The organism is Bosea sp. Tri-49 (genome assembly GCF_003952665.1).
Classification (GTDB): domain Bacteria; phylum Pseudomonadota; class Alphaproteobacteria; order Rhizobiales; family Beijerinckiaceae; genus Allobosea.
In genome coordinates this window covers 5,110,154-5,222,517 of the sequence record NZ_CP017946.1, presented here as the reverse complement: position 1 = coordinate 5,222,517, position 112,364 = coordinate 5,110,154, and the positions used below count along the sequence as shown (strand labels likewise).

The 112,364-nt window shown below is 66.7% G+C and carries 107 protein-coding genes, 3 tRNA genes, 1 pseudogene and 1 riboswitch (2 of these 112 running past the window's edge); of the genes and pseudogenes, 74 read left to right on the top strand and 37 right to left on the bottom strand.

Features of this window, described 5'->3' with window-relative positions:
- Both BLM15_RS25190 and BLM15_RS25185 read right to left on the bottom strand, forming a co-directional pair.
- Positions 1–414, bottom strand: the 5' portion of a protein-coding gene (locus tag BLM15_RS25190) for an SRPBCC family protein (RefSeq protein ID WP_126115321.1). The gene continues 381 nt to the left of window position 1, outside the view; only the first 414 of its 795 coding nucleotides appear in the window; the start codon lies at positions 412–414; its stop codon lies beyond the left edge, outside the window.
- 13 nt (positions 415–427) lie between these two features.
- A complete protein-coding gene (locus BLM15_RS25185; RefSeq protein WP_126115320.1) occupies positions 428–1,018 on the bottom strand; it encodes an ArsR/SmtB family transcription factor in 591 nt (196 codons plus the stop codon).
- 270 nt (positions 1,019–1,288) lie between these two features.
- Here BLM15_RS25185 and BLM15_RS25180 point away from each other — a divergent pair, with 270 nt between their 5' ends.
- The 3 genes from BLM15_RS25180 to BLM15_RS25170 are packed head-to-tail and all read left to right on the top strand — an operon-like array spanning position 1,289 to position 2,752.
- Complete coding sequence (locus BLM15_RS25180; RefSeq protein WP_126115319.1) at positions 1,289–1,924, top strand: TetR/AcrR family transcriptional regulator; 636 nt, start codon at positions 1,289–1,291, stop codon at positions 1,922–1,924.
- Positions 1,925–1,932: 8 nt separating this feature from the next.
- Positions 1,933–2,457: a GFA family protein gene (locus tag BLM15_RS25175; protein ID WP_335904810.1), complete on the top strand. Its 525-nt coding sequence runs from the start codon at positions 1,933–1,935 to the stop codon at positions 2,455–2,457.
- Positions 2,450–2,752, top strand: a complete 303-nt coding sequence (locus BLM15_RS25170) for a DUF6958 family protein (RefSeq protein ID WP_126115317.1) — start codon at positions 2,450–2,452, stop codon at positions 2,750–2,752. The genes BLM15_RS25175 and BLM15_RS25170 overlap by 8 nt, the downstream gene beginning before the upstream one ends.
- 2 nt (positions 2,753–2,754) lie before the next feature.
- On the opposite strand, the gene BLM15_RS25165 is transcribed toward BLM15_RS25170, so the two are convergent.
- Together BLM15_RS25165 and BLM15_RS25160 are read right to left on the bottom strand one after the other, a co-directional pair.
- Positions 2,755–3,885: an aminotransferase class I/II-fold pyridoxal phosphate-dependent enzyme gene (locus BLM15_RS25165; protein ID WP_126115316.1), complete on the bottom strand. Its 1,131-nt coding sequence runs from the start codon at positions 3,883–3,885 to the stop codon at positions 2,755–2,757.
- Entirely contained in the window at positions 3,882–5,063 is a 1,182-nt protein-coding gene (locus BLM15_RS25160) for an amidohydrolase (protein ID WP_126115315.1), read from the bottom strand. The genes BLM15_RS25165 and BLM15_RS25160 overlap by 4 nt, the downstream gene beginning before the upstream one ends.
- Positions 5,064–5,128: 65 nt before the next feature.
- Here BLM15_RS25160 and BLM15_RS25155 point away from each other — a divergent pair, with 65 nt between their 5' ends.
- The gene (locus BLM15_RS25155; protein WP_126115314.1) at positions 5,129–5,953 is read left to right on the top strand and encodes an AraC family transcriptional regulator; all 825 of its coding nucleotides are present in this window, start codon (positions 5,129–5,131) and stop codon (positions 5,951–5,953) included.
- Positions 5,954–5,966: 13 nt separating this feature from the next.
- Here BLM15_RS25155 and BLM15_RS25150 read toward each other — a convergent pair whose 3' ends face one another.
- Positions 5,967–6,677, bottom strand: coding sequence for an outer membrane protein (locus tag BLM15_RS25150; RefSeq protein ID WP_126115313.1), 711 nt, complete (start codon positions 6,675–6,677; stop codon positions 5,967–5,969).
- A 209-nt stretch (positions 6,678–6,886) separates the two neighbouring features.
- Between BLM15_RS25150 and BLM15_RS25145 the strand changes: the two genes are divergently transcribed.
- From BLM15_RS25145 to BLM15_RS25130, 4 genes are all read left to right on the top strand, one after another.
- The gene (locus tag BLM15_RS25145) at positions 6,887–7,912 is read left to right on the top strand and encodes a YihY/virulence factor BrkB family protein (protein ID WP_126115312.1); all 1,026 of its coding nucleotides are present in this window, start codon (positions 6,887–6,889) and stop codon (positions 7,910–7,912) included.
- Positions 7,913–8,026: 114 nt separating this feature from the next.
- Complete coding sequence (locus tag BLM15_RS25140; RefSeq protein WP_164547634.1) at positions 8,027–8,398, top strand: DUF423 domain-containing protein; 372 nt, start codon at positions 8,027–8,029, stop codon at positions 8,396–8,398.
- 88 nt (positions 8,399–8,486) lie between these two features.
- The gene (gene argB, locus BLM15_RS25135; RefSeq protein ID WP_126115310.1) at positions 8,487–9,383 is read left to right on the top strand and encodes an acetylglutamate kinase; all 897 of its coding nucleotides are present in this window, start codon (positions 8,487–8,489) and stop codon (positions 9,381–9,383) included.
- Between the two features lie 145 nt (positions 9,384–9,528).
- On the top strand, positions 9,529–10,293 hold the full coding sequence (locus BLM15_RS25130) for a pyrimidine 5'-nucleotidase (RefSeq protein ID WP_126115309.1): 765 nt from the start codon (positions 9,529–9,531) through the stop codon (positions 10,291–10,293).
- Here the strand turns inward: BLM15_RS25130 and BLM15_RS25125 are convergent.
- Together BLM15_RS25125 and BLM15_RS25120 are read right to left on the bottom strand one after the other, a co-directional pair.
- On the bottom strand, positions 10,284–11,618 hold the full coding sequence (locus BLM15_RS25125; protein ID WP_126115308.1) for an 8-oxoguanine deaminase: 1,335 nt from the start codon (positions 11,616–11,618) through the stop codon (positions 10,284–10,286). The two genes, BLM15_RS25130 and BLM15_RS25125, sit on opposite strands and share 10 nt — an antisense overlap.
- Before the next feature lie 194 nt (positions 11,619–11,812).
- A complete protein-coding gene (locus BLM15_RS25120) occupies positions 11,813–13,663 on the bottom strand; it encodes an ABC transporter ATP-binding protein (RefSeq protein WP_126115307.1) in 1,851 nt (616 codons plus the stop codon).
- A 262-nt stretch (positions 13,664–13,925) separates the two neighbouring features.
- On the opposite strand from BLM15_RS25120, the gene BLM15_RS25115 reads away from it, so the two are divergent.
- The gene (locus BLM15_RS25115; protein WP_206438567.1) at positions 13,926–15,476 is read left to right on the top strand and encodes an ABC transporter substrate-binding protein; all 1,551 of its coding nucleotides are present in this window, start codon (positions 13,926–13,928) and stop codon (positions 15,474–15,476) included.
- Between the two features lie 110 nt (positions 15,477–15,586).
- On the opposite strand, the gene BLM15_RS25110 is transcribed toward BLM15_RS25115, so the two are convergent.
- On the bottom strand, positions 15,587–16,510 hold the full coding sequence (locus BLM15_RS25110; protein ID WP_126115306.1) for a LysR substrate-binding domain-containing protein: 924 nt from the start codon (positions 16,508–16,510) through the stop codon (positions 15,587–15,589).
- Positions 16,511–16,600: 90 nt separating this feature from the next.
- On the opposite strand from BLM15_RS25110, the gene BLM15_RS25105 reads away from it, so the two are divergent.
- The 13 genes from BLM15_RS25105 (at position 16,601) to fhuF (ending at position 30,424) form a co-directional block, all read left to right on the top strand.
- Positions 16,601–17,719 carry an NAD(P)/FAD-dependent oxidoreductase gene (locus BLM15_RS25105; RefSeq protein WP_126115305.1) on the top strand — a complete coding sequence of 373 codons (1,119 nt, stop codon included), beginning with the start codon at positions 16,601–16,603 and terminating at the stop codon, positions 17,717–17,719.
- Positions 17,700–17,996 carry a (2Fe-2S)-binding protein gene (locus tag BLM15_RS25100; RefSeq protein WP_126115304.1) on the top strand — a complete coding sequence of 99 codons (297 nt, stop codon included), beginning with the start codon at positions 17,700–17,702 and terminating at the stop codon, positions 17,994–17,996. The genes BLM15_RS25105 and BLM15_RS25100 overlap by 20 nt, the downstream gene beginning before the upstream one ends.
- Positions 17,993–19,393 (top strand): FAD/NAD(P)-dependent oxidoreductase, encoded by a 1,401-nt coding sequence (locus BLM15_RS25095; RefSeq protein WP_126115303.1) that lies wholly within the window; start codon positions 17,993–17,995, stop codon positions 19,391–19,393. Before BLM15_RS25100 ends, BLM15_RS25095 begins: the two co-directional genes overlap by 4 nt.
- A complete protein-coding gene (locus tag BLM15_RS25090) occupies positions 19,390–20,523 on the top strand; it encodes an NAD(P)/FAD-dependent oxidoreductase (protein WP_126115302.1) in 1,134 nt (377 codons plus the stop codon). Before BLM15_RS25095 ends, BLM15_RS25090 begins: the two co-directional genes overlap by 4 nt.
- Positions 20,520–21,464, top strand: a complete 945-nt coding sequence (locus tag BLM15_RS25085; protein ID WP_126115301.1) for an ABC transporter permease — start codon at positions 20,520–20,522, stop codon at positions 21,462–21,464. Before BLM15_RS25090 ends, BLM15_RS25085 begins: the two co-directional genes overlap by 4 nt.
- Positions 21,461–22,327: an ABC transporter permease gene (locus BLM15_RS25080; protein WP_126115300.1), complete on the top strand. Its 867-nt coding sequence runs from the start codon at positions 21,461–21,463 to the stop codon at positions 22,325–22,327. The genes BLM15_RS25085 and BLM15_RS25080 overlap by 4 nt, the downstream gene beginning before the upstream one ends.
- 17 nt (positions 22,328–22,344) lie before the next feature.
- On the top strand, positions 22,345–22,581 hold the full coding sequence (locus BLM15_RS25075; protein ID WP_126115299.1) for a hypothetical protein: 237 nt from the start codon (positions 22,345–22,347) through the stop codon (positions 22,579–22,581).
- A 181-nt stretch (positions 22,582–22,762) separates the two neighbouring features.
- Positions 22,763–23,269, top strand: coding sequence for an RNA polymerase sigma factor (locus BLM15_RS25070; RefSeq protein WP_126116352.1), 507 nt, complete (start codon positions 22,763–22,765; stop codon positions 23,267–23,269).
- A 94-nt stretch (positions 23,270–23,363) separates the two neighbouring features.
- Positions 23,364–24,317 (top strand): FecR family protein, encoded by a 954-nt coding sequence (locus tag BLM15_RS25065; protein WP_126115298.1) that lies wholly within the window; start codon positions 23,364–23,366, stop codon positions 24,315–24,317.
- Between the two features lie 25 nt (positions 24,318–24,342).
- The gene (locus BLM15_RS25060; protein WP_206438566.1) at positions 24,343–26,844 is read left to right on the top strand and encodes a TonB-dependent siderophore receptor; all 2,502 of its coding nucleotides are present in this window, start codon (positions 24,343–24,345) and stop codon (positions 26,842–26,844) included.
- Between the two features lie 7 nt (positions 26,845–26,851).
- Positions 26,852–27,739, top strand: a complete 888-nt coding sequence (locus BLM15_RS25055; protein ID WP_126115297.1) for an ABC transporter substrate-binding protein — start codon at positions 26,852–26,854, stop codon at positions 27,737–27,739.
- Positions 27,732–29,708 carry a Fe(3+)-hydroxamate ABC transporter permease FhuB gene (gene fhuB, locus BLM15_RS25050; RefSeq protein WP_126115296.1) on the top strand — a complete coding sequence of 659 codons (1,977 nt, stop codon included), beginning with the start codon at positions 27,732–27,734 and terminating at the stop codon, positions 29,706–29,708. Before BLM15_RS25055 ends, fhuB begins: the two co-directional genes overlap by 8 nt.
- A complete protein-coding gene (fhuF, locus tag BLM15_RS25045; protein ID WP_126115295.1) occupies positions 29,705–30,424 on the top strand; it encodes a siderophore-iron reductase FhuF in 720 nt (239 codons plus the stop codon). Before fhuB ends, fhuF begins: the two co-directional genes overlap by 4 nt.
- A 155-nt stretch (positions 30,425–30,579) precedes the next feature.
- Here the strand turns inward: fhuF and BLM15_RS25040 are convergent, their stop codons facing one another.
- Both BLM15_RS25040 and BLM15_RS25035 read right to left on the bottom strand, forming a co-directional pair.
- On the bottom strand, positions 30,580–30,930 hold the full coding sequence (locus BLM15_RS25040; protein ID WP_126115294.1) for an ethanolamine utilization protein: 351 nt from the start codon (positions 30,928–30,930) through the stop codon (positions 30,580–30,582).
- 757 nt (positions 30,931–31,687) lie between these two features.
- Positions 31,688–32,587, bottom strand: a complete 900-nt coding sequence (locus BLM15_RS25035; protein ID WP_126115293.1) for a LysR substrate-binding domain-containing protein — start codon at positions 32,585–32,587, stop codon at positions 31,688–31,690.
- 93 nt (positions 32,588–32,680) lie between these two features.
- Between BLM15_RS25035 and ilvD the strand changes: the two genes are divergently transcribed.
- The 4 genes from ilvD (at position 32,681) to BLM15_RS25015 (ending at position 38,984) form a co-directional block, all read left to right on the top strand.
- Positions 32,681–34,522, top strand: coding sequence for a dihydroxy-acid dehydratase (ilvD, locus tag BLM15_RS25030; protein WP_126115292.1), 1,842 nt, complete (start codon positions 32,681–32,683; stop codon positions 34,520–34,522).
- Positions 34,523–34,766: 244 nt separating this feature from the next.
- Entirely contained in the window at positions 34,767–36,821 is a 2,055-nt protein-coding gene (locus tag BLM15_RS25025; protein ID WP_442859395.1) for a caspase family protein, read from the top strand.
- A 7-nt stretch (positions 36,822–36,828) separates the two neighbouring features.
- The gene (locus BLM15_RS25020; RefSeq protein WP_236846418.1) at positions 36,829–38,166 is read left to right on the top strand and encodes a hypothetical protein; all 1,338 of its coding nucleotides are present in this window, start codon (positions 36,829–36,831) and stop codon (positions 38,164–38,166) included.
- Positions 38,167–38,207: 41 nt separating this feature from the next.
- Complete coding sequence (locus BLM15_RS25015) at positions 38,208–38,984, top strand: DUF1499 domain-containing protein (RefSeq protein ID WP_126115290.1); 777 nt, start codon at positions 38,208–38,210, stop codon at positions 38,982–38,984.
- 3 nt (positions 38,985–38,987) lie between these two features.
- Here the strand turns inward: BLM15_RS25015 and BLM15_RS25010 are convergent, their stop codons facing one another.
- Positions 38,988–39,923, bottom strand: coding sequence for an MBL fold metallo-hydrolase (locus BLM15_RS25010; RefSeq protein WP_126115289.1), 936 nt, complete (start codon positions 39,921–39,923; stop codon positions 38,988–38,990).
- Positions 39,924–40,032: 109 nt separating this feature from the next.
- Here BLM15_RS25010 and BLM15_RS25005 point away from each other — a divergent pair, with 109 nt between their 5' ends.
- Complete coding sequence (locus tag BLM15_RS25005) at positions 40,033–40,659, top strand: biotin transporter BioY (RefSeq protein WP_126115288.1); 627 nt, start codon at positions 40,033–40,035, stop codon at positions 40,657–40,659.
- A 77-nt stretch (positions 40,660–40,736) separates the two neighbouring features.
- On the opposite strand, the gene BLM15_RS31465 is transcribed toward BLM15_RS25005, so the two are convergent.
- Entirely contained in the window at positions 40,737–40,880 is a 144-nt protein-coding gene (locus tag BLM15_RS31465) for a hypothetical protein (protein WP_164547633.1), read from the bottom strand.
- A gap of 311 nt (positions 40,881–41,191) precedes the next feature.
- On the opposite strand from BLM15_RS31465, the gene BLM15_RS25000 reads away from it, so the two are divergent.
- Positions 41,192–41,509 (top strand): hypothetical protein, encoded by a 318-nt coding sequence (locus BLM15_RS25000; RefSeq protein WP_126115287.1) that lies wholly within the window; start codon positions 41,192–41,194, stop codon positions 41,507–41,509.
- A complete protein-coding gene (locus tag BLM15_RS24995; RefSeq protein WP_126115286.1) occupies positions 41,502–42,962 on the top strand; it encodes a methyl-accepting chemotaxis protein in 1,461 nt (486 codons plus the stop codon). Before BLM15_RS25000 ends, BLM15_RS24995 begins: the two co-directional genes overlap by 8 nt.
- A 135-nt stretch (positions 42,963–43,097) precedes the next feature.
- On the opposite strand, the gene BLM15_RS24990 is transcribed toward BLM15_RS24995, so the two are convergent.
- A tRNA-Pro gene (locus BLM15_RS24990) sits at positions 43,098–43,174 on the bottom strand.
- A gap of 178 nt (positions 43,175–43,352) precedes the next feature.
- Between BLM15_RS24990 and BLM15_RS24985 the strand changes: the two genes are divergently transcribed.
- Positions 43,353–43,427, top strand: a tRNA-Gln gene (locus BLM15_RS24985).
- Positions 43,428–43,679: 252 nt separating this feature from the next.
- Here the strand turns inward: BLM15_RS24985 and BLM15_RS24980 are convergent.
- Entirely contained in the window at positions 43,680–44,657 is a 978-nt protein-coding gene (locus tag BLM15_RS24980) for a LysR family transcriptional regulator (protein ID WP_126115285.1), read from the bottom strand.
- A 162-nt stretch (positions 44,658–44,819) separates the two neighbouring features.
- On the opposite strand from BLM15_RS24980, the gene BLM15_RS24975 reads away from it, so the two are divergent.
- From BLM15_RS24975 to BLM15_RS24965, 4 genes and pseudogenes are all read left to right on the top strand, one after another.
- Complete coding sequence (locus BLM15_RS24975; protein ID WP_236846417.1) at positions 44,820–45,164, top strand: nuclear transport factor 2 family protein; 345 nt, start codon at positions 44,820–44,822, stop codon at positions 45,162–45,164.
- Between the two features lie 192 nt (positions 45,165–45,356).
- Positions 45,357–45,623 (top strand): annotated as a pseudogene (locus tag BLM15_RS24970) (GFA family protein); the annotation flags it as partial.
- 3 nt (positions 45,624–45,626) lie between these two features.
- Complete coding sequence (locus BLM15_RS32340) at positions 45,627–45,752, top strand: GFA family protein (RefSeq protein WP_442859476.1); 126 nt, start codon at positions 45,627–45,629, stop codon at positions 45,750–45,752.
- 76 nt (positions 45,753–45,828) lie between these two features.
- On the top strand, positions 45,829–46,170 hold the full coding sequence (locus BLM15_RS24965) for a hypothetical protein (protein ID WP_126115282.1): 342 nt from the start codon (positions 45,829–45,831) through the stop codon (positions 46,168–46,170).
- A 301-nt stretch (positions 46,171–46,471) separates the two neighbouring features.
- On the opposite strand, the gene BLM15_RS24960 is transcribed toward BLM15_RS24965, so the two are convergent.
- Positions 46,472–47,197 carry a bestrophin-like domain gene (locus BLM15_RS24960; protein WP_442859472.1) on the bottom strand — a complete coding sequence of 242 codons (726 nt, stop codon included), beginning with the start codon at positions 47,195–47,197 and terminating at the stop codon, positions 46,472–46,474.
- A gap of 625 nt (positions 47,198–47,822) precedes the next feature.
- Here BLM15_RS24960 and BLM15_RS24955 point away from each other — a divergent pair.
- Positions 47,823–49,499 (top strand): sulfatase-like hydrolase/transferase, encoded by a 1,677-nt coding sequence (locus BLM15_RS24955; protein WP_126115280.1) that lies wholly within the window; start codon positions 47,823–47,825, stop codon positions 49,497–49,499.
- Between the two features lie 52 nt (positions 49,500–49,551).
- Here BLM15_RS24955 and BLM15_RS24950 read toward each other — a convergent pair whose 3' ends face one another.
- The gene (locus BLM15_RS24950; RefSeq protein ID WP_126115279.1) at positions 49,552–51,174 is read right to left on the bottom strand and encodes a long-chain-fatty-acid--CoA ligase; all 1,623 of its coding nucleotides are present in this window, start codon (positions 51,172–51,174) and stop codon (positions 49,552–49,554) included.
- Between the two features lie 117 nt (positions 51,175–51,291).
- Here BLM15_RS24950 and BLM15_RS24945 point away from each other — a divergent pair, with 117 nt between their 5' ends.
- The 3 genes from BLM15_RS24945 (at position 51,292) to BLM15_RS24935 (ending at position 54,324) form a co-directional block, all read left to right on the top strand.
- Positions 51,292–51,774 carry a MarR family winged helix-turn-helix transcriptional regulator gene (locus tag BLM15_RS24945; RefSeq protein WP_126115278.1) on the top strand — a complete coding sequence of 161 codons (483 nt, stop codon included), beginning with the start codon at positions 51,292–51,294 and terminating at the stop codon, positions 51,772–51,774.
- On the top strand, positions 51,774–52,622 hold the full coding sequence (locus BLM15_RS24940) for a patatin-like phospholipase family protein (RefSeq protein WP_126115277.1): 849 nt from the start codon (positions 51,774–51,776) through the stop codon (positions 52,620–52,622). The genes BLM15_RS24945 and BLM15_RS24940 overlap by 1 nt, the downstream gene beginning before the upstream one ends.
- A gap of 247 nt (positions 52,623–52,869) precedes the next feature.
- Positions 52,870–54,324 (top strand): amidase family protein, encoded by a 1,455-nt coding sequence (locus BLM15_RS24935; protein ID WP_126115276.1) that lies wholly within the window; start codon positions 52,870–52,872, stop codon positions 54,322–54,324.
- A 12-nt stretch (positions 54,325–54,336) separates the two neighbouring features.
- Here BLM15_RS24935 and BLM15_RS24930 read toward each other — a convergent pair whose 3' ends face one another.
- The 4 genes from BLM15_RS24930 to BLM15_RS24915 form a co-directional block, all read right to left on the bottom strand.
- Positions 54,337–55,518 (bottom strand): GAF domain-containing sensor histidine kinase, encoded by a 1,182-nt coding sequence (locus BLM15_RS24930; protein WP_335904808.1) that lies wholly within the window; start codon positions 55,516–55,518, stop codon positions 54,337–54,339.
- A gap of 119 nt (positions 55,519–55,637) precedes the next feature.
- Positions 55,638–56,666, bottom strand: a complete 1,029-nt coding sequence (locus BLM15_RS24925) for a DmpA family aminopeptidase (RefSeq protein WP_164547631.1) — start codon at positions 56,664–56,666, stop codon at positions 55,638–55,640.
- Between the two features lie 18 nt (positions 56,667–56,684).
- Complete coding sequence (locus BLM15_RS24920; protein WP_126115275.1) at positions 56,685–57,083, bottom strand: VOC family protein; 399 nt, start codon at positions 57,081–57,083, stop codon at positions 56,685–56,687.
- A 17-nt stretch (positions 57,084–57,100) separates the two neighbouring features.
- Positions 57,101–57,631 (bottom strand): YkgJ family cysteine cluster protein, encoded by a 531-nt coding sequence (locus BLM15_RS24915; RefSeq protein WP_126115274.1) that lies wholly within the window; start codon positions 57,629–57,631, stop codon positions 57,101–57,103.
- Positions 57,632–57,989: 358 nt separating this feature from the next.
- Here BLM15_RS24915 and BLM15_RS24910 point away from each other — a divergent pair, with 358 nt between their 5' ends.
- The 3 genes from BLM15_RS24910 (at position 57,990) to BLM15_RS24900 (ending at position 60,727) form a co-directional block, all read left to right on the top strand.
- On the top strand, positions 57,990–59,372 hold the full coding sequence (locus BLM15_RS24910; protein ID WP_126115273.1) for an aminotransferase: 1,383 nt from the start codon (positions 57,990–57,992) through the stop codon (positions 59,370–59,372).
- Positions 59,373–59,605: 233 nt separating this feature from the next.
- On the top strand, positions 59,606–59,803 hold the full coding sequence (locus tag BLM15_RS24905; RefSeq protein WP_126115272.1) for a hypothetical protein: 198 nt from the start codon (positions 59,606–59,608) through the stop codon (positions 59,801–59,803).
- A 27-nt stretch (positions 59,804–59,830) separates the two neighbouring features.
- Entirely contained in the window at positions 59,831–60,727 is an 897-nt protein-coding gene (locus BLM15_RS24900; RefSeq protein WP_126115271.1) for a metallophosphoesterase, read from the top strand.
- Positions 60,728–60,752: 25 nt separating this feature from the next.
- Here BLM15_RS24900 and BLM15_RS24895 read toward each other — a convergent pair whose 3' ends face one another.
- Positions 60,753–61,349, bottom strand: a complete 597-nt coding sequence (locus BLM15_RS24895) for a L,D-transpeptidase (RefSeq protein WP_126115270.1) — start codon at positions 61,347–61,349, stop codon at positions 60,753–60,755.
- 282 nt (positions 61,350–61,631) lie between these two features.
- Between BLM15_RS24895 and BLM15_RS24890 the strand changes: the two genes are divergently transcribed.
- A complete protein-coding gene (locus BLM15_RS24890; RefSeq protein WP_126115269.1) occupies positions 61,632–62,561 on the top strand; it encodes a histone deacetylase family protein in 930 nt (309 codons plus the stop codon).
- Between the two features lie 102 nt (positions 62,562–62,663).
- On the opposite strand, the gene ribB is transcribed toward BLM15_RS24890, so the two are convergent.
- From ribB to BLM15_RS24865, 5 genes are all read right to left on the bottom strand, one after another.
- On the bottom strand, positions 62,664–63,950 hold the full coding sequence (gene ribB / locus BLM15_RS24885) for a 3,4-dihydroxy-2-butanone-4-phosphate synthase (protein ID WP_126115268.1): 1,287 nt from the start codon (positions 63,948–63,950) through the stop codon (positions 62,664–62,666).
- Positions 63,951–64,018: 68 nt separating this feature from the next.
- Positions 64,019–65,137, bottom strand: coding sequence for a chorismate synthase (aroC, locus tag BLM15_RS24880; protein ID WP_126115267.1), 1,119 nt, complete (start codon positions 65,135–65,137; stop codon positions 64,019–64,021).
- Between the two features lie 74 nt (positions 65,138–65,211).
- Positions 65,212–65,607: a hypothetical protein gene (locus BLM15_RS24875; protein WP_126115266.1), complete on the bottom strand. Its 396-nt coding sequence runs from the start codon at positions 65,605–65,607 to the stop codon at positions 65,212–65,214.
- A gap of 72 nt (positions 65,608–65,679) precedes the next feature.
- The gene (locus BLM15_RS24870; protein ID WP_126115265.1) at positions 65,680–69,690 is read right to left on the bottom strand and encodes a Pls/PosA family non-ribosomal peptide synthetase; all 4,011 of its coding nucleotides are present in this window, start codon (positions 69,688–69,690) and stop codon (positions 65,680–65,682) included.
- A gap of 222 nt (positions 69,691–69,912) precedes the next feature.
- On the bottom strand, positions 69,913–70,509 hold the full coding sequence (locus BLM15_RS24865; protein WP_236846416.1) for a histidine phosphatase family protein: 597 nt from the start codon (positions 70,507–70,509) through the stop codon (positions 69,913–69,915).
- A 144-nt stretch (positions 70,510–70,653) separates the two neighbouring features.
- Here BLM15_RS24865 and folP point away from each other — a divergent pair, with 144 nt between their 5' ends.
- Genes folP through folK form a run of 3 tightly spaced genes read left to right on the top strand, consistent with a single transcriptional unit; the run spans position 70,654 to position 72,372 of the window.
- Positions 70,654–71,487 (top strand): dihydropteroate synthase, encoded by an 834-nt coding sequence (gene folP / locus BLM15_RS24860; RefSeq protein WP_126115264.1) that lies wholly within the window; start codon positions 70,654–70,656, stop codon positions 71,485–71,487.
- Complete coding sequence (gene folB, locus BLM15_RS24855) at positions 71,484–71,858, top strand: dihydroneopterin aldolase (protein WP_126115263.1); 375 nt, start codon at positions 71,484–71,486, stop codon at positions 71,856–71,858. Before folP ends, folB begins: the two co-directional genes overlap by 4 nt.
- The gene (gene folK / locus BLM15_RS24850) at positions 71,848–72,372 is read left to right on the top strand and encodes a 2-amino-4-hydroxy-6-hydroxymethyldihydropteridine diphosphokinase (RefSeq protein WP_236846415.1); all 525 of its coding nucleotides are present in this window, start codon (positions 71,848–71,850) and stop codon (positions 72,370–72,372) included. Before folB ends, folK begins: the two co-directional genes overlap by 11 nt.
- A 3-nt stretch (positions 72,373–72,375) precedes the next feature.
- Here the strand turns inward: folK and fabI are convergent, their stop codons facing one another.
- The 3 genes from fabI to BLM15_RS24835 form a co-directional block, all read right to left on the bottom strand.
- Entirely contained in the window at positions 72,376–73,215 is an 840-nt protein-coding gene (fabI, locus tag BLM15_RS24845; protein WP_126115261.1) for an enoyl-ACP reductase FabI, read from the bottom strand.
- Between the two features lie 95 nt (positions 73,216–73,310).
- The gene (locus BLM15_RS24840) at positions 73,311–74,231 is read right to left on the bottom strand and encodes a DnaJ C-terminal domain-containing protein (protein WP_126115260.1); all 921 of its coding nucleotides are present in this window, start codon (positions 74,229–74,231) and stop codon (positions 73,311–73,313) included.
- 84 nt (positions 74,232–74,315) lie between these two features.
- Positions 74,316–74,756, bottom strand: a complete 441-nt coding sequence (locus tag BLM15_RS24835; RefSeq protein ID WP_236846414.1) for an RT0821/Lpp0805 family surface protein — start codon at positions 74,754–74,756, stop codon at positions 74,316–74,318.
- A gap of 150 nt (positions 74,757–74,906) precedes the next feature.
- On the opposite strand from BLM15_RS24835, the gene pdxH reads away from it, so the two are divergent.
- From pdxH to BLM15_RS24810, 5 genes are all read left to right on the top strand, one after another.
- Positions 74,907–75,521: a pyridoxamine 5'-phosphate oxidase gene (gene pdxH / locus BLM15_RS24830; RefSeq protein ID WP_126115258.1), complete on the top strand. Its 615-nt coding sequence runs from the start codon at positions 74,907–74,909 to the stop codon at positions 75,519–75,521.
- A gap of 16 nt (positions 75,522–75,537) precedes the next feature.
- Positions 75,538–76,314, top strand: coding sequence for an SDR family NAD(P)-dependent oxidoreductase (locus BLM15_RS24825; RefSeq protein WP_236846413.1), 777 nt, complete (start codon positions 75,538–75,540; stop codon positions 76,312–76,314).
- On the top strand, positions 76,311–76,805 hold the full coding sequence (locus BLM15_RS24820) for an NUDIX hydrolase (protein WP_236846412.1): 495 nt from the start codon (positions 76,311–76,313) through the stop codon (positions 76,803–76,805). Before BLM15_RS24825 ends, BLM15_RS24820 begins: the two co-directional genes overlap by 4 nt.
- Entirely contained in the window at positions 76,802–77,242 is a 441-nt protein-coding gene (locus BLM15_RS24815; protein WP_126115257.1) for a TIGR02301 family protein, read from the top strand. Before BLM15_RS24820 ends, BLM15_RS24815 begins: the two co-directional genes overlap by 4 nt.
- Positions 77,243–77,430: 188 nt before the next feature.
- Entirely contained in the window at positions 77,431–77,700 is a 270-nt protein-coding gene (locus BLM15_RS24810) for a hypothetical protein (protein WP_110492788.1), read from the top strand.
- Here the strand turns inward: BLM15_RS24810 and BLM15_RS24805 are convergent, their stop codons facing one another.
- Positions 77,701–78,048 (bottom strand): winged helix-turn-helix transcriptional regulator, encoded by a 348-nt coding sequence (locus BLM15_RS24805; protein ID WP_126115256.1) that lies wholly within the window; start codon positions 78,046–78,048, stop codon positions 77,701–77,703. It lies immediately after the preceding gene.
- 184 nt (positions 78,049–78,232) lie between these two features.
- Between BLM15_RS24805 and BLM15_RS24800 the strand changes: the two genes are divergently transcribed.
- On the top strand, positions 78,233–79,108 hold the full coding sequence (locus BLM15_RS24800; protein ID WP_236846411.1) for an NAD(P)-dependent oxidoreductase: 876 nt from the start codon (positions 78,233–78,235) through the stop codon (positions 79,106–79,108).
- A gap of 31 nt (positions 79,109–79,139) precedes the next feature.
- On the opposite strand, the gene BLM15_RS24795 is transcribed toward BLM15_RS24800, so the two are convergent.
- From BLM15_RS24795 to BLM15_RS24775, 5 genes are all read right to left on the bottom strand, one after another.
- A complete protein-coding gene (locus BLM15_RS24795; RefSeq protein ID WP_126115254.1) occupies positions 79,140–80,408 on the bottom strand; it encodes an RNA polymerase sigma factor in 1,269 nt (422 codons plus the stop codon).
- Positions 80,409–80,451: 43 nt separating this feature from the next.
- On the bottom strand, positions 80,452–80,868 hold the full coding sequence (locus tag BLM15_RS24790; RefSeq protein WP_126115253.1) for a YciI family protein: 417 nt from the start codon (positions 80,866–80,868) through the stop codon (positions 80,452–80,454).
- Positions 80,869–80,949: 81 nt separating this feature from the next.
- On the bottom strand, positions 80,950–81,372 hold the full coding sequence (locus BLM15_RS24785; RefSeq protein WP_126115252.1) for a YciI family protein: 423 nt from the start codon (positions 81,370–81,372) through the stop codon (positions 80,950–80,952).
- 81 nt (positions 81,373–81,453) lie between these two features.
- Positions 81,454–81,876, bottom strand: a complete 423-nt coding sequence (locus BLM15_RS24780; protein WP_126115251.1) for a YciI family protein — start codon at positions 81,874–81,876, stop codon at positions 81,454–81,456.
- Between the two features lie 116 nt (positions 81,877–81,992).
- A complete protein-coding gene (locus BLM15_RS24775) occupies positions 81,993–82,655 on the bottom strand; it encodes a dihydrofolate reductase family protein (RefSeq protein WP_126115250.1) in 663 nt (220 codons plus the stop codon).
- Between the two features lie 284 nt (positions 82,656–82,939).
- Here BLM15_RS24775 and ygfZ point away from each other — a divergent pair, with 284 nt between their 5' ends.
- From ygfZ to BLM15_RS24760, 3 genes are read left to right on the top strand one after another with little or no spacing between them, the layout of a single operon-like run.
- Positions 82,940–83,827: a CAF17-like 4Fe-4S cluster assembly/insertion protein YgfZ gene (gene ygfZ, locus BLM15_RS24770; RefSeq protein ID WP_126115249.1), complete on the top strand. Its 888-nt coding sequence runs from the start codon at positions 82,940–82,942 to the stop codon at positions 83,825–83,827.
- Positions 83,824–84,447 carry a DNA-3-methyladenine glycosylase I gene (locus tag BLM15_RS24765; protein WP_126115248.1) on the top strand — a complete coding sequence of 208 codons (624 nt, stop codon included), beginning with the start codon at positions 83,824–83,826 and terminating at the stop codon, positions 84,445–84,447. The genes ygfZ and BLM15_RS24765 overlap by 4 nt, the downstream gene beginning before the upstream one ends.
- Entirely contained in the window at positions 84,447–85,046 is a 600-nt protein-coding gene (locus BLM15_RS24760; RefSeq protein ID WP_126115247.1) for a YfbR-like 5'-deoxynucleotidase, read from the top strand. Before BLM15_RS24765 ends, BLM15_RS24760 begins: the two co-directional genes overlap by 1 nt.
- A gap of 190 nt (positions 85,047–85,236) precedes the next feature.
- On the opposite strand, the gene BLM15_RS24755 is transcribed toward BLM15_RS24760, so the two are convergent.
- Positions 85,237–85,524: an SH3 domain-containing protein gene (locus BLM15_RS24755; protein ID WP_126115246.1), complete on the bottom strand. Its 288-nt coding sequence runs from the start codon at positions 85,522–85,524 to the stop codon at positions 85,237–85,239.
- A 200-nt stretch (positions 85,525–85,724) separates the two neighbouring features.
- Between BLM15_RS24755 and aceB the strand changes: the two genes are divergently transcribed.
- The 18 genes from aceB (at position 85,725) to BLM15_RS24665 (ending at position 109,025) form a co-directional block, all read left to right on the top strand.
- Positions 85,725–87,332, top strand: a complete 1,608-nt coding sequence (gene aceB / locus BLM15_RS24750; protein WP_126115245.1) for a malate synthase A — start codon at positions 85,725–85,727, stop codon at positions 87,330–87,332.
- A gap of 343 nt (positions 87,333–87,675) precedes the next feature.
- On the top strand, positions 87,676–88,650 hold the full coding sequence (gene argC, locus BLM15_RS24745) for an N-acetyl-gamma-glutamyl-phosphate reductase (RefSeq protein ID WP_126115244.1): 975 nt from the start codon (positions 87,676–87,678) through the stop codon (positions 88,648–88,650).
- 846 nt (positions 88,651–89,496) lie between these two features.
- Positions 89,497–90,525, top strand: coding sequence for a DUF3616 domain-containing protein (locus tag BLM15_RS24740; protein ID WP_126115243.1), 1,029 nt, complete (start codon positions 89,497–89,499; stop codon positions 90,523–90,525).
- A gap of 52 nt (positions 90,526–90,577) precedes the next feature.
- On the top strand, positions 90,578–91,141 hold the full coding sequence (locus BLM15_RS24735) for an NUDIX hydrolase (RefSeq protein ID WP_126115242.1): 564 nt from the start codon (positions 90,578–90,580) through the stop codon (positions 91,139–91,141).
- A 116-nt stretch (positions 91,142–91,257) separates the two neighbouring features.
- A complete protein-coding gene (locus BLM15_RS24730; RefSeq protein WP_126115241.1) occupies positions 91,258–92,154 on the top strand; it encodes a hypothetical protein in 897 nt (298 codons plus the stop codon).
- A 254-nt stretch (positions 92,155–92,408) separates the two neighbouring features.
- On the top strand, positions 92,409–93,491 hold the full coding sequence (locus tag BLM15_RS24725) for a PspA/IM30 family protein (protein ID WP_164547630.1): 1,083 nt from the start codon (positions 92,409–92,411) through the stop codon (positions 93,489–93,491).
- A complete protein-coding gene (locus BLM15_RS24720; protein ID WP_126115239.1) occupies positions 93,491–94,141 on the top strand; it encodes an OB-fold-containig protein in 651 nt (216 codons plus the stop codon). Before BLM15_RS24725 ends, BLM15_RS24720 begins: the two co-directional genes overlap by 1 nt.
- Before the next feature lie 4 nt (positions 94,142–94,145).
- Positions 94,146–95,879, top strand: coding sequence for a flotillin family protein (locus BLM15_RS24715; RefSeq protein WP_126115238.1), 1,734 nt, complete (start codon positions 94,146–94,148; stop codon positions 95,877–95,879).
- Between the two features lie 73 nt (positions 95,880–95,952).
- Positions 95,953–96,152, top strand: a riboswitch (cobalamin riboswitch).
- Positions 96,153–96,274: 122 nt separating this feature from the next.
- Positions 96,275–98,218, top strand: coding sequence for a TonB-dependent receptor plug domain-containing protein (locus BLM15_RS24710; protein ID WP_236846410.1), 1,944 nt, complete (start codon positions 96,275–96,277; stop codon positions 98,216–98,218).
- The gene (locus BLM15_RS24705; protein WP_126115237.1) at positions 98,215–99,075 is read left to right on the top strand and encodes an ABC transporter substrate-binding protein; all 861 of its coding nucleotides are present in this window, start codon (positions 98,215–98,217) and stop codon (positions 99,073–99,075) included. The genes BLM15_RS24710 and BLM15_RS24705 overlap by 4 nt, the downstream gene beginning before the upstream one ends.
- On the top strand, positions 99,072–100,097 hold the full coding sequence (locus tag BLM15_RS24700; protein WP_126115236.1) for a FecCD family ABC transporter permease: 1,026 nt from the start codon (positions 99,072–99,074) through the stop codon (positions 100,095–100,097). Before BLM15_RS24705 ends, BLM15_RS24700 begins: the two co-directional genes overlap by 4 nt.
- Positions 100,097–100,888 carry an ABC transporter ATP-binding protein gene (locus BLM15_RS24695; RefSeq protein ID WP_126115235.1) on the top strand — a complete coding sequence of 264 codons (792 nt, stop codon included), beginning with the start codon at positions 100,097–100,099 and terminating at the stop codon, positions 100,886–100,888. The genes BLM15_RS24700 and BLM15_RS24695 overlap by 1 nt, the downstream gene beginning before the upstream one ends.
- The gene (locus tag BLM15_RS24690; protein ID WP_126115234.1) at positions 100,885–101,889 is read left to right on the top strand and encodes a DUF6925 family protein; all 1,005 of its coding nucleotides are present in this window, start codon (positions 100,885–100,887) and stop codon (positions 101,887–101,889) included. The genes BLM15_RS24695 and BLM15_RS24690 overlap by 4 nt, the downstream gene beginning before the upstream one ends.
- A gap of 88 nt (positions 101,890–101,977) precedes the next feature.
- Entirely contained in the window at positions 101,978–103,585 is a 1,608-nt protein-coding gene (locus tag BLM15_RS24685) for an FMN-binding glutamate synthase family protein (RefSeq protein ID WP_126115233.1), read from the top strand.
- A gap of 165 nt (positions 103,586–103,750) precedes the next feature.
- Entirely contained in the window at positions 103,751–104,911 is a 1,161-nt protein-coding gene (locus tag BLM15_RS24680; RefSeq protein WP_236846409.1) for an efflux RND transporter periplasmic adaptor subunit, read from the top strand.
- Positions 104,912–104,915: 4 nt separating this feature from the next.
- Positions 104,916–108,050: an efflux RND transporter permease subunit gene (locus BLM15_RS24675; RefSeq protein ID WP_126115232.1), complete on the top strand. Its 3,135-nt coding sequence runs from the start codon at positions 104,916–104,918 to the stop codon at positions 108,048–108,050.
- 86 nt (positions 108,051–108,136) lie between these two features.
- Positions 108,137–108,213 (top strand) — tRNA-Arg (locus BLM15_RS24670).
- A gap of 563 nt (positions 108,214–108,776) precedes the next feature.
- Positions 108,777–109,025 carry a BrnA antitoxin family protein gene (locus BLM15_RS24665; RefSeq protein ID WP_126115231.1) on the top strand — a complete coding sequence of 83 codons (249 nt, stop codon included), beginning with the start codon at positions 108,777–108,779 and terminating at the stop codon, positions 109,023–109,025.
- Positions 109,026–109,109: 84 nt separating this feature from the next.
- Here the strand turns inward: BLM15_RS24665 and BLM15_RS24660 are convergent, their stop codons facing one another.
- A complete protein-coding gene (locus BLM15_RS24660; RefSeq protein ID WP_126115230.1) occupies positions 109,110–109,340 on the bottom strand; it encodes a hypothetical protein in 231 nt (76 codons plus the stop codon).
- 59 nt (positions 109,341–109,399) lie between these two features.
- On the opposite strand from BLM15_RS24660, the gene BLM15_RS24655 reads away from it, so the two are divergent.
- Entirely contained in the window at positions 109,400–109,654 is a 255-nt protein-coding gene (locus BLM15_RS24655; protein ID WP_126115229.1) for a hypothetical protein, read from the top strand.
- Between the two features lie 400 nt (positions 109,655–110,054).
- A protein-coding gene (locus tag BLM15_RS31970) for an autotransporter domain-containing protein (RefSeq protein ID WP_126115228.1) crosses the window boundary here: on the top strand, positions 110,055–112,364 show its 5' portion. It continues 1,740 nt past the right edge of the window; 2,310 of the gene's 4,050 nt are visible here — the first part of the coding sequence; the start codon lies at positions 110,055–110,057; its stop codon lies off the right edge, out of view.

Here is a 112,364-nt window from a genome sequence, read left to right as displayed (position 1 = left end):
CCGCAGCACCGCGAAGAAGCCGGGCCAGCCGCCCTCGAAGCCTTCCATCTGGTCGTCCCAGTCATCGCTGGAGGCGAACAGCGAATGCACCATCCTGACCAGGCATTTGTCGCCTGAGCGGCTGGTGATCGTGATCTCGGTCGCGATTGGCGGTGCCTTCTCGCCCCATTCGTATTCAGTGTAGCCGAAGCGATGCGGTGGTTCCCAGAGATTGATCTCGCCGGTCGAGCTCATCTCCGGCCCGAAGCTGAAGCTGAGCTTGCCACCGACCTTCTCCTCGATCGTCGTCGGCGTGAACCAGGTGGAATTGCCCGGTCCAGTCGCCATGGCTTGCCAGACCTGTTCGGGCGTGCCGGGAACGAGAACCTCCATCTCGACCCAGCGCTTACCGGTTCCGTCCTTCTTGATCGGCATCATCCAGTTCCTTTCAAGCCTTGGCCGGTTCGGGCGCCGGATAGGCGGCGACCACGAGACGATGCGAGCGCCCGCCCGGCGCGCTGTCGTCGTGGTAGCGGGCGGCGAGGGCCGCCACGGTTTCGGTGAGCTCGCGGGTGAAGGCGGCGCGCTCGGTCGGCGAGCGGAAGCGGATGACGCTGTCGAGCGACAGCGTCGCCAGCCGCTTCTCCTGCCGGCGCGCCTCATTCCAGAGCGTCCCGACCTCGCGCACGATCCTGGCCGCGAGCGCGATCAGATAGCTCGCCGAGAGCCGGTCGGGATTGCGCTCCGGATCGGCGCCGAGCGAGCCCAGCGCTGCCGGCGAGACGACGAAGGAGGCGGCGCTCGCCACCATCAGTCGCTCAGTTAGCCCGCCCCATCGCCGCTCGCCCGCCGGCGCAACGAGCCGGTGCTCCTCAAGCGCGCGCAGGTGGTAATTGACCTTCTGCCGGGTCAGCCCGACCCGCCCGGCCAGCGAAGCGGCCGAAGCCGGCTCCGACAATTCAGCCAGGATCCGGCGCTTGACCGGATCGAGCGCCACGGCGGCGCGAGCGGGATCGTCGATGACGTCGAGGTCGAGCATGACCCGAAGTTCTCATTGACAGATTTTTTTGTCAATGGATTGAACCGCGGCGGGTAGAACCCTCTCCCGAATGGGAGAGGGGCAGGGGTGAGGGACCGTCGCTGATTACTGAAGCGCAACGGCGCCGCTGCGACCTCAATGGGTGAGGGCAGGCCCTCATCCCTGCCCTTCTCCCACACGGGAGAAGGGTTCCCCGCGCCCTATGTCGGCAGCTTTACGATCGCGAGATTCTCGGCTTGCAACATACCAACTGAATGGTGTGTATAGGCCATGCCACGGCCTACCAAACAGTCCCCCGAACGCGGCAGCGCCCGCACCCGACTCCTTGAAGCGGCACGCGACGTCATCCGCGCCAAGGGCTTCGCCGCCACCAGCGTCGACGATCTCTGTCGCGCCGCCGATGTCACCAAGGGCGCGTTCTTCCATCATTTTGCGAGCAAGGAGGCGCTCGGCGTCGCAGCGGCGGAGTTCTGGACGCGGGAAGTCACCCCCTTCTTCGCGGCCGCGCCCTATCATGAGCCGGCCGACGCGCTTGATCGCGTCCTCGCCTATGTCGCCTTCCGCAAGGCGATCATCGCCGGCGATCTCTTCGAATTCACCTGCCTTGTCGGGACGATGGCACAGGAAGTCCACGCAAGCGCACCCGACATCCGCGACGCCTGCGGCCGCAGCATCTTCGGCCATGCCGCGACGCTGGAAGCCGACATCGAACAGGCCCGTCGCGAGCGCGGGATCAGCGCCGACTGGACCGCCAAGAGCCTGGCGCGGCACACCCAGGCCGTCCTCCAGGGCGGCTTCGTCCTGGCCAAGGCCGGGAACGAGCCCGATCTCGCACGCGAAAGCCTCGACCATCTCGACCGGTACATCCGGCACCTTTTCCACGTCGCGGAGGATTTGGCAGCATGAGCCAGCGCATGACGATCGGATGCACCTGCGGGCATACGCGGCTCGAAGTCGAGGGGGCCCCGATCCTCGTCTCCGAATGCCTGTGCGACAGCTGCCGGGCTGCTGCCGCCCGGCTTGCCAAGCTGCCGAATGCGAGGAGCATCCTGACCGCGTACGACGCGACGCCAACCGCCGAATACCGCAAGGACCGGGTGAAAATCCTCTCTGGCGCGGAGAGCCTGCGCGAGTTCCGGCTGAAGCCCGAGGCCGGCTCACGCCGGGTGGTCGCGACCTGCTGCAACACGCCGGTCTTCCTGGAGATGAAGGGCGCGCACTGGCTCAGCCTCTATTCGCATCTGTGGCCCGAGAACGCCCGGCCGAAAGCGACGCTGCGCACCATGACCGGCGACCTGCCCGACGCATCCGTTCTGCCGGCCGACATACCCAATCTGAAGAGCCACACGATCTCGTTCTACGCGAAACTCCTGACGTCCTGGATCGCCATGGGCTTCCGCAATCCGAAAATCACTATCGCGGGGACGGTCGATGCCTGACGACAAGATCGAGATCGAAAACGTCAACAAGCCCGGTAAGTCCGAGCGGGTCGACCGCGCCAAGTACACGGCAATGCGCAAGGCGCTTTTGTCGGTCCTGCCGGACGCGGCGCCTGGCCTGACCGTACCCGATGCGAAAGAGGCGCTGCTGCCCTTTCTGCCGGACGATCTCTTTCCGCAGGGCGCCACGGCCGGCTGGTGGCTCAAGGCCGTCCAGCTCGATCTCGAGGCAAAGGGCGTGATCAGGCGCGCCCCGCGCAAGCCGGTGCACCTCTACCGGCTCGGGGCGGCCTGACCTCAGCCCGTCTCGGCGAACGCCGTCGCCAGCGCTGCCGCCGCCTCGTCGAGCTCGGCGGTCTCATGGGCTGCGCTGACCTGCAGCCGCAACCGCGCCTCGCCCTGCGCCACGATCGGGAACGAGATCGCCGGAGCGAAGACGCCGGCCCGGACCAGGCGCGTGGTCATGGCGCGCGCCCTCTCCTCGCCGCCGACCTTGACCGCGGTGATGGCGCTGTCGCTGTCATGGCAGGCGAGTGCGTAGAAGCGCAGCGCCTCGCGCAAATGGGCGGCATTGCGCCAGAGCCGCTCGCGCGGGCCGGGGTCGTCGCGGCAGATCTTCAGCGCCGTCAGCGCCGTCGCGGCATTCGCCGTCGTCATCCCCATGGTGAAGATCCAGCTGCGCGATTGCGCCTTGAGCTTCTCGATCAGCAGTCGCGGACCGGCGACGAAGCCGCCGCTGGCGCCGCCCAGCGCCTTCGATAGCGAGCCGGTCAGCAGCATGTCGGGCGCGCCATTGGCGAGGCCGCAAAGCGGCGCGGTGCCGGCGCCACCCGGCCCGACCACGCCGGTCGCATGCGCCTCGTCGATCATCAGCAGCGCGTCGAATTTGCGCGCCAGCGCCTGGATCTCGACTAGCGGCGCAGCGCCCCCCTCCATGCTGAAGATGCCGTCGGTGACGATCAGGCGCCGCTTGGCCCGCCTCGTTCCCTCGAGCGCCCGGCGCAGACCCGCGACATTGCGGTTCTCATAGGTCTCGATCTCGGCACGGCTCAGGCGGCAGCCATCGATGATGCTGGCGTGGTTCAGCCGGTCCGAGATGATGACGTCGCCGGCGCCGACCAAAGTCGTCAGCACACCGCCATTGGCGCTGCCGCCGGACGAGAACAGCGCCACCGCCTCGACGCCGAGGAAGGAGGCGAGGTTCTCGGCCAGCGCCTCGTGCAGGGGCGTCGTGACGAAGACCGGATAGATGCCGGTTCCGGTGCCATAGAGCCGCATCGCCTCGTTGGTCGCGGCGAGCACGCGCTCATCGGTCGAAAGGCCGAGATAGTCGTTGGCGCCAAGCATGATCGTGTCGACGCCGTCGAGCAGGATACGCCCGCCGCAGCGGCGCTCGATCATCCGGCGAGCGGGGACATGCGCGTTCATGGCGCAGCCTTCGGCAGCGCGCTGGCGACGAGATTCTGCCAGTAGCGCAGCACATGCGGGACGATCGCATCGTTGAACACGTAACGGTCGCCGTGCAGCCCCTCGCCGGGACCAACCTCGCCGGCACCGATCCAGGCATAGCAGCCGCCTGCGGCGCGGATCATGAAGGCGAAGTCCTCGCAGCCCAGACTCGGCTTGAACTCGGTCGAGACGTTCTCCAGCCCGACCGCCGCGGCGGCGGCCCGCGCCGCCAGCGCCGCTGCCTCGGCGGTGTTGATCACCGGCGGATAGCCGCGCTTGTAGTCGAGTGCCGCGCTGACGCCATGCGAGCCGGCGACACCCTGTGCGATCTCGCCGATGAGCCGCTCGCAGAGATCGGACAGCGCCGGTTCGAAGAAGCGGCAGGTGCCCTGCAGCCAGACTTCCTTCGGCACGATATTGCCGACATTGCCGCCATGGACCTGCGTCAGGCTGACCACGATCGGTGTCTGCGGGTCGACGGCGCGCGAGACGATGCGCTGCACGTTCTGGATGAAGGCCCCGGCGGCCAGGATCGGATCGTCGCCGAGATGCGGCATGGCGACATGGGCGCCGAGCCCGGAAAAGCGCAGTTCGAAATTGTCGACCGCCGCCATCTGCGCCCCGGCGCGGGCCGCGATGGTGCCGAAGGGCACGCCCGGCCAATTGTGCACGGCATAGACAGCTTCGACCGGGAAGCGCTCGAACAGCCCGGCCTCGATCATCTTCATGCTGCCGCCCTCGTTCTCTTCGGCCGGCTGGAAGATGAAGTGGACGATGCCGTCGAAATCCGGGTTCTGGCTGAGGAGTCTCGCGGCCCCGAGCAGCATGGCGCTGTGGCCGTCATGGCCGCAGGCATGCATCACGCCCTCCTTCTTCGAGGCGTAAGGCAGGCCGGTGCGCTCGATGACGGGCAGCGCATCGAGCTCGGCGCGCAGGCCGATGGCACGCTTGCCGGAGCCGGAGCCGGCGCGCAGCGTGCCGACGACGCCGGTGCCGCCGATGCCCTCCTGCACCTCGAGGCCGAAGGAACGCAGTTTCTCGGCAACGAAGCGGGCGGTCTCCACCTCCTGGAAGCCAAGCTCGGGATTGGCGTGGATGTGATGGCGCCAGGCGACGACCTCTGGTGTCAGCGCGGCGATCGGGTCATTGTGCAGCATGGTTCTCTCCTGTCCCGCATGGATTAGAAGAGTGGACCGGGCAGCGTCTTGAACCAGATTGACCGATGAGCGAGCCGCGACAGGAGAGTCAGGAGTTCTGGCGCCACGCCGCCTTCCGCGAGCTCGGCCTGCTCAAGGCGCGGTTTCGGGAGCATCGCTATGACCGCCACACCCATGACGGCTACGTCATCGCGCTGATCACCGAGGGCTGCGAGCGCGTGCGCGTCGGCCGTCAGGAGGTGCTGGCTCCGGCCGGCTCGGTGCTCGTCGTCAATCCGGAGGAGTGGCACGATGGCGAAGCCGGCGCCGAACAGGGCTGGGCCTACCGGACCTTCTATCCCTCGGTGACGCTGCTGTCGGACATCGCAGCCGAACTCGGGCAGCCGCATGTGCCGCTCTTCCCGCAGGCCCTGCTCGACGATCCCGAATTGGTCCGATTGCTCACGGAAGCCCATACGGAATCGGCCTCGTCGGAAGCCACGCGCGCGGAGGCCTCCTTGCTGACCGCTCTACGGCGGCTGATCCTGCAACATGGCGACAATGATCGGCCAGCCGAGTCGCTCGACCGCTCCGGCTCGCGCCGCCGCTTCTCACGCTACGAGCAGGTGATCGAGGAGAGGCTCGCTGGCGAGATCGACCTGCAAGGGCTCGCCATGGCCGCAGGCGTCACCCGCTTCCAGGTCATCCGCGACTTCAAGAAGCTCACCGGCTCGACGCCGGCCACCTTCATCCGCGACCGCCGTTTGCGCCGCGCCAATCGGCTGATTCAGGAGGGCACCAGCCTGGCGGACGCCGCCTTCGCCGCTGGCTTTTCCGACCAGAGCCATCTCTCGCGCAGCTTCCGTGCCGTGCACGGCATCACGCCCGGGATGTTCCGCAAGGCAGGCTGAAGCGCGCGACCCCTCAGAACTTGTAGGCGAGGCTGGCGCGCACCGCATGCGCCGACGGCTCGTGCTCGACCGTGCGGCCTAGATAGGCGCCGATCCCGACATGGTCGAACTTGCCGTAGTCGGTGTAGCGATAGTCGATGCCGAGGATCAGGTTGTCGGTCAGGGCATAGTCGACGCCGCCGCCGACCGTCCAGCCGGTCTTCGAGGCGTTGCTGCTTTCACCCAGGCCGGTCAGCGGATTGACGTAGGAATAGTCCAGCTTGGTGAAGGCCGCGCCGGCCGTGGCGTAGACCAGGATGCGATCGAGGCTGTAGCCCAGGCGCGCACGCACCGAACCCTGCCAGTCCTGCCGCACGCGGACCACGCCGCCGAGATCGCCCTGTCCCGCATGGGCGTTCACGCCCTCGATGTCACTCTCAACGCCGAGCACGATCGCACCGAACTGGTAGTTGAAGCCGAGGCGGGCGCCGCCGATGAAGGAGGACGGGCTGTAGTCGAAGGAGCGGCCGAGCGGCGCGCGTCCGGCGCTGGCGAACTCGCTCGCCCGGTCGGAGCCCCAGGAATAGCCGGCCTGGCCACCGAGATAGATGCCGCTCCAGTTGTAGAATGTCGGCAGCTCCGGCGCCGGCGGCAGGACGCCCTTCCTGGAGAAGTCGGCCGCCAGGGAGGCGCCGGCGCTCAACAGGGCGACGGCTGCAATGCTGGCTTTCAGAAGGGTCTTCATCACATGCTCGGCTCGAACGACGGCTGCTTCGGGGGCGGACGATCCGCCGGCGCCGCGATGGCGTCAGGAGCGGCATTATGAAAATGTTAAGGTTAACGAACCTCTAAGCGGCCCCGCCCCCGTCCGCCTCCCGGAACGAAAACACCTGCCGCAACGTTGCCAGCGCGACGGAGCTGTCTAGGATCGACCGCCCCTGGACCGGAGCGTGCATGGCCTATTTCAAGCGACTGACGGGCGCCGCCGGGCTAGCGGCTGTGGTCGCCGGCTATGTCCACGGCCTGGTCTCGCGCCGGGTCGGCGAGCCCTTGCGTCAGGCCCGGCGTGGCCAGGGCGCCATCAGCCCGATCGCTTTGCCCTGGCGCGGCTGGAAGGACGTCCTGCTGCGCTTCAGCGCCCGCATCCAGGAAGCGCGCGTGCTCTCGCTCGCCGGCGCCGTCGCCTTCTTCACCTTGCTGTCGCTGGTGCCAGCCCTGTCGCTGCTGGTGACACTCTACGGCGTGCTGACCGACCCGGCGACCATCGTCGGCCAGCTCGACGACGTCACCATCGTCTTCCCCCAGGCGGCACGCGAGCTGATCCGGGAACAGGCCATGCGGCTCGCAGGCCAGAATGTGACCAATCTCTCGCTGACCTTCCTGATCAGCTTCCTCGTCGCGGTCTGGAGCGCCAACGCCGCGATGAAGGCGGCTTTCGACGCGCTGAACATCATCTATGGCGTGCGCGAGCAGCGCGGCTTCATTCGCCTCAACCTGGTCTCGCTCGGGACGACGCTGAGCGCGCTCTTCGTACTGATCCTGGCGCTCGCCCTGATCGCGAGCCTGCCGGTGGTGACCGCGCTCTTTCCCTTCGGCCACGAGATCGAGGTCGTGATCCGCTGGCTGCGCTGGCCGGCCTTCTTCTTCATCGGCATCGTCGCGATCGGCTGCCTCTATTGGATCGGCCCGGACCGCAAGCTGCCGCGTTTCGCCTGGGTGCTGCCCGGCGCCATCGCCGCGGCGTTGCTCTGGGTCGCGGCCTCGGTCGGCTTCTCCTTCTATGTCAGCACACTCGGCCGCTACACCGCGACCTATGGCTCTCTCGCCACCATCGTCGTGTTCATGACCTGGCTCTGGCTTTCTGCCACGATCGTCCTCGCCGGCGCCGAGCTCAATGCCGAGCTCGAGCATCAGAGCCGCTATGGCTCGGCGCCTGCGCCGGTGACGCAACTCACGCGCAACGCGCCCGGCCGAGATTGAACTGCCGGCTGGAGCACGATGCCACAGCGGCACCCGCTTGACCTTGCCCGCGGCCACAGCGTCTGCTCGCCCGCAGCCTTGCCCCGCCCCGGGGCTAACGACACGGATCCGCCGATGATCACCGCCACCCGCATCCATCTCACCATCGCCATGCTGATGGGGCTCGCCGGCGTAACGCTGCTCGCGGCCGGGACGCATGCCGGCGGCTCCGACAACGTCCAGATCGCCGGGCAGATGCTGCTCTTCCATGCACCTGCGGTGATCGCCGCCTGCACGGCGCGGCGAGCCGAGCTGCTCGCGGACTGGCCGGCTCGCCTTGCAATCTCGCTCATGATCCTCGGCGTCGCGCTCTTTTCCGCCGATCTCGCGATGCGGGGTTTCCATGGCGAGCGGCTCTTCCTCGGCGCAGCGCCCGCCGGCGGCTTCATGATGCTCGGCGGCTGGCTCGGGCTCGTCATCGCCGCCCTGTTCGCTAAGCGCGCCTGACCGGCATCGACGCGCTTTCGCAGCCTTCCTTCTTCCGCTAGAACGCGGCGCGGCGCAGCTGCCTCCTGCGCCTTCGCGGAGCCTGCCGATGAACGCGCCTCACAATCTCACACCCTCGCAAGCCGCCGAACTGCTCGTCCAGGCGCTGCCGCACATGCAGCGCTACGACCAGGAGGTGATCGTGATCAAATATGGCGGCAACGCCATGGGTGACGCCGCCACTGCCGAGGATTTCGCCGAGGACGTGGTGCTGCTCGAGCAGTCCGGCCTGAAGCCGGTGGTCTGCCATGGCGGCGGCCCGCAGATCGCTCGCATGCTCGACAAGCTCGGCATCAAGTCCGAGTTCAAGCAGGGCCTGCGCGTCACCGACGCCGCGACCGTCGACGTGGTCGAGATGGTCCTGGCCGGCTCGGTCAACAAGGAGATCGTCGGCTACATCTCGCGCGAAGGCGGCAAGGCGATCGGCCTCTGCGGCAAGGACGGCAACATGGTGACCGCCCGGAAGGCGACCCGCACCATCGTCGACCCCGATTCGAAGATCGAGCAGGTGCTGGATCTCGGCTTCGTCGGCGAGCCCGAGACGGTCGACACCACCGTGCTCAAGGCGATCCTCAAGGAAGAGCTGATCCCGGTACTGGCCCCGGTCTGCGCCGCCGCCGACGGCCAGACCTATAATGTCAACGCCGACACCTTCGCCGGCGCGATCGCCGGCGCGCTCGGCGCCAAGCGCCTCTTGCTGCTCACCGACGTCCCGGGCGTGCTCGACAAAGACAAGAACCTGATCCCGGAGCTCACCATCGAGCAGTGCCGGCGCCTGATCGCCGACGGCACCATCTCCGGCGGCATGATCCCGAAGATCGAGACCTGCATCTACGCGCTGGAAAAGGGCGTCGAGGCCGTCGTGATCCTCGACGGCAAGGTCCCGCATGCGGCTCTGATCGAGCTCTTCACCGACACCGGTTCGGGCACGATCATCCGGCGCTGAGGCGTCGACAAGGTAAGGCACAGGAACCCTTCTCCCATCCGGGAGAAGGAACGGCCTCGCTGATCCCTATGGACGACCTCGTCGTCGCAAGGACTTTGCAAGTATCTTGCATGTCATGATGGTGCCCCCCACATGACATGCCCCTATGAACCAGAACACGACCATACCAGCCACCGCCATCCCGCTCCTGCCGGAGCAGGCGGCGTTCGGCCATGTCGACCACTGGATCTTCGACCTCGACAACACGCTCTATTCGCATGAGGCGCAGGTCTGGCCGCAGGTCAATGAACGGATCACCCTCTTCCTGCTCGAGCTCTTTGGTCTCGACGGCCTCTCTTCGCACGAGCTGCGCCGCTATTATTACGAGCGCTATGGCACCACGCTTAAAGGGCTGATGGAGGAACACGGCGTCGATCCCGAGGACTTCCTCGCCTTCGCCCACGACATCGACCTGTCGCTGCTCGATCCCAATCCGGATCTTGGCGCGGCGATCGCCGCCCTGCCCGGCCGCAAGCTGATCCTGACCAATGGCTCGCGCGGCCATGCCGAGAACGTCGCCGGCAAGCTCGGCATCCTCCACCATTTCGAGGACATCTTCGACATCGTCGAGGCCGGTTTCCTGCCCAAGCCCGAGCGTGCCACCTATGAGAACTTCCTCGCCAAGCATGCGGTCGACCCGACCCGGGCGGCGATGTTCGAGGATATCGACAAGAACCTGCTGGTGCCGAGCGCGCTCGGCATGAAGACGGTGTTGATCGTGCCGCGCACCCCCGATCCGTTCCGCGAAGCCTGGGAGCAGGCGGTTGTCGAGGCCGGCCATGTCGATTTCGTCACCGACGACCTGACCGGCTTCCTGAAGCCGCTGACGCGGCCGGGCGAAACCGTTCCGGTCTCCGGCCTTCAGCTGTAGCGCTTCGCCGCCAAGGCATGGGCGCGGCGCAGGGATGCCAGATCGAGCCCGGGAATCTCGCCGTCGATCACGCGCCAGCGCCCGCCGACCATGACACGATCGGCCCGGTTCGCGCCGCACAGCACGAGCGCCGCGATCGGGTCATGCGCACCGGAGAAGCGCAATTCGTCGAGCCTGTAGAGGGCGAGATCGCCCTGCAGGCCGATCGCGATCCTGCCGATATCGGAACGCCCGAGGCAGCGCGCCGAGCCCTCCGTCGCCCAGCGGATCGTGTCGCGCGCCGTCACCGCGCTTGCGCTTTTGTAGTGCAGTCGGTTGACCAGCAGCGCGTGGCGCAATTCCTCCATCAGATTCGAGCCGTCATTGGAGGCCGAGCCATCGACACCGAGGCCGACCGGCGCACCTGCCGCCTCGAGTTCGCGCGTCTTGCAGAAGCCGGAAGCGAGCACGCTGTTTGAGGTCGGGCAATGGCAGACCCCGACGCCGGCCTTGCCCAGCCGCTCGCATTCCTCGCAGGAGAAATGGATGCCGTGCGCCAGCCAGGTCTTCGGCCGCAGCCATCCGACGTCCTCCAGCAGATCGAGCGGGCGCTTCCCATAGACCTCCAGGCAATAGGCATCCTCGTCCTCGGTTTCCGCCAGATGCGTATGCAGCGGCGCGTCGAAGCGGGCCGCGAGCTCGGCCGATCTCGCCATCAGCAAGGGCGTCACCGAGAAGGGCGAGCAGGGCGCCAGCGCGATCTGCACCATGCTGCCAGGCTTCGGATCATGGAACAGGCCGAGCACCCGCTCACTGTCAACGAGGATCGTGTCCTCGTCCTGCACCACCTCGTCCGGCGGCAGGCCGCCATCCTTCTGCGACAGGTTCATCGAGCCGCGCGAGATGGTGACGCGGATGCCGAGCGCCCGCGCCTCCTCGACAGCGATGTCGACGGCGTTCTCCAGCCCTGCGGGGTAGAGATAGTGGTGGTCGGCTGCAGTGGTGCAGCCGGAGAGCATGAGCTCGACCAACGCAGCGCGCACCGCGAGGCGCAAATCCTCCGGCCGCAGGCGCGCCCAGAGCGGATAGAGCGCCTTCAGCCAGGGGAAGAGCTCGCGATCGATCGCGGCGGGATGAGCACGGGTCAGCGTCTGGTAGAAATGGTGATGGGTGTTGATCAGCCCCGGCAGGACGACATGGCCCGAGGCATCGAAGCTCTCGGTCACCGGCAGCGCCGGATAGGCGCCGCTGGCGACGAGCTCGACGATCATCCCATCCTCGATCACGACCCCACCCCCGGCATTCTCGGCGAGGATGGCGAGCGGATTCCTGATCCAGATGCGCATGACTGGTTCTATCAACGATTCTCAGCACTTGGCATAGGCTGAGATCGTCCGGCATGCCAGCCTGCGCAGCTGGAGCCCAGTTGATTAAAGGGACTAATCAGACGGGAGAGCGTATCGCCGCTCAGCCATGCGCGTCACCGGCCAGCTAGGTGCAAGCTGACCGGTGCGAACTGTGCGGGCCGGACTGGAGCGGCTCACGCCACCTTGGCGATCAGCGGCTTGGTCTCCCATTCCTCGCCCCAGATCATCACGGCGTGGCCGGGCGAGACCTCGCGATACTGGCGCACCGGCGGGACGTAGTCGGCCGGACGGATCGGGCTCTTGATCTCGTCGTTCGAGACCGGCCGCTTCTCCAGACGCCTTGCCGGATCGGCGATCGGCACCGCCGCCAGCAGCCGCTTGGTGTAGGGGTGCTGCGGATTGCCGAAGATCGCCTCGCGCGGGCCGATCTCGACGATCTCGCCGAGATACATCACTGCGACCCGGTGGCTGACGCGCTCGACCACCGCCATGTCGTGCGAGATGAAGAGATAGCCCAGCCCCATGCGGGCCTGCAGATCAAGCATCAGGTTGACCACCTGCGCCTTGACCGAGACGTCAAGCGCCGAGACCGCCTCGTCCGCCACGATCAGACGCGGCTCGACCGCGAGCGCGCGGGCGATGCAGATGCGCTGGCGCTGGCCGCCGGAGAATTCGTGCGGGAAGCGGCTCGCCATGTCAGGCAGCAGGCCGACGCGCTTCAGGAGATCGGCAACCTTGTCGCGCGCTTCCGAGCGGGTGGCGAGATTGTTGATCAACAGCGGCTCGGCCACGGCCGCACCGATGTTCATGCGCGGATTGAGCGACGCGAACGGATCCTGGAAGATCATCTGCATGCGCTTGCGCTGCTCACGCAACTCGCTCTGGCCGAGCTTCAGCACATCGACGCCATCGAGCAGGACCGAGCCGGAGAGCGGCTCGACCAGGCGCAGCACCGAGCGACCGGTCGTCGACTTGCCGCAGCCGGATTCGCCGACCAGCGCCAGCGTCTCGCCCGCCTTCAGGCTGAAAGAGACGTTCTCGACCGCGTGCACGCGGCCCTTGACCGAGGAGAGCAGCCCCGAGCGGATCTCGAAGCGGGTCGTAAGCCCCGCGACCTCGAGCACCGGGCGCTCCGCTGCCTGGACCGTGTCCGGCGTTTCGGTGGGGACATCCGATAGGCCCGTCGCACGATCGACGACGGGGAAGCGCATCGGCCGCTTACGGCCGATCATCGAGCCCAGTCGCGGCACGGCCGAGAGCAGCGCCTTGGTGTAGGGCTTCTGCGGATTGGCGAAGATGTCCTCGGTCGCGCCGGTCTCGACCTCGTCGCCATTGTACATCACGACGGTACGGTCGGCGATCTCGGCGACGACGCCCATGTCGTGGGTGATGAAGAGGACGGACATGCCCTCCTCCTCCTGCAGCGATTTGATCAGCTCGAGGATCTGCGCCTGGATCGTCACGTCGAGCGCCGTCGTCGGCTCGTCGGCAATCAGCAGCTTGGGCTTGCAGGCCAGCGCCATCGCGATCATCACGCGCTGGCGCATGCCGCCCGAGAAGCGGTGCGGATATTCGTGGAAGCGCGACTTCGCCGCCGGGATCTTGACCTTCTCCAGCAGGCGCACCGTCTCGGCTTCGGCTTCGGAGCGCGACAGGCCGCGATGCAGGATCAGCGCCTCGGCGATCTGGAAGCCGATGGTCAGCACCGGGTTCAGCGAGGTCATCGGCTCCTGGAAGATCATCGCGATGTCATTGCCGCGGATCTCGCGCATCTGCGCATCCGGCAGGGTCAGCAGCTCCTTGCCGTTGAGCTTGATCGAGCCCTCGATCTTGCTCGAGCTCGGCGGGGTCAGCCGCATGATCGACAACGCCGTCACGCTCTTGCCGGAGCCGGATTCGCCGACGACCGCCAGCGTTTCCTGAGGCTTGATGTCGAAGGAGATGTTGCGCACGACCGGCTTCCAGAGCCCCTCGACCCGGAAGGAGGTCGTCAGGTTCGAGACCGAGAGGATCGGAGAGGTCATGCCAGGTCCTTTATTGCGATCTGATCAAAGGCTGCGGACTGGGCACGAACGCCCACCCCGCAGCCGGTGGGCCGCGTTCAAAAGCCGGATCAGAATAACCAGAGCGTGGCGGATGTCAGCAGGCTGCGTGATAAAATATTGAGCGCTCCTGCCGTTTGCACACGCCATAACCACAGAGAATACTCGATCCCGGATTTCGACTTGGACAGACTGGGAGGCCGATCCCCACTATCGCGGCAAGAATGATCGAGGGGATCACACCATGAAAACGCATGTCGCCGGGCTTGCGAGCCTGATGCTGTTCGCGGGCCTTCAGGGGCAGGCCTGTGCCCAGGAGACGGTCCTCAGGGTCAGCTCGGGCGCCAGCAATGTCTCGACCCTCGACGCCCACCGCGCTAGCGCAACTGACGACAAGGCGCTGGTCGGCTGGCTCTATAACGGGCTCGTCCGCTTCAAGCCGGGCAGCGCCGACCCCAAGGACCTCGAGCCCGATCTCGCCGAGCGCTGGGAAACCTCCCCTGACGGCAAGGTCTGGACCTTCCACTTGCGCAAGGGCGTCAAGTTCCATGGCGACTGGGGCACGCTCGGCGCCGACGATGTCGTCTATTCCTTGCAGCGCTCCGCCGATCCCAAGCGCTCGACCTTCTCCTCGGATTTCTCGGCGATCGACAAGGTGGAGAAGGTCGACGACCTCACCGTCCGCGTCACCTTGAAATACCCGGACGTCAACTTCCTCGGCCGCGTCTCCAACTACCATGGCGGCAACATCGTCAGCCGCAAGGCCGGAGAGGAACTGGGCGACCGCTATGGCGCCAAGCCCGTCGGCACCGGCCCCTTCACCTTCGTCGAGCAGGTGACCCAGCAATATGTGAAGCTCGCCGCCAACCCCGATTATTTCCGCGGCAAGCCGAAGATCGACACGATCATGATGCGCGCCATCCCCTCCGACAGCGCGCGCGAGCTCGCCTTCACCTCCGGCGAGCTCGACCTGTTCCACGCCAAGCGCGAGCAGCGCTGGGTCGATTCCGCCCGCCGGCGCCCCGGCTTCAATGTCGAGATCTTCCAGCCCGGCGAATACCGTCTGCTGCACATCAACCGCAGTCAGCCGCCGCTCGACGACATCCGCGTGCGCCGCGCCATCGCCGCCGCCGTCAATGTCGACGACCTCGTCCGCTTCGTCGGCAAGGATGTCGGCCCCAAGGGCTGCTCCGTCGTCCCGCCCGGTTATCTCGGCGAGGATTGCACGGTGCGCTATGGCTTCGATCTCGCCAGGGCCAAGGCCCTGCTGACCGAGGCCGGCCATAAGGACGGCATCACCATCAAGGCGATCGTCTCAAACATCTCGGCCCAGCAGCCCTTCATGGAGATCATCCAGGCGCAGCTCGCCAAGGCCGGGATCAAGCTGGAGATGCAGGTCGTCGACCATGCGACCTATCAGAGCCAATCGCGCAAGAACCTCAGCGGCCTCGTCTTCTACGGTGCGGCGCGCTTCCCGATCGCCGACACCTATCTCAGCGAGTTCTTCCACTCGCGGGCCATCGTCGGCACGCCGACTGCCGCGACGAACTTCTCGCACTGTGCCATCGCCGACAAGGAGATCGAGGAAGCCAGGGTCGCGCCGAGCGCCGATGCCCAGAAGGCGCTGTGGAAGGAGGCGCAGCGCAAGATCATGGACGATGTCTGCGCCGTCCCGCTGTTCGAACTGCGCCAGGTCTGGGCCCGCAGCGACAAGCTCGATTTCGGCTATGAGCTGAAGGGCACGCTGAACCTCGCCCCGCCGATCACCGAGAAGACCACGCTGAAGGCGCGCTAGACCAAGCTGCGTAGAGAACCGCGCCGTCTTTCCGGGGCAGGCCGATCGGCTTGAGCCCGGAATGACGGCTGTTTCCATGAAAACGCAGCACGCTCCAAGCCTCGCGAAAATCAGGCTGGATTCGGCGTCAAGATAGTCCGCGAGATCTCCGCCGCCGCCTCGCGCGCGCTTTCCAGGAAGGCGGCGACCAGCCTGGCATTGCGGCTGTCGCGGTTGCGGCAGAGCTGGAAATCGAGCTGGAACTCCGGCTCGAAGCGCCGGATCGCGATCTTGTCGCGCAAGCCGCCGACGATCAGCGGATGCACCAGCGAGACGCCGACACCGGCCGCGACGAACTCGCACAGGGTCGGCGAGACGTTGGCGACCATCACCACCTCCGGTGTGACGCCGTGGCCTTCGAGCACCCGGCTGATACTGCGATGGGTGTGGCTCTCCGGATCGAACGAGATGAACGGAACTCCGGCGAGATCCGCGGGGACGATGACCTCCTTCGCGGCGAGCGGATGGCCGAGCGGCAGGATGCAGACCACCGGATGGCCCATCATCGGCTCGGCCGCGACATAGGGGTTGTCGACCGGGGCGATGATCAGTCCGACATCGAGCCTGTGGGTGACGAGCGCGTCGGCGATCCATTGCGAGCTGCGCGACTGGACCGAGCAGAACACGCCCGGCTGCCTTGCGAGGAAGCGCGAGGTCGCCTCCTGGATGAAGGAGCCGGAGAGCGCCGGCATGACGCCGATCAGGAGACGGCTCTGCTCGTCGCGCCGGATCGCCTCGACCGCATTCTCGACCTGGCGCACGCCGGCGAAGATCCGGTCGATCTCCTCATAGAGCCGCATGCCGCGCCGGGTCGCCACCAGCCGACCCTTGACCCGGTCGAACAGGCGCAAGGCCGTGTCCTCTTCAAGATGCGCGATCAGCTTGCTCATCGCCGGCTGCGAGACGTTCATCATCTCGGCCGCGCGGCTGACGGTGCCGTACTCGATCACCGCCTTGAACGCTTCGACCTGGCGCAGGTTGAGCCGTCTCACCATTGCATAACCCCTGGGAATAGACCGTAGAGAAAAACGACTTTGACGAAATACAATGTCGCTCCCTAACGTCAAAGCCAACGAGGGAATCTCATGCGACCGGACATCATCGTCATCGGAGGGGGAACGGTCGGCGCCGCCATCGCCTGCGGCCTTGCCCGCAAGCGCGAGAAGGTGCTGCTGCTCGACGGCGACGACGGCGATTTCCGCGCGGCGCGGGCGAATTTCGGGCTGGTCTGGCTGCAGGGCAAGGGCCTGGGCATGCCGGCCTATCAGGCCCTGACCCGCGACAGCATCGCCCTCTGGCGCGGCTTCACCGAACAACTCGACGCCGAGACGGCGGTCGATCTCGCCTATGAGCAGAATGGCGGCCTCGCCTTCTGCCTGGGCGAAGATGCTTTCGAGAAGCGCAAGCTCGACCTCTTACGCCTCCATAACCAGCGCGGCGACGGCGAGCCGGATTGGGAAATGCTCGACCGCCCGGCGCTGGATAAGCTGCTGCCCAAGGTGACGCTGGGTCCGGATGTCGCCGGCGCCAGCTTCGGCCGGCGCGACGGGCACGCCAATCCATTGCGATTGCTCGCCGCGCTGCATGCCGGCGTCCTGCATCATGGCGGCGTACTGCGCCATCGCGCCCGGGTCGAGCGGATCGAGCGTTCCGGTACCGATTTCAAGCTCGTGCTCGACAACGACACACTGACAGCGCCGCGCATCGTCATCGCCGCCGGGCTGGGCTCGCCTGAACTCGCGCGTCAGGTCGGACTCGACGTGCCGCTGCGCCCGGAGCGCGGCCAGGTGCTGGTCACCGAGCGGCTCGAACCCTTCCTGCCGCTGCCGGCGAGTGGCCTGCGCCAGACCGGCGAGGGCACGGTGATGATCGGCGCGACCAAGGATGATCCCGGCTTCGACGTCTCGACCACCGGCGAGGCCGCGGCACGACTCAGCCGCAAGACGGTGCAGATCGTCCCGGCGCTCGCCAAGGTCGGCCTCGTCCGGCAATGGGCCGGCCTGCGCATCATGACGCCGGATGGCTACCCGATCTATGCGCAGTCGCAGAGCCATCCCGGCGCCTTCGTCGCGCTCTGCCATTCCGGCGTGACGCTCGCCGCCTTCCACGCCGAGGACCTTGCCGCGGCCATCGCCGCGGGCGCACTGCCCGAGCGCTTTTCTCCCTTCCACCAGAGTCGGTTCGATGTTCCGCAAGCTGCATGATCCGGGGCCGCAGGCGGTCACCATCTTCATCGACGGGCGCCCGGTCGCTGCCGAACTCGGCGAAAGCGTCGCCGCGGTGCTGCTGCGCCAGCAGGAAGGCTGGAGTCGGACCACGCCGGTCTCGCAGAGCCGGCGCGCGCCCTATTGCATGATGGGTGTCTGCTTCGAATGCCTGGTCGAGATCGACGGCCAGGGCTCGGTGCAGAGCTGCCTGACACCGGTCGCCGCCGGCATGCGCATCACCCGCCAGCAGGGTCGAAGGAGCCTGTCGGCATGAGCGACCACACCGATCTCCTGATCGTCGGCGCCGGCCCGGCCGGCATGGCCGCCGCCGTTACCGCCCGCCGCCACGGTCTCTCCGTCCGCGTCGTCGACGACCAACCGGCGCCCGGCGGCCAGATTTGGCGCGGCATCGAGACGGTCGCCGCGACGCCGCGCGCCAAACGGCTCGGCGAGAGCTACCTTGCCGGCGCCGAACGGGCCGCTGCCTTCCGCACCTGCGGCGCTGTCTACGAGCCCGAGAGCCAGCTCTGGCAGATCGAACCGGGCTTCCGCGCCTTCATCACGCGAGGCGGTAAGGCCCGCATCGTGACGGCGCAGGCGATCATCCTCGCCACCGGCGCGCAGGAACGGCCTATGCCCTTCCCCGGCTGGACATTGCCGGGCGTGCTGACCGTCGGCGCTGCGCAGATCCTGCTGAAGACCGCCGACTCCGTGCCGGAAAAGCCGGTCTGGATCGCCGGCTGCGGACCGCTGCCGCTGCTCTACATGACCCAGCTTCTGGCTGCTGGAGGCCGCATCGCCGGCTTTCTCGATACGACCCCGCGCGGGCGCGTTAGCGCTGCTCTACGCCATCTGCCGCAGGGCCTCGGACGCTTCGGCGATCTCATCAAGGGCCTGTCCTGGTCGCTGGCGCTGCGGCGCGCGGGTTTCCCCATCATCCGCCATGTCACCGAACTCCGTGCCGACGGCGACGGCCGTCTCCAGCGCCTGCGTTATCGCGCGGAGGCCGGGCAGGAAGCCGAGGTTCCCGCCGATGTGCTGCTCGTCCATGAGGGCGTGGTGCCGAACATCCATGCACCGCTCGCGCTCGGCTGCGCGGTCAACTGGCATGCCGGCCAGCACTGCTATGTCCCGGTGCTCGATGGCTGGGGCGAGAGCTCGCAGGCCAGTATCTTCGTCGCCGGCGACGGCGCCGGCATCGGCGGGGCCGAGGCGGCCGAACCACGCGGCCGGCTCGCGGCGCTGCGGGTTGCCGCCAGACTCGGCCGGCTCGATGACGCCACCGCCGAAGCCGCCGCTGTACCCGAGCGAAGTGCCCTTTCCACCGCGCTCGCGCTGCGGCCTTTCCTCGATGCGCTCTATGCGCCACGTCCGCAGCTCTATTCGCCGCCGGACGAGACCTTGGTCTGCCGCTGCGAGGAGGTCACGGCCGGCGAGTTGCGCGCCCGTGCGGTCGAAGGGCGGCCCGGGCCCAACCAGCTCAAGGCCTTCACCCGCGCCGGCATGGGTCCCTGCCAGGGCCGCCAATGCGGTTACTCAATGGCCCATATCGTCGCGGCCGCGCAGGGCCGTTCCGTCGAGGAGGTCGGCTTCTACCGGATCAGGCCGCCGCTGAAGCCGGTGACGCTCGGCGAGCTCGCCAGCCTCGACGAGCAGGAGCCGACGGCATGACGGACGCCGCTGCATTCGACGTCGTCGTGGTCGGCGGTGGCCTGCACGGACTCTCCGCCGCGCTGCATCTAGCGCGCGCCGGCCGCAAGGTCGCGCTGGTCGAGCGGCGCTGGACCGGCCGCCATGCCTCCGGCGCCACCGCCGCCGGCGTGCGCACGCTCGGCCGCGATATCGCCGAGATCCCGATCTCGCTCGAGGCCATGGCGATGTGGCACCGGATCGAGGCGATCGTCGGCGACGATTGCGGCTTCCATGCCCATGGCCAGATGCGCGTTGCTGAGATGGCAGAGCATATGCCCGCCTTGATCGAGCGGCAGGCGCGCACGCGCGCCCTCGGCTACAGCCATGAAGAGATCATCGACGCCGCCGAATTGCGTCGGCTGGTGCCGGCGCTTAGCCCGCATTGCGTCGGCGCGCTGGTGGCGCGGCGCGACGGCGCCGCCGATCCCCATCGCACCGTTGCCGCCTTCCGCCGCGCGTGCGAGGCCGAGGGCGTCGTGATCGCCGAGGGCTGCGGCGTCGAGGCGGTCGATCGGCAGGGCGGCGACTGGTTGCTCGTCTGCGGCACCAGGCGCTTTCGCGCGCCTTACGTCATCAACGCCGCCGGCGCCTGGGCTGGCCGGCTCGCGGCGCTGTTCGGCGATGCGATCCCGCTTGGCGTGCGCGCGTCGATGATGATCGTCACCGAGCGGCTCGCCCCTCTGCTCGATCCCGTCGTCAGCGTCGTCGGCCGAGCCCTCTCCTTCAAGCAGGCGGGCCAGGGCACGCTGGTGATCGGCGGCGGCCTGCAGGGCTCGGCCGATCTCGACCGCGAGCGCAGCACCGTCGACTTCCGCAACCTCGCCCGGGGCGCGCGGGCCGCCAGCGATCTCTTCCCGGCTGTCCAGGGCGTGCGCATCGCGCGCTGCTGGACCGGCATCGAGGCGCAGACATCGGATCGCCTTCCGGTCGTCGGCCTGTCGCCGAACGCGCCGGGCCTCGTCCACGCCTTCGGCTTCTCCGGGCACGGCTTCCAGCTCGTCCCGGTCGTCGGCTCGATCCTGGCCGAGCTCGTCTGCGAGGGCCGAACACGGCGTGAGATCGCCGCCTTCGCGCCGGCGCGACTGATGCAGGAAAGGGCGGTGGCATGATCGGCTATCTGGTCAGGCGCATATTGCTCGCCATCCCCACGCTGTTCGTGATGCTGACGGCGATCTTCGTGCTGGTCCGCCTTGTGCCGGGCGATGCGGCCTCCGTCATCCTCGGCGACCAGGCCAGTGCCGCCTCGCTCGCCGCGCTCAGGGAAAAGCTCGGCCTCGACCAGCCGGTCCACGTCCAGTATCTCAGCTTCCTCGGCAAGATCCTGACCGGCGATTTCGGCCAGTCGCTGTCGAGCGGGCGCAGCGTCATCCGCGAGGTCCTGCTCGTCCTGCCCTCGACGATCGAACTGACTGTCGCCGCCATTACGATCGGCCTCGTCTTCGGCCTGCCGCTTGGCATCGCTGCCGCGCTCGCCCGCAATGGCTGGGTCGACTATGTCTCGCGCGTCGTCTCGCTGGTCGGCCTGTCCTTCCCGGCCTTCGTCTCCGGCATCCTGATGCTGATCGTGTTTTCGATCCAGCTCGGCTGGTTCCCGGTGCTCGGCAACACCAGCGGCGCCGGCAGCCTCAATGAGCGGATGCGGGCGCTGGCCCTGCCCGCGCTAAACCTCGGCATCATCATGACCGCCTATGTGATGCGGGTAACCCGCGCCGCGATGCTCGGCGTGCTCACCGAGGACTATATCCGCACCGCCCGCGCCAAGGGCGTCGGCCCGACCCAGCTCGTCGTCACCCATGCCCTGCGCAACGGCCTGATCCCGATCATCACCGTGGTCGGGCTCTATTTCGGCACGCTGATCGGCAATTCCGTGCTGACCGAGATCATCTTCAACCGGCCGGGCCTCGGCAAGCTGATCATCGGCGCGCTCAATGCCCGCGACTACACCCTGCTGCAGGGGCTGATGATCATCTTCGCGATCTGCGTGATCGTCGTGAACACGCTGACCGATCTCGCCTACGGCCTCGTCGATCCCAGGGTGAAATACTCATGAGCGCCGCCGACACCCCAGTCGCGATCCAGCCCGGCGGCCTTTGGCTCGCCTTCACGCAGAACCGGCTCGCCTGGGTCGGGCTCGTCCTGCTGGCGCTGATCGTCCTCGTCGCGCTCTTCGCGCCCTGGCTCGCGCCGCATGATCCGCTCGAGCAGAACATCGTCGCGCGGCTCGAGCCGCCCTCGGCCGAATTCTGGCTCGGCACCGATTCCTATGGCCGCGACGTGCTCTCGCGATTGATCTACGGCGCGCGCATCTCGCTCTTCGTCGGCTTCGTCGCCATCCTGATCGCGATGCTGGTCGGCACGGCGATCGGCGTGCTCGCCGGCTATATCGGCGGCGTCTTCGACCAGCTCGTCATGGGCGTGCTCGACGTGCTGCTCGCCTTCCCGACCCTGCTGCTCGGCCTGATGATCGCGGCCATGCTCGGCGCCAGCCTGGAGAACCTGATCATCGCCATCGCGGTGACCGAGGTCGCGCCCTTCGCCCGCGTCGCCCGTGCGCCGACGATCACGCTGCGCCAGCGCGATTTCGTCGAGGCCAGTCGCTCCTATGGCTGCGGGCCGTTCCGGATCATGACGCGGCACATCCTGCCGAACATGATCTCGGACGTGGTGGTGATGAGCTCGCTCTGGCTGGCCTCGGCGATCCGCACCGAGGCCTCGCTCAGCTTCATCGGGCTCGGCGTGCCGCCGCCGGCGCCGACCTGGGGCGCCATGATCCGCGAGGGCTTCGAGAACATCCTGGACGCCTGGTGGCTCGCGGTCTTCCCGAGCCTTGCCATCCTCGTCACGGTGCTGGCGCTGAACCTGCTCGGCGATGCACTGCGCGACGCCTCGGACCCGCGCTCCCGCGCGCGGTAATAGCGCCCGCGGCGTTGTTGCCGCGCAAAACCGGCGCCGATATCGTCGCGGCGATGACAGCGGCCGGCCCCAGCCTTTCGCTCGATGCTTTGACCGACGCGCTCTATCGGGAGCTGCAGCCGTCGCAACAAGGAACCTGGATATCCGCATCACGCTCTCACAAATGGTCGCTCGCCTTGACGAATGATGAGGCTGCGCCGCGGCTTGTTTCGCGCCAGAAAATAGTCGCCGACCTCAGTCTAGAATCTCTCTAAATCATTGGGATTGCGTCTCTTTTTCGAAGTCGTTATGCGTGCTGCGCGCGGCTGCGATTGCATGTCGACGTCGTTGAATGCCTGTTCGTTGGACCGATACCGGTGCAGTCGCGCCGATCTCGGCCACTGGTTTTCGCGTGTGCACGCCGGCGAAGTGCATGAGCGGGTGAGGTTCGCGCCGATGAATGTCGCTGCCTTCGAGATATTGCACCGCGTGGAGGAAGGGCGCCTGCGGCGCTTCTTCATGCGTCGTCTGCGCAACCGCGAGGATGCGGCGGACGCGACGCAGGAAACCTTCGTGCGCCTGCTCGACATCGCGCCGCGTACGGTCATCGAGAACCCGCAGGCCTATCTCTTCCAGATCGCAAAATCGGTGGCGCGGGCGAGCACGCAGCGGACGCGGCTCGACAATGCGCTGTTCCTCGTGGATGCGCAGGTCGAGGATCGTGCGGAGGAGGCGCCGGGCCCCGAACGCGTCGTCCAGAGCAGGCAGGCTCTCCTGATGATGGCAGCGGCCATCGAGGCGCTTCCGCCCCGCTGCCAGGAGGTTTTCATCCTGAGCCGCCTGCATGGCCTCGCCAATGGTGAGATCGCCCAGTTGCTGGGCGTCTCGCGCAACATGGTCGAGAAGCACATCATCAAGGCGTTGCTGCGCTGCCGCGACATCCGCGACGAGATTTTCTCCTGAACCCAGGTCAGGAGCTGGCGGCTTCCACGCTCTACCTCGGATAGAAGCATTCGCAAGAGGCCACGCCGTGGTTGGTCGCGCGGCAGGAACGGGCATGGCTGAACCGGACGATCGATCGCAGGAGGAGCGCCGCAGCGAAGAGGCTGCCGGATGGGTCGCGCGCCTGCAGTCGAGCGATGCGACGGCGGCCGACCGGGAGGGGTTCGCCGCCTGGTGCGCCCGCGATCCGAAGAACGCGGAGGCTTATCAGGACCTCTCCGCGCTCTGGGGTGAGCTCAAGGATGCCCCTGTCCCCAGCAACCGCCTGCGAAAACTGCGCGCTGCGCGTCGTGCGCGGACCGCTGCGGGCCTGGGAGTGCTCTTGCTGGCCGCGACTGGGCTGGGCGTTTCGCAGTCGGGATGGGTCGATCGGCTTCAGGCCGATCACAGCACGGGCGTCGGCGAGATCCGGAGCGTCGCGCTGCCGGACGGGTCACGAGCAATCCTCAACACCGATACGGCGCTGCGCCTGCGTTTCGATGGCTCACGCCGCCAGGTCGAGCTCTTGCGTGGCGAAGCCTATTTCGAGGTTGCGCCGATGCCGGCCCGTCCCTTCGTCGCGGTGGGCGAGACGCTCGAAGCGACAGCGCTAGGGACCCGCTTTGCAATGCAGCTGGCGCATGACGATCACGGGCCCGACGTCGCAGTCGAGGAGGGCCGCGTCGCCGTGCGTAGCGGGCAAGCGCAGGCCGAGTTGCGAGCAGGCGACGAAGCGACTGTTGGCAGCGATGGCCGACTCGTCCTCTCGCGTCCTGACGTCGCGGAGCAGATTGCCTGGAAGGATGGCAAGCTCGTCTTTTCCGATCGTCCATTGGCGGAGGTTCTGGCAACGCTCAGCCGTTATCGGAGAGGGCGCATCCTCGTCCTCGACGAACGCGCCGCCCGCCAGCGGATCTCAGGTGTCTTCGATGTCGCCGACACCGACGACGCCTTGGCGACGCTTGAGGCCAGCCTGCCGGTCAGCATCACGCGCCTGACCGGCCTGATGGTGATCGTGCGCTCCCACTGAAAAAATTTCGTCTCCGAGGTCAGGAGTGCGGACGCGTCGGACTCTTACCCATTGGGACGGCGCGCAGATGGCGCGCCCGGGCTGGTGCAAGAGGGTCGCGATGGTGACGGGTGGCGCGGTGCGCAAGGCTACATTCAGGGCGCTGCGAGCCGCGGCGGTGGGCGTGTCGCTGGCGGCGGTGACGGTTGCTGCCACCGCTCCGGCCGCTGCGCAACAGCGCCGGGCGATGGCGATCTCGGTGCCGGCCGGCCCGCTCGAACAGGCTCTGCTCATGCTCGGCAAGCAAGCCGGCTTGCGCCTCGTGTTCCCGACTCCGCTGACGAAGGGCAAGACCACCTCCGGGGTAGCGGGAGAGATCACGCCGGAAGCCGCCGTCGCGACCCTGCTGGCCGGCACAGGGCTGACCTATCGTTTCACGGCGCCTGGCAGTGTGACCATCGAGCGGCCCGGCGTCGCTGCCGCCTATTCGCAGGCGGGCGGACAGGTCTCGCTCGATACCATCGAGGTGCAGGGCGAGACGGCCTGGGGGCCGGTCAACGGCTATGTCGCGACGCGTAGCGCCAGCGGCAGCAAGACCGACACGCCGCTGCTCGAGACGCCGCAGTCGATCTCGATCGTTACCCGCGACCAGATCCGCAACACCGGAGCAAAGTCGGTCGCGGACTCGCTGAGCTATACCGCCGGCGTCACGTCGCAATCCTCGCTCTTCACCCGCATCGCCGACGATTTCATGGTCCGCGGTTTCAATGTCGCCACCGGCAATACCGGCAACCTGCGCGACGGGATGAAACTGCAATCGAACGTCTATGACGGCAGCCAGGAGCCTTACGGGATGGAGCGCGTCGAGGTGCTGAAAGGCGCTGCCTCGGTGCTCTATGGGCAACTCTCCCCGGGCGGCGCGATCAACGCGATCAGCAAGCGCCCGACGCCGGCCCGCTTCGGCGAGGTCAATCTCGAATATGGCAGCTACAACCGGCGCCAGATCTCGGCCGATCTCGGCGGCCCGCTGACCGCAGACGGCCAGTTCTCCTACCGGCTCACCGGCCTGGTGCGGAAATCGGAGACGCAGGTCGACCATGTCAAGGACGACAAGATCTATATCGCGCCGGCCCTGACCTGGGCGCCTAGCGCTGCGACCTCCTTGACTCTGCTCGGGTATTACCAGCGGGTCCGGACGCGCTTTGCGCCGCCGATGCCCTATGCCAACACGCGCTTCAACCAGATCCCGCGCAACCTCTTCATCGGCGAGCCGAACTATGACCGCTACGACGGCGATCAATATGCGCTCGGCTACCTGTTCGAGCACAGCTTCAGCGACAGCCTGAAGCTCCGCCAAAGCCTGCGCTATTTCCACGCCGACCTGGCCTGGGACTATCTGACGTTCGGCAGCCTCGCCGCCAATGGCCGCACGCTCAACCGCGGCGTCAGCGACCGCGACGAGACCTCGACCGGCTTCACCACCGACACCTCGCTGGAAGCCAAGTTCGACACCGGTCCGGTCAAGCATACGCTGGTCGGAGGGCTCGACACCTACCGGCGCACTTACGACTCGCACAGGCGGAACGGCACTGTCGGGCCGCTACGCGACATCTACGCGCCAGTTTACGGCACGACGTATCCGACGCTGAACACGGTCGACACCGGCACCGACAATCTCAGCAACCAGTACGGCGTCTATCTGCAGGACCAGATCAAGATCGCCGACAGACTGGTGGTCGTCCTTGGCGGCCGGCATGACTGGGCTGACACCCGCATCCGCAGATACGCCAACAACACCACCGTGAAGTTCGACGACAGCGCCTTCACCGGCCGCGCCGGCCTTGTCTATCTCTTTGACAACGGCTTTGCGCCCTATGTCAGCTACAGCCAGTCCTTCGAGCCGCAGATCCAGACGGACAGGTTCGGCAACGCCTTCAAGCCGACCGAGGGCGAGCAGTACGAGGCCGGCATTCGCTACCAGCCGCCGGGCACGAACCTCCTGTTCAGCGCGGCGGTCTACGACCTCAAGCAGAAGAACGCGCTGACACCGGACCCGGTGGCGCCGTTCGCCTTCTCGGTCCAGACCGGCGAGGTGCGCTCGCGCGGGGTCGAGCTTGAGGCCAAGGCCAGTTTCGACCGGTTGAATCTCGTCGCCGCCTATTCCTATACCGATGCGCGGACCACCAAGAGCAACGATCCCACCGCTCTTGGGCAGCGGGTCGAGTTGGTGCCCTATCACTCCGTCGCACTCTGGGCCGATTACGAGCTCTCAGGTATCGGCTTGCCGGGCCTTCGGCTCGGCGGCGGCGTGCGCTATCTCAGCGGCACCAACCTGATCGGCTTCGCCTATGACGTGCCGGGCCGCACCGTCGTCGACGCGATGCTGAGCTATGAGTTCGAGAAGCTCACGCCGGCGCTCAAGGGCATGGTGCTGCAGGTCTCGGCCAAGAACCTGCTCGACAAGCAGTACATGACCTGCGCCGGTTCGACCGGCTGCCGCTACGGCGATCCGCGCACCGTCTCGGCCTCGCTCAGCTATCGCTGGTAAGCGCGGCGTGCTCTCCCGGCGCACGCTCCTGGCGGCCGGCGCGGCGGCGTTCATGCCGGCCGCCGCTCTGGCGCGCGAGGGCAGTCCGCGCATCGTCTCGATGGACCTCTCCTTCACCGAGATGCTGCTGGCGCTGGGAGCGCAACCGACGGCCATCGCCAATGTGCCGCTCTACCAGCGGCTGGTCAGCGTTCCGGCCGCGCCGGCCGATGCTGTCGATCTCGGGCCGCTGACCGAGCCGAACCTCGAATTGCTGCAGTATCTCAAGCCCGACCTGATCCTCGCCGCGTCGTGGCAGGCTTCGGCGCTGCAACCGCTCGAACGCATCGCGCCGGTGACCTGGCTGCCGACCTTCGCGCGCGGCCAGGGTCCGCTCGATTTCACGCGCGAGCTCCTCGCGCGCATCGCCGGGCTCGCCCGCCGCCAGGCGGAGGCCGAGGCGCTGCAACGCGAGGCCGATGCGGCGTTGGCGGAGGCGACCAAGCGCTTGCGGAGCCATGCCGGCCGCCCGGCCTATCTGCTTCGCTTCGCCGAGGATGGCCGGCGCACCGCGATCTTCGGCGATGCCAGCATGGTCGGCGACGTGCTCGTCCGGACGGGCCTGCGCAATGCCTTCACCGGGCGCGCCAATATCTGGGGCACGGCCTCGATCGGGATCGAGCGGCTGGTCGAAGCGCCCGACGCCCTGATCATCCATTTCGAGCGCGGCGCCGAGACCGTGCGCGCCATGAAACGGCTGGCCGAGAGCCCGATCTGGAACGCACTGCCGGCCGTGCGCGCTGGGCGCGTGCTCGGCATGCCGGTGATTTATCCCAATGGCGGCACGGTCTCGGTGACACGCTTCGCCAGGCAACTCGCCGACGTGCTCTCGGGGACGGCGGCGTCGCATGGCTGACGTCAGCGCCGCAAGGCGGCTATCGCTGGCCGCGGCCTTGGCGGCCGGCGCGGCTGGCCTGTTCTGGCTCGTGCTGGCGGGCGCCGCCACGCCGGGACAGCGCTGGATAGCACTCTGGTCGCCGCTCGCGGACGACCTGCGTCAGCTCTTCGTGCACCACAGCATGCTGCCGCGCCTGATCGTCGGCTTGCTCTGCGGCGCCGCGCTCGGGCTCGCTGGAGCACTGTTCCAGCAGGTGCTGCGCAATCCGCTGGCGGAGCCAGGCACGCTCGGCGTCTTCGCCGGCGCCAAGCTCGCGCTGGCAGCCACGACGCTCTGGGCACCGAGCCTGTTCAGCTACGGCTTCGAAGCTGTCGCCGTCATCGGCGGCGGCGCCTCCATGGCGCTGGTCATGCTGCTCGCCTGGCGCCAGCGCTTCGATCCCCTCGCGCTGATCCTCGCCGGCCTTGTCGTCACGATCTATCTCGGCGGCATCAACGCCATGCTGGCACTGTTCCACCAGGAAGCGCTGCGCGATCTCTTCGTCTGGCAGGCCGGATCGCTCAACCAGAACAACTGGCTGGCCGTGCGGACCTTGCTGCCTCCCGTCGTGGTCGCTGCCGGGCTCGCAGCCCTGCTGATACGGCCGCTGACGGTCCTGGCGTTGCATGATGATGTCGCGCGCGCCATGGGCCTGTCGTTGCCGCTGACCCGGGTTGCCGCCTTGAGCCTGGCGGTGCTGCTCTCGGCGCTCGTCGTCGCGCATGTCGGCGTGGTCGGCTTCATCGGCCTCGCCGGTCCGCTGCTGGCGCAGCTAACGAGCGCGAGGCGATTAGGCTCCCGTCTGGTCTGGAGCGCTGCTTTCGGTGCGCTGCTGCTCAGCCTTGCCGATCAAGCGCTGCAGGCGCTGGGCCCGTCGCTCGACCTGCCGACCGGCACGATGACCTCACTGATCGGAGCGGGCCTGCTGCTCTGGATGCTGCCGCGGCTGCGCACCGGCCACGATCCCCGCGCGCGGAGCGAGCCGATCTCCATGCGGCTCGGGCGGCCATGGCTGCTGATCCTCTGCGCCCTGCCAGTGCTCGCCTTGAGCGTCTGGATAGCCTTGTCGCTGGCGCGCGTGCCGGAGGGTTGGCACTGGAGCAGTCTCCCCGAATTGCCAGCCTATTTGCCATGGCGCGGGGCACGCGTCGCCGGGGCGCTGGCGGCCGGCGCCCTCTTCGGCATGTCCGGCACGCTGCTCCAGCGCCTGACCGGCAATGCCATGGCGAGCCCGGAATTGCTCGGCATCTCGTCCGGCGCCGCACTCGGCCTGATCATGGTGCTCTTCGTCGCCGTGCAGCCGACGACGGCGCTGACCCTGGCGGCGGCGACGTCGGGAGCCTTCGCCGTGCTCGCCCTGATGCTCTGGCTCGGCCGGCGCTCGGCCTTGTCGCCCGAGCATGTCCTCCTGACCGGTGTCGCGTTGAGCACCCTGGTTTCGGCGTTGACGGCGACATTGCTGGCGACCGGCGATCCGCGCATGATCGTCGTTCTCAACTGGATGGCGGGATCGACTTATCGCGTCACGTCCGAGCAGGCGCTGATTGCCGCGGCGATGGTCGCACTTCTCCTTGCGACGTCACCGCTGATGGCGCGCTGGCTGACTATTCTGCCGCTCGGCGAGACCACCTCGCGCTCGGTCGGCGTCCCGCTGGCTTGGTCGCGATTTGCCGTCCTGCTGGCGACCGCGGCGGCCACGGCCACGGGAACGCTAATCGTCGGTCCCTTGAGCTTCGTCGGCCTGATGGCGCCCCACGCCGTCCGCCTGCTCGGCTTCCGCCAGCCGCTGCCGCAGCTCGTCGCAGCGGCGATCCTGGGAGCACTGCTGATGGTATTGGCCGACCTCGCCGGCCGCATCGTTGCCTTTCCCTGGCAGATACCGGCGGGGCTGGTCGCGACTTTTCTCGGCGGCAGCTATTTCATCGCGCTGATGTGGAGACAGCGATGATCCCGGCTTTCGCCTCACTCTTCAGCGGCGACCTCGCCGTCTATGGCGACAGGTTCGCACTGGCGAGCGACCTTGCTCCATCCTCGCCGGGCAGCGATCTTGTCGATCCCGGGCGCCTGGCGGAACTGCTGGCCCGTTTCGCCAGCCGGCGCTATCCCGGCGCCGACCGCCGAGCGGTGGCTTCGCTTTGGGCCAAGCAGCATTTCGCGACGCTGTTGCCGCCCGTCCTGGCGATCGCCCTGCTCGCCGAGCATGAGGTCGATGTCGGCATCGACGCGATCGGCTGCATCTTCTCCGACGAGGGCGTGACGCAATCGATCCATCTGCGCGACGCAGGCAAGCCCGCGGCCCCGGCAGACGCCTTCCAGCGCTTCCTGCCGCTGATGGACGGGCATCTCGTTCCCGTGATTACGGCCTTCGCCGCCGTGAGCGGCGTCTCGCGCAAGGTGCTCTGGAGCAATGCGGGCAACATGGTCGACTTCATCGTCAGGCGTGTCGAGCAAGCGGTCGGCGCCCGGCCAGCGGTGGAGGATGCGCTGACGCTGATGGCGACGAGGCGGTTGCCGGACGGCAGGCCCAACCCGCTGTTCGACCCTGTCCGCTATCCCGACGATGGCGGCGGCCCGAAGCGGGTGCGGAAGGTCTGCTGCATCCGCTATCTCATTCCCGAGCTCGGCTATTGCTCGACCTGCCCGCTGCCGGAGGCGAGACCATGACCTCGATCGATCGCCTCGCCATGAGCGACGCCCTCGTCGAGAAGAGCGATCATTCGCACCGCCTTCGCCGCCCCTTCGCGGTCTGTCTAGGGTCGCAAACGGAAGCTCGTGATGAACCGGCCTTGGCCGGCTCCGGCCATCAGCGGAGCCGCGGCCTAGGCGTGCGCCGGACGCCAATGCGGATAGGTGACATAGGCGGTAACCGCCCCCTCTTCGTGCGATCGAATCGTCACCTCTTCACCCTTGGGCATGTAGACGATCTCGCCGGGGCCAGCAGTGACCGTGCCCGCGTCCGTCGAGACCGAAAGCCGCCCTTCCAGAAGGACCATGACGTCGTCGACCGCCATCGTCTCGGTGAGGCTTTGGCCAGGCGCGTAGCGCCCATACCCGATGGTGATCGGCCCGCCATGACGCTCGTCGACCAGATTTCCGACGTACATCTCTGCCTGCTGCCCAGGGGAACGCTCCAGGGATGCATCGGCGATGGCGAACTTGCGGACATTCATCGTCGTTCTCCGTGCTGAGCCCGAGGCTTGAGCTTTAGGGCGGCAAGACGGACTACGAATTTTTGGCGAGGATGTTCCCAAGCTGCCATCGAACAAGCACGTCTGACCACGCCGGCTCCCGCCGCGAGGGTTTAAAAGGCAAGCGCAAGCCCAAGGGGTGCGCGGGGTCCGGATGCGGCAGCGTTCCGCCGCTGTGTCGAATGTCGATGTCGAGTGTCGAAGCGGCTGATGCTCGCCGCTCCCGAACCCCGCGCGCGGTCCTCTTTGAGGTGCCGCGCTCCGCCTTCAGGTCGGGCAAGACCCGGCTTCGCCCGGACGAGACCCCTCCGCCATTCCAGCCCGCGACGGCTGTTCAAAACGGACACCGCTCTCCCGCCCGGCCGCACGATGCCTCGCGACAGCCCCCTTGGTCGGGCGGGACGGGGAGGAGAATACGCCAGGTTTCGAGGGCGGGGATTGATTGGCGAGTTATCCCCGTGGAGACGGGTTGCCTCCACCGTCATGCTCGCCCTTGTTGCGAGCATCCACGTCTTGAACACCGCATGTGTCCAGCGAAGACGCGGATGGTCGGGACAAGCCCGACCATGACGGTAAGGGCGCGGGGAACCCTCTCCTGGGACGAGAGGGCAGGGTGAGGTGTAGGCCCTGTGACCAGTTCCGCGAGCGCCGACCGCGTGGCCGGGTTCAGGCCAATGTTTCCAGTCCGAATACCTAACCCCTGCCCCTCTCCTTCCAGGAGAGGGGTTCTGCGTCGCGGCTACCCCTCCGCCCGCAACGCCTCCGCCAGAAACCCAGCGAGCGCCCGCACCGCCGGCGTCGGTCGCCCCGGCGCGAGATGCAGTGCGATCTCTGAAGCCGGCAAAGCAGGCAGGCCTTCCGCCTCTCCGAGCAGGCGCAGTCCCTCCCGCGCCGTGCCGGCCTTGACCACGGTCAGTGCTGCGCCGGCAGCGGCGACAGCTTCGACTGCGCCGATGCTGGACGACGAGAACAGGATGCGCCAGGGCCGACCGGCCTCGTTCAGCGCCGCAAGCGCCCATTCGCGATACATGTTCGGCGCCTTCAGCAGCGCGAGTGGCAAAGGGCCGACGGGTGGAAAATCGTGCCGATCGGACCAGGCCCAGGCGGTGCGCTCGGTGCGCAGGACCTCGCCGCTGCCATCGCCGGCCTTCTGCGTCGCCAGCACAAGGTCGAAGGCCTCGCCGAGACTGGCGAGCAGGTCGCGGGTGAAGCCGGTGGTGACCTCGAGCTCGACCTCGGGGTGGGAGCGGGCGAAGCGGGCGAGCGTCTCAGGCAGGACGATGGTGGCGTAGTCGTCCATCACCGCGAGCCGGACCCGGCCGGACACGCTCTGGGCACGGACGACGTCGAGCGCCTCGTCATGGAGCGCGACGATGCGGCGGGCGTAGCCGAGGAAATCCTCGCCGGCGCGGGTCAAGAGCACTTCCTGCGGCGAGCGCTGCAGCAAGGTCTGGCCGGCGATCTCCTCGAGCTTCCGTACCTGCGTCGAGATCGTTGACTGGGTACGATTCAAGGCCGCTGCGGCGCGGGTGAAGGAGCGCAGCTCAGCGATGATGACGAAGGAGCGCAGCAGGTCGATGTCGATATTGCGCAGCATTGGCAGGCCTTTCGCGCCCGCAGCATGGACAGCGTCGATCATCAAAATCGAATAATTCAATTTTGGCTGGCCGCACGCCGCCGCTAGCTATAGGGCGAACCCTTCTGTTCGGACGCCCTGTCGACGAGGTCAAGCATGCCGAGGCTGAGATCCGCCACCACCACCCATGGCCGCAACATGGCCGGCGCCCGCGGCCTTTGGCGCGCCACCGGCATGAAGGATTCCGATTTCGGCAAGCCGATCATCGCGGTGGTGAACTCCTTCACCCAGTTCGTGCCGGGCCATGTCCACCTGAAGGACCTCGGCCAGCTCGTCGCGCGCGAGATCGAGAAGGCCGGCGGCGTCGCCAAGGAATTCAACACCATCGCGGTCGATGACGGCATCGCCATGGGTCATGACGGCATGCTCTATTCGCTGCCCTCGCGCGAGCTGATCGCCGACAGCGTCGAATACATGGTCAACGCCCATTGCGCCGACGCGATGGTCTGCATCTCCAATTGCGACAAGATCACGCCCGGCATGCTGATGGCGGCGATGCGTCTGAACATCCCGGTCGTGTTCGTCTCCGGCGGGCCGATGGAAGCCGGCAAATACATCGCCGACGGCGTGCTGAAGAAGGTCGACCTCGTCGATGCCATGGTCGCGGCGGCCGACAGCAAGTATTCCGACAGCGAAGTCGAGGTGATCGAGCGCTCGGCCTGCCCGACCTGTGGCTCCTGCTCGGGCATGTTCACCGCCAATTCGATGAACTGCCTGACCGAGGCGCTTGGCCTCGCCTTGCCGGGCAACGGCTCGACGCTGGCGACCCATGCCGACCGCAAGCGTCTCTTCGTCGAAGCCGGCCATCTCATCGTCGACATCGCCAAGCGCTGGTACGAGCAGGACGATGCCTCGGTGCTGCCGCGCAATGTCGCGAGCTTCAAGGCCTTCGAGAACGCGATGACGCTCGACATCTCGATGGGCGGCTCGACCAACACGGTGCTGCATCTGCTGGCGGCGGCGCATGAAGCCGAGATCGACTTCACCATGGCCGATATCGACCGGCTGTCGCGCAACGTGCCGGTGCTGTGCAAGGTCGCGCCCGCCGTCGCCAATGTGCATATGGAGGACGTCCACCGCGCCGGCGGCATCATGGCGATTTTGGGCGAACTCGACAGGGCCGGGCTGCTCGACACTTCGCTGCCGACCGTCCATAGCGCCACGATGGCCGAGGCGCTGGAGCGCTGGGACATCAGGCAGACGCAGAGCGAGGCGGTGAAGAGCTTCTACAGCGCTGCACCCGGCGGCGTGCCGACGCAGACCGCCTTCAGCCAGGACCGGCGCTATGAGGAGCTCGACCTTGACCGCGAAAAGGGTGTCATCCGCGAGAAGGCGCATGCGCATTCGCAGGATGGTGGCCTCGCCGTGCTCTACGGCAACATCGCGCTCGACGGCTGCATCGTGAAGACGGCCGGTGTCGACGCCTCGATCCTGACCTTCTCCGGCAAGGCGGTGATCTTCGAGAGCCAGGACGCGGCGGTCGAGGGCATCCTCAACAACAAGGTCAAGGCCGGCGAGATCGTGCTGATCCGCTATGAGGGGCCGCGCGGCGGGCCAGGCATGCAGGAGATGCTCTATCCGACGAGCTATCTGAAATCGAAGGGACTCGGAAAGGCCTGCGCACTGATCACCGACGGGCGCTTCTCGGGCGGTTCATCCGGCCTCTCCATCGGCCATGTTTCCCCGGAAGCAGCCGAGGGCGGCGCGATCGGCCTGGTCGAGAGCGGCGACGTGATCGAGATCGATATCCCGAACCGCGGCATCAGCCTCAAGGTCTCCGACGAGGAGATGGCGCGCCGGCGTGTGGCGATGGAGGCCAAGGGCAAGGACGCCTGGAAGCCGGCGGCGCCGCGCAAGCGCAAGGTCACGACCGCGCTGAAAGCCTATGCGGCGCTGGCAACCAGCGCGGCCAAGGGGGCGGTGCGCGCGATCGATTGATTGCTCGCCACCCTCCACCGTCATTCCGGCCGCAGCGAAGCGGGGCGCCGGAATCAATCGTAGGGTTCTGCGCTCTACGATGGATTCCGGAGCTGCGCCGCTATCGCGGCTTGTCCGGGATGACGCCCATCCCTTGAGAGCCGCATCCCCAGCGTCACATCTTCGCCATGGATCGTCCGGACAAAAGCCGCATCGACAAATCGACGCGCCAGCCTGCGACAGCGCTGGCGCGCGGGTTCTGGAGGTGGCCTTGCCGGCGTTCCTGATCGCAGCCCTGCTCTGGCTCGGGCTTCTCTCAACCGCAATCGCGCAGGCGCCGCCGGCCACCCTCTCCGACAATGCCGAGTCGATCGCGGTGGTGGTCGGCAACAAGACCTACAAGCAGACCAGCACGGTCGACTTCGCCCATAACGACGCCGAGGCGATCAGGACCTACCTCACCGGCACGCTCGGTTTCCGCGAGCAGAACGTCTTCCTGCTGAAGGATGCGACGCTTGGCGAGCTCACCCAGATGTTCGGCAGCGAGGCCAACCCGCAGGGCGGCAAGCTCTGGCGCAGTGCGGTCGAGGGCCGCTCCAACGTCTTCGTCTACTATTCCGGTCATGGCGTGCCGGACCTTGCGACGCGCCAGCCTTTCCTGTTGCCGCAGGACGGCAACCCGAACGCTAGCGAGAGCGGCTATGAGCTGCAGACGCTCTACCGGAACCTCGAACTGGTCCGGCAGAAGGTTGGGGCACAGCGCCAGTTGATCGTGATGATCGACGCCTGCTTCACCGGCGAGACCGGGCGCAAGGGCGAGAGCCTGCTCGCCGTCTCGGCGCCGGGCTTCACGCCGGCCAAGCCAAGGACGGGCGGCGGCATCGTCAAGCTGGTCGCAACCTCAGGCGCCACCCCGGCGAACTGGGACGAGACCCAGAAGCTCGGCCTGTTCACCAGCCGCTTTCTGATGGGCGCCGCCGGGCTGGCGCGGCCGGCCGGCGCGGCCGAGAGCGGGTCGCTCACCTGGTCCGATCTGCAGCGCTATCTCAAGGATAGTGTCGAGGCGGCGGCACGGCGCGATAGCGGCCGCGAGCAGGTGCCCGAGATCGACCTGGCTTCGCTCGCTTTGCCGGTGGCGCAGCCGGTGCCGGCGGTGGCGCGTGCGGTCGCACTGGCACGGGACGAGGCCAACTGGCAGCGAGCCAAGGCGGCGGGCGAGCGCAGCGCGCTCGAGGGATATGTCGCGCGCTGCGGCGAGACCTGCGGCTATCGCGAGGCGGCGCTGGCGTTGCTGCTCGACAAGCGCCGCAGCGGCGAAGCTGCGACCGACGAGCAGAACTGGATCAGGCTCGGCGGCTCCGGCAAGTACGAGGACTATCTCAAGGGCTGCGGCGCGGTTTGCGCCTATCGCTCCCTGGCCGAGGGTTATCTCGGCCGCACCGATGCCTCGCGCGATCCGCGCGTGCAGGACTGCGACGAGCTCGCCGGCGACCCCGCCGATCCCGACCGGCGCGAGGGCGTCAAGGGCGTGAAGTTTGCACGCATCGATGCGCGCGCCGCGATCGCGGCCTGCAAGCAGGCGGCGGAGTCGCAGCCGCAGATCAGGCGGCTCTCCTACCAGCTCGGCCGCGCCTATGACAAAGCCGAGCGCTACAAGGATGCGCTCTCAGCCTATGACAAGGCGGTCGATGCCGGCAGCGCTGCGGCGATGAACAATCTCGGCGCGCTCTACGAGAACGGCCAGGGCAGCAAGGTCGAGCTGCAGAAGGCCTTTGCGCTCTACGAGCAGGCCGCCGGCACCGGCAACGCCATCGCGATGAGCAATGTCGGGCGCATGCTGCAATATGGCCGCGGCCGGTCGCGCGACGAGGCGGCGTCATTGCGCTGGTACCAGAAGGCGGCGGAGGCGGGGGACGCCTTCTCGATCGCCAAGCTGGTGCCGGCCTATCTTGAAGGCCGACCGGGCTTCCCCAGGAATCCGCAGAAAGGCTTCGACCTGTTCCGCCAGGCCGCCGACAAGGGCGATCCGATCGCGATGGTCTCGATGGCGACGCTGATCGACAACGGTTTTGGCTCCTTCTTCCCCGGCACGAACTCGCTGCAGATGCTGATGAAGGCACTGGAGAAGGGCGAAGCCGGCGCCGCGGCGATCTCCGCCAGCGACGTCTCCGAGCAGAAGCTGAAGCCGGACACGGTGCGGGCCTTGCAACGGGCGGCGCAGAAGGCCGATCATTACAGCGGCGCGATCGATGGCCGCTTCAATCCCGTCTTCGTCCGGGCCCTGGACGGCTATGCACGGTCGCTGGAGCAGGAGCGCTAGGTCGAAGGTGAGCGGTTTGCTGCGTAGCCTCTTCGTCGCCGGACTGCTCGTCGCCGGGGGCAGCGGCGCACGCGCCGATGCCCTGTCTGCCTGGCTCGGCAACGTCGCCGCCTGCGCCGGCAAGCGCGATCTCTCGCTCGCCGTGGTCGGCTTCGATGCCGGCCAGCAGGTTCTGTCGCGCACGCAGGCCGACGAGGTCAGGCTCGCGATCGAGAGTAGGCTGCAGAGCGAGGGACGGGTGAGGCTGGCAGCGAGCGCCGACGTCGTGCGGATCAAGACCTTGCGCGACAGCCTCAACCTGCAAAAGCCGGGCGAGGCCGAGGTGCAGATCCGTAAGGCATTCGACGGCGATGCCAGCGTGTTCTTCACCGAACCGGCCAGGCAGGAAGACAGAGCGACCTTCCGCCTGCAGGCGATCACGAAAACGGGCGACTGCAAGGCGACGAGCGAGCCGATCGAGATCGCGATCCGCACCAAACCGGGCGTGGTCGATGTCGACCAGGTGATGCGCCGGGCGGTCGAGAACCTCGTGCGCGCGGCGCCTGAGCTGAAGCGGGTCGACATCTGTCCCTTTGCTGCGGCGAGCGGCTACAGTGCCTGCAGCGCCGCGCTCGGCGAGCGCTTGTTGCTCGCGCTCGACGCCGAGTCGCGCTCGGACGACCGCCTCCTGCGTTCACAGCCGCTGGAAATCCGCAAGGCGGCACCTGGGCAATGTTCGGCACCCGACAACGAGGTGACGACGCGAGGTCGCTTCGGCGGGGATCGCGACGGCGGGAGCTGGATGGAGCTCGAATTCCGCCGCGGCGACGCCGTGCTGGCACCGACCGGGCGCAGCCGCATCCCGGTCGAGGGACTGGGTTGCGACCCGGCGATCAGGTCGTTCCTCGACCATGTCGCCGCCACCGCCGGCTCCGATCGGGCACGTCTTGCGCTGCTGCCGGCGGCTTCGCCTTTCGCCAAAGGACGGCGGCTCGATGTCCGGATCGAGGGCAAGGCCGGGACGCGGTTGTCCTGCTGGGTGCTGGCGCCGGACGGCACGGCCTCCGTCGTGCTGCCAGTGCGCGGTGATGAGGGCCGGAGCATGCTGCGCGCCGGCGGCCAGTCCTATCCTTACGATTTTGGGCTGAACGAGATCGTGCTCGATGCTGCCTTCGAGAACCTGTTCGCCTGCTTCGGAACGGAAGCGGAGCTGCCGGCGGCGCTGCGCGAGCGCTGGCTCAAGGCGGCGCCGAGCGCGACCGAGGATGCGGTGACGCTGCAGCCGGGCGAGGTGCTCGACCTGCTGGAGAGGTTGCGGGCCGTCTCCGGTGTGGTCGAAGCGGCCGCGCCGATTGTCGTGCGCTAGAGGCGCTTGCCTTCCTCCCGGCGCTCCGCCACCTAAGAGAGATGCACCGTCGTCTCGTCTTCGAAGAGCCAGTCTCACGCGCGGCGACCTGGAGCCGGCGGCTGGCCCTGTTTGGGCTGACGGTCGTTGCACTCGCCGTGCTGATCTTCCGCTTCGGTCAACCGTCGGTAGAGCGCCTTGCGCCGATCGCCGGGGCCTATGTTTTCGTGCTTTTGGCCTTCCTGCTGGCCCTCGCGGCCTTCGTGCGGATCTGGCAGGATGGGCATCGTGGCATGGGCATCGCCGTGCAGGCCTTCGTGCTCTGCCTGCTGCTGCTCACCCCGGTCGCCTATGCCGGTTTCCAGCTCGCGACCCTGCCGCTGATCGCCGACGTCTCGACCGATATCGACGAGCCGCCGGCCTTCAGCCGCTCGCGCATCGCGCTCGCCGCCAGAGGCGGGATCGTGCCGCCCGATGTCCCGGCCGAGCGGCGCAAGGCGCAGCGCCAAGGCTATCCGAAGGCGCTGCCGATCGTGCTCGAACTGCCGGCCGAAATCGCCTACGACATCGCCCGCAAGGCGTCGGTCAATCTCGGCTGGCAGGTGCTGGAAGGCGCGGCCCCCGGCGGGCGCAGCGGAGCAGGGCGGCTCGACGCGGTGGCGCGCTCGCGCGTGCTGCGCCTCGTCGACGACATCACCATCCGCATCCGGCCGCGCGCCGATGGCAGCCGCATCGATATCCGCTCGGCCTCGCGACTGGGCGGCTTCGACTTCGGCGCGAATGCGAAACGCGTTGCGGCATTCGAAGAGGAGGTGAAACTGCTCGTGGAGCTCCGCTGAGCGTCAAGCCAGCTGGTAACGGCTCGCCAGCATCGGTGCCTTGTCGTTGCAGAGCACCACGCTGCGCGCGACCAGATCCTCGAGCTGAGCCAGCACCGAGAGCGAGGCCGCGCCGCGCAGGGCTGCCGGCAACTCCTGATAGATCAGCGGCACCATGTCGGCGATCGTTTCGTCGCCAGCCTGCAAACGGCTGAGGATCGCGGCCTCGCGCAGGCGGCGATGCTGCACCAGCCCGCGCAAAAAGCGCTGCGGCTCGCGCACGGGTCCGCCATGGCCGGGCCAGTAGAGCCGGTCCTCACGGCCACGCAATTTCTCGATCGAGGCCATATAGGCGACCATTGAGCCGTCGGGCGGCGCGACGATCGAGGTCGACCAGGCCATGACGTGGTCGCCGGAGAACAAGGTGTTCTCCTGCGGCAGCGCGAAGGCAAGATGGTTGGCGGTGTGACCAGGGGTCTCCAGCGCCTGGAGCGTCCAGCCCGGTCCCGAGACGGCATCGTTCTCGGCCATGACGAGATCGGGGGCGTAATCCTTGTCGGCGGCGGCGTCGAGCGGGTTGATCTCGCCGAGGACAAGCTCGCGCGCCGGCCGGTGCAGGCCACAGCCGACGATGCGCGCACCGGTGGCCGCCTTCAGCGCACGCGAGGCCGGGGAATGGTCGCGATGGGTGTGGGTGATGACGATGTCGGTGACGGTCTCGCCGGCGATTGCAGCGAGCAGGCGCTCGATATGCGCGGGATCGTCCGGGCCGGGGTCGATGATCGCGATACGACCGCGGCCGACGATATAGCTGCAGGTGCCGGTAAAGGTCATCGCCCCGCCATTGCCGGCGATCAGGCGGCGCACCAGCGGCGAGAGCTGTACCAGCTCGCCCGACGCTGCGCCGGGGTCGCGGTCGAAATCGAGCGGCTCGTCGGTCTCGGGAGTAGAGCTGGCCATCTGCGCATCCGGAAGCGGGCATGATCGCCGGCTTGTCGGCCGGCGGGCCATTTCCTATAGACGAACGAGCCGGGCGTCGACGGCGCCCGAAGAAGAAGGACGAGATCCGATGGCCGAGACGCTGTCACTGCCCGCCACCACGATGGTCAACGCGGCCCTGCCCGCGCTGTCCGACCCTCGCACGCGTGTCCTGCGCAATATCGGGCTCGCCGTCGTCGGCAGCCTGCTGATCATCGCCGCCGCCAAGGTCAAGGTGCCGTTCTGGCCGGTGCCGATGACGCTGCAGACGCTGGCCGTGCTCGGCCTCGGCGCTGCCTATGGTGCGCGCCTCGGCGCTGCGACCGTCGCGCTCTACATCGCCTATGGCCTCTTCGGTCTGCCGGTCTTCACCAACACCCCGCCGGTCGCGGCCGGCCCGCTCTATCTGCTCGGCCCGACCGGCGGCTTCCTGATCGGCTTCGTCGCCGCGGCTGCGATCGCCGGCTGGGCCGGCTCGCGCGGTGCTTCGCTCTGGCGTCTCGCCGGCGGCGTCGTCTTGGCCGAGATCGTGCTGATGGCGCTCGGCTTCGCCTGGCTGGCGCTCGGCGCGCAGATGGCGAGCGGGGCGACCGGCATCGGCTTCGCCAAGGCCTGGGCCGCCGGCGTGCAGCCCTTCCTGCTCGGTGACCTGATCAAGGCGGCGCTGGCGGCGAGCCTGGTTGGGGCCGGCTGGTCGGTGTTGAAGCGCCGCGGCTGAGCCGATCGACACCACAGAATCAGAAAGCCGGGGCAATGCCCCGGCTTTTTTGTTGCCTGCGGTGTCGTCGGAGTATCTCAGCCCTGCGGCTTCTGGTCGGTGCAGGCCTTCTTGACCGGCTGCAGGAACATATCGAGCTCCATCATGTTGCCGCAGCGGTCGCAGCCGGCGAGCAATGTCGTGAGGCCGAGGACGGCGATGAGGCGAAGAACGGATTTCATGCGAGCGCGGCTCCAGATTGCGGTGCGAGCATAGCGAAGGCATCGGCGCTGCGCCATCTGGTGCTGAAGCCCGCCGCGACGACAATTGGGTCCGTGCCTGCGCATCATGGCAGGCTAAATCCTGCAAATGATCTCTACCCAGGCGTGCGCCACACAGGTTGGAAGCAAATTCCTTACGTTACGGAATGCTGACGCAATCACGAATTCAATCCTGCGGAAATAGTAATCGCCCGCATTTACCAGTTGTAAAGCCAGTCAACCGCACTCTCTGTCGTTGATTGAACTGCGGATCGGATGTCGGGGGGCACGCGATGCGTGAGATCGGCTTCGGCCTGATCGTCAGCCTGGTCATGGCGCTAGGCGCCTTTTCCATCGCCGCCTGGCCGGTTCCAGGGCAGCCCATCGCCGCCTTTTTCCCCGCGGGAACCTCTTCGCCCGAGATGGCGCGGGCGGTCTCGCAGGCCGGAGGCAGCATCCTCCAGCTGGACACAGCCGCCGCGGTCGCGATCAGCATCGGCGATGGCAGCGACTACGCGCTCTCTCTCTATCGCTCGGGGGCCTGGCTCGTGGTGGACGGCTCCCTCGCCCAATCATGCATCCGTCAGGTGAGGAGCCTTGTTCGTGGGTGAGGTCGAACGTCTCCGCATACGCTTCGCCAGGCTCCTGATCGCAATTCTGTGGGCGAACTCAGCCTTGCTCCAGATCGGCATCCCGCCCGACGGGGCGCCGCATGCGACGACGATCTCGGCCGCCGGGGCCGCGCTCGCGATCCTGGGGACGCTCGCCTGGCGGCTCGATCGCATCGGCTGGGTCACACGGCAGATCACCAGCATCGCTCTGGTCGGCCAGGTCATGCTGCTGGTCTATGGCTTCGCCGGCCATCCCTATCAGGCCGACCTGCATATGTACTTCTTCGCCATGCTGGCGGTGCTGGTCGGCTGGCTCGACTGGCGCATCTTCCTGCCGGCGACGCTTGCGATCAGCGCCCATCACCTGACGCTGAGCCTTGTCTATTCGGCCGGCGTGTTTCCCGGCGGCAACGACATTCGGCGCGCCTTCCTGCACGGCGCCATCGTCGCGGTCCAGGCTGGGGCATTGAGCTGGATCGTCTGGTCGCTCCGGCAGGCGGTCGAAGAATCCGAGCGCGAGCGCGCCGAGGCGGACGCAGCCAGGGCGATCGCCGACGAAGCCCGCAAGGATGTGGCGACGACGACGGCGCAGGCGGCACATGAACGGCGCCGCATCCTGCACGACCTCGCCAACGAGTTCGAACGCAAGATCGCAGGCATCGCACGAGCCGTCATCGCATCGATCGCGTCCCTGCGGGCCGCATCCGAGCAGATGCGCAACGGCGCCGTCGAGGTCTCGCAGCGCTCGAGCGCTGCATCGAAAGCCTCGCGTCAGTCGTCCGCGAACGTCATCGCCATCACCGAAGCGACGTCGGAGCTCGCCAGTTCCTTCACTGAGGTCGATCGCCAGGTGAACGGGGCGGCTCAACTCGTCGGCGACGCCACCCAGCAGGCGCTTACCGTGCTCGACCGGGTCGGCGACTTGTCGCGCAAGGTGCATGAGATCGGCAGCGTCACCAATGTAATCTCGACCATCGCCCGGCATACCAATCTGCTGGCGCTCAACGCTTCGATCGAGGCCGCCAGGATCGGCAATATGGGCGGAGGCTTCGCCGTCGTCGCGCATGAGATCAAGGGGCTCGCCGACGAGACCTGGCGGGCGACCGAGCAGATCCAGAGCCAGATCGACGCGATCAGCCTCTCGGGCGCCGATGCGATCAAGGCGATCGACGCGATGACGGTGACCATCGACACGCTCAACCAGATCTCGGGCGCGGTCGCAGCAGTGGTGGAGAAGCAGAACGTGGCCACAGCCGGGATCGCCGAGAACGTCAGGCGCGCGGCGACCGAGACGGTCACCGCCGGTGGGCATATCGACATCGTCAGCCGCGTCGCCGAGGAAACCGGTGAGGCTGCGAATCATGTCGCGGATTCCGCGGATGTGCTCTCGAGCCAATCGGCCGATCTCGACACCGAAGTCGCCGACTTCCTGGGGCGGATCCGGGCCGCCTGACAGGGCCGCCGATCTTGGGCGAAGCGCGCACCACGAACCAGCGCAGGCGGATGCTTGAACCGCCGGCTACACCGGCAAGCAGGTAGGAAGCCCCGAAGGGCTGTCTCGCAGTACTCTGGATAGCGCGGGAAATTTTGGTCGGAGTGGCAGGATTTGAACCTGCGACCCCCTCGTCCCGAACGAGGTGCTCTACCAGGCTGAGCCACACTCCGATCAACTGGTGGCCGGCTTATAGCCAGCCGGCCGCCGCAGCGCAACAGCCAAGGCTATGGCGATGTGCAATCTTTTCGAAGGGCGCCGGATCAATGCCGCTGCCCCCGCAATCGAGAGCTTGCCTGCGCGATCCGATGTTGCACGCGCTCGCGACGCGCTCTAGAAGGCAGCGCAGATTGGGGCGTCGCCAAGCGGTAAGGCAGCGGTTTTTGGTACCGCCATTCCCAGGTTCGAATCCTGGCGCCCCAGCCACGCTCCCCATGTAGCCTAGCGCGATCTTTTGCATCTCTGGGTCTGCCCGATCGAGGCAGATTTTTGGGAACTTCCGCTTCTGACCCATTGCAGACTAGCAGCTTGCCACTGCAAGCCTTCTCGGACGCCCAAGGCGCTCCAGCCGTCAGCGACATGACAACTCCCGCCGGTCACGCTGCCGGGAAAAGCAATCGGCCCCGTCGAGGTTTTGGAGAACGCTTGTTGATGTGCTCGGCGACGGTGCGCCTCGCATTACGGGTGTGGGCGTAAACCTCGCGGAACAGCCGAGCCGATCGCCGCCGTCTCGATGCCGTTGCTCGCGCGCAGGCCGCCGCGGATGGTGTCGATCACGGCGCGGAGCGGCGGCGCCATCTGCCGCTGGGCCGGATAGCAGAGGTAGTAGCCGGGAAAAGGGGCGGACCAGGTCTCGAGCAGCGCGACGAGGCGACCCTCGGCGATGTGGGGCGCGATCAGCTGCTGGCTGGCGAATGCGATGCCGACCCCGTCGACCGCCGCCTGTACCCCGAAGTCCTTCGTGTTGGAGATCAGGGGGCCGTCGATGGCGACCTCGAACCATTTGCCGTTCTCCATGAACTCCCATTTGTACGGCGTCTTCTGCCCCGGCCAGCGCCAGCCGATGCAGCGATGGCCGAGAAGGTCGCGCGGATGGGCCGGCGTCCCGTGCCGGGCGAGATAGTCGGGCGAGGCGACCGCGGTCTGGCGCAGGTCCGGGCCGAGCTTCACCGCTATGAGGTCCTTGTCGATCACCTCCCCGAGGCGGATGGCGACGTCATAGCCCTCGGCCACGATGTTCACGACGGCGTCGTCGAGGGTGACGTCGAGCACGACCTGCGGATAGGCGTCGCTGAAGGCACGAAGAATCGGTGTCAGATAGAGGTCCGCCGCCGCCCGGAAGCAGTGCACCCGCACGGTCCCGGCAGGATGGGCGCGGCGCTCCCGGGTCTCGCCCAGCGCCTCCGCCAGCTCCTCGACGGCGGGCTTGACCCGCTCGAACAGCTTGGCCCCCGCCTCGGTCAGGGAGACGCTGCGGGTGGTGCGATTGAACAAGCTGACCCCGACGCGCTCCTCGAGCGCCCGGACCATCTGGCTGAGCGCCGAGGATGACACTCCGAGCTTCTCGGCCGCCCGGCTGAAGTTCAGCGAACCGGCGACGGCCACGAAGGCGCGGAGCTGGTTGAAGTCTCCGGCAGACGGAAGGGAGGGATCCATGGTCGCCTTCGATTGCTTAGCTCAGCTTATAAGGCTGATTAGCGCGCGTGGATTAAACATTGCGCCATCGCCCTTATACTCAACTGGACGTTGGATTTGAAGGGAATCACCATGACGCTACAGGACACACCCTCGCCCGGAAACATAGATGGATTGGTCGCCTTGGCGAAAACCTACTTCGACGCTGCCTACACGATGGATGCTGACACGTTCGCGACCATCTTCGACCCTGCCGCCTTGGTCACCCGGCGCGGCGATGGCAACAGCGTGGTGGTTACCCCTGTCGCCGCCTGGCTTGATGTGGTCCGGAGCCTGACCTCGCCGCAAGACGCTGGCGGCGTGCGTGCCGACCAGATCCTCTCCATCGCCATCACCCGCGACATGGCGCTGCTCAAGCTCCGCCTGCGGATCCCGCCCCGCGAAGTGACCGACCTCTTGTCGTGCTTTCACCTCAATGGGCGCTGGCAGATCGTCCAGAAGGTGTTCGCCGCCGAGACCCTGACCTGAAAGCTCCGCCATCGATCCCTGTCCCGCCAAGCCGGAAACGAGTGCCAGGTCCGCCGCTCGATTGCCGCGACAGCTCGCCACCGAAAACGGATATTCGCGAGGTCTGCTTCCGACCCATAGCGGACGCTCTTGCGAACGTCGCAACCCCGATGCCATGCTTTCCGACTAGACGCCTGCGGGAGTGAATCGAGGATGCACAGCGGCTCATGCCTTTGTGGTGCGGTCACCTTAACAGTGGCTGACAGTCTGCCAGATCCTAACTTCTGCCATTGTCGCATGTGCCGCAAGCACTCGGGCCACCACTTCGCGTCCACTGATGTGCCTAGGACTGCCTTGACGATTGTCGGCGAGGAGAAGCTGACGTGGTTTCAATCGTCGGAGAACATCCGACGCGGCTTCTGCTCGATATGCGGATCGTCTCTATTCTGGGATCGGTCGGATCGAGGTTGGATCGCTGTGGCAATGGGTGCTTTCGACGGACCGACAGAGACCACTGCAAATTTGCATATCTACGTCGCCGACAAGGGGGACTACTACGAGATCGCAGACGGCCTGCCGCAATACGGCACCGTTCCACCGCGCGACTGAGCTATTGAGAGCGAACGTCTGTCTTCCACCCGGTGCGGACATTGCGCTGAATGAGGCGGCGTGACGTCTTGATGGCATGATCGTCGAGACGCACATAGACCCGACTGGAAGTCTGGTTCTTGCAGTCGATCGAACCGATGAGAGGCTGATCTCGATCGGCTTCGAGGGGTTCGAGTGGCATACTCACCCCGACCTCCTGATGGGCGAGTATGGTCCAACCGCGGAGATGGCACTGGAAGCATTCAAGCACGCGCTCATGGGCGACGAGCTCGTGATTGCCATCATCCGGCGCGGCAGCCGCATGGTCGACGTATCCCTGCCCGACGAACCGCTGTCCGAGCATGAGAGCCTGTCCGAGGGCGAGACGCTGGAACGGCGCTACTGGAGCGGGCGGCTTTGGTCGCAACATGCGATGTGATTGAGCGTCGGCTTCCGACCCGTAGCTGACTTCCCGCCTCCGCCCCTCACCCGGCAGCTGATTCTCCCAGAACATTTCTCTGAGCGCCGTCTTCTAGATCTTACCCGTCGCCATGTGCGGGGCTCGCCTCGACCAGCACGACATCGTCCGGCAGCCACGATTTCGCGACCTTGCCGGACATGGAGGCTAGCATCTCCTCGCGGCCGCCACCGGCCCCGTGCACCCCTCGGGCTTGCGCTCGCCTTCAAATCCTCGCGGCGAAAGCCGGCGAGGTCGCGGTCATCCCGAAGAGATCGCAGCTCTATCGCAGCATGTCGGCGAGCGCCTCGTGCATCGCGGCGCTGGAGATGTGGAATACCCCCTGATAGGGCAGGCTAAGGTCGACGATCATGAACATGACGGTCGAGACGGAGAGCACGCCGATCCCCAGGACGGCGGCGCTGAGCGCGCGACGCGGGATCTGCAGGCCGAAGCTCAGGAAGACCAGGCTGAGCCAGAAACTCACAATGCCGACGAAATAGCCGCCGGATGGTGCATTCGCATCCTCGATGACGCTCCATCTTGCGGATATGACATCGGCGTAGGCTGCACGGCAGCGGGTCGCAGAATGTTCAAGGCCCGTGGTTGGCAGGGCGTCCACGTCCGCTCCGATATCGCTCATCAACTGCGCCAGGTTCCGATCCTCGCCGCGGACGGCCATGCCGCGCGTATCGGGCATGCCGGCGACCACAGGCGCCGCTTCGCGAGGCCATGTGCTTGCGATCACTGCAGCCGTGTATTGTTGGAGTTTCAGCCTGGTCGGGTCGGCTGCCGTTTTGAAAATGCGCAGGCATTGATCGAGATTGGCAAGGCGCGCGGCATAAGTGGAACGGTTGCCGCTCGAGACGTCGAAACGCGTCCGGGTCGTCGACAATTGCAGGCTGAGGATGAGCGCGGCGAAGGTGACCATCAGGCCGGTCACGAGCCTGATCGAATCCATGTTCTCGCTGGTCAGATGATGCTCGTGCAGACGTTTCCGCAAAGCCATGCCGGCGAGCGCACTGGCGCTGAACAGCGCGAGAAACGCGAAGACCAGGAGAAACTCCATACGATTTCCTCGTCTCGACGTCTGATCGGTAGGCCCGGATCAGTGTGAACCTCAGCTTTCCCTGACTCTCCCATCCTGGCAATCGATACCCCCTGGCGTAGGGGCCTGATCGTCCGTGTTGCTCTCGGTCATGCCAGACCTGAAAGCCCTGCGAGGCATCATCAGAGAACCGCGCGCGGGTTCGAGAGCTGCGAGCATCAGCCGCTTCGGCATCTCGACATCGACATTCGATACAGCGGCGAAGGCTGCCGCATCCGGCCCCCTCGCGCACCCCTTGGGATTGGGCTCGCCTTCAGCCCCTCGCGGCGCGGGCCGGGTTAACGACGCGCATCCGACCTAAGTCATCGAAACAGGGGCCACCTTGTCATCCCGTCGAGTTTCTGTGGGCGGCGAATACTGCCTTTTCTCGTCAGCGAATATTTGCTTAACTCTACGTCGTAGCTCGATCTTCAGCATGGTCCTGGCTGGGTATTCGCAACATTGCCAGCACACTGAAAGGAAAGATTAGCTATATCGTACTGAAAGGCCGATCGAGCTTCTTAACTCACACCCGTGGAGTTGAATCATGAACAGCGAAATCAGCCCTACCTCTGTCGTCGATGACCATGATGAAAGGGCCCTTCATCTCCCCAGCCGCCGCAGCTTGCTACTTGCAGGAACGACGCTAGCCGCCGGAACAGCTTTGGGAAAAGACGCTGTCTTCGGCCCAGCTCACGCCCAGCAGCCTGCTGCAGCCGCTGGCCAGCGGCCGAATATCCTGGTTATCTTCGGCGACGACGTCGGCTGGCAAAATCTCAGCGCATATGGCCTCGGCGTCATGGGTTATCGCACGCCGAATCTCGATCGCATCGCCAAGGAGGGGGCGATGTTCGTCGATCACTACGCGCAGCCGAGCTGCACCGCCGGTCGAGCGGCGTTCATCACCGGTTCCTATCCGATCCGCTGCGGCATGACGACGGTTGGGCTGCCTGGCGACAAGCTTGGATTGAAAGCAGGGACACCTACCCTCGCCGACACGATGAAGGCGCAGGGTTACGCCACAGGCCAGTTCGGCAAGAACCATCTTGGCGACAATAATGAACATCTGCCGACCGTTCACGGGTTCGACGAGTTCTTTGGCAACCTCTATCACCTCAATACCCAAGAGGAATCCGAGCAGCGGGACTACAAGGCTTGGGCCGAAAAGTACGGCCCCGATTTTGAGAAGAAGTTCGGAACGCGCGGCGTTCTCGACTGCGTCGCAACCGACACTGATGATCCGACGGTCGATCCTCGCTTCGGCAAGGTCGGCAAACAGCGCATCCGGGACACGGGCCCGCTAACGGCCAAGCGCATGGAGAATTTCGACGCTGCGGAGGTCATACCGCGCGCCTTCGACTTCATGAAGAAGAACCGCGACGCCAACAAGCCATTCTTCGTCTGGCTGAACACCAGCCGCATGCACCTCTATACGCGCCTATCTGAAGCAGACCGCTATCTCGCCGAGAAGTTCACCTCAGAGGCGGATATCCATGGCAGTGGCATGCTCCAGCATGATCGCGATATGGGCACCGTGCTTAAGTGGCTCGACGACAATGGCCTGACCCAGAACACGGTCGTCGTCTACACCACCGACAATGGTCCCGAGCACTCGTCATGGCCCCATGGCGCCACCACACCCTTCCGCAGCGAAAAGATGACGACTTATGAAGGCGGCGTTCGAGTGCCCTGCATGATCCGCTGGCCAGGTCAGATCCCGGCGGGGCAAGTTCTGAACGGGATTCAGACTCACGAAGACTTGCATGCGAGCCTCGCCGCCGCGGCGGGTGTTGCTGATCTTGCCGACCGCCTCAAGGGCCAGTCGAAATGGTATCTCGATGGTCTGAACAATCTCGACTACTGGAGAGCAAAGACACCGGAATCCAAGCGGGAGTTCTACATTTTCTATAACGAATCCAACGTCGCGGCCGTTCGCTTCGGCCCGTGGAAGTGGCACTTCATCACGAGCGAGAACTATTACGGCACACCGAAAAAGCTCGGGAAGCCTCTCGTCTTCAATATCCGGATGGACCCTTTCGAGAGCTACGATTCAGTCGATGCCTATGGCCACCTGCTGCAGAAGGTGTCGTGGCAATTCGCGCCGATTAGCGAGAAGCTGAAGGAACATCTGCAGACCTTGATCGACTTTCCTCCGGCCCAAGGCGGCGGAAGCTTCGATGTGTCGAAGATTATCGATGAAGCGATCAAGAAGGGCCAGCAATAGGCTGGAAGCGGCCGTCCGCCCCCGGGACGGCCGCTTTCTGCCTTTACCAACCTCACCCCGGCAACCGATACTCCCGGAACATCTCCCTGAGCGCCGTCTTCTGGATCTTGCCGGTCGCAGTATGCGGGATCGCCTCGACCAGCACGACATCGTCGGGCAGCCACCATTTTGCGACCTTGCCGGTCATGAAGGCGAGCATCTCCTCGCGGCCGGGCGTCTTGCCGGGCTTGGGCACGATGACGAGGAGCGGCCGCTCGTCCCATTTCGGATGGGCGACGCCGATTACCGCAGCCTCCGCCACATCGGGATGTCCGATGGCGAGGTTTTCCAGCTCGATCGAGGAGATCCATTCGCCGCCGGACTTGATCACGTCCTTGGAGCGGTCGGTGACCTGCATGTAGCCATGCGGATCGATGGTCGCGACATCGCCGGTGTCGAAGAAGCCGCGCTCGTCCAAAATCGGCTGATCGTGCCTGTAATAGGCGCCGGCGACCGCCGGCCCGCGCACCTTCAGCCGGCCGAAGGTCGTGCCGTCCCAGGGCAGATCGGTGCCGTCATCATCGGTCAGACGGAACTCGACGCCGAACTGCGGGTGGCCTTGCTTGACCTTGAGGTCGTAGAGCGCGTCCCCAGTGAGGTCGGCATAGATCGGCTTGATCGAGCAGAACGAGCCGATCGGGCTCATCTCGGTCATGCCCCAGGCATGGTCGACGGTGACGCCGTATTTTGTCTCGAAGGCCTCGGTCATCGCCCGCGGGCAGGCCGAGCCGCCGATCACCACGCGCTTCAGCGTGTCGAGCTTGCCGCCTGATGCCTCAAGATGCTGAAGCAGACCGAGCCAGACCGTCGGTACCGCCGCGGTCAGCGTCACGCTTTCGCCGTTGAGCAGGTCAAGGAGCGAGGCGCCGTCGAGCTTGGCGCCGGGCATGACCAGCTTCGCCCCGGTCATCGGCGCCGAAAAGGCCAGCGACCAACTGTTGGCATGGAAGAGCGGCACCACCGGCATGACGACGGTCTGCGCCGACAGGCCCATATAGTCGGGCTGGGCGCAGGCCATGGCGTGCAGCACATTGGAGCGATGCGAGTAGAGCACGCCCTTGGGCCCGCCGGTCGTGCCCGAGGTGTAGCAGAGCCCGGCCGCAGTGTTCTCGTCGAGCGTGGCCCAGGCGAAATCGGCATCGGCCTCGGCGAGCCAGTCCTCGTAAGCAATCACGTTCCTCAGCGAGGTCTCAGGCATATGCGCCGCGTCGGTCAGGACCACATAGCGCTCGACGCTCGGCAGCTTGTCCTGCAACCCTTCGACCAGGGGCACGAAGGTGAGGTCGAGGAAGAGCAAACGATCCTCGGCATGGTTGATCAGCTGGGCGATCTGCTCGGGGAAGAGCCGCGGATTGACCGTGTGGGTGATCGCGCCGATGCCGCTGATCCCGTACCAGAGCGCCAAATGCCGGTCGGTGTTCCAGGCCAAGGTCGCGACGCGATCACCGAGGCGGATACCCTCGCGCGTCAGCCGTTTTCCGATCGTCAGCGCGCTCTGCCGGATCTCGGCATAGGTGGTACGGCGGATCGGCCCTTCGACGCTGCGGGAGACGACTTCACGGGTGCCATGCTGGATCGCCGCGTGGTCGATGATCCGGTGGATCAGCAGCGGCCAATTCTGCATCAGCCCGAGCATGCGTTTCTCCCTGTCGTCTTGCGTTGCTTTTTGGCAGCATAGCCAGCGGACGGCTCGCGGCGAAAGCCCTCGCCTCCGACTAGGAGATGAGTTAGTTTACAAGTAAACGATCTAGGGATGAACGCCTTGTCCGTGCCGCGCCCAGCCCCCGCCCCGGAACCCATCGAACCGGATCGCGTCTGGTTCCGCTTCATGCGCCTGCACCAGCGCATGCTCGGCCAGATGACCGCGCGCATCCGCGAGCTCGGCCTGTCGATCCCGCAATTCGACCTGCTCTCGACCTTGACCGAGCGCGAGGGCATCAGCCAGAGCGAACTCGCCGAGCGGCTCTACGTCACCAAGGGCAATGTCTCCGGCCTCGTCGACAGGCTGGTCCAGGCCGGCCTGGTCGAGCGCCGCGCCATCGTCGGCGACCGGCGCTCCTACGCCATGCATCTGACGCCCGAAGGCCGCCGTCTCGCCGAGGCCGGCATGGCGACGCAGCGCGACTATGTCGCCCAGACGCTCGGCAAGCTGCCAATGGAGGATCTCGCCGAACTCGACCGGCTGGTCCTGTCCTGGCGCGAGCGCGCCCGCGCCCTCGATACGGACCAAAGCTGATGTTCGCAGGCCTGGCTTATGCCGGCGGCGGCAATCGCTGCTATTGGCAGGGCGGCTTCTACGAGACGGTGGCACCGCGCATCGGCCTTGCGCCGCGCCGAATCGTCGGCGCCAGCGCCGGCGCCGGGGCGATGCTCTACAATGCGCTGGGGTTGGGGCCGACCGTGCGCGAGATGCTGCGCGAGGCCTGCACCGGCCGCACCTCCGAGGTCGACTGGGCCGCCTTCCGCCGCGGTGGGCGCCTCTTCCCGGTCGCCGAAATGTATCGCGAGATGCTCACGGCGCTGTTCACGCCGGAGCGGCTGGCGGCGCTGAAGACCCGGGCCGATTTCCTGATCGCGATCTCGCGGCCGCCACGCTTCTGGCCGCTGCCGGTCATCGCTGCGCTCGGCATCGGCGCATATCAGCTCGAGAAGCGGCTGCGTCGCCCGGTGCATCCGACCGCCGGGCGCAAGCTCGGCTTCCGACCCGATTTGATCCGCATCGTCGATTGCGCCGATCCCGAGCAACTCGTCGATGCGCTGATGGCGAGCGCCGCCGTGCCGCCCTTCATGCCGGCAGGGAATATCGGCGCCCGCGCCGCGCTCGATGGCGGTCTCGTCGACAGCGCCCCCGCATGGGCGCTCGCCGATATGGAAGCCGCCGGCGAGCAGACCCTCGTGGTGCTGACACGCCCCTTCGCCGAGGTGCCTGATGTCAAGAACCGCACCTATGTCCGCCCCTCGCAGGTGATCCCGGTCAGCCAGTTCACCATCCGCAATTGGGACGGTATCCGCTTCGCCTACGAGCTCGGGGTGAAGGATGGCGAGGAGTTCCTGAGAGCGATTGAGCGGCGGAAGGCGGGCTGAGGTTAGTCACCACAGGCAAACAAGGGCGGGGGGAACCCTTCTCCCGGATGGGAGAAGGTGGCGCGGAGCGCCGGATGAGGGCCTGCCCTACCAATAGAAGGCATAGCGGCAGCCGCAGCACCCCAACAATCAGCGGCGGTCCCTCACCCCTACCCCTCTCCCGTCCGGGAGAGGGAGTCCCGCGCTTCATTGTCCCGGCCAACGACCTTGGGCTACGACTTGATCCTCACTCCCGCCGGATCTCCCGATGGCCTCGATCGATCTCACCGCCTCAGCCACCAGCCTGCGCACCGATCTTCTGGCACGCCGCTTCAGCGCCGTGGAGCTGCTCGAGGCGACCTTCGCCCGCATCGATGCGCTGAACCCATCCCTCAACGCCATCGTCGCGCAGGACCGCGAGACGGCGCGGGCGTTTGCCATGGAGTCGGACCGGCGTATCTCCGCCGGTGAGGCGCGCCCGCTCGAAGGCTTGCCAATCACGATCAAGGACGCCTTCGATGTCGCCGGCCTGCCCTCCTCCGGCGGCCTGCCGGCTTATAAGGAGCGCATTCCGCAGGAAGATGCTGCCGCCGTCGCCCGCCTGCGCGCCGCCGGGGCGGTCATTCTCGGCAAGACCATGGTTCCGGTCTTCTCCGGCGATTTCCAGAGCTACAACCCCGCCCATGGCGTGACCAACAACCCGTGGAATCCCGGCTACTCGCCTGGCGGCTCCTCAGGTGGTGCAGCCGTTGCAGTCGCGACCGGCATGAGCGCCTTCGAACTCGGCTCCGATCTCGGTTCCTCGGTCCGCTGGCCGGCGCAGGCCTGCGGCGTCTTCGGGCTCAAGACCAGCTGGGGTCTGGTCTCGACCTGGGGGTTGATCCCGCCGCCGCCGGAACGGCGCACCTTACGCAATGCCGATCTCGTCGTTGCCGGCCCGATCGCCCGGGCGACGGAAGACCTCGAGCTGATCCTGCCAGTACTGACCGGCCCGCGCGATCCGAATGTCGCAGGCGCTCCCCTGTCCGCCCCGCGCAAGACGGAGGCGAAAGGCCTGCGCGTCGCGATCTGGGCGCAGGAACCGTTCGCGCCGGTGACGAAGGAGGTCTCGGACACGGTGCGCGAGGCCGGCCGGCGCCTCGCCGAAGCCGGCGCGGTCGTCGACGAGACAGTCCGCCCCGGCTTCCGTTTCATCGAGGCCTATGAGGTCTATGCGCTGCTGAATCACGCCGTCGTCGCCTACGGCCTGCCGCCCAAGGTGCGCGCCCGCATCCAGGCGCAGGCTGCGAAATTCGCGCCGGGCGATCTCTCGCATCAGGCGCTGCAGGCCCGCGGCGCCCGGATGACGCCCGGCCTCTACCAGCAGATCCACCAGCGCCGCCTCGCGTTGAAGCGGCAATGGGCCCGCTTTTTCCAGAGTTACGACGTGCTGCTCTGCCCGCCGGCGCCGGTCGCGGCGCAAAAGCACAACCATCTGCCTGATTTCCACGCCCGCCGGCTCGACATCGACGGGGTGGAGCGCCCCTATCTCGACTTCCTGTGCTGGGCGAGCCTCGCCACCGGCGCCGACCTGCCGGCGCTCGCCGCCCCGATCGGACTGTCACAGGCGGGGCTGCCGATCGGCGTGCAGATCATCGCCCCCTTCGGCGAGGACCGGACGGCGATCGCGGTCGGAGCTATGCTGGAGAGAACCGGCGCTGGCTATCGCCCACCGGGGGCATGACTGCTCACCGGCTCAGAGCGGCATCCGGAACGTGAACCGGGTCTCGTCTGCATCGGAAGAAACCTCGAGCGTCCCACCATGGGCCCTCGCGATTTCAGAGGAGATGTAGAGCCCGAGGCCGAGTCCCTGCTGGCTTGGCTTGGCCGAGGCGCGGACGAATGGCTTGAAGAGTTCTTTCCTGACTGCGAGCGGGATCGGCTCGCCGGCATTGGCGACCGACAGCTCGAAAGCGTCGCGGGTCTTGTGGGCTCGCACGATGACAGGGCGATCGTCGGCGCCATGCGTGAGGCCATTGGCGACCAGGTTCGACAGCATTTGCGCGATCCGCGCGCTGTCGCAATCGATCGGCCCCGATAGATCGAACTCGCTCAGCACCTCACGATCCGGATGCGAGGAGCGCAGTTCGCCGACCACCTGTTCGAGCATCGCTTTCAGCTCGGGCTCGTCACTGCGATCGAGCAGGATGCCGCCGCCAAGCCGCCCCCGTGCGAAGTCGAGGACATCGCCGATCAGGCCAGACATCCGCATGAGGCTGCTTCGCATCATCCCGGTCAGCGACCGGATCTTCGCGATGTCCTCGGTGCGGTCGAGCATGTTCAACCCGGCGGCGACCGAGGCCACGGGGTTGCGCAGGTCATGACCCAGCACCGCGATGAACTGCTCGCGGATTTCGCTGTTCTGGACCTCGCCGGCGAGGCTGGCCTGGCTCGCCGCCAGTTGCTGGTGCGCATCGAGATGGAAGGCGATCAACTCGGCGAAGAGTTTGAACATGCCCAGCGTCGCCGGATTGTTGAGCGAGCGGGGCTTGGGATCGATCGCACACAAGGTGCCGAAGAACCGGCCATCCGGGAGGATGATCGGCATCGAGATATAGCTCTGCAGGCCGTACATTTGCGGCGTATGGTGCGCGCAATAGATCGGGTCTTCCGCGACATTGTCGATCACGACGACGTCGCGATGCTGGCGGATCTCGTGACAGATGGTGGTTTCGACCTTGAGCTCGCCGCCAGGCTGCAGCCCGAACGCGATCTCGTCGCGGACGCCGCAAGCGACCCAGCGATCCTCGGTGACGCGCGCAACGGCGGCAAAGCCCATCCCGGTCGTCCGGCAGACGACGTCGAGGATGGTCGGCACCGCGGCGATCGCTGCGATGGCCGCGACGTCTTCGGAAAAATCCTGCGGCATCGAACTCATTGAAACAGCAATCGGCCCACGGGCGACCCTACGTCTATGTCGAAAGACAAGGCCTCAGTCCAACTTGCCTGCTTTTGCGACACGACATGCTGATCGGCGGCCTCGCCAGCGTGGACGGGTCAAAGGCAATCCGCCAGCGACGGCCGGCGATTGCCGCCCCGCCCGATCGTCTCCGGCGCGGCAAGCATGGCGTTCAGCACCGCCTCCTGCGTCGCCTCGGCCGCGGCGCGGAACGGCAGGTCGATCCGGTTCTCGTTGAGCACGGCGAGCGGAACGATATCGGCCTCGTCGTGATGCACGATCCGGCCCGCGGTCGAGAAGGCGATGGCGATGTCGCCGCTGCCATTGCCCCAGAAGGCGCCGAGCTGCGCCAGCCCCGCGCCGCAGCGCCGGGCGATGCGCGTGAGCTGCCTGCTCTCCAATGGCAGATCGGTCGCCAGGATAATGATGACCGAGCCGCGCTCCGGCGGCTGGACCGAATTCGCGACCGGCGGCACCGGGCGGCGCCCGTCCGGCAGGACGAGATCGCCGGCATTGCCGAAATTCGCCTGCACCAGCAGGCCGAGCGTGAAGCTGCGGCCGTCGAGCGCGATCAGACGCGAAGCCGTGCCGACGCCGCCCTTGAAGCCGAAGGCGCTCATACCCATGCCGGCGCCGACCGCGCCCTCCTCGACTGGTCCACTGCTCGCCGCATCCAGCGCCGCTTCCGCATCGGCGACCGTCAGGCGCCGGGCGCGGATATCGGAGAGGAAGCCGTCATTGCATTCGAGCACCAGCGAATTGACAGTCCCGGTGCTGCAGCCGATTTCCGGGTTGCCCGCGAGCGCGCGACCGACCAGTGCCTCGATGCCAACAGCGACCGAGAAGGTGTTGCCGAGCAGGAGCGGCGTCTCGATCTGGCCGAGCTCGGCGAGTTGCATCAGCCCGGCGCTCTTGCCGAAGCCGTTGATCACCTCGACGCCGGCCCGCAGCTTCTCGCGGAAGAGATCGCCCTGATGCGGCAGCACCGCGGTGAACCCGGTCAGGACATCACCCTCGCGCACGGTGCGATGCCCGACGGTGACACCGGCCACATCGGTGATCGCGTTGAGCGGGCCGGGCGGCAGCGAACCGCACACCAGGCCGTAATCGCGCGCCCGCTTGCTCAAGGCAGTCTCCTGTTCCGGTCAGATCGCTGCGTTGAACACGGCTTCGATGTGATGGCCATCGAGGTCGATGACGAAGGCCGCATAATAGTGCGGGCCGTAATGCGCCCGCAGGCCCGGTGCACCATTATCGCGCCCGCCATGCTGGAGCGCGGCGCGATGGAACTGGTCGACGGCCTGCCGGTCGGGAGCCGCAAAAGCGACATGGAACCCCGGCCCCGGCGGCCGCTGCCCGGCCGGCCGATGCTTCAGTGCCAGCGCGTCGCCGCCGCTGGGAACACCGTAGCCGACCGCTTGATTGACCTCGCCGGGCCGAAGATCGCTCCAGACGCGGACATAGCCGAGCGGCGCGAGCACCGCGTCGTAGAAGGCTGTGGCGCCTTCGATATCAGCGACGCCCAACGACAGGTGATGCAGCATCGACCGATCCGGCTCGCTCACGCTGCGGCCTTGACCTTCGCCACGGTCATGCGCGCCCGCCCGCCCGCCAATTCCTCGCGCAGCACCAGACGCTCGTCGGCGGCGACCACGCCGAGCGGCACGTCGCGGTCCGGCAAGACCGCGGTCGCCGACTTGTTGAGGAAGACGACGACCGGGCGGTTGCCGGCCGCAGCCCAACGGCGCAATTGCGTCAGATAGGGCTCCTTGCGCCAGGCCTGCGGCGCGCCGGGATCGAGCTGCACGAACAGCCAGCTCGTCGCCGGGTCCATGGTCAGCACGAAGCGGGCTTTGTCGGGCTTCCACTCTGGACCGAGGAAAGCCTGCGTCATCCACAGGCAGAAGAAATCGCGGCACTGCTGCGGCCGGGTCGGGTAAATATTGCAGCAACGCCCCGGCTGACAATGCTGGCACCAGCTCCCGGCGACGCTGCCGACATCGGGATTGTCGTAGACCTTGCAGCACAGCGTGCAGCTGCCGCAGTCGCGGCCGGGCGCCGGCTGGTTCGCCATCATGGCGGGGTTGATCATGCAGGGCCTCTCTCGGAATCGCGCGGAACCATGCGCATCGCCGCGACGGCTGGCAAGCCATGATTGGAATCGTTCCAAGCGCAATATCCCGCATCAGCCCCCATCCTGAGGAACCGCACAGCGGCACCTCGAAGGAGGCACCGGGAGGCTCCGGAACCAGCTGGAGCATCCTTCGAGACGCGATCCTTGCGGATCGCTCATCAGGATGAGGGCTGAGGTTTGACGTCGCCTCAAGATTCCGACGAGCGCGGCCCGTCCCGCGCCAGACTCTGCCCTGATCTGCAGGAAAATCGCTCAGCGCTTGCGCGGGTCGCGGTCTATGCTCGCATAAACGACGCATAAAAAGCAGGAGCCGGGAATGCTGACCAACCTCGCCGTCCGTGACATCGAGACGCTCGTCCATCCCTACACCAACTTGGCTGTTCATCGCGAAGTCGGCCCGTTGGTGCTGGAGCGAGGCAAGGGTGTGTTCGTCTACGACACGACCGGCAAGGACTATATCGAGGGCATGGCCGGGCTCTGGTGCACCTCGCTCGGCTATTCCAACCAGGAGCTGGCCGAGGTCGCCTATGAGCAGCTGAAGAAGCTGCCTTTCACCCATCTCTTCTCCGGCCGCAGCCACGACCCGGCGATCGAGTTGGCCGAAAAGCTGAAGGAGATCGCCCCGGTGCCGATCTCCAAGGTGTTCTACGGCGCCTCCGGCTCGGACGCCAACGACACCCAGGTCAAGCTGGTCTGGTACATGAACAATGCGCTCGGCCGCCCGAAGAAGAAGAAGATCATCTCGCGGCTGAAGGCCTATCATGGCGTCACCGTCGCCTCGGCCTCGCTGACCGGCCTGCCGGCCAACCACACCGATTTCGACCTGCCGCTCCCCGGCATTTTGCACACCTCCTGCCCGCACCATTATCGCTTCGCTGAAGCCGGCGAGAGCGAGCTCGACTTCTCGGCCAGGCTCGCCGCCGAGCTCGACGAGATGATCCAGCGCGAGGGGCCGGACACGGTCGCCGCCTTCATCGCCGAGCCGGTGATGGGCGCCGGCGGCGCTGTGACCCCGCCGGAGGGCTATTTCGAGGCGATCAACGCCGTCCTCGCCAAGTACGACGTCCTGTTCATCGCCGACGAGGTCATCACCGGCTTCGGCCGTACCGGCGAGATGTTCGGCACTACGACCTACAAGATGAAGGCCGACACGCTCTCCTGCGCCAAGGCGCTGACCTCGGCCTATTTCCCGCTCAGCGCCGTGCTGATCAACGAGCCGGTCTATGAGGTGCTCGTCGACCAGAGCAAGAAGATCGGCACCTTCGGCCACGGCAATACCTATGCCGGCCATCCGGTCGGCTGCGCGGTCGCGGTCAAGACGCTGGAGATCTACCAGCGCGACCGGATCATCGAGCATGTCCGCAAAGTCGAGCCGAAGTTCCTGCAGCGCCTGACCAAACTTGCCGAGCACCCGCTGATCGGCGAAGCCCGCGGCGTCGGCCTGATCGGCGGCATCGAGTTCGTCAAGGACAAGGCGAGCAAGGCCCAGTTCGAGGCCAAGAAGGGCGTCGCGCTGAAGTCGACCAGCTTCGCCCAGGACGAAGGCCTGATCCTGCGCGCCCTTGGCGGTGACCGCGTCGCCTTCTGCCCGCCGCTGGTGATCACCGAAGCCGAGATCGACGAGCTCTTCGACCGCTACGAGCGGGCACTGAACCGGACGCTCGACTGGGTCAAGGCGGAAGGCCTGCTTGCGGCCTGACGCAAAACAATTGAGCGCGGGATCCCACCTCCCACACGGGAGAAGGGTTCCCCGCGCCTCGATTTCCAGCCGCCTCCCGCGAAACTGTGCCAAAGCTGACCAAAGCCTCGGTGTGACGATGAAAACGTCACGAGAATTTCATGATGCCGCCGCCGGCCCGACCTGATCGGCAGCGACATTGCAGGTGCTGGCGGCCAGGAACCGCCGGCCCGATGAACTGGAAACCGAGGATCATGTCGACGCATAAGCCGCGCCACCAGGTGCACCGTTCCGCCAGCTTCCATGATGCCAGCGCACGTGAGGCCTATGCATCGCGCTTCCGCCCGATCGCGATTCCTGCCATCCTGGCGGGAACCCGCTGGGCCCCGGCCGCGTTGACCTCGCAGCACAGGGACGTTCCGGCGCTCCTGCGCAATGGTTTCGAAGATTGATACGACGACCTTCTACTGAGACCCTCCATGCTTGACCGGCGCAGAGTTCTTCAAACTCTCGCCGGTCTTTTTCTGTCCAGTGTCGGGCTCGGCAGCTACGCCTATGCATGGGAGCCGACCCATCAGGGCGTCACCCGCTATAAGCTCAGGCCGGCCGGCTGGCCGGAAGGCAAGCGACTGCGGCTCGCCGTTATCTCGGATCTGCATGTCGGTGGCCCCCATATGCCGGTCTCGCGCGTCCGCCAGATCGTCGAGCAGACCAACGCCCTGAAGCCCGATCTCACTTTGCTGCTCGGCGATTTCGTCGCCAGCCGGGCTCGCCGCTCCGATGACCCTGCGCCTGCCGAATGGGCTGCCGAGCTCGCCCGCCTCGAAGCACCCGCCGGTCGTTTCGCCATCCTCGGCAACCATGACTGGTGGCAGGACGAACGTGCCCAGCGCGAGCTGAATGGGCCGACGCAGTCCACGGTGGCGCTCGAGCAGTTTGGCATTCCCGTACTGGAAAACCGCGCAGTTAGGCTCGAGACCAGCGCCGGACCGCTCTGGATCGCTGGGCTCGGCGACCAGGAAGCCTTCGTCCTGCGGCGCAGGCCACGCGGGCGCCCCTATGGCGTGGACGATCTTCCCGCCACGCTCGCCATGGTCACCGACGACGCCCCGTTGATCCTGATGGCACATGAGCCCGACATCTTTGCTGAAGCGCCGGCCCGCATCGGGCTGACCCTCTCGGGCCATACCCATGGCGGTCAGGTCAGGCTATTCGGCTGGTCGCCGATCGTGCCGTCGCGCTACGGCAATCGCTACGCCTATGGTCATGTCGAGGAAAATGGCCGCGACCTGATCGTCTCGGCCGGGCTCGGCACCAGCAAGCTGCCGATCCGGCTGGGCGCGCCGCCGGAAATCCTTCTGATCGAACTGGGTTGAAGTGCGACGCCGCGGCGTCACCCGATCAACGAACGATGACCTTTCCGCCGACCGCGGCGCGGTTGTAGAGGTCGATCGCGTCGATGTTGCGCATCCGGATGCAGCCGGACGAGGCCGAGCGGCCGATCGTCTCCGGCTCGTTGGTGCCGTGGATGCGATAGAGCGTGTCCTTGCCGTTCTGGTAGAGATAGAGAGCGCGGGCGCCGAGCGGGTTCTCCGGCCCGCCTTCCATGCCGCCGGCGCGCGGGGCCAGATGCGGCCAGCGCGCGATCATCTCGGCGGGCGGCGTCCAGCGCGGCCACTCGGCCTTGCGCTGCATCACCGCCGTGCCGGTCCAGCCAAAAGCCTCGTCGCCGGTCGCGACGCCGTAGCGGATCGCCTTCTTGTTCGGCAGGACGAAGTAGAGGAACTTCTCGGTGGTATCGACGATGATCGTGCCAGGCTCTTCACCGGTCGGATCAGTGATCTCGTAGGGCAGATGCGTGATCTGCGTCTCGAAATTCGGAACGAGCGCCATGTATTCGGCATCGCGTGCCGACAGCGACGGCGCATGGACCGTCTTGTACTGGCAGGCGCCGAGGAGCACCGACAGGCCGAGCACCGCAACGAAAGTCTGCTTCATGGTTTCCACCGCCGACGCCGAAACGACGCTCGTTATGATGAATGCATCGTTAAAAAACGGTGACCCGACAAGGCACGGCCCGGATCGAACGCAACCCGGTCTTACGGCTCAAATGATTCTGAGGCAATGAAGTTCCAGCCTTGCTCTGGCGTCTTGCTGCATTGCAGTGACAATATGGTCACGCTTGGAGCCTAGAGACCGTTTTACCGGTCAGGTTGGTACAACCTGATCGGATTCGTGTCTGGACCATTCGGCTCGCCTACCGACTTCGGAGACTTTGGTGTGACCACACTTCTGATCAGCCACCCCTCCAGTCTCCGCCATGCCACGCCGCCGGGTCATCCCGAGCGTGCCGACCGGATTCGCGCCGTCGAGCAGGCGCTGGAAGAAGAGCGTTTCACAGCTCTGCAACGGGTCGAGGCTCCGGAGGGCACGCTCGCCCAGGTCGCGCTCTGCCACCCGGCCGCCTATGCGCAGGCAATCGTCGACGCCTCACCGCAACAGGGCCTCGTCCAGGTCGACGCCGACACCATCATGTCGCCGGGCACGCTCACAGCGGTCCTGCACGGGGTCGGTGCTGCCGTCCATGCCGTCGATGAGGTCATGACCCGGCGCGCGACCAACGCCTTCAGCGCGATGCGCCCGCCCGGCCACCATGCCGAGAGCGACAAGGCGATGGGTTTCTGCTTCTTCAACAATGCCGCCATCGCCGCCCGCCACGCGCAGCGTGTGCATGGCGCCGAGCGAGTCGTCATCGTCGACTGGGACGTCCATCACGGCAACGGCACACAGGAGATCTTCTGGGGCGACGCCAGCGTGCTCTACGCCTCGACCCATGAGATGCCGCTCTATCCCGGCACCGGCGCCCCGTCCGAGCGCGGCGAGCACGGCACCATCGTCAACGCCCCCTTGCGGGCTGGCGACGGCACGGATGCCTTCCGCGACGCCTTCGGGAGCGCAATCCTCCCGCGCCTTGCCGATTTCCGGCCCGACCTCGTCATCATCTCGGCCGGCTTCGACGCGCATTGGCGCGACCCGCTCGCCAACCTCAACCTGAAGGAAGCCGACTTCACCTGGGCGACGCAGAAGCTGATGGAGATCGCCGACCGTCATGCCGGCGGCCGCGTCGTCTCGATCCTGGAAGGCGGCTACGATCTCGAGGGCCTGTCGAAATCGGCCGCTGCCCATGTCACCGCGCTGATGCGCGGCTAGCCCTTGTCGTCATTGCGAGGAGCGCAGCGACGAAGCAATCCAGGAGCGGCAGAGCGAGCCCTCCTGGATTGCTTCGCTTACGCTCGCAATGACGGCTGACGCTCACTCCAGCGGTGAGGTCTCGGCGATCTCGATGCCGAAGCCGGAGAGGCCGACGAAGGCGCGGGTCGAGGAGGCCAGGTTGACGATCGAGGCGACGCCGAGATCGCGCAGGATCTGGGCGCCGAGGCCGACTTCGCGCCATTGCTGCGAGCGCAGGGCGTCCGAGCCTTCCTCGTCCTCGACGCTCTTGATCGGCACGCCGGCCGAGCCGTCGCGCAGATAAACCAGCACGCCCTTGCCCTCCTGCTGGAAGCGGCGCAGCACGCACTGGATCGAAGAGGCTCCGCCAAGCACGTCGGCGACGACATTGGCGCGATGCAAGCGGGCCGGCACCTTCTCGCCATCGCCGAGCTTGCCCATCACGAAGGCGAAATGCTGGGTGTCGTCGAACGGCGTCACATAGACATGGCCGGTCATCTCGCCGAACTCGGTCTTGACCGGGAAGGAGTGCACCCGCTCGACCAGCTTCTCGCGCGCCTGGCGATAGGCGATCAGGTCGGCGACCGTGATCTGCTTGAGATTGTGCTTCTGGGCAAAGGCGGTGATCTGCGCGCCCTTCATCACCGTGCCGTCGTCGTTGGCGAGCTCGCAGATGACGCCGACCGGCGGCAGATTGGCGAGCTTGCACAGGTCGACGGCGGCCTCGGTATGGCCCGAGCGCATCAGCACGCCGCCATCCTTGGCGATCAGCGGGAAGACATGGCCGGGTCGGACGAAATCGGCGGCGCCCATATTGCCGTTGGCGAGCGCCCGCACCGTGTTGGTGCGCTGCTCGGCCGAGATGCCGGTGGTCAGCCCGTGCTTGACGTCGACGGTGATGGTGAAGGCGGTGCCGAGCGGGGCGTCGTTCGACGAGACCATCGGGTCGAGCCGTAGGCGGCGGGCTTCACCGGAGGTCAGCGGCGCGCAGACGATGCCGCAGGTATTACGGATGATGAACGCCATCTTCTCCGGCGTGCAGAGCGAGGCGGCGACGATGAGATCGCCCTCGTTCTCGCGGTCGTCGTCATCGGTGACGATGACGATCTCGCCGCGCGCGAAGGCTTCGACGGTCTCGGCGACATTGCTGGCGATCATGGCGGCCTCGCGTGGGCCCTGCAGGCCCAGAAAGTCGTTGGGGGTGACTGCGCCGCCGGTGGCGGCGGCGATGCGCTCGGCGCTCTCGCGCGAGATCCAGGCAGTGGGATCGTTGCAGAGCGCGGTGACGCTCGCCGGCGACAGGTCGACTTGCCGCGCAAAGGCGCTGCGGCCGGTCTTGGTTTGCTGGAGCCAGGCGTCGAGCTTCATGAGGCGAAGCTAATACGCCTTCGCTTCATCCGCAATGAAGGAGTTAAAAATTTTCAGTGATACTGAAATCACTGCCCGAACGGCCAGCGCGGCTCGACCACGCCGACCTGGGCGCGATGGCGCAGATACTGGTCGGCCAGCACGCAGGCGACCATGGCCTCGCCTACCGGCACGGCGCGGATGCCGACGCAGGGGTCGTGGCGGCCCTTGGTGAACATCTCGGCCTCGCCGCCGGTGCGGGTCACGGTAGCGCGCGGCGAGAGGATCGACGAGGTCGGCTTGACCGCAAAGCGCGCGACGATCGGCTGGCCGGTCGAGATGCCGCCCAGGACGCCGCCGGCATGGTTCGACAGGAACAGCGGCTTGCCGTCATTGCCGGCGCGCATCTCGTCGGCATTCTCCTCGCCGGAAAGCTCGGCCGCGGCGAAGCCGTCGCCGATCTCGACACCCTTGACCGCATTGATGCTCATCAGTGCGGCGGCGATCTCGGCGTCGAGCTTGGCGTAGATCGGCGCGCCAAGGCCCGCCGGCACGCCCTCCGCGACGATCTCCAGCACCGCCCCAATCGAGGAGCCTGACTTGCGGATGCCGTCGAGATAATCGGCGAAGCGCTCGGCGGCCTTCGCATCCGGGCAGAAGAACGGGTTGCGGCCGATCTCCTCCCAGTCCCAGTTGCCGCGGTCGACCTTGTGCGGGCCCATCTGGACGAGGGCGCCGCGCACGATCATGCCAGGGACGACCTTGCGGGCGATCGCGCCGGCCGCGACGCGCATCGCCGTCTCGCGCGCCGAGGAGCGGCCGCCGCCGCGATAGTCGCGGATGCCGTATTTCACGTCATAGGTGAAATCGGCATGGCCCGGCCGGTACTTGTCCTTGATCTCGGAATAATCCTTCGAGCGCTGGTCGACATTGTCGATCATCAGCCCGATCGAGGTGCCGGTCGTGACCTGCTCGCCGCTCTTCTCGTCGATGAAAACACCGGAGACGATGCGAACCGCGTCCGGCTCCTGGCGCTGCGTCGTATAGCGCGACTGGCCGGGCCGGCGCTTGTCGAGGTCGTGCTGGATCTCGGCCTCGCTCAGCGGGATCAACGGCGGGCAGCCATCGACGACGCAGCCGATCGCAGGCCCATGGCTCTCGCCGAAGGTGGTGACGCGGAAGAGATGGCCGAAGGTGTTGTGAGACATGAGCAGCCTGACGCGAATGACGCGTCAGGCTCTTAGCCGCATTTCGGCGCAGGCGGAACCCGCGGCCGGCACGCTCACTTCACGTCGACGATGAAGTCCCGGCTGGTCGTGGCGCGGCCGCCGCCATCATCTGTGATGTAATCGTATTTGATGGTGAAGCGATCCTGCCCGCGGAAACCCGCATTGGGCGCGTAGGTGGAGATCATCCGGTCGAGCATCGCGCCATCACAGGGATGCCCCTTCTGCTTGATCGGATATTTGCCGAGAACGGTTGTCACGCGACCATTCGCCGGCTGGCTTGAGACGGACGGCTCGGGCGGCACCCAGCTGGTGCAGGCGCGGTCCGCATACATGCCCTGCGCTGCCACGATCACCGGCGTATTCACCTTCGTCGCGAAGGTCGATGTGGAATTGCAGCCGCCCAGCAGGGCAGCCGCCGCCGCGAGCGCGGCAAGAAGCTTGGTCGTCATGGTATCCCCCAGCCCAAGATGGGCCGGGACAGCTAATGCACCCAGGGGTTGCAGAACAAGTGCATACTTAGTTCAGTGCTGCGCTGCTGCTGCAGGCACTGCCGGCGCGCCTTCCCAGCGCGTGTTCGCCGGAATGTTCTCGCCCTTCATGATCACCGTGAGCAGGCCGATCTGGGCGTAGTCGCCGACATGGGTGTCGTAGAGCACCGTCGCGCCGGCGCCGACGCAGACGCCCTTGCCGAGATGGACGCGGCCGACCTTCATCACCCGGTCCTCGTAGAGATGGGTCTGCAGGGCGGAATGGGCGTTGACGGTGCAGAAATCGCCGACCTTGATGCAGTCGAACTCGGTGATATCGGTGGAGTCCAGCCAGACGCCCTGGCCGTATTGCGCGCCGAACAGGCGCAGGAACCAGGGCAGGAACGGCGTCCCGCGCAGATAGTCGAACAGCACCTTGCCGCCGAGGCCCCAGTAGAGCACCGAGACCGCCTCGGTACGCATCGCCCAGAACGACCACATCGGCTTCATCACCGGCTTGTAGACGCCCATCAGCAGCCATTTCATCAGCGCGCAGATCAGCGCCTGGGTGATGGCGATGAGGACGGCGCAGCCCATGAAGGCGAGGGCCAGGCCCGTCCAGTCGCGGTCGAAGATCTTCTGCTGCAGCACGAGATCGACGGCGATGGTGCCGAAGGTTATGAACAGCATCGCCGGGAAGGATGTGTGCAGCGCCTCAAAGCCGGCGCGCGCCAGCTTCTTGCCCAGCGAGGGCTTGTAGGTCCAGTCGGCGCCGAGATCGACCTTCTGCCGCGTCGGCAGCTTGATCGGCGGCGAGCCAAACCAGGTATCGCCGGCGCTCATCAGTTCGTTCGCCGGCGGCTTCGACTTGATGCCGATCAGCACCCGGTCGGGGATGACGGCGCCGGGCGGGACGACCGCATCGTTTCCGACGAAGACCTGCTCGCCGGTGCGGGTCATGTCGAGGCGCATATAGCCGCGCCGCATGTCCTCGTCGCCAAAGATCACTTCGTCGGCGATGAAGTTGCCGGCGCCGATGCCGGTGATGTCATAGCGCCCCGACAGGTTGGTCGAGATCTCGGCGCCGCCACCGATGTGCGCGCCCATCATCCGGTACCAGAAGCGCATGTAGATCGTCGCGAACAGGGACGACAGCGTCTCCAGCGTCACCTCGGTCGCCAGTGCTACCGTCCATTTGCGGGCGTAGAAGCCCGAATGGATCGAATAGGTGCCCGACGAGACGCGCGGCAGGATCGCCCAGCGCAGCGCACAGATCAGGAAGACGGTGATGCTGATCAGGCCGATCGCCGTCGGCCAGGTCAGGAGCGGCAGGTACCAGAGATAGCTGATGTCGGACCAGGTCGAGACCCAATCGTCGATCTTGTCGAACAGCCAGAAGGCCGGGAAGATCGGCAGGAGGCTGATCGGCGGCAACGCGATCAGCATGACGATGTAGAACAGCGTCATCGCCGTTCGTCGCCGCCCGCTCGCCTGCGCCTGCTCCGGCAGGGCCTCGAGATCGACCACGCCGGTCTTGCGCGCCGGCGAGCCGTCCCAGATCTCGGCCGTGCCGATGGTCGCGCCCGGCGCGATCGCGGTCAGGTCGCCGATCTCGGCATGGTCGCCGACAGTGCAGCCATGGCCGAAGACGACCGAGGAGCCAGCATAGACGTCCTTGCCGATCGTGATCCGGCCGATGATCAGGTTAGCCCCGATCGCCTCGGCATTGGCGAAGGTGGTCTTCGAACCCAGCGTCGTGCCGTCGCCGAGCTCGACGAGATCGACCGCGCCTGCCTCGTAATCCGAGATGATGACGTCGCGCCCGACCTTGGCGCCGAGCAGGCGCCAGTAGAAGCGCATCACCGGCGTGCCCTGCAGCCATTTGATGTGCACGAGCCCGGCAACGCGCGAGGCGAACCACCAGCGGAAATAATAGACGCCCCAGAGCGGGTAGGTTCCGGGCCTTGTCCGGCCGAGCACCAGCCATTTCAGGCCGATCGCGATGAAGCCGGTGATGATGGTGATCGCGACATAGATGCCGAGCAGCGCGAAGACCTGCGCCATCGCCGACAATTCCTCGCCGGAGAGCAGCATGTAGCTGACGAAGATGCCGAGCCACTGCGCCGTCGACAGGCTGATGATGATCGGCAGAGCCACAGCTTGCGCCAGCCCGCAGAGAAAGCGGCGCAGCAGCGGTGGCGGCGTGAAGGAGAGATCCTCCTCGGCCCGCACGCCACGCGCATCGAGCAGTTCCGCCATCGCCCGCAAGGTGCGCGCGCCATAGACGTCCTGCAGGGTGATGCCGGCATAGGCCGGCGTCTCGCGCACGATCGAGATGAAGCGCGCCGCCAGCAGCGAATGGCCGCCGAGGTCGACGAAGAAATCCGCCTCCAGCGGCAGCGCCTGCGCGCCAAGCACGCGCTTGGCCGCATCGAGCAAAGCGGCCTCGATCTCGTTGCGCGGCGGTTCCTGCTCGCCACTCGCGGCCGGCGCCGTCAAGGGCGCGGCCTTCAGCATCTTGCGGTCGATCTTGCCGGAGACCATGCGCGGCAGCGAGCCGGTCGGCTCGAAATGCGCCGGGATCATGTAGGGCGGCAGCTTCTCGCGCAGCGAGGCGCGCAGCACCGTTCCCTCGATCTGCACGCCGGGCTCGCCAACCAGGAAGGCGACGAGCCGCTCAATGCCGTCATCGGTCCGCAGCACCACTGCCGCCTGGCTGATGCCGGCCTCGTCCGAGAGCGCCGCCTCGATCTCGCCGAGCTCGACGCGGAAGCCGCGGATCTTGACCTGGTCGTCGATGCGGCCGTGGAAGACGATGTTGCCGTCGCCATCGAGGCTGACGGCATCGCCGGAGCGGTAGAGGATCGGATCGTCCGAACCGCCGAACGGATTGGCGATGAACTTCTCGGCCGTGAGCTCGGGGCGCAGACGGTAGCCCTTGGCGACGCCCGGCCCGCCGATCAGCAACTCGCCCTGCTGGCCAACGCCGGTCAGCTGCATCGCTTCGTCGACGATATAGGCGGTGTAGTTCGGGATCGGCTTGCCGATGGTGACGGTCTCGCCCGGCTCGACCGGAGCGGCGGTTGCAACCACTGTCGCCTCGGTCGGCCCGTAGGTGTTGAAGATGCGCCGGCCGGGCTTGGACCATTTCTGCACGATCGAGGGCGGCAGCGCCTCGCCGCCGAGCAGGATCAGCGTCAGCGAGGGCACATCCGACGGCAGGATACCGAGCAGGGTCGGCACCGTGTCGATCACGGTGACGCCGGCCTCGGCGAGGATCGCCGGCAGCTTCTCGGCGTCGCCCATCATCTGCGGCGTCGCGACGAACAGGGTCGCGCCAACGAGATAGGGCGTCCAGATCTCCTCCATCGACAGGTCGAAGGCGACCGAGGCGCCTTGGAAGACTACGTCGTCCGGGCCCATGCCGTAGAGCGCGTTTCCGGAACGGAGGAAATGACAGATGTTGCGCTGGCTGATGACGATCGCCTTGGGCGTGCCGGTCGAGCCTGAGGTGTAGATCAGATAGGCGGGATGGTCCTGGGTCAGCCCCGGCGCCCGGGCCGGCAGTACCTGGCCGTCGCTCGCCTCGGCGAGCTGTTGCGGGCACCAGACCACGCGTTCCGTCGCTGCGGCCCGCGCCTTCCAATCGGTCTGTGTCACCAGGCCCTTGGCGCTGGCATCCTCGAGGCAGATGGCGATGCGCTCGACCGGCGCCTCGGCGTCGAAGGGCAGCCAGGCGGCGCCCGACAGCGTGATCGCGATCTGCGCCACCAGCAGGTCGATGCCGCGCGGCATCCACAGGCCGACCATGTCGCCCGGGCCGACGCCAGCAAGCGCAAGGCCGCGCGCCTGCGCCTGCGCCTCTGCCCAGACCTGCGCATAGCTCAGCCGGCGCTCGCCGGAAATCATCGCCATATGGTCGGGACGCGCGGACACGCTCGCCGCGAAAATCTCGGCGAGTACCTCGTCGCGCAGCAGCTCTGGCCGCTTCTCGCCCGCCAGCATCGCAAGCGCCGTTGCGCCCGAATCGGCAGTACCGGCCGAAACTGTGGTGATATCGTTCATCCTGCCCCGCCGCAGGTCCCGGCGATCGCGCCCGGACTGCACTTCACGCCGACCGGCCGTCTCCCCGTGACGACGCGCCCGCCAGTCCTACGACCGGACGCTCGCAGCCGCGCGAGCACTCACCAGCCGACCGTACCTTCGAAGATGTGGCTGAACCTCGCCTGAACGGCAAGCGCGAACACAGGATGCGGTTAAGCGTCGGCGTGCTTTTGCGCCCGACTGTCACATCCACGTCGCCTTGTCGCCTTCGACCACGAGGATCTTGCCCTGCCAGATCTCGACGCGGGCCGCATCCACTGTGCCGACCGCACCGATCAGGGCCAGCACCGCCCGCGCCACGCCGCCATGGCTGACCATCACCGTATCGGGCGCCAGCCCTTCGAGGACCGGCCGGATGCGCTCCGCAAGCATGCGATAGCTCTCGCCGCCCGGCGGCACGAAGCCCCATTTGTCGCGCTCGCGCGCCTGGGCGAGCTCGCGTTCGCTCTTGCGGACCTCACGCCAGGTGAAGCCTTCCCAGTCACCGAAGGTCAGTTCGCGCAGACGTTCGTCGATGCGGAATCCGTCTGGTGGCAGATCGAGCTCGCGGCGCAGGATCGTCATCGTCTCGCGCGCCCGCTCCATCGGCGAGCAGAGATAGTCGACGGTAGCGTAATCGGGGGTCAGCGCCTTGAGCCGGCGCGCCGCCTCCTCGGCCTGCATGCGACCGAGCCCGTTGAGCGGAATGTCCTTCCCGCCCTGCAATCGGCCCTCGCGATTCCAGTCGGTTTCGCCGTGGCGAACGAGGAAGAGGCGACCAGGAATCGTCAAGGCATCCATGCCCCGCCTCTTGCACGCTGAGGATCGCCACGTCAAAGCGGCTAAAGCGCCGCAGGGGCCGGTCTCGCGGCCTCGTGAGCTTTGTAGTGGCCGCGCACCGAAGCCCTGTGTAAGAGGCAGGCTCTCGCATCGCTCGATCGCCGCATGAACGCCACGCTCACACTGCCGGACGGCCGCAGGCTTAGCCTCGGCGCCAGGCCCCTGCTGATGGGCGTGGTCAACGTCACCCCGGATTCCTTTTCCGATGGCGGCCTCTTCGCCAACCCTGCGGTCGCGATCGCACATGGACTAAAGCTGGCGCAGCAGGGCGCCGATATCGTCGATGTCGGCGGTGAATCGACAAGGCCCGACCACATCCGCCTCGAGGCGCAAAGTGAGCTCGCCCGGGTCATGCCGGTGATCATCGGCATCGCCGCCAAGAGCGATATTCCGATCTCGATCGACACCTACAAGGCCGAGGTGGCCGAAGCGGCGTTGAAGGCCGGCGCTTCGATCGTCAACGATGTCTGGGGCGCGCAGCGCGATCCCGCCATCGCCGGCATCGCGGCCCGCCATGGCGCGCCGATCATCCTGATGCACAACCGCGAGGAGGTCGATCCCGGGCTCGACATCCTCGCCGACGTGATGCGCTTCCTCGAACGCTCGATCGCGATCGCCATTGAAGCCGGCGTGCCGCGCGGCCAGATCGTCGTCGACCCCGGTATCGGCCGTTTCGGCAAGACCGCCGAGCAATCGCTGCTGCTGATGAAAGAGCTCGGCCGTCTCGCCGAGCTTGGCTGCCCGGTCCTGCTCGGCGCCTCGCGCAAATCGGTGCTCGGCCATGTCATCGGCAAGGCTGTGCCGGCGCAGCGCGTCGCCGCCAGCATCGCCGCGCATCTCTACGGCGTCACGCAAGGCGCCGCCATCATCCGCGCCCATGACGTCGACGAGCATGTCGACGCGCTGAAGATCTGGGCAGCGATCGGAGAAGCACGATGAGCGCGACGGGGCAGATCTTCATCGAGGCGCTCGACCTCTACGCCTATCACGGGCATTTCGCCGAGGAGGGCCGGCTCGGCCAGCGTTTCTCGATGGACCTCGTCCTGGATTGCGACCTGCGCGCTTCCTCGCTCAGCGACAGCCTTGCCGACACGGTCGACTATGGCGAGGTCGTCGCGCTGGTCACGCGCACCTTTTCGGGGAAGCGTTTCAAGCTGCTCGAGGCGGCAGCGCGGGCGCTCGCGGACGCCATCCTGGCGGGATACCCCGCCGTGACCAAGGTCGCGGTCACCTTGCGCAAGCCGGCCCCGCCGATCCCCGGACGGATGGAATCGGTCGGGATCAAGCTGGATTTCACGCGTGAGGGTTGAGGCGACGCTCGGCCTGGGTGGAAACCTCGGCGACCCGGTTGCAGCCTTCGCGGCGGCACTGGCGCGACTGCGCGCGCACGCCGGCGTCGAGCTGAAAACCGCTTCCTCGGTCTGGCGCACGGCGCCCTGGGGCAAGCTCGACCAGCCGGAATTCCGCAACATGGCGGTGCTGATCGAGACCACGCTATCGGCCGACGATCTGCTCGCACTCTGCCTGTCGATCGAGCGCGAGAGCGGCCGCGAGCGGCGCGAGCGCTGGGGGCCCCGCACGCTCGACATCGACATCCTGACCTATGGCGGGCAGACGATCGAGCGACCCGGCTTGCAAGTTCCGCATCCACGCATCGCCGAGCGCGCCTTCGTGCTGGCGCCGCTGGCCGAGGTCGCGCCGATGATCACGATCGGGGAGCACAGCATAGCGACGCTGCTGGCGGCGATTGCGAGCCAGGACGTCAGCCGTGACGCTGACGGAAGCCAGCGCCTGAAGGATATGTTGGCAGCTCAGCCGAGCTGAGACTCACTCGCCCTTGTCGAGCGTGATATCCGGCGCGGTCGGCACCTTCATGCCGACGACATGGTAGCCGGCATCGACATGCATGATCTCGCCGGTGATGCCGCGCGACATGTCGGAGACCAGGAAGACCGCAGTCTCGCCGACCTCCTCGATGGTGACGGTGCGGCGCAATGGCGAGTTGTACTCGTTCCACTTCAGGATGTAGCGGAAATCGCCGATGCCCGAGGCCGCTAGCGTCTTGATCGGCCCGGCGGAGATCGCATTGACACGAATCTTCTGGGGTCCGAGATCGGCGGCGAGATACTGCACGCTCGACTCCAGCGCGGCCTTGGCGACGCCCATGACGTTATAGTGCGGCATCCACTTCTCGGCGCCGTAATAGGTCAGTGTCAGCAGCGAGCCGCCATCCAGCATCAGCTTCTCGGCACGCTGGGTGATCGCCGTGAAGGAATAGCAGGAGATCAGCAGCGACTTCGAGAAGTTCGCCTCGGTCGTGTCGACATAGCGGCCGGTGAGCTCGTCCTTGTCGGAGAAGGCGATGCAATGGACGACGAAGTCGAGCTTGCCCCAGAGCTTCTCGATCTCGGCGAAGACCGCGTCGATCGTCGCACCATCAGTGACGTCGCAATGGCCGACGACATGGCCGCCGAGCTGCTTCGCCAGCGGCTCGACCCGCTTCTTCAGCGCATCGCCTTGATAGGTGAAGGCGAGTTCGGCGCCGGCATCCGCGGCCGCCTTGGCGATGCCCCAAGCGATCGAGCGATTGTTGGCGACACCCATGACGAGACCGCGCTTGCCCCGGAGCAGATTGGCGGTCGGGGCGGCGCTGCTGGATTCAGGCATCTGGGACCTTCGAACTGGACGAACCGGCGAGTAGAACGGGTCGTCTCATAACCGAGGCGGTCGAAGGGTGGAAGCGTCCTTTGCCGAATTCCTGTTCAGCCGGCCCGTGCTTTCATCAGCGCGGTCAGCTCGGCGTCTTCGGCCGGCATCTCGATGTCGATCGAAACGAACAGATCGCCATGCTCGCCCTTCTTGGCACCGGGTAGCCCCTTGCCACGCAGCCGGAACTGACGCGCCGTGCCGGTCAGCGGCGGCACGTTCATCTCGACCGCGCCCCCGAGTGTCGGCACATGGATCGGCCCGCCCAGCACCGCCGTCGCCAGCGGGACCGCAACGCGCGCACGCAGATTGCTGCCGTCGACAGTGAAGCGCGGATCGGGCCGGACCTTGATCGTCATCAGCACGTCGCCGGTCTCGCCGGTGAGCGGATGTGTCTGGCCGAGGCCGCGCAGGCGCATGATCTTGCCGTCGGCGACGCCTTCCGGGATCGTCACCTCGACCTCGCGCCCGCCGGGCAGCTTCACCCGGCGCATCGCACCATTGACCGCTTCGGCCAGGTTGACCTCGAGCGTGAAACTCTGTTCCGGCGGCTTCTGCGGCTGGCTCGCCCGGCCGCGCCCGCCGCGCCTGGCGGCATCGCCGAAGAGCGAACCGAAGATGTCGGCTGGGTCGAATCCCTGGTCGGCGCCGCCGCGGCCGGAGGACGCCCCGCCGCCATCGAAGTTGAACTCGAAGCCGCCATGATGGGCGCCCCGACGCCCGGCGCCCATGCCTTCGAAACCGGAGAAGCGCGGCTTGCCCTCAGCGTCGATCTCGCCGCGGTCGAACTGCTTGCGCTTGTCCGTGTCGCCGAGGACTTCATAGGCGGTGTTCAGCTCGGAGAAGCGCTCCTGCGCCTTCGGGTCGCCCTGGTTGCGGTCGGGATGCAGGTCCTTGGCGCGGCGGCGATACGCCTTCTTGATTTCGGCCTCATCAGCCGATTTCGCCACGCCCAGAACCTGATACGGATCACGCATTCAAAAACACCCCCGGAGGCTTCGTATCCCGGCGTACCGGAACCGCCTCCTACATGGGAAGACTGTGGCGTCTTGGCAACAGGCTCAGGCCGTGCCTTTCCAGGTCTTGGCATCCTTGACCGCCCATTCGCCGCCGGACGGCCGGCAGGCGGTGCCCTGCAATTTCACCGGACCGGTCTGCAGGCTCATCGACGCCAGGAAGGCACGGCAAATCTCGTCCGCTTTCAGGAACGGTCCGCCGACCGGAGTGAATATACCCTTCATGCCGCTCTGGGCGTTGTCCCAGGAAACCGGCGCGCCATTGCCTTGTGGGTCGAGCGCCAGCGCCATCGCGCCTTCAGCCCGACGCCAGTCTTCGGGTCCGAGATCGGGCGCAAGATTGGCGAGCGGGCTCTTGCCCTCGCTGGCGCGAGCCGGCAACACCGAGGCCGTGGTCATCGCGACCTCGTCCTCGGCCTTGCTCGACAGACCCATGATCGGGAAGGAAATCGAGCAGCCGGCCGCAACCAGCCCGAACAGCAACACACCGGCGAGCGATGTCCCGCGCGCAAGGGGACTGCGCTCACGCGGCCTCTGGCTCCGCTGCTCGCGGGGCTTATATATGTCTGCCAACTCAAACCGCATTACGGATCGCGCTCGCCCAACGCTTCCTAAAAACCTTCGAGGATTAAGCACGTGAATGCGTTAACGAGCGGTGACTTCACCGAGGCCGGCGAGCCCTTCGCCCTGTTCGAGAGCTGGCTGGAGGAGGCCAAGGCCTCCGAGCCGAACGACCCGAACGGCATGGCGCTCTCGACGGTCGACGCCGACGGCCTGCCCAATGTCCGCATGGTCCTGCTCAACGGCCGCAGCCCTGACGGCTTCGTCTTCTACACCAACACGCAAAGCCAAAAGGGCGAGGAACTCGCCGGCCAGCCCAAGGCGGCTGCGCTGTTCCACTGGAAGAGCCTGCGCCGGCAGATCCGGATCCGCGGCCCGGTCAGCCGCGTCAGCGATGCCGAGGCTGATGCCTATTTCCAGTCGCGCCCGCGCGACAGCCGCATCGGCGCCTGGGCCTCGCAGCAATCACGGCCGCTCGAAAGCAGGTTCGCTCTGGAAAAAGCGGTCGCGAGCTATGCGCTGAAATTCGGCGTCGGCGAGGTGCCGCGCCCGCCGCACTGGACCGGTTTCCGCATCGTCCCGCTGTATATCGAGTTCTGGCGCGACGGCGCCTTCCGTCTGCACGACCGCGTCGTCTTCCGCCGCGCCGCCCCCGGCGACGACTGGACGAAGACCCGGCTCTACCCCTGAGGAAAGTCACAAACACATGGCCATGCCGACATTCGACTTTCCGAAGACGGAGCCGGGCAAGCGCCCGGTCATGCTGCTGACCGGTGCCAGCCGTGGCATCGGCCACGCCACGGTGATGCAGTTCGCCATGGCTGGCTGGCGCATCCTGTCCTGCTCGCGCCAGGCCTTCTCCGACAAATGCCCCTGGCCGTCGGGCGCCGACGACCATGTCCAGATCGACCTTGGCGACCCTGAGGACACGATGCGCGGCATCGCCGAGATCAAGAAGCGCCTCGCCGCTGAGGGTGGCAAGCTCAATGCGCTGGTCAACAATGCCGGCATCTCGCCGAAGGGGCCGAAGGGCGGCCGGCTCGGCGCCGCGACGACCTCGTTCAACGACTGGCACCAGGTCTTCCAGGTCAACTTCTTCGCGCCGATCATGCTGGCGCGCGGCCTGCTCGACGAACTGACTGCCGCCAAGGGCGCGATCGTCAACGTCACCTCGATCGCCGGTTCGCGCGTCCATCCCTTCGCCGGTGCCGCCTATGCGACCTCGAAGGCTGCGCTCGCCAGCCTGACCCGCGAGATGGCCGCCGATTTCGGGCCGCTCGGCATCCGGGTGAACTCGATCTCGCCCGGCGAGATCGACACCGCCATCCTCTCGCCCGGCACCGAGAAAATCGTCGCGACCTTGCCGCTCGGGCGGCTCGGCAAGACCGAGGAAGTGGCGAAGGCGATCCATTTCCTCTGCACGGATGCCTCGTCCTATGTCACCGGCGCCGAGCTCCACATCAATGGCGGGCAGCACGTGTGAGTGACGAGAGCGGCGGGCACGATGGCGGGCAGGTCATCCGCTTCCCCAACCCTGCCCGCGCGGCAGCACGCCCGGTGCTTGCTGCCTCGATCGCCGTCTTCCGTGACGGCAAGGTCCTGCTGGCGACACGAACGAAGCCGCCGGCCGACCAGCTCTGGTCGCTGCCCGGCGGCAAGGTCGAGGCCGGCGAGAGCCTGGAGGAAGCGGCGCTGCGCGAGCTCGAGGAAGAGGTCGGTGTCACCGCCCGCATCCTCGGCTTCAACCGCCATGTCGAGATCGTCGGCCGCGATCCCAAGGGTGTCGTCACCCATCATTTCGTCATCGCGTCCTATGTCGGGCAGTGGCTGTCCGGCGAGCCCCAGCCAGGACCGGAAGCTGGCGCGGTGATGTGGGCTGACCCGCTGAAACTGGGCGGCCTGCCGACGACGCGCGAACTCGGCGACGTGCTGCGTCGCGCCGCTGCCATTGTCACGCGTGACGCTGGTGCATGACGAAGCGCGCGCTCGCAGCCCTGTTTCTGGCCGTGCTCGCCGCGAGCCCCGAGGCGCTGCTGGCGCAGGCGCGGCGGCCGGCCCAGCCGCAGCAGCGGCCCGCCGAGCCGCCTCCGCCGGAGCCCGAATCACCGCCGCCGCCCTATGAACCGCAATTGCTGAAGCTCGCCGAGATCATCGGCTCGCTCGCCTATCTGCGCACGCTCTGCGAGGCTCGCGAGGCGCAGGACTGGCGCGAGCGCATGGCCGCGCTGCTCGAATCGGAAGGGCGCAGCCCGCAACGACGCGAGCGGCTGGCGAGCGCCTATAATCGCGGCTACCGCGCCTATTCGGCGACGCATCGCACCTGCAGCGACGGCAGTCAGGAAGCCTCGGCCCGCCTCGCCGTAGAGGGTGAAAAGCTGGCCAAGGCGCTCGCCAGCCGCTTCGGTGGCTAGTTTCGGGACGGGCCTGCGCCATTCTTAGGCAGAATTGTCCCCCACGAATTAACCTTTCTTAAAGACCGTGATGGCGCCCGCCGGCTATGAACCGTATCCTCAGCCTGCAAATCACTGGAGCGGTCGTGGGCTCGCACCCATCCGCTCCGTCCGACGGGCTACTTTCGACGCCGGGTTCCGACGCCTTCATGTCCGCTCTTTCAGACGACCTGCCACTCGATCCGACCCTCGCCGAGGACGTCAAGGACGCCCGCCACGTCGCCTATAGCTATGTCGAGGACGCCTTCGCCGAGGCGCGTCAGGACGGGCTCGATTCCGACGCGCTCGCTCATGCCGCCCTGTTCGCGGCGATGCGCACGCTGGTCGAGACCTATGGCGAGGAGGCGACAGCCGTCTTCGCCGAGGCTCTGCCCGAGAAAATCCGCAACGGTAGCTTCACCATCGGCACGCGCCACTGATCACTCGGCCGCGACCGGGAGCCCGCCGCGCCCGGAATGGGCGAGCCCCCATAGCGCCAGAGTATGCGCGGCGTCGTTGAGCGCCGCCCCGGCCGGCGTCAGCGAATACTCGACCCGCAGCACTGCCTCCTCGAATACCTCGCGCCTGACGACGCCGTCGCCCTCCATCTCGCGCAATTGCTCGTAGAGCACCTTCTCGCTGATCCCCGGCAGGCGCCGGCGCAATTCGCCGAAGCGCAGCGCCCGTTCGTGCAGTTCCCACAGGATCGCCGACTTCCAGCGACCGCCGATCACCGATAACGCCTGGCCGAGACCGCATTCGTCCGGCAGATTGACCCTGACTGGCATAGCCTTCTCCGACCGACCACTTACTTTCATGTAAGTAATTGAAATAAAAAATAAAACTGCAATTTCTCCTGCAGACACAGCCGGCATGGGTCGGCTTTGGTCAACACAGAAATGCGCGACACCGCACGATCGAAGCCGTGGCTTCTATCGCAGCCGTGCTCGCGCCTTGTCAGGAGAGCAATCGATGAGTGCCACTGTTTCCGTCATCGGCCTCGGCCGCATGGGCTCAGCCCTTGCCCAGGCCTTTTTGAAGGCCGGCATCCCCACCCATGTCTGGAACCGCTCGCCCGAAAAAGCGGCGGCGCTCGCCGACCAGGGCGCCCAGATCGCGTCATCGGTCTCTGCCGCCGCCGCGGCAGCCGACATCGTCGTCGTCTGCGTCAGCACCTATGCCGATTCGGACAGGCTGTTTCGGGTGCCGGAGACTGCGACCGCCCTGCGCGGCAAGCTGATCGTCCAGGTCTCGTCCGGCTCGCCGAACCAGGCGCGCGAGCAGGCGAAATGGGCGGCCGACAACGGCACGAAGTATCTCGACGGTGCGATCATGGCGACACCGAACTTCATCGGCGAGCCCGGCGGCACCATCCTCTACTCCGGGCCTCGGACCCTGTTCGAGGCGAACCGGCTCATCCTCCTGGCGCTCGGCGGCAATCCGCAATTCGTCGGCGAGGATGTCGGCCACGCCTCGGCGCTCGACCTCTCCCTGCTCGGACAGATGTGGGGCGTGCTCTTCGGCCAGTCCCAGGCGGCGGCGATCTGCGAAGCCGAGGGTATCGCGCTCGACCTGTTCGAAGAGCATCGCCAAGCCTTCCTGCCCGTGGTCGAGGGCGCAGTGGTCGACCTGGTCACCCGCATCCGCGACCGCCGCTTTGCTGCAGACGCGGGGACGCTCGCCTCGCTCGATGTCCACTACGGCGCCTTTGGGCTGCTCCTGCAGCTCTGCGCCGAACGCGGCCTGCACGATCTCGTCCCCAAGGCACAGGACAGCCTGTTCCGCAAGGCGATCGATGCCGGCCACCGTCAGGACGATTTCGCCGCCATCGCGCAGTTCATGCGCTGAAGAACGGCCCGCTAGGCGGCTGCACTCGGTTTCAGCCGGCCGCCTTTCGCGCGGTCTGCGCCCGGCTGAGCAGCAGGTCACGCTCGCGCCGGTTCCGGGTCATCTCGGCGGCGCGGGTGAACTCGGCTTCCGCCTCGCCATGGCGGCCGAGCTTGAGCAGGAAGTCGGCGCGCACGCTCGGCAGCAGATGATAGTTCTTCAGCGCTGGAGCCCCAGTGAGCGCGTCGACCAGCGCAAGCCCTGCCGCCGGCCCGTCCGCCATCGAGACCGCAACGGCACGGTTGAGCTCGATCACCGGCGAGGGCGTCAGCGCTCCCAAGGCGCCGTAGAGCGCCGCGATCCGGCGCCAGTCGGTCTCCTCGGCGGTGTGGGCGCGGGCATGGCAGGCCGCGAGCTCGGCCTGCAGGACGTAAGAGCTGGGTGCAGTGGAAAGCCTGCGCGCCGTCTCCAGCGCCTTGAGGCCGTGATTGATCAGCAGCCGATCCCAGCGCGCCCGGTTCTGGTCGAGCAGCAACACTGGTTCGCCATCCGGCCCGATCCGGGCGCGCAGGCGCGAGGCCTGCAATTCCATCAGCGCGACGAGGCCGTGCACCTCCTGCTCCTGCGGTGCGAGGCCGGCGAGGATGCGCCCGAGCCGCATCGCTTCCTGGCACAAAGCCGGGCGCACCCAATCCTCGCCGGCGGTCGCGGCATAGCCCTCGTTGAAGATCAGGTAGACCACCTCCAGCACCGAGGCGAGACGTTCGCCGAGCTCGGGGCCGTGCGGCACCTCATAGGGCACCTTGGCCTCGGCCAGCGCCTTCTTCGCCCTGACCAGGCGCTGGGCCATGGTCGGCTCGGGCACCAGGAAGGCGCGCGCGATCTCCTCGGTGGTGAGGCCCCCGATCAATCGCAGCGTCAGCGCCAATCGCGCCTCGACCGCGAGCACCGGATGGCAGGCGGTGAAGATCAGGCGCAGCAGGTCGTCGCCGAGTTCGTCGTCGAGCGCCTCCTCGATTTCGGCGATCGGATCGGCCTCCTCGTCGAGATCGCGGCCGATCTCCTCATGCTTGCGCTGCAGCATCTTGGCGCGCCTGAGGCCGTCGAGCGCGCGGTGCTTGGCGGCCTGCATCAGCCAGGCGCCTGGATTGCGCGGCACGCCCTCGCCCGGCCATTGCTGGAGCGCGGCGACGAGCGCGTCCTGCGCCAGCTCCTCGGCCCGGCCGACGTCGCGGGTGACGCGGGCGAGGCCCGCGATCAACCTCGGGGCCTCGATCCGAAAGACCGTCTCGATCGCGCGGTGTGCATCGCTTGCCGTCATCGGCTGCGATACACACCATCAGCGATCGACGCTGGCAAGCGGCTCAGCCGATCTCGCTCTTGAGGCGATCCCAGGTTGCCGCGGCCTCGGGCGAGACCATCTCGCCGAAATCGGCGATGTCGACGACCGGGCGGATCTCGATCTCGGACGGGCCGGGCATCGGATTGGGGCAGCGCTTGACCCAGTCGATCGCCTCGTCGAGCGACTTGCACTCCCAGAGCCAATAGCCCGCGACGAGTTCCTTGGTCTCGGCGAACGGCCCGTCGACGACAGCGCGCCTCTCGCCGTCGAACTGGACGCGCGCGCCCTTCGCGCTCGGCTGCAGGCCATCGCCGCCCTTCATAATGCCGGCTTTCACCAGCTCCTCGTTATAGGCCATCATCGCATCGACCAGTTCCCGGGTCGGCGGTGCGCCGGCTTCGCTGTCCTTGGTCGCCTTGACCAGCACCATGAAACGCATCGGTTTTCTCCGTTGTCTGGAGCGGTGCAGGTCCTCGCCTGCCACCCTCCGGGTTGAATGGGGTTTGAAGCCTTCGTTCGATCAGCCGGCGAGCTTCGCCGACTCGGCGCGCAGCCGTTCTTCCTGCTCGCGCAGCTCGGGCGTCAGTGCCTCGCCGAAATCCTCCATCTCGAAGATGGGGCGCAGCTCGATCTCGGTGCCGCCGTCGAAGGGCGCGCGCTTCAGCCATTCGACCGCCTCGTCGAAGGAGCGGACCTGCCAGATCCAGAAGCCGGCGAGCAATTCCTTGCTCTCGGCAAAGGGGCCGTCGAGAACCGTCCGCTGCGAACCGGAGAAGCGCATGCGCAGCCCCTTCGAGCTCGGATGGAGCCCGTCCATCGCCAGCATCACTCCGGCCTTCGCCAGCTCCTCGTTATAGGCGCCCATCCTGGTGAGCATGTCTTCGCTCGGCATCGCGCCGGCTTCGCTGTCCTTGCTGGCCTTGACCAGAACCATGACACGCATCGGTCTTCTCCGTTTGACCGGAGCGGTGGAGGGTTCGCCTCGCACCGTCCGGGTTGAATGGAATGCGAAACCTTCGCCCGATCAGCCGGTGCGCTTCGCCGTCTCCGCACGCAGGCGCTCTTCCTGCTCGCGCAGCTCCGGCGTCAGCGCCTCGCCGAAATCCTCCATCTCGAAGATCGGGCGCATCTCGATCTCGGTGCCGCCATCGAAGGGCGCGCGCTTCAGCCATTCGACCGCCTCGTCGAAGGAGCGGACCTGCCAGATCCAGAAGCCGGCCAGCAGTTCCTTGGTCTCGGCGAAGGGGCCGTCGATGATCGTCCGCTGCGAGCCCGAGAAACGCATGCGCAGCCCCTTCGAGCTCGGATGGAGCCCGTCGCCCGCCAGCATCACGCCGGCCTTCACCAGCTCCTCGTTATAGGCGCCCATCTGGGTGAGCAGGCCTTCGCTCGGCATCACGCCGGCTTCGCTATCCTTGTCGGCCTTGACCAGAACCATCACGCGCATCGGTCTTCTCCTGTCTGTCGGGGTTAGGTTTTGCTTCGGTATGGGGCGGGAGAATTCCCGCCCTCTGTGATCACGTCGAACGAGGAACGCCCCGATCGACAGGCTCTGAAAAAAATTCAGCCCTTGGCCGCATTTTTTTCGCGGCGGGCGATTTCGGCAGCGCTCGGCTCGGCAAATTCGAACGAGCCGGTCGTGACCTCGCCCTCGCGGCGATAGGTCGCCATGAGCACGCCGGTGCTCGAGGCGCTGCTCTCGACGAGCTTGAACCCGGCCGGCATGGCGCCCGAGCCGAACAGGCGCTTGCCCTTGCCGAGCACGACCGGGAAGGTCAGCAGCGTGATCTCGTCGACCAGGTCCTTGGCCAACAGCGCCTGGATCAATTCGCTCGAGCCCTGCAGCAGGAGCTTGGGCCCGTCCTGCCGCTTCAGCGCCGCGACTTCCGCAGCGGGATCGCCACGCAGCGCGACGGTGTTCTGCCAGGTCAGCGTCTGCGGCTCGGAGGTCGCGACATATTTGGTGATCGCATTGAACTTGACCGCGATCGGATCGTCGCCGGCATAGGGCCAGTGCGCCGCGAAGATGTCGTAGGTCCGGCGGCCAAGCAGCAGGTCGAACTTGTCGGTCAGGACCTTGTCCATGACCTGGCCCATCGCATCGTCCCAGTGGTGGAAGGTCCAGCCGCCATGGCTGAAGCCGCCCTGCGGATCCTCCTGCGGGCCGCCCGGCGCCTGCATGACGCCGTCGAGGGACACGAAGGTGGCGGCAACGACTTGTCTCATCTGTTGTCTCCCGAACTCGCGGGAGATCGTCCCGCATCGCTTCTCCGAAGCTCGGGCGGGCGCCGCAATGACCTGCGACCTCCGCTGCTTCTTGCTGACACGTCGAACGGCAAATCGCCGGATCGACAGCCTCGCGAAAAAAAATCTGCGATCGGCTCCTGGCGGAGGACGGCACCCGAATCCTGGCTCGCTCGCCGCACCGGTTGAGCCCCGGGGCGAAGCACCCTAACTATCGGGGCGAACGGCGCCCGCGCCGAAACAGCGATCGCTGAAAGAGCTCAGCCATGCCGGCAACCAGACTGGTCGACCGCGGCGTCATCCGCGTCAGCGGCGACGACGCCCGCGATTTCCTCGAGAATATCGTCACCAACGCGATGGAGACCGTCACAGCCGAACGCGCCGGCTATGGCGGGCTGCTGACACCGCAAGGCAAGATCATCGGCGATTTTCTGGTCGTCGCGGTCCCGGACGCCGAGGGCGGCGGCTTCCTGCTCGACACGCCACTGCTCCAGACCGCCGACCTGATGAAGAAGCTGAAGCTCTACAAGCTGCGCGCCAAGGTCACGCTCGACGATCTCAGCGAGAGCGCCGCCGTGATCGCCACGACCGATGGCGGCAAGCTGCCGGCCGATGCCGGGCTGGTCTATGCCGATCCGCGCGTCCCTGAGCTCGGCGAGCGCGCCATCGTCGACCTCGATGGCGCCGACGAGCTCGTCGATACCTCGATGGACGACTACCACACCCATCGCATCGGCCTCGGCATCCCCGATGGCGGCCGCGACTTCATCTATGGCGACGCCTTCCCGCACGAGGCGCTGTTCGACCAACTCGGCGGCGTCTCCTTCCGGAAGGGCTGCTATATCGGCCAGGAGGTGGTCTCGCGCATGCAGCACCGCGGCACCGCGCGTTCGCGCGTCGTGCCGATCGTCTTCAGCGAGGGCTTGAACCCGGAAGACGGCGTCGAGGCAAGTGCCGGTGGCAAGCTGATCGGCCGCGTCGGCTCCTGTGCGGGTGGCCGCGGCCTTGCCCTGCTCCGGCTCGACCGCGTGGCGGACGCGCTCGCCGCTGGCCACAGGCTCGATGCCGGCGGTCTCGTTTTCACGCTGGCGAGCAAGCCGTCCTTCATCCGCTTTCCCTATCCCGGCGAGCCAGAATTCGGAGCGGCAGCATGAGCGGGCGCGAGGCGGTCGAGGGCCCCGACGGCAAATATCGTTGCACCTGGCCGGGGAGCGATCCGCTCTATCTCGCCTATCACGACACCGAATGGGGTGTGCCGGAATATGACTCCCGCACACTCTGGGAAAAGCTGATGCTCGACGGCTTCCAGGCCGGCCTGTCCTGGATCACCATTCTGAGGAAGCGCGACGCCTTCCGCGCCGGCTTCGCCGGCTTCGAGCCTGAAGCCGTCGCCCGCTTCGGCGAGGCCGATGTCCAGCGCCTCCTCGCCGACGCCGGCATCGTCCGCCACCGCGGCAAGATCGAAGGCACGATCCGCAATGCGCAGGCCTATCTCAGGTTGAGCGAGCAGGGGCCGTTCACCGATTTCCTCTGGAAGCATCTCGACGGGCGCGTGATCCAGAACGCCTTCCGAACCCATGAGGATGTGCCGGCCGAGACCGCCGTGTCGAAGGCGATCTCGAAGGAGCTCAAGGCCGCCGGCTTCACCTTCTGCGGCCCGACCATCGTCTACGCGGTGATGCAGGCCTGCGGCATGGTCAACGATCACCTCACCGGCTGCTTCCGGCGAGAGGAATGCGCGGCGCTCGCCCGCGACACGCGCCCCGCCGCCTGATGGCGAAGCTGCCTGTCCCGCCGCGCGCCTGGCAGCGCATGCTCTCGGGCCGGCGGCTCGATCTGCTCGATCCCTCGCCGCTCGATGTCGAGATCGAGGACATCGCCCATGGCCTCGCCCGCGTCGCGCGCTGGAACGGCCAGACGCGCGGCGCCCATTCCTTCTCGGTGGCGCAGCACAGCCTCCTGGTCGAGGCGATCGCCGGCCATCTCAATCCGGACTGGCCGCGCGAATGGCGGCTGATGGGGCTGCTGCACGACGCGCCGGAATACGTCATCGGCGACATGATCTCGCCGTTCAAGGCGGTGATGGGCGACGCCTACAAGGGCGTCGAACTGCGCCTCTTGGGCGCGATCCATCTGCGCTTTGGCTTGCCGGCCGCAACGCCGGCCGTGGTGAAGCGCAAGACCAAGGATGCCGACAAGATCTCGGCTTTCCTCGAGGCAACCGAGCTCGCCGGCTTCGAGCGCGAGGAAGCGCTGCGCTTCTTCGGTCGACCTCAGGCCCTGCCGCGCGAGGTCTTGGCGCTGCTCGAACCGCAGGCGACGGAGCAGGCGCAGGCGGCGTTCCTGAAGCGGTTCGGCGAGTTGACAGGATAGGGCGCGGGATCCCCTCTCCTGGAAGGAGAGGGGGTAGGGGTGAGGTGTTCGGACTGGAAACGTTGGCCTGAACCCAACCGCGCGGTCAGGTTTCGCGGAACTGGTCGCAGGGCCTACACCTCACCCTGCCCTCTCCTTCCAGGAGAGGGTTCCCCGCGATCCTGTCGCCAACTGGTCCGAGCAGCCCGCCTCAATAACAGGACACGAATTCCCGGTAGACCCAGCCCACCACATGGTTGCGGCCGCGCGGGCTGATCAGCGCCCAGGGCCGGCCACGCTCGTCGAACGAGGTGTTCATCACCCTGATGCCGGCGCCGTTGCTGACACGGCCGATGATCTCGCCGTTGGGCGTCTCGCGGATATTGAGCGGCGTGCCGGTCGGGTCTGTGACGGCGCAGCGGCTCTGGGCGAAGGCTGGTGCAGCAAATAGGCAAGTCGCAAGCGCAGCGGTGGAAAGGCCGAGGCGGGCGGCGGTCATGAACAAATCCCCCTGATCGTCAACCGGCACGCCCCGCGCCGTGACACGCCTGTGCAATGGCGTATTCAGGGCTGCTTTCGCTGTAAAACGGCATTGTTTCTATTTTGGATCAGATCATCTGACACTCTCTGCTATTCACGACAAAATCGGATAGCTGCATACTGCGTTCACCTGATCGTAGCCCTAGAGAGACAAGTGCCATGACCGCCCCAACCAGTCTCACCCTTCCCGCCGGCGTCGTCGTCAAGGGTGCGCTCGCCGAGCGCTATGACGAGGTTCTGAGCCATGACGCGCTCGCCTTCGTCGCCGGGCTGCAGCGCCGCTTCAACGAGACCCGCAAGCGCCTGCTTGCCGTGCGCAAGGAGCGCCAGAAGCGCTTCGATGCCGGCGAGACCCCGGATTTCCTGCCTGAGACCCGGCACATCCGCGAGGGCGACTGGAAGGTCGCAGCCATCCCGGCCGATCTGCAGGACCGCCGTGTCGAGATCACCGGCCCGGTCGATCGCAAGATGATCGTCAACGCGCTGAACTCCGGCGCCAAGGTCTTCATGGCCGATTTCGAGGACGCCTCCTCGCCGGTCTGGGCCAATATGGTCGAGGGTCAGATCAACCTGAAAGACCGTTGGGCCGGCCGGATCGACTTCACCGACGCGACCTCGGGCAAGGCCTACAAGCTCAAGGACAAGCCGGCCGTCCTGATCGTCCGCCCGCGCGGCTGGCATCTGCCGGAGCGGCATATCGAGATCGACGGCGAGATCGCCTCGGGCGCGCTGGTCGATTTCGGCCTTTACGTCTTCCACAACGCCAAGGCGGCGCTGGCGCAGGGCTCGGGCCCCTATTTCTACCTGCCCAAGCTCGAGAGCCATCTCGAGGCGCGTCTCTGGAACGACGTCTTCGTCGCCGCCCAGACCGCGCTCGGCCTGAAAACCGGCACGATCAAGGCGACCGTGCTGATCGAGACGCTGCCGGCCGCCTTCGAGATGGACGAGATCCTCTACGAACTGCGCGAGCACATGGCCGGCCTCAATTGCGGCCGCTGGGACTACATCTTCTCCTTCATCAAGAAGCTCGCCCGCAACAAGGCCTTCGTCCTGCCCGATCGCTCGCAGGTCGTGATGACCAAGGCGTTCCTGCGCGCCTATTCGCTGCTGCTGATCAAGACCTGCCATCGCCGCGGCGCCTTCGCCATGGGCGGCATGGCCGCGCAGATCCCGGTCAAGAACAACCCCGAGGCCAATGCCGCCGCCTTCGCCAAGGTCAAGGCCGACAAGGAGCGCGAGGCCGGCGACGGCCATGACGGCACCTGGGTCGCCCATCCCGACCTCGTCCCGGTGGCGAACGAGGTGTTCGACCGGCTGATGCCGCAGCAAAACCAGCTCGACAAGCTGCGCGAGGACGTCGAGGTCAGCCGCGAGCAGCTGCTGGAGGTCCACGAGGGCACCCGTACCGAGGACGGCTTCCGCGAGAACATCCGCGTTGGCGTGCAATATCTCGAAGCCTGGCTGCGCGGCCGCGGCGCAGTGCCGATCTACAACATGATGGAGGACGCCGCGACCGCCGAGATCAGCCGCGCCCAGATCTGGCAGTTCGTCCAGTACGGAGTCGCGCTCGAAGGCGGCGCCAAGGTCGATGCCGAATTGTTCAAGCGCTGCCTGCCCGAGGAGATGGCGCGGGTGAAAAGCGAGCTCGGCGCCGACGCCTACGACAAGGGCCGCTTCCCCGAGGCGGTCGAGCTGTTCTCGAAGCTCTCGCTCGCGCCGGAGTTCGAGGAGTTTTTGACCGTCCCGGCTTACGGGAAGTTGGGCTGACAGAATGGCCCGCGCCACTCGGAGAGCGGCGCGGGCTCGCTTTTTTGTCGCTCGGCCGCGGACTTCGGATCGTCTGCTTTGGAGCGGACATTCCGCTTGACGATGAATGTGGGTAACGACAGTGTCGCAGGACATGCTCAGGAACCCGACCCTCTGCGACCGACGCCGACGCCGCTTCATCCAAGCGGCGGCTTCTCGGCTGCGCGTCGATCAGTGTCCTTCCGCGTGGTGACTGCCTCACCGTAGGTCCCGCCCCCGAAGCGACCCCGACTCGCGTTTCTGAACCCCCGCTGCCCTCGGCTCCGGGGGTTTTCTTTTGCCCGAACCCCAGAAGGACACCATCATGAGCATTCGCGTCGGCATTGTCGGGATCAGCGGTTTTGGCGGCGGCGAAGCGCTGCGCCTGGTCGCGAGCCACCCGTCTTTCGAGCTGGTCTACGCCGCACGCGAGAGCAGCGCCGGCAGCCGGTTGGTCGACCGCTTCCCCGGTGTGCCTGCCAAGCTGGCCGAACTGGTGATCGAGAAATGGGACCCGGCAACCCTGCCGAAGCTCGACGTGCTGTTCGCGTCGCTGCCGACGGGCGCCTCGGCCGAGGCGCTGTCACGCGTCCCAAAGGACGTGAAGATCGTCGATATCGGCGGCGACCACCGCTACGTCGAGGGTTGGGCTTACGGCCTGGCCGATATCTGGCCGGCTCAGATCGAGGGTCGGACCCGCATTGCCAACCCCGGCTGCTTTCCCGCTGCGACGCTGACCCCGCTGGCGCCGCTGCTGGCCAACAAGCTGATCGAGCCCGGCAATATCGTGATCGACGTCAAGACCGGCATCTCCGGTGCCGGCCGGGGCGGTGACAGCGAGTTCGGCTACGCGGAGAGCAACGAGAACCTGGTGCCCTACAGCCTACTCAAGCACACCCACATGCCCGAGATCGCCCGGACGATCGAGCGACTGAGCGGCGGCAGCGCAGCCGGGCTGGTGTTCACGCCACATTTGGTGCCGATGACCCGCGGCATACTCGCCACCATCTATTGCCGCGGCCACGCCACCACGGACCAGTGCCTGGACGCGGCCAGGCGCTTCTATGCCGGGCGCTCGTTCGTCCGCGTGACCGACAAGCCGCCGCAGACCAAATGGGCCACCGGCTCGAACCTCGCATTCGTTAGCTATGCGGCCGATCCGAAACGCAACCTGGTGATCGCGATGGGCGTGGTCGACAATCTCGGCAAGGGAGCCGCCGGCCAGGCGGTGCAGAATGCGAATCTGATCTGCGGCCTGCCAGAAACCGCGGGGCTGGACGGCGTACCTGTTTGGCCATGACGAAGTCGAGCCTTCAAACAGCTGATCAATCCGCTTTGTGGGTCCGCTCGGGTCGCAAGTGGACTTCAATGGCTCGCTCGCGGGGACAGTCCGCGACCTTATCCCCGCCCTCTCGACCTCCCGTATACTCGCCCGCATCCCATCCCCGAGGGGCGGCCATCCGGAGGCATGTCGTTTGGCGGGGTGGGTGCGGCGCCTGCGGCCGGGTTTGCACCCCGGACTCGGGAGGTTTCGGGAACCGACCTGGGGGTACTACGGCCCCTGCGCGAGGAGCTCGCTAGCTGGACGCCCGTCGATGACCAACCGCCCGGCCGCCGACGCGACGACCCGATGAGGGGAACTGGCGAAGGCGGCGGGCGGGATCGGTGGTGCATCCGAATGAAGCGCGGCCCGGAGCTTTAAAATCGCCGATGGCGGAGCGCCACGGGGCGTGCGGGTGGTGGCTCAATCCATCCGCGCCGCTTCCGTAGCTCACGGAAGCGGAATACCAAACCGCGCCTCGCGGCGCTCCGCTGCCCCTCATTGCGACAACGCCCGCGATGAGTCTGCGGGCGGGGATGGTGCTTGGGCGCGATCTTCCTTCTCCCCTCGGGGGAGAAGGTGGCAGCGCGAAGCGCTGACGGATGAGGGCAGCGCCGTGTCTCCACCCAGTCGAACCGCCCTCATCCCCTGCCGGACCTTCTCCCCCGAGGGGAGAAGGAGGCTGTAGGGACTCCCCCACTCATCCCTAAGGAAGAAGACAGCTCCTGCAACAAGACGTCTTTGCCCGGCATAAGAATTGGCACCCCGGCCTTTGAAACTTGCCGCCGGCACGCCTATCTCGCCTCTTTCCATCGGAGCAAGACCATGCGGCTTGCCACCCTGCCCGTCCTTTGTGCCCTCGCCTTGCTCACCGCCGGCCCTGCCCTTGCCGAGTCGCTGAAGCCGGAGCGCCGGATCGAGGCCAGCTCCGATTTCGCCGGCAAGAAGGGCAAGGCCGCCAAGGACATCAGCGGCATCGCCTGCCGCCCGCCTGCCGGCGGAGAATGGCGCTGCCTCGTCGTCAACGATGAGAGCAAGGCGGCCCAGTTTGCGACGCTGACGCAAACGACGATCCGGCCCGAGCGCAGCCTGCCGCTCATCGGCGACACCGCCCCCGCCGCAAGCGGGCGCCAACTGGCGATCGGCTGCCCCAAGCAGGGCGGCTTCGGCGAGTTCGACGGCGAGGGTGTCGCCTATGCCGACCGCACTTTCTATGTCGTCGGCTCGCATGGCTGCTCGCGCCATGGCGGCGAGTACCGCCCCTCCTCCTTCCTGCTGGCGCGCATCCCGCCCAGCAATGGCCAAGCCGGCGCGCCCGAGCTGAGCTGGCGTGTCTCCGACCTCCTCGCTGCCGCCGGCGAGGTCGCGCCTTATCTCGGCAAGCCGCTCGACGCCGAAGCGAATGGACTCAACATCGAGGGCCTCGCCGTCGTTGGCGATCGGCTCTGGCTTGGCCTGCGCGCGCCTTCGCTCAACGGACGTGCCTTCCTCGTCGGTGGCAGCGTCGCCGAGCTGTTCAAGCCGGGCAACGAGCCGGCGGCCACCAAGCCGCAACTCCTGGCCTTTTCGGCCGGAGCGCAGCGCGGCGTGCGCGACCTCGCCACGCTGGCCGACGGGCGCCTGCTCGTTCTCGTCGGCCCGACGCAGGAGCAAGACGTGCCCTATGCGATCGTCCTGCTCGACCCGGCCGATCCCACTGCCGCCCGCGAGCTCGGCGAGCTGCGCCAACGCAAGAATGCCAAGGCGGAGGCGCTCACCGTGCTGGCGGAAGAGCGCGACGAATTACGCATCATCGTCGGCTATGACGGGGTAAAGAACGGTGAGTTCGAGGAGTACCGGTTGAAGCTGCGCTGAGGCGGAGGCAAGCGCCTTCCCTGCCGCTGCCGGAGATGCGAAGCACGAGGCCATGAGCTTCCTTCCCCGCCTCGATTCCATCGTCTCCCGCTATCTCACCGAGGTCGCCGGCCCGCGCGAGCGGTTGGCGCTGCTGCGCTGGCAGATGGCCGAGCGCCACGCGCTCGACCAGCGCGAGACCATGCCGGGCCATGTCACCACCAGCGCCTTCGTGCTCTCGCCCGACCATGCGCAGATCCTCTTGATCGACCATGTCGTGATCGGCCGCTGGCTCCAGCCCGGCGGGCATTACGAGCCGGCCGCGACCTTCCATGAATCGGCGCTGCGCGAGGCGGTGGAAGAGACCGGCGTCGCCGCTCCCATCCTGCATCCCTGGCATCGCGGCGGCGACCTGCCCTTCGCCATCGACAGCCATGAGGTGCCGGGCAATCCGCGCCGGAACGAGCCGCCGCATATCCATCACGACCTGCAATATCTCTTCATCGCCGATCCGGCTTTGCCGCTGACGGCCCAGGAAGAGGAAGTCCACGCCGCCGCCTGGAAGCCGATCGCCACCCTGGCCGAGATCGCACCGGTGGCGTTTGCGCGCTTGCACACCCTGAGCTCCCACGGCTGAGCCACCCGCTGTTGCGCATTCGCAACAATGTAACGCCATGATCTCGCGATCGATCATTCGATATTGCGACTCATTCGCATTTGCGTAGGGTGGGTTAGCCAACAGGATCGCCAGCCATGCTCAAGCCCGCCGCCTTCGCCCTTGCCGTCTCGGGCCTGCTCTCGCCCGCTCTCGCTGCCGATATTCCCTCCCGCAAGGGCGCGCCGGTCGCGCCACCCGTGCTTTCGGCCTGCACCGAAAGCGAGGGCATCCCGACCGACGCCTTCGGCTTCACGACGGGCTCGGATGTCGCCGAGGTCGGCTCCTTCGGCGCGAGCCTGACGTATAATGGCGGCTTCGGTGTCCGCGACGGCCGCCAGGCCGCGCACGGCCTGCAGCTCCAGGGCTCCTACGGCCTGTTCCCCTGCTTCGAGATCGGCCCCTATCTGCTTGGCGGCTATACCGACGCCACCATCGCTGGCACTGGCGCCGACAGCCGCAGCTTCGGCGCCGGCGTCGAGATGAAGTACCGCCTGCTCGGGCGCGACCTGCACGGCATCGGCCTGACCGTCGTCGTCGATCCCAGCTTCAACCGCCTCGACCCGACCGGCGCCGGCAACTTCACCACCTACAACACCGGCATCCGCATCTTCGCCGACAAGACACTGGTCCCCGGCAAGCTCTACGCCGCGCTCAATCTCTCGCACGACCTGACCTGGACCGGTCCTTCGCCTTATGGCCGCTCGTCGACCTTCACGGTCGGCGGCTCGCTCGCCTGGCAGCTGATCGACGGGCTCTATCTCAGCGGCGAAGTCCGCCATCAGCGCCGCCACAACGAACTCGGCTTCGGCAAGGACGCCGGCTACGCCACCTTCGCAGGCCCCGGCATCTTCTGGCAGGCGACCAAGCAGTTCGCGATCTCGGCGGCCTACAATGTCCAGCTCGCCGGCAAGGCTAAGGGCCAGCCCGGCGATCTCGACATCACCAATTTCAGCCAGCATCTGGTCAAGGTGAAAGCCGCCTACAGCTTCTGAGCGGCCGGCCGTCACGAACCCAGAAGCTCGCTGGCGTTATCGCGAGGAGCACGACGACGAAGCAATCCAGGGGCGGCAGAGCTCGCAGCCCCTGGATTGCTTCGCTTCGCTCCCAATGACGATCCGTCGATCGAAATTCTTCACGTCTCGCTAATGCTTCGGCGCTGCGAGCGCTCGCTTCGGTTGCAGGCGCCTTGAAAGCACCAATGAAGTGCTTTATATTATGAAGTATGATCGCGAAGCCAAAAAACACGATGGCGCTGATCCTGAAGCCTTCGGCTGAGGACCGCGACGCGCTGTTCGCGACCCTGTCGGCCTTTCGTGAGGCGATGGCGATCCTCGACGGCACCAAGGGCGCCAATCTCGTCGCCCTCCATGAAGAAGCCTATGAGGAGATCCGCACTCGGACCGGCCTGCCCTCGCGCATGGCAACCCTGGCGCTGCGCGACCATGGCCGGCGTCAGGCGAACGAGCCGATCAACGATATCCCGCTCGACGCCAAGCTGTTCGCCGTGAAGGGCCCCGACAGCGTCAGTATCGCCACCATCGGCGGGCGCGCCATCGTCCCCTATTCTGTCGACGGCTATCGCGCCGGCTGGAACGACTTCGCCGAAGCGCGCCTCGTCTTCGGCGAGGCGTCGATCAGTGTCCAGATCGGCGTCCAAACCGATCTTTCCCCGCAAAAGGAGAGCACGATGTCCAACGAAGGTATCCTCGTCCGTCTCGGTCGTGTCATCGCCGGCGTCGTCAACAACGCCGTCGACGTCGCGGAAAGCTCCAACCCGGTCGCGGTCGCACAGCAGGCGGTTCGCGAGATCGGCAAGATCGCCGATGAGGCGCGCGCCGCGCTCGGGGTCGCCATGGCCGCCGGCCACCGGCTCAAGGCAAAGGCGGATGATCTCGACGCCGAAATCCGCGACCTCGACGAGAAGATCAAGACCGGCCTGGAGAAGGGCCGCGACGACCTCGCCCGCGCCGCCACGGGCGTCCAGATCGACCTGGAGGCGCAGCGCGAGGCCCTGACCAAAGCGCTCGCCGAGAACGCCGCCGAGGTGGCGGAAGCCGAGGCGACCCTGCGCAGCGTCGCCTCCGCCCGCGCCGACGCGACCAAGAGGCTCGAGGACGCCAAGCGGGCCGAGCGAGCCGTTCCGGCCGCGGCGACGCCGTCCCAGCGCAATGACCAGCGCCTCGCCGACGCTCTGGCTGCGGTCGAGCGCGTGACCGGGGTTCCCGCCAAGCCGACGGGAGGCGCCGCCGAAGTCGAGGAACTCGGCCGCCTGCAGCGCGACGACGCCATCGAGGCGCGGCTCAAGGCCTTTCGTGAAGGCCAGCGCTGATGGACGGGATCGTCCAGGCTGGCACGGCGCCGTTCTGGATCGCATTGCTGACGGTCGTCGGCCTCGGGCTCGTCGAGATCATCTCGCTGCTGCTCGGCGCCTCGGCCGCCGGTTTGCTCGATGATGGCATTGGCCATCACGGTCCGGACCATCATGATGCCGGCCTGCTCGGCGGCTGGATGTCCTGGCTCAATGCCGGCGGTGTTCCCATCCTCGTGCTCGCCGTCATCCTGCTCTCGGCTTTCGCGGCCTTCGGCTTCGCTATCCAGTCGCTCGCGACCGGCATCGGCGGCCCATTGCCGGCCCTGATCTCGGTGCCGCTTGCCCTGGCCGGCGCCGCCCCGGTGACGCGCTGGCTCAGCCGCGGCATCGCCAGGATCATTCCCCAGGACGAGACCAGCGCGCTCAGCCAGGCGGAGTTCGTCGGACTGATCGGCACCGTCACCATCGGGCCACTCGACCAGGGCAAGCCCGGCACGGTGCGCGTCAAGGACCGGCACGACAACATCCATGCGCTGCGGGCGACAGCCGCTCCGGGCCACCTCATCCAAACCGGCGCGCTCGTCCTGATCGTGGACGGCGCCGACGGTCTCTTCCAGGCTATCCCTGCGCCGCAGGAACTCGGCGCCGTCGACACCAAAGAGGGCTGACCAGATGGATTTCCTCTCACTCGGCATCATCGCCGGCGCCATCGTCGCCGGCATCGTCGTGATCGGCGTCATCATGACGTCGCTCTACACTAGGGCGGCGCGCGACAAGGCCTATGTCCGCACCGGTCTGGGCGGCAAGAAGGTCGTGCTCGACGGCGGCTCGATCATCCTGCCGATATTCCACTCCTATTCCTGGGTGTCGCTGAGCACGCTGCGGCTCGAGGTCAAGCGCTCCGAGCATGAATCGATGATCACCACGGACCGGATGCGTGCCGACATCACCGCCGAGTTCTACGTCCGGGTGAAGCCTGATGCCGACAATATCGCGCTCGCCGCCCAGACCTTGGGCGACCGCACCAACGACGTCGACGCGCTCAAGACGCTGGTCGAGGCCAAGTTCGTCGACGGCCTGCGCTCGGTGGCGGCGACGATGACGCTGCAGGACCTGCAGGAACAGCGCGCCGAATTCGTCAAATCGGTGCAGGCAGCGGTCGCCCATGACCTGCAATCCAACGGGCTGGAGCTGGAATCGGTCTCGCTCACTCGGCTCGACCAGACCGACATCAAGCATTTCAACCCGAACAACACCTTCGATGCCGAGGGCCTGACCGCCCTCACCAAGATCACCGAGGAGCGCAAGCGCGAGCGCAACCAGATCGTCCGCGACAACGAGGTCGAGATCGCCACCAAGGATCGCGAGGCCTCGCTGCGGCGCCTGACCATCCAGCGCGAGCAGCGCGACGCCGAGCTCAGCCAGGAGCGCGACATCGCCAACAAGACGGCCGAGACGCGGGCCGAAGCCGCCAAGGCCGAGCAACTGGCGCGCCTGAGCGAGGAGACCGCGCGGCTCGAAACTGATCGCGGCATCGCCGAGCGCGAGGCTCAGGCCCGCCAGGCACGGGAATCGGCCAGGATCGACGCCGAGCGTGGCATCGCCGAACGCGAGGCCGAGGCGCGCAAGATCACCGAGACCGCCCGCATCGATGCCGCCATCGCGGTGGCCAACAAGACCGAGGAAGAGCAGGCGGCCCGCGCCAAGGCCGACGCGGCCAAGGCTGCGGCGACGACGGCCGAGGAGCAGGTGACCACCGCTCGCGACGTCGAGATCGCCGAACGCGCCAAGCGCATCGCCGTGATCGATGCCCGCAAGGACGCCGAGCAGCAGGCGACCGCGGTCACCGTCAAGGCCGAGGCCGAGCGCCACGCGGCCGAGGACCTTGCCGCCGCGGTCAAGATCCAGGCCGAGGCCGAAGCCGAAGCGGCCAAGATCCGCGCCACCGGCGTGATCGAGCTCGGCGAGGCGCAGGCCAGGGCCGAGCGCGCCAAGAACGAGGCGCGCAATGCGCTCTCCGCGGGCATCATCGAGTTCGAGCTGGCCAAGGCCCGGATCGAGATCGTGCCGCTCGCTCTGGAGCAGGCGATGAAGCCGATCGAGAAGATCTCGGACATCCGGATCTTCAGCGCGGGCGGGTTCGCGAGCGCCCTTGCCGGGGCGCAGGGAGAGCACGCCGGCAACCCGATCGGCGACCTCTCCAGCCAGCTCCTGAGCTTCACCGCCCAGAAGCCTATCCTCGACGAGATACTGGCCCAGGCCGGCTTCAAGGGGTCCGATCCGACTCAGGCCCTGCTCGCCGCCTCGCTCGGCAACTCGATGCAGGCGTCGGCAACACCCAAGGCGGCTGCGCCCAAAACGCCGCTCGCCGGCAAGGAGCCGTCCCCTCCGGCCAAGCCGGACTGATCCTCGCAGATAATGGCGCCTCACGCGAGGGAACGCGGCGGCGGAGTCCGAATTGACCCCGCCGCATTTCCGCCCTACTCGTGAATGCGACGGTTCCCTCACGGGATCAAAAGGGAACGCAGTGCGGGTGGCCTGGCCATCTCATGCTGCGGCTGCCCCCGCAACTGTAAGCGGCGAGCCTTTCGCCACACGCCACTGGGGCCTCGGACCTGGGAAGGCGGTGAAAGGCGGTGACCCGCGAGCCAGGAGACCTGCCGTCAGCCGTGGTCACACGCGAACACATCGGCCGGGGGTCCGCTGATGGGTGATAAGCCTTTGCGCGCCCGTTTGCGGGAGCGGAGCGGATTATCTCGTTCGCGGTGACGTGCCACTGACGTTACCGCCGAGGTTTTACCGTGATCCGTTTGCCCAGCCCCGCCAAGAGCGGGCGTTTGCCTGTTGCCTTGTCCCTGCTCGCCGCCTCGACCCTACTGACGCCACTCGCAGCGCGAGCGCAATCGAGCGAGAAGCCGATCGCGCTCGACGAGATCGTCGTCAGCCCAACCGGCGTGCCGACGCCGGCCAGGGAGATCGCCAGCTCCGTCACCGTCGTCACGGCACAGGAGATCGAACGCCAGCAGCGCCGCACCCTGCCGCAGGCGCTCGCCGCCGTGCCCGGCCTCAACATCGTCCAGACCGGCGGCCCTGGCGGGCTGACCTCGGTCTTCATGCGCGGCACCAATTCGAACCACGTCAAGGTGCTGATCGACGGCATCGAGGTGAACGACCCCTCAACACCGAACCGCTCCTTCGATTTCGGCCAGATGCTGACCACCGACATCGAGCGGATCGAGGTGCTGCGCGGCCCGCAGAGCGGCCTCTACGGCGCCAATGCGCTCGGCGGCGTCATCTCGATCACCACCAAGCGTGGCGAAGGCCCGCCGAAGCTGACGGGCTCGATCGAAGCCGGCTCGCACGGCACCTTCAACCAGAGCGTCGGCCTCAGCGGCGGCAATGACCGCTTCGACTATGCCTTCAGCGTCAGCCATTTTCGAGCGGAGGCGACACCAATAACGCCGCCGGAACTCGTTCCGCCTGGCCGGCGCCGCAATCCCAACTCCTATGACAACTGGAGCTATTCCGCCCGCCTCGGCGCCCGCCTCACCGACACGCTGAGCGTCAACTGGGTCGGCCGCTATATCGACGGGCAGTTGCTGTTCACTAACGATTCCGGCTTCCCGAGCCGGCCGGATGCCTTCCGCTCCAGTCAGAACTACCGCCAGGCCTTCACCCGCGGCGAGATCGTCTGGGATCCGCTGGACGGCCGTTTCGTCAACCGCTTCGGCGTCTCCTACAGCAACCAGGATCGCTCCAACCGCCGGCCGAACGCCGCGGGCATTCTCGAGCTACCGACCGAGAATCTCGGCGAGCGCACCAAATACGATTGGCGCGGCGACCTGAAGATCACGCAGGGCCAGACATTGGTCGCAGGCCTGCAATATGAGACCGAGCGCTTCGACACCCCCAACAAGACCGTCTCGAACGGCAACAGGGGCGCCTTCGTCGAATTGCAATCGAACTGGACCGACCGCTTCTTCACCGTCGCCAATATCCGCTACGATCACGACGACAAGTTCGGCGGCCACACCACCTATCGCATCGCACCGGTCCTCATCGTGCCAGGCACCGAAACCAAGCTGAAGGCGAGCTATGGCACCGGCTTCAAGGCGCCGACGCTGAGCGAGCGCTTCAGCGATTCACGCCCGGCCTTCAACTTCTACGGCAACCCGAACCTCAAGCCGGAGGAAAGCCGCGGCTGGGATGCCGGCTTCGAGCAGCCGCTGCTGAGCGGGCAGGTCAAATTCGGCGCGACGTACTTCCATAACGACATCGACAACCTGATCCTGACCAACGCCGCGCGCACCTCCTATACGAACATCGGCCGCGCCACGACGAAGGGCGTCGAGGCCTTCGCAGCACTGGAATTGACGCCGCAGTTCAAGGTCCGCGCCGACTACACTTTCACCCTCGCCAAGGACGAGACCGCGCGCCAGGAACTGCTGCGCCGGCCGCGCCACAAGGCCAGCGTCACTGCGAGCTGGACGCCGATCGAGAAGCTGACGCTGTCGGCGACATTGATCTATCTCGGCGAGCGTATGGACGGGAATCGCGACTTCTCGATCGCGCGCCTGCGCGCTCCGGGAGCCGCCATCGTCAACCTTGCCGCCGACTACAAGGTCGACGAGCGGCTGACCGTGTTCGGGCGCGTCGATAACCTGTTCGACAAGCGCTACGAGAACCCGGTCGGCTTCCTGGTGCCGGGCCTCAGCGCCTTCGGCGGGATCAGGATGAGCCTGTGAGAGGGTTGGCCGCCCTCGCACTCGGCCTCTGGCTGGCGATCTTCGCCGGCCTCGCCCACGCGGACGATGTGCCGGCGCAGCCGCAGCGCATCGTCTCGCTCAACATGTGCACCGACGAGCTGGTGCTCCGGCTCGCGTCACCAAAGCACATCGCCTCGGTGACCTGGCTGTCGCAGGACCCGCGCAACGCCAATATGGCCGCGCGCGCTCTCGTGATTCCGGCCAATCACGGCCTGGTCGAGCAGATGCTGGCGCTGAAACCCGATCTCGTCATCGCCGGCGCCTATACGACACGCTCGACCGTCGCGCTGCTGAAGCGGGTCGGCGCGCCGGTGCGCGAATTCGGCGTGCCGCGCAATCTCGCCGAGATGCGCGCGCAGATCCGCGACATGGCGCAGGTGCTCGGCGAGCAGCAGAACGGCGAAGTGCTGATCGCGGAGATCGATGCACGCCTCGCCGCGCTGGCGGACCGCCCTCGCCCCGCAAACCCGCGCGCCATCGTCCTGCGCCCGAACGGCTTCACCACCGGGCGCGGCTCGCTCGTCGACGAGATCCTGACGGCGGCGGGGCTGACCAACCTCGCCGCCGAGCTCGGCATCAACAATTACGGCCAGATCGCGCTCGAGACCGTCGCACTCGGCAAGGCCGATATCCTGATCCTCAACACCACGCCGGACGGCCCACCCTCGCTCGCTCATGAGGTCCTGCACCATCCGGTCCTCGCCCGGCTCGGCGACCGGCTCAAGCTCGTCGCCCTGCCATCCAAGCTCTGGACCTGCGCCGGCCCGGCGGTGGTCGATGCGATCGAATTGCTGCTCGACGCGGCCGCGCCGACACCCGCCGGATCAAGACCATGAGCACAGCAGCCATGCCATCGTCCGCATCCGACGGGATGTCCTATTGGCGGCTCGTCGCTTTGCTGGCCGCCGCCACGTTCGTTATGGCCGTGCTGTCGCTGGCGGTCGGCTATGCCGAACTCGACCTCTTCGCCGCGCTCGGCGACTGGATCGCAGGCCGGCAGAGCCTGCCCGCGCTCGTGCTCGTCGAATTGCGCCTGCCACGCGCCATCCTCGGCGCGCTGGTGGGCTTCAGCCTCGGTCTCGCCGGCGCGGCTATGCAGGGCCTACTGCGCAATCCGCTGGCCGAGCCCGGCATCGTCGGCATCTCCAGCGCCGCCGCCTTTGGCGCCGTCACCGTGTTCTATTCCGGCTTCGCCGGCGCCTTCGCGCTCGCTTTGCCGCTCGGCGGCATCGCCGGGGCGCTGCTCGCGGTGCTCCTGCTCTTCGCGCTCAATGGCCGCGGCGCCGGCACGATGACGCTGATCCTCGCCGGCGTCGCGATCAACAGCTTCGCCGGGGCGATGACCTCGCTCGCGCTCAATCTCGCGCCCAACCCCTATGCCGCGCTGGAGATCGTGTTCTGGCTGATGGGCTCGCTCGCCGATCGCAGCCTGATCCATGTCTGGCTGGTGCTGCCACTGGTGCTCACCGGCTGGATCCTACTGCTCTCCAGCGCACCGGCGCTCGACGGCCTCACCCTTGGCGAGGACACGGCGCGCAGCCTCGGCTTCGACCTGACCTGGCTGCGGGTCCGGCTGATCGGCGGGGCGGCCCTTGCGGTCGGCAGCGCCGTCGCCGTCACCGGAGCGATCGGCTTCGTCGGCCTCGTCGTGCCACATCTCCTGCGCCCGCTTGTCGGCCACAAGCCCGGCCGGCTGCTCCTGGTCAGCGGCTTCGGCGGCGCGATCCTGCTGCTCGCCGCCGATACGATGCTGCGGCTGATGCCGATCCGACCCGAGCTCAAGCTCGGCGTCGTCACCGCCCTGATCGGCGCGCCCTTCCTGTTCAGCCTGATCCAGCGCCTGCGGCGGGAGGCGTGATGCGTATTGAAGCGAACGGCATCGCGATCGCCTTCGACGGCAAGCCGATCCTCGCGGGAATAGACCTTGCCCTGCGGCCCGGCGAGCTCGTCGGCCTGATCGGCGCCAACGGCGCCGGCAAGACCACTCTCCTACGCATCCTCGCCGATCTGCTGCCGCCGGCGGCCGGCACGGTGCTCTATGATGGCGTGCCGGCAAGGGCGCTGGGCCGCTGCACGCTCGCGCAGCGTCTCGCTTTCCTCGCCCAGGGCGGCAGCGTGCAATGGCAGATGCGGGCGGAGGCCGTCGTCGCGCTCGGCCGCCTGCCGCATCGGCGCCCCTTCGCCGACCTGACCGAAGCCGACAAGGCTGCGATCACCAAGGCTTTCGCCGCCACCGACGCGACCGCCTTCCGCGAGCGCAGCCTCGACAGCCTGTCGGGCGGTGAGCGCATGCGCGTGCTGCTGGCGCGGGCGCTGGCGGTCGAAGCGGAGATGCTGCTCGCCGACGAACCGCTGGTCGGGCTCGACCCGCGCCATCAGCTCGAGGCGATGGCGCTGTTCAGGCGCATCGCCGCTGCCGGCACCGGTGTCGTCGTCGTGCTGCATGATCTCGCGCTGGCTGGACGCTTCTGCGACCGGCTGGTCCTGCTCGATGGCGGCCGCATCCTCGCCGACGGCTCGCCGGCCTCGGTGCTCGACGATGGCAACCTCGCCCGCGCCTTCGGCATCGCAGTCGCCCGTGGCAGCCGCGACAGCGAAAATTTTGTCCTGCCTTGGCAGGCCCTCGACCATGGAGAATCCGGCAGATGACGGCAGATGACGTGACCAGCCTGATCCATCAGGAACTCGCCACCGCGACGACGCAATGGAATGTCGGCACGTTCGGCGCCATCGCCGAATTCCTGCGCGATCCTGGCGAGCCCGTCGAACTCGGCGCCGGGCCAGGCCGCCTCTCCGCTGTCACCGATCGCGGCGGCATCGGCTTTGACGACCTCTCAAAGGTCAGGCTCTTCGCCTCCGAAACCGCGGTCGGCCAGGGCTGGAGCCATCGCGTCGCACTCTGCCTGCCGGAAGCCATCTGCGCGATGAACCGACGCAGCGTCCTGACAGAGCTCGGCCCGGACGAAGCGGCTCTGCGGCCGCAGGATCGCGCCGGCATCCTGTTCGACATGGGCCTCGGCACCTTGCAGGTCGACATCTGCATCCGCACTGGCGATCCCGAGCTGATCGCGACCTTGCGCTCCGTCGCCGGCAAGAGCCTGTTCGAGCCCGGCAATCCGGCGATGGCGGCGATCGTCGCGAAGGGCCCGCATCGCGTCTTCGTCACGCGCGCCGGCCGCTGCGAGGTATACCAGCCGATCCCGCCGGCCGACGGCAGGAGCCCGGAAGGGCCGCACACCCATGTCCTGCCGCAATTGCTGCGCAACGGCCGCACCCACGCGGCGACCGAGCCGGTCCCGGATGGCTGGGTGCCCTTCGCCCATCTCGTCCCGGCCCACCCGCTGAAGGACGCCATGGCCCGGCCGCGGCCTTGGGACGGCGCGGCACATGAGCACTTCCAGGCGCTCCTTGCTGCCACCGGCGATCCCGAACTCACGGCGTTGAAGCAGGAAGTTCTGGAAGCGATCCGCTCCGGCTCCGATCCCGCCGGCTTCCGCGAGCCGGCAAACAAATTTGCCCGCCACACCCTGCGTGTCACGCTGCGGCAGTTGCGGGCGGGCTCTCCATCATCGGGCTTGTCGCGCTGGCTCGAAGCCTTCGACAAGCAGGAACCGTCGAACGAAGACGCTGACGCTTACGGCCATGCCTAGCCGGCAAGGGCCTCCGATCCTCTCGCCGATCGTCTTTCGAATCTATCAAAGCTAGAAGGAGGGAACCTCGTTCGGACAGGTGTCGGATATGACGTTGCGACTGAGCCGCTTCACCACGCTGATCGTCTGCATTCTGGTCGCGCTCATCACGGTCCCGCTGGCCTTCCGCTACAACTGGTTCTGGCTACCCGGCCTGCTGGCGACGGCGTTGGCGCTGCTCGGGCTCTGGGACCTTGCCCAGACCGAGCACGCGATCCGGCGCAACTATCCGGTGATCGGCCATATCCGCTGGTTCGCCGAGCTGGTCCGTCCCGAACTGCGCCAATACCTGTTCGAGGCAGACGAGGAAGCAGCGCCGTTCTCGCGCTCGCAGCGCTCGCTGGTCTATCGCCGCGCCAAGAATCTCGCCGGCGACCATCCCTTCGGCACGCTGCTCGACGTCTATCGCGACGGCTATGAGTTCATCGGCCATTCGACCCGGCCGGCGCCGGTCTCCGATCCCGAGCGCTTCCGCATCACCATCGGCAACGACCAGTGTCGGCAGCCCTATTCCGCCTCGGTATTCAACATCTCGGCGATGAGCTTCGGCTCGCTCTCAGCCAATGCGATCAGGGCGCTCAACACCGGCGCGCGCCTCGGCCGCTTCAGCCACGACACCGGCGAGGGCAGCATCAGCCCCTATCATCGCGAAGGCGGCGGCGACATCGTCTGGGAGGTCGCCAGCGGCTATTTCGGCTGCCGCGACGAGCATGGCCGCTTCGATCCCGAGCGCTTCGCCCGGCAGGCCACCGACGCCCAGGTTAAAATGATCGAGATCAAGCTGAGCCAGGGCGCCAAGCCCGGCCATGGCGGCATCCTGCCGGCGCCGAAGGTCACGCCCGAAATCGCGGCGACGCGCGGCGTCCCGGTCGGGCGCGACTGCATCTCGCCGCCGAGCCACAGCGCCTTCTCGACCCCGCTCGAGATGATGGCCTTCATCGCGCAATTGCGTGAGCTCTCGGGCGGCAAGCCGGTCGGCTTCAAGCTCTGTCTCGGCCATCCCTGGGAGTTCATGGGCATGGTCAAGGCGATGCTGGCGAGCGGCGTCGTGCCGGACTTCATCGTCGTCGACGGCGCCGAGGGCGGCACCGGCGCAGCCCCGGTCGAGTTCAGCGACCATATCGGCCTGCCGATGCGCGAGGGCCTGCTCTTCGTCCACAATGTGCTGGTCGGCGCCGGACTGCGCGACAAGGTCAAGATCGGCGTGGCCGGGCGCATCGTCAGCGCCTTCGACATCGCCAGCGTCCTCGCGATCGGCGCCGACTGGGCCAATGCCGCCCGCGGCTTCATGTTCGCGCTTGGCTGCGTCCAGTCCCTGTCCTGCAACACCAATCGCTGCCCGACCGGCGTCGCCACCCAGGACGCCGTCCGCCAGCGCGCACTGGTCGTGCCGGACAAGGCGCAGCGCGTCCATCGCTTCCACGCCAACACGCTGCATGCGCTGGCCGACATGCTGGCGGCAGCCGGCCTGACCCATCCCGAGGAGCTCGGCCCGCACCATCTCGTGCGCCGCGTCAGTGCCACCGAGATCCGCCTGTTCTCCGACCTGCACGTCTTTCTGGAGCCTGCCGAGCTGGTGAGCGGACGCTGCGAGCACGCCTTCTATCGCCGCAACTGGGATCTCGCCCGGGCCGACAGCTTCGACAGAGCGTCGTGAGTGCATTCGCACCGCGCCGCGAACAATATTCCGACGCGCCCGATCGGGCCCGTAACAAGACCGTAGCGTTCCCCGTAGAAAATGCTCAGTATCGACGTGGGATAGGGTTGTGCGCGCTGCAGTTGACGACCGCGGCAGTGCGTTGGCGGCGAAGAGGAGGGGCCTATGTCTGAGCTTTCACGAATGGCGCGCGTGAAGCGGATCTCTTCGGCCTTGCATCTCCCCGTCATGGCGCTTGCGGCCGCTTTCGCTTTTGGGCCGACGACAAGCATCCTCGCCCAGCAGCCTGCGCCCGCCGCCGTCCCGGTCGGCACCGTTACCGCCGAGAAGCGCGCCATCACGCAATCGGCCGACTTCGTCGGGCGCATCGAAGCCGTCAACCGCGTCGACATCCGCGCCCGCGTCACCGGCAATCTCGAGGACGTTCTGTTCAAGGATGGCGCGACCGTCACCGAGGGCACGCCGCTCTTCCGCATCGAGCGCGCGCCGTTCGAAGCCGCCGTCGAGCAGGCGCAGGGCGCGCTGGAGCGGGCCCAGGGCACCCTGCAGAACGCCAGCCTGCAACGCCAGCGCGCCGAGGATTTGCTGCGCACCAATGCCGGCTCGGTCGCCATCCGTGACCAGCGTGTCGCCGAGGAAAAGGGCGCGCAGGGCGACGAGACCACCGCCGCCGCCAATCTGAAGACGGCGCAGATCAATCTCGGCTACACCGAGATCAAGGCGCCGATCTCCGGCCGCATCGGCCGCACCAAGCTGACCAAGGGCAATGTCGTCGGGCCCGATAGCGGCGTGCTGGCGCAGATCGTCAGCGACGATCCGATGTATGTCACCTTCCCGGTCAGCCAGCGCGAATTCCTGGCGCTGAAGACGAACCGGCTGCCCACCGATGGCTCGGCCCCGCTCGTCAGCCTCAAATTCTCCGATGGCTCGACCTACGACCAGAAGGGCCGCGTCGACTTCGTCGACGTCTCGGTCGAGCGCGCCACCGATACTGTGCTGGTGCGCGCCACGCTGCCCAACCCGGCGGGCCAGCTCCTCGACGGCACGCTCGTGCGCGTCGCCGTCCAGGCGCCTCAGAGCGAAGAAAAGGTGCTGGTGCCCCAATCGGCGCTGATCGCCGACCAGCAGGGCTCCTATGTCTTCGCCGTCGAGGACGGCAAGGCGGTGGCCAAACGGGTCAAGATCGGAGCCGAGGCCGGCTCCTATGTCGTCGTCGAGCAGGGGCTCGCCGGCAATGAGCAGATCGTCATCCAGGGTCTGCAAAATCTGAGGCCGGGCGTGCCCGTCCTCGCCTCGCCCGTGACGCCGCCGGCCGGCCGGAGCTGAGCCCATGCTGAGCTCCGTCTTCGTCGACCGGCCAAGGCTGGCCATCGTCATCGCGCTCGTCACCACGATCGCGGGTCTCTTGTCGCTCTTTGCGATCCCGGTGGCGCAGTATCCCGATATCGTGCCGCCGCAGGTCTCGGTGACGACCTCCTATCCCGGCGCCTCGGCTGCCGTGGTCGAGCAGACCGTGGCGCAGCCGATCGAGGCCCAGATCGTCGGCACCGACAAGATGCTCTACATGAAGAGCGTCAGCGGCAATGACGGCAGCTATTCGCTGCTGGTCTCGTTCGAGCTCGGCACCAACCCCGACATCAACAGCGTCAACGTCAACAACCGCGTCCAGATCGCCCTGTCGAAGCTGCCGCAGGAAGCGCAGCGCAGCGGCGTCGTCGTGAAGAAGAAGTCGTCGGCGCTGCTCGGGGTCATCGCCGTCTATGCGCCGAAGGGCAATTACGACACCCTGTTCGTCTCGAACTACGTCACGATCAACCTGCTCGACGCGATCCGCTCGACCCCGGGTGTCGGCGACGCCGCGCTGTTCGGCGCTCAGGACTACGCCATCCGCGCCTGGATCCGCACCGACAGCCTGACCGGGCTGAACCTGACCACTGGCGACATCATCGCCGCCATCCAGGCTCAGAACGCGCAGGCGGCTGTCGGGCGCATCGGTGCCCGCCCGATCTCCGACGATCAGCAATTGCAGCTCAACATCCAGACCAAGGGCCGCCTGAGCACACCGGAGGAGTTCGGCAAGATCGTGCTGCGCACCAATGCCGACGGCTCGGTGCTGCGGCTCTCGGATGTGGCGCGCCTCGAACTCGGCGCCGCCAATCTCGATCGCGACACCAGGTTGAACGGCGGCCCGGCCGTGCTGATCGGCGTCTACCAATCGCCCGGCGCCAACGCCATCACCGCCCTCGACTCGGTCAAGAAGACGATCGGCGACCTCCAGAAATCCTTCCCGGAAGGCCTCGAATGGAAGGTCACCTATGACCCGACCGCCTTCGTCACCGCCACGATCCACGAGGTGCAGAAGACGCTGATCGAGGCCTTCGTCCTCGTCGTGCTCGTCGTTTATCTGTTCCTGGGCAATCTGCGCGCCACGCTGATCCCGACCATCGCCGTGCCGGTGAGCCTCGTCGGCGCCTTCATCGTGCTCAACGCCATCGGCTATTCCGCCAACACCGTCTCGCTGCTCGCCGTCGTTCTCGCCATCGGCATCGTCGTCGACGACGCGATCGTCGTCATCGAGAACGTCGAGCGCGTGATGGAGGAGCATCCCGAGCTGACGCCGGCCGAGGCGACCAAGCGCGCCATGGGCGAGATCGTCGCCCCGATCATCGCGATCACGCTGGTGCTGCTCTCGGTCTTCGTGCCGGTCGCCTTCATCCCCGGCATCTCGGGCGAGCTCTTCCGGCAGTTCGCGGTCACCGTCGCGGTCGCGATGGTGCTGTCCGCCATCAACGCGCTGACGCTGTCGCCCGCGCTCTGCGCCATCCTGCTGAAGCCTCACCATGGGCCGCGGCGAGGGCCGATCGGCTACGTCATGCGCGGCATCGACTGGACGCGCGACCGCTACGGCTCGGCCGTGGCGCGCCTCGTGCGCGTCGCGCTCATCAGCATCGCTCTGACCGCGGCCTTCGGTGCCGGCATCTATGCGATGGGACGGATCACCCCGACCGGCTTCCTGCCGGAGGACGACCAGGGCGCCTTCTTCGTCGTCGCCCAATTGCCCGACGGCGCTTCGATCGGGCGGACATCGACGCTCGCCGCCGAGGTCGAGGGCATCCTGAAGAGCGAGAAGGCGATCGCCGACTATTCCACGATCATCGGCCTCAACTTCCTCGACAACTATTCCCAGCCCAATGCCGGCTTCTTCGTCGTGACGCTGAAGCCGTTTGACGAGCGCAAGGGCGCGGAGGACTCGGCCTCGGCGGTTATCGCCCGCCTGGCGCAGAAGTTCCGCGCCGTGCGCGACGGCACCGTCGTGCCTGTCGCTCCGCCGCCGATCATCGGCCTCGGCAGCGGCGGCGGCTTCAGCTACGTCCTGATGGACATGGGCTCATCCGATCCCAAGGCGCTCGGCCGGACGCTGCGCGGCCTCACCATCGCCGCCAACCAGGACCCGCAATTGCGGCGGGTGTTCTCGACCTTCTCGGATTCGGCGCCCTCGATCTATCTCGACATCGACCGCGACAAGATCCAGATCCTCGGCGTCGCGCTGAGCGACGTCTTCCAGGCCCTGCAAGCTTCGCTCGGCGGCTACTACGTCAACGATATGAACCTGTTCGGCCGGACCTGGCAGGTTCAGGTCCAGGCCGATGGCACTGATCGCGCCTCGGTCAACGACATCTACCGCATCAATGTCCGCAGCAAATCCGGCGACATGGTGCCGCTGCGCTCTTTCGTCGAAGCCAAGGTCGTTGTCGGCCCGCAGGCGCTGATCCGCTACAACAACCGCCTGGCCGTGACGCTGCAGGGCTCGCCCGCTCCAGGCGTGTCCTCCGGCCAGGCGCTGAAGGCGATGGAAGCGGTCGCGGCCAAGACACTGTCGACCGGCTATCGTGGCGAATGGACCGACGTCTCCTTCCAGGAGAAACGGGCCGAGGGACAGACGGGGATGATCCTCGCCTTCGCGCTGCTGTTCGCCTATCTCTTCCTGGTCGCGCTCTATGAGAGCTGGACCATCCCCGTGCCGGTTCTGCTCTCGGTGGCGGTCGCCGTGCTCGGTGCCTTCGTCGCCATCGTTATCGCCAAACTGACGCTCGACCTCTATGCCCAGATCGGCATCGTCGTGCTGATCGGCCTCGCCGCCAAGAACGGCATCCTGATCGTCGAGTTCGCCAAGGAGCTGCGCGAGAAGGGGCACCCGCTCCTGCATGCGGCGACGGAGGGAGCGCGGCTGCGCTTCCGCCCGGTTATGATGACCTCCTTCGCCTTCATCCTCGGCCTGCTGCCGCTCGTCATCGCCGAGGGGCCGTCGAAGCTCGCCAGGCGCGATGTCGGCACGCCCGTCTTCGGCGGCATGCTGTTCGCGTCCTTCCTCGGCATCTTCGTGATCCCGGCGCTCTACGTCGTCTTCCAGGGCCTGCGCGAGCGCCTGCGGCCATCGACCCGGCCCAAGGAGGAACAGGTCTAGAAGCGGACTGCAGGAGACGAGAGCCGCTCCCGCAAATTCCCTCGTTGCCCAAGCCGCGCCAATCAGCTATCCAGCCTGCACGGTTTGCGCCCGTAGCTCAGCTGGATAGAGCGTTGCCCTCCGAAGGCAAAGGTCACACGTTCGAATCGTGTCGGGCGCGCCAATCAAATCAAATACTTACACTCATTTCCGCCGTTCGTGCCACACAGCGACCAGGTTCAATGCTGCGGGCGCGTCACGCTTTTTGCGGCGCTCATAGCCGCCTGCACGCTGTTTGCTGGTTGCCGCACGAGCGCTGGAATCGAAGCCGAGCGAGATGCGGAGTTCCAAACGCTCCTCGGCGGATCGATGGCCGACTTCATGCGGCGCACCAGCCTGACACCGTCCGATGCGTACGCAACCGGTTCGGGGCGATCCTTCCTGGTGTTCGGTCCCTCCACAGCGCTAGTGCTCCCAGGAAGCTACGGGGCCCCAACCGTCGCGCGAAGTTTCCAATGCCGAATGCTGGTCGAGACGGAAGCACTCGACGCGAAGGGCACGGCAGACACGTGGCGTGTGACGCGCATCACGCGAAGCGGGCCGTGCTAGCGTGAGATAAGACCCTAAGCTCGGAGTCGAGCTCGCCATGGCGATCAACGCAACATCCGCGCCTTCGCCTTGGCATCATACCTCCATCCAGCATCAGCTCACGGGACGTTGAGCGCACGACATAGAGTGAGACTTCACATGAGCACTGACAGAACGCGCCGGCCGACGAGCGCTCGCGACAAGGCTGAGGCGCTGTTCAGGCCCGCCGCGTCGACAGCGCCGGCAGCTCCCGCGAAGCAGCCGACGATCCCAGGCGCAAAGGAACTGGTCTCGCTGCGGATCGACCGGGATGTGCTCGAGCATTTTCAGAGTGGCGGATCTGGCTGGCAGGATCGCATGAACGCGGTGCTTCGCCGTGCCGCCGGTCTGGATAGCGATGAGGCTTGAAGCCCGAAGAGTTCAATTCGTCGAGTGGCGGATGAAGCCGAAAGATCAACCAGCTCGCGGCCCGCGCTGAGCAGGCGATTTAATTCAATTGTCCGTCAGAAGAGGCTGGCCTGTTCGATTTTTTCGGCCTGGACTAAAAAGCCCGCGCAACCAGCCTTTGGAGGCTGAACGGTCGCCGTCGCGAGCTAACTCCGCGAGGTCCAGCAGCAACACCCGGATCACAGCGCGCTCGCTGCCATGCTCCTCGACCAGATCGTCGATCTCGGTCTCCATCTCCGTCATCGGCGACGTGTCCGGCAGAGGCACGGCAGACATGGGTTGCGCTCTCCCGCATGAGAACATACTGAGAACGATACCAGAGAGAGAATCAAGTCGTGGCCGCACTCGACAGCTTCTTCATTCAGCCCTTCAGGACGCACCGTAAGCGCCTGGTGCCGAGCCAGCGCGTGCCGTCAAAGACCCGCCACCATGCGCTGAACGACGGCGAGCGAATGGCCCGCACGGCCGAGGGGCTGGCCGTGATGCACGTCGTCGCAGACGACGAAACCGGCGAGGTCAGCGCCATCGCCGTCCTGGCGCGGCACGGGGAGATTCCGGAGGAGTTCGAGGAGCAGATCAGGGCGCTATGAACGCAAGCCGATGACGCTCGTGCCCGCGCTGGACGCAGCCCCCCAATGCGGCGGAATAGGCAGGTCTTAATGTTCCCTTAGCGCGCCGACTCTAGTCATGGTTGCGTGCCGCCCGACTCACTAGCAGGGCTGCTGCCTATCTGGGGGATCGCATGACCGCCGGCCTTAATGGCTCCGCTGCAAAGGCGCGTCTTTGCGCCGTGAGCATCGCCGCCCTTGCGCCAGGTCGTGCTGTCTCCCGTTGCGGACCCTTCCCCGGCTCGCGTCACCGCGCTGTTACATATCCGGGCACTTCGTAACCTTCCGTTCTTGCTGTTGCCCATTCGTCATTGTGGCGGCCAGCCGAATCCCGGCATGGTTGCAGCTTGGACTGGCCTAATTCTCCGGAGGAGAAGCCCCTATGGAAGCGCACGCGGGTAGGGGCATCGAGGCCATAAGATCGACCAAGAAGGGCAGGCTTCTCGCGGGCGTCAGCGGCGCCGCCTTGGCCCTGGCCTGCTGGCTTCCCTCTGCGGCCTCGGCCGCGACCTATACCGCAAGCACCTGGGCGGAACTGCAAGGCTGGATGACCTTCGCGAACGGCGACGGGGACCCCAGTTCGACAATTGTGCTGACCGCCAGCTTCGTCACGGGCGGGACTCTACCCGTTCCGACCAAGCCCATCACGATCGACACCCAGGGCTTCACCCTCTTCGGCCCGCCGAACAGCGGCGCTGCGATCAGTGGCGCCGGCGCCGTCAGGACGCTGGTAGGCACGTTCCAAGGCTCCGCGGGCGGGACTTCAGGTTCGGCGCTGCAAATCCGCAATGGCGCCTCGGTGACGAATATGGGCCTCGTGCAGGGCGCAACAAACGGTACAGGAAATGGGGGCGCCGGTGTGGACTTCAGCGGCCCCGGCGCTGCCGTCACACTGACGAACCACGGCACCATTCGAGGTGGAACCGGAACGTCAGGCGGTAATGGCATCTTTGTGCGCAACAGCACGACCGGCTCCAGTCTGATCGTCAACACGGGGACGATCGAAGGTTCCAACGGGGTTGGGGGGAGCGCGATCAGAGCGACTGGCGCGAGCACCAGTATCAACCTCATCAACAGCGGCACGATCCGGGCTGGCGTCGGCGCGACCGACGCGATCGGGCTTGCCACGGGCGTCACGACTGGCAGGATCACGCTGGAGCTGCAGGCCGGCTCTCAGATCTTCGGCAACGTGGTCGCGAATCCGACCGGGCTCCTAGACGTCCTGCGCCTCGGCGGGAGCGCCGACGCCAGCTTCAACGTCTCGGCCATCGGCCCGGCCGCGCAATACCAGAACTTCGACGCCTTCATAAAGACCGGCACCAGCACCTGGACGCTGACCGGCACGGGCACCACCGCGATACCCTTGTCGGTCGAGCAGGGTACGCTGCTGGTCGCTGGCTCGACGCTCGGCCCCGTGGGCGTGCTCACCGGCGCGACGCTCGGTGGCACCGGTACCATCAACGGCAACGTCACGATCGACACCAACGGCACGCTGGCGCCGGGCGCAGCCGGGGCGACGCCGGGCACGCTGACGATCAATGGCGACCTGACCCTGAGCAGCGGCGCGCTGCTCAACTATAACCTCGGCCAGGCCGGCGTTCCCGGTGGCCCGCTCAACGATCTCACCAACGTCAACGGCAACCTCACCGTCGCCGGCCTCCTGAACGTCACGACCGCACCGGGCGGCAGCTTCGATCCCGGCATCTACCGCATCTTCAACTATACCGGCACGCTGATCGATAACGGTCTGTCGGTCGGCTCGGTGCCGACGCCCGACTTCTTCGTGCAGACCGGCGTCGCCGGGCAGGTCAACCTGGTCAACACCGCCGGGCTGACGCTGCGCTTCTGGGACGGAGGGACGGACGGGCGAAACAACAGCGTCATCGGCGGCGGCAACGGCACCTGGCTGGCCGCCTCCGGCAACAACAACTGGACGAACGAGCTCGGCGTCCCCAATGGTGGCTTCGCGGCCGGCTCCTTCGCCGTTTTCCAGGGCACGCCCGGCACGGTCACAGTCGTCACCGGCCTCGGCCCCGTCATCGCCTCGGGCATGCAGTTCGTAACGGGCGGCTACACCGTCCAGGGCGGCGAGATCACGCTGACCGGCACGCAGGCGGTCATCCGCGTCGGCGACGGCACCGCGAGCGGCACCTTCACCCAGGCCACGATCGCTTCCAACCTCATTGGCGGCGCCCAGCTGGTGAAGTCCGATCTTGGTATTCTCAGCCTCACGGGGACGAACACCTATACCGGCGGCACGCTGATCTCGGCCGGCACTCTGATACTCGGCGACGGTGGCACGAACGGCTCGATCGTCGGCGACGTCGTCAACAACGGCAACCTGTTGCTCAACCGCTCGGACGCCGTCAGCTTCGGCGGCGCGATCTCGGGCACAGGCTTTGTCACCCATAGCGGCACGGGCTCGACGACGTTCACCGGCGTCAACACCTATGCGGGCGGCACCGAGATCGCCGCCGGCACGGTGATTGGTCAGGCCACGAGCTTCGGCAGCGGCCGGATCTCCAACCTCGGTGCGCTGATCATCGATCAGCCAACCGACGCGACCTTTGCCAACCGGATCACCGGCAGCGGTTCCCTCACCAAGCGCGGCGCCGGCAACCTGACCCTCACTGGCTCCAACATCCTCTCCGGCCCGACGACGGTCGAGGCGGGCAAGCTCTCGGTCAACGGC

Bases quoted from the DNA above. Each gene is read 5' to 3' on its own strand.
- BLM15_RS25185 (WP_126115320.1), bottom strand. From the start codon at position 1,018: ATGCTCGACCTCGACGTCATCGACGATCCCGCTCGCGCCGCCGTGGCG.
- BLM15_RS25180 (WP_126115319.1), top strand. From the start codon at position 1,289: ATGCCACGGCCTACCAAACAGTCCCCCGAACGCGGCAGCGCCCGCACC.
- BLM15_RS25175 (WP_335904810.1), top strand. From the start codon at position 1,933: ATGACGATCGGATGCACCTGCGGGCATACGCGGCTCGAAGTCGAGGGG.
- BLM15_RS25170 (WP_126115317.1), top strand. From the start codon at position 2,450: ATGCCTGACGACAAGATCGAGATCGAAAACGTCAACAAGCCCGGTAAG.
- BLM15_RS25165 (WP_126115316.1), bottom strand. From the start codon at position 3,885: ATGAACGCGCATGTCCCCGCTCGCCGGATGATCGAGCGCCGCTGCGGC.
- BLM15_RS25160 (WP_126115315.1), bottom strand. From the start codon at position 5,063: ATGCTGCACAATGACCCGATCGCCGCGCTGACACCAGAGGTCGTCGCC.
- BLM15_RS25155 (WP_126115314.1), top strand. From the start codon at position 5,129: ATGAGCGAGCCGCGACAGGAGAGTCAGGAGTTCTGGCGCCACGCCGCC.
- BLM15_RS25150 (WP_126115313.1), bottom strand. From the start codon at position 6,677: ATGAAGACCCTTCTGAAAGCCAGCATTGCAGCCGTCGCCCTGTTGAGC.
- BLM15_RS25145 (WP_126115312.1), top strand. From the start codon at position 6,887: ATGGCCTATTTCAAGCGACTGACGGGCGCCGCCGGGCTAGCGGCTGTG.
- BLM15_RS25140 (WP_164547634.1), top strand. From the start codon at position 8,027: ATGATCACCGCCACCCGCATCCATCTCACCATCGCCATGCTGATGGGG.
- argB (WP_126115310.1), top strand. From the start codon at position 8,487: ATGAACGCGCCTCACAATCTCACACCCTCGCAAGCCGCCGAACTGCTC.
- BLM15_RS25130 (WP_126115309.1), top strand. From the start codon at position 9,529: ATGAACCAGAACACGACCATACCAGCCACCGCCATCCCGCTCCTGCCG.
- BLM15_RS25125 (WP_126115308.1), bottom strand. From the start codon at position 11,618: ATGCGCATCTGGATCAGGAATCCGCTCGCCATCCTCGCCGAGAATGCC.
- BLM15_RS25120 (WP_126115307.1), bottom strand. From the start codon at position 13,663: ATGACCTCTCCGATCCTCTCGGTCTCGAACCTGACGACCTCCTTCCGG.
- BLM15_RS25115 (WP_206438567.1), top strand. From the start codon at position 13,926: ATGAAAACGCATGTCGCCGGGCTTGCGAGCCTGATGCTGTTCGCGGGC.
- BLM15_RS25110 (WP_126115306.1), bottom strand. From the start codon at position 16,510: ATGGTGAGACGGCTCAACCTGCGCCAGGTCGAAGCGTTCAAGGCGGTG.
- BLM15_RS25105 (WP_126115305.1), top strand. From the start codon at position 16,601: ATGCGACCGGACATCATCGTCATCGGAGGGGGAACGGTCGGCGCCGCC.
- BLM15_RS25100 (WP_126115304.1), top strand. From the start codon at position 17,700: ATGTTCCGCAAGCTGCATGATCCGGGGCCGCAGGCGGTCACCATCTTC.
- BLM15_RS25095 (WP_126115303.1), top strand. From the start codon at position 17,993: ATGAGCGACCACACCGATCTCCTGATCGTCGGCGCCGGCCCGGCCGGC.
- BLM15_RS25090 (WP_126115302.1), top strand. From the start codon at position 19,390: ATGACGGACGCCGCTGCATTCGACGTCGTCGTGGTCGGCGGTGGCCTG.
- BLM15_RS25085 (WP_126115301.1), top strand. From the start codon at position 20,520: ATGATCGGCTATCTGGTCAGGCGCATATTGCTCGCCATCCCCACGCTG.
- BLM15_RS25080 (WP_126115300.1), top strand. From the start codon at position 21,461: ATGAGCGCCGCCGACACCCCAGTCGCGATCCAGCCCGGCGGCCTTTGG.
- BLM15_RS25070 (WP_126116352.1), top strand. From the start codon at position 22,763: ATGAATGTCGCTGCCTTCGAGATATTGCACCGCGTGGAGGAAGGGCGC.
- BLM15_RS25065 (WP_126115298.1), top strand. From the start codon at position 23,364: ATGGCTGAACCGGACGATCGATCGCAGGAGGAGCGCCGCAGCGAAGAG.
- fhuB (WP_126115296.1), top strand. From the start codon at position 27,732: ATGGCTGACGTCAGCGCCGCAAGGCGGCTATCGCTGGCCGCGGCCTTG.
- fhuF (WP_126115295.1), top strand. From the start codon at position 29,705: ATGATCCCGGCTTTCGCCTCACTCTTCAGCGGCGACCTCGCCGTCTAT.
- BLM15_RS25040 (WP_126115294.1), bottom strand. From the start codon at position 30,930: ATGAATGTCCGCAAGTTCGCCATCGCCGATGCATCCCTGGAGCGTTCC.
- BLM15_RS25035 (WP_126115293.1), bottom strand. From the start codon at position 32,587: ATGATCGACGCTGTCCATGCTGCGGGCGCGAAAGGCCTGCCAATGCTG.
- ilvD (WP_126115292.1), top strand. From the start codon at position 32,681: ATGCCGAGGCTGAGATCCGCCACCACCACCCATGGCCGCAACATGGCC.
- BLM15_RS25015 (WP_126115290.1), top strand. From the start codon at position 38,208: ATGCACCGTCGTCTCGTCTTCGAAGAGCCAGTCTCACGCGCGGCGACC.
- BLM15_RS25010 (WP_126115289.1), bottom strand. From the start codon at position 39,923: ATGGCCAGCTCTACTCCCGAGACCGACGAGCCGCTCGATTTCGACCGC.
- BLM15_RS25005 (WP_126115288.1), top strand. From the start codon at position 40,033: ATGGCCGAGACGCTGTCACTGCCCGCCACCACGATGGTCAACGCGGCC.
- BLM15_RS31465 (WP_164547633.1), bottom strand. From the start codon at position 40,880: ATGAAATCCGTTCTTCGCCTCATCGCCGTCCTCGGCCTCACGACATTG.
- BLM15_RS25000 (WP_126115287.1), top strand. From the start codon at position 41,192: ATGCGTGAGATCGGCTTCGGCCTGATCGTCAGCCTGGTCATGGCGCTA.
- BLM15_RS24980 (WP_126115285.1), bottom strand. From the start codon at position 44,657: ATGGATCCCTCCCTTCCGTCTGCCGGAGACTTCAACCAGCTCCGCGCC.
- BLM15_RS32340 (WP_442859476.1), top strand. From the start codon at position 45,627: ATGGGTGCTTTCGACGGACCGACAGAGACCACTGCAAATTTGCATATC.
- BLM15_RS24965 (WP_126115282.1), top strand. From the start codon at position 45,829: ATGATCGTCGAGACGCACATAGACCCGACTGGAAGTCTGGTTCTTGCA.
- BLM15_RS24960 (WP_442859472.1), bottom strand. From the start codon at position 47,197: ATGGCTTTGCGGAAACGTCTGCACGAGCATCATCTGACCAGCGAGAAC.
- BLM15_RS24955 (WP_126115280.1), top strand. From the start codon at position 47,823: ATGAACAGCGAAATCAGCCCTACCTCTGTCGTCGATGACCATGATGAA.
- BLM15_RS24950 (WP_126115279.1), bottom strand. From the start codon at position 51,174: ATGCTCGGGCTGATGCAGAATTGGCCGCTGCTGATCCACCGGATCATC.
- BLM15_RS24945 (WP_126115278.1), top strand. From the start codon at position 51,292: ATGAACGCCTTGTCCGTGCCGCGCCCAGCCCCCGCCCCGGAACCCATC.
- BLM15_RS24940 (WP_126115277.1), top strand. From the start codon at position 51,774: ATGTTCGCAGGCCTGGCTTATGCCGGCGGCGGCAATCGCTGCTATTGG.
- BLM15_RS24935 (WP_126115276.1), top strand. From the start codon at position 52,870: ATGGCCTCGATCGATCTCACCGCCTCAGCCACCAGCCTGCGCACCGAT.
- BLM15_RS24930 (WP_335904808.1), bottom strand. From the start codon at position 55,518: ATGAGTTCGATGCCGCAGGATTTTTCCGAAGACGTCGCGGCCATCGCA.
- BLM15_RS24920 (WP_126115275.1), bottom strand. From the start codon at position 57,083: ATGCTGCATCACCTGTCGTTGGGCGTCGCTGATATCGAAGGCGCCACA.
- BLM15_RS24915 (WP_126115274.1), bottom strand. From the start codon at position 57,631: ATGATCAACCCCGCCATGATGGCGAACCAGCCGGCGCCCGGCCGCGAC.
- BLM15_RS24910 (WP_126115273.1), top strand. From the start codon at position 57,990: ATGCTGACCAACCTCGCCGTCCGTGACATCGAGACGCTCGTCCATCCC.
- BLM15_RS24905 (WP_126115272.1), top strand. From the start codon at position 59,606: ATGTCGACGCATAAGCCGCGCCACCAGGTGCACCGTTCCGCCAGCTTC.
- BLM15_RS24900 (WP_126115271.1), top strand. From the start codon at position 59,831: ATGCTTGACCGGCGCAGAGTTCTTCAAACTCTCGCCGGTCTTTTTCTG.
- BLM15_RS24895 (WP_126115270.1), bottom strand. From the start codon at position 61,349: ATGAAGCAGACTTTCGTTGCGGTGCTCGGCCTGTCGGTGCTCCTCGGC.
- ribB (WP_126115268.1), bottom strand. From the start codon at position 63,950: ATGAAGCTCGACGCCTGGCTCCAGCAAACCAAGACCGGCCGCAGCGCC.
- aroC (WP_126115267.1), bottom strand. From the start codon at position 65,137: ATGTCTCACAACACCTTCGGCCATCTCTTCCGCGTCACCACCTTCGGC.
- BLM15_RS24875 (WP_126115266.1), bottom strand. From the start codon at position 65,607: ATGACGACCAAGCTTCTTGCCGCGCTCGCGGCGGCGGCTGCCCTGCTG.
- BLM15_RS24870 (WP_126115265.1), bottom strand. From the start codon at position 69,690: ATGAACGATATCACCACAGTTTCGGCCGGTACTGCCGATTCGGGCGCA.
- BLM15_RS24865 (WP_236846416.1), bottom strand. From the start codon at position 70,509: ATGGATGCCTTGACGATTCCTGGTCGCCTCTTCCTCGTTCGCCACGGC.
- folP (WP_126115264.1), top strand. From the start codon at position 70,654: ATGAACGCCACGCTCACACTGCCGGACGGCCGCAGGCTTAGCCTCGGC.
- folB (WP_126115263.1), top strand. From the start codon at position 71,484: ATGAGCGCGACGGGGCAGATCTTCATCGAGGCGCTCGACCTCTACGCC.
- fabI (WP_126115261.1), bottom strand. From the start codon at position 73,215: ATGCCTGAATCCAGCAGCGCCGCCCCGACCGCCAATCTGCTCCGGGGC.
- BLM15_RS24840 (WP_126115260.1), bottom strand. From the start codon at position 74,231: ATGCGTGATCCGTATCAGGTTCTGGGCGTGGCGAAATCGGCTGATGAG.
- BLM15_RS24825 (WP_236846413.1), top strand. From the start codon at position 75,538: ATGGCCATGCCGACATTCGACTTTCCGAAGACGGAGCCGGGCAAGCGC.
- BLM15_RS24815 (WP_126115257.1), top strand. From the start codon at position 76,802: ATGACGAAGCGCGCGCTCGCAGCCCTGTTTCTGGCCGTGCTCGCCGCG.
- BLM15_RS24810 (WP_110492788.1), top strand. From the start codon at position 77,431: ATGTCCGCTCTTTCAGACGACCTGCCACTCGATCCGACCCTCGCCGAG.
- BLM15_RS24805 (WP_126115256.1), bottom strand. From the start codon at position 78,048: ATGCCAGTCAGGGTCAATCTGCCGGACGAATGCGGTCTCGGCCAGGCG.
- BLM15_RS24800 (WP_236846411.1), top strand. From the start codon at position 78,233: ATGAGTGCCACTGTTTCCGTCATCGGCCTCGGCCGCATGGGCTCAGCC.
- BLM15_RS24795 (WP_126115254.1), bottom strand. From the start codon at position 80,408: ATGACGGCAAGCGATGCACACCGCGCGATCGAGACGGTCTTTCGGATC.
- BLM15_RS24790 (WP_126115253.1), bottom strand. From the start codon at position 80,868: ATGCGTTTCATGGTGCTGGTCAAGGCGACCAAGGACAGCGAAGCCGGC.
- BLM15_RS24785 (WP_126115252.1), bottom strand. From the start codon at position 81,372: ATGCGTGTCATGGTTCTGGTCAAGGCCAGCAAGGACAGCGAAGCCGGC.
- BLM15_RS24780 (WP_126115251.1), bottom strand. From the start codon at position 81,876: ATGCGCGTGATGGTTCTGGTCAAGGCCGACAAGGATAGCGAAGCCGGC.
- BLM15_RS24775 (WP_126115250.1), bottom strand. From the start codon at position 82,655: ATGAGACAAGTCGTTGCCGCCACCTTCGTGTCCCTCGACGGCGTCATG.
- ygfZ (WP_126115249.1), top strand. From the start codon at position 82,940: ATGCCGGCAACCAGACTGGTCGACCGCGGCGTCATCCGCGTCAGCGGC.
- BLM15_RS24765 (WP_126115248.1), top strand. From the start codon at position 83,824: ATGAGCGGGCGCGAGGCGGTCGAGGGCCCCGACGGCAAATATCGTTGC.
- BLM15_RS24760 (WP_126115247.1), top strand. From the start codon at position 84,447: ATGGCGAAGCTGCCTGTCCCGCCGCGCGCCTGGCAGCGCATGCTCTCG.
- BLM15_RS24755 (WP_126115246.1), bottom strand. From the start codon at position 85,524: ATGACCGCCGCCCGCCTCGGCCTTTCCACCGCTGCGCTTGCGACTTGC.
- aceB (WP_126115245.1), top strand. From the start codon at position 85,725: ATGACCGCCCCAACCAGTCTCACCCTTCCCGCCGGCGTCGTCGTCAAG.
- argC (WP_126115244.1), top strand. From the start codon at position 87,676: ATGAGCATTCGCGTCGGCATTGTCGGGATCAGCGGTTTTGGCGGCGGC.
- BLM15_RS24740 (WP_126115243.1), top strand. From the start codon at position 89,497: ATGCGGCTTGCCACCCTGCCCGTCCTTTGTGCCCTCGCCTTGCTCACC.
- BLM15_RS24735 (WP_126115242.1), top strand. From the start codon at position 90,578: ATGAGCTTCCTTCCCCGCCTCGATTCCATCGTCTCCCGCTATCTCACC.
- BLM15_RS24730 (WP_126115241.1), top strand. From the start codon at position 91,258: ATGCTCAAGCCCGCCGCCTTCGCCCTTGCCGTCTCGGGCCTGCTCTCG.
- BLM15_RS24725 (WP_164547630.1), top strand. From the start codon at position 92,409: ATGGCGCTGATCCTGAAGCCTTCGGCTGAGGACCGCGACGCGCTGTTC.
- BLM15_RS24720 (WP_126115239.1), top strand. From the start codon at position 93,491: ATGGACGGGATCGTCCAGGCTGGCACGGCGCCGTTCTGGATCGCATTG.
- BLM15_RS24715 (WP_126115238.1), top strand. From the start codon at position 94,146: ATGGATTTCCTCTCACTCGGCATCATCGCCGGCGCCATCGTCGCCGGC.
- BLM15_RS24700 (WP_126115236.1), top strand. From the start codon at position 99,072: ATGAGCACAGCAGCCATGCCATCGTCCGCATCCGACGGGATGTCCTAT.
- BLM15_RS24695 (WP_126115235.1), top strand. From the start codon at position 100,097: ATGCGTATTGAAGCGAACGGCATCGCGATCGCCTTCGACGGCAAGCCG.
- BLM15_RS24690 (WP_126115234.1), top strand. From the start codon at position 100,885: ATGACGGCAGATGACGTGACCAGCCTGATCCATCAGGAACTCGCCACC.
- BLM15_RS24685 (WP_126115233.1), top strand. From the start codon at position 101,978: ATGACGTTGCGACTGAGCCGCTTCACCACGCTGATCGTCTGCATTCTG.
- BLM15_RS24680 (WP_236846409.1), top strand. From the start codon at position 103,751: ATGTCTGAGCTTTCACGAATGGCGCGCGTGAAGCGGATCTCTTCGGCC.
- BLM15_RS24675 (WP_126115232.1), top strand. From the start codon at position 104,916: ATGCTGAGCTCCGTCTTCGTCGACCGGCCAAGGCTGGCCATCGTCATC.
- BLM15_RS24665 (WP_126115231.1), top strand. From the start codon at position 108,777: ATGAGCACTGACAGAACGCGCCGGCCGACGAGCGCTCGCGACAAGGCT.
- BLM15_RS24660 (WP_126115230.1), bottom strand. From the start codon at position 109,340: ATGTCTGCCGTGCCTCTGCCGGACACGTCGCCGATGACGGAGATGGAG.